This window comes from Dyadobacter luticola (assembly GCF_005860805.1).
Classification (GTDB): Bacteria; Bacteroidota; Bacteroidia; order Cytophagales; family Spirosomataceae; genus Dyadobacter; species Dyadobacter luticola.
In genome coordinates, this window is sequence record NZ_VCEJ01000002.1 from 1571805 (window position 1) to 1687147 (window position 115343).

Below are 115343 nucleotides of genomic sequence, written 5' to 3' on the forward strand. Positions count from 1 at the left end.
CATGGAATAACTGTTGCCGCAGCTTATACAAGTCCGTACTGATGCACCGGATATACCGCCGATACCATCTTGTGCGTACCTGCATCGTGGTTGAAGAAATAATCGAGTCTTCCCAAATTAATCCCTGCAAAACCCACCTGATTGACGGTCGTCACCTTGCCGTCGAGGTTGAGAATATCTTCCGGCGCTTTCATAAATGTGTGCGTATGCCCGCCGATGATGAGGTTAATGTTGCGGGTCGATTTTGCCAGTATCTGGTCGGAAACTTTCTCGTCCTTGTATTTATAGCCCAAATGTGAGAGGCAGATCACGAGGTCGCAATGCTCATCATTTTTCAGGATTGACGCTACTTCATTGGCCTTCGCGATCGGGTCGAGGTAAATCGTATCTCCGTAGTTTTTCTTGTTGACCAAACCATTTAATTCAATTCCCAAACCAAAGACACCGATCTTCAAACCGCCCTTTTTAAAGACTTTATATGATTGCGTTTTGCCTTTCAATTCGGTATTGTCGAAGTTGTAATTACTAACCAAAAATGGAAAATTGGCGTGCGGCAGCTGTTTTACAAAACCGGCGATACCGTTGTCAAAGTCATGGTTGCCCATCGTAGCGGCGTCGTAACCCATGTCGCTCATCAAGGTCATTTCTACCTCGCCTCCATATAAATTGAAGTAAGGCGTACCCTGGAAAATATCACCTGCGTCCAATAAAAGCACATTATCCTGCTCACGGCGGATCTGGTTGATCAATGCCGCGCGCCGGGCTACCCCGCCCAGTCCCTGGTTCCGGGAGCCGTCCATCGGAAACGGTTCCACGCGGCTGTGGACATCATTGGTATGCAGGACGGTGAGCTGCACGGTCCTGTCTTTGGCGAATGCCGTGTTGCCGAGCGCGAGCATTCCGGCTGTCGCTGCACCAGCCCGGATAAAATCGCGGCGGTTAATTTTTTTCAATGATAATGCGTCCATCGAGTTGCGCGTCTATTTTTTTGCCCTGAGCAGTCAGCTCTTTGATATTTTCCAATAATGCATCCCGCACCTTAATACCGATGTCTTTTCTGGCAGTGGCCCTTTTCAGGAAATCCAGCTCATCGCCGCCATCGGCCAGGTAATCGTAAGTCAGTAAGGTATAGGTTTTTGCAGGATCAAAGGGTTGACCAGCGATCGTCACATCGGATGCTACTCCGTTTTTGATTTTCATGCGAAGGCCAGCGACCGGCTCCCCATCTTTTTTCACAACAAAATCAATTAGATCCTTGACAGACTGACCATTCAGCTGCAAAACAACCATTTCATTTTCAAAAGGCATCAGCTCAAAAACCTTCGCGACTGTAATGTTACCCTCGGGAAATGTGGTGCGCAGGCCGCCTTTTGTCGATAGTGTAAACTGAATGTTGGGATCTTTCTTCAAACCTTCTTTTAACAGGGCATCCGAAAAGTAGTTGCCCATCAACGTTTCCGGCCCCGAAGGTTTGGTCAATTCTTTGGCAGATTGCCCGACGACCCGACTCATTTCCGCCTGCATTTTTTCCTTGTAAGGCTGGTAGTATTTTACGATCGACGAATCCTCACGGGTCTGATGGTCAATGTTATACTGCTCGTGATTGCTTTTGGTGACGATTAAATGCTGCTGGCAGGATGTAGGGAGCGCAGCAGAAAGCGCTACGGCGATTGCGACCGGTTTTATTCGGATAACTGTCTTCATGAACGCTGGTTTGAAATACTAAAATAGCATAGAATCCCGCAACCAGCGCTCATTTAACACAAATTTAACCCACGAATAACCGCCTGCCCTACCAGCCCTGGTTTTGCATCAGGTTCGGGTTTGCATCGATCTGGGCCTGTGGTATAGGGTATATTTCCAGTTTTTCGGTGTACGGCACCAGCACATTGTCCACGATCTGGTCGTTCGTCATCGCATTCATTTCCTCCCGCAAGGTTCCCCAGCGGCGGATATCAAAAACGGTATTGAATTCGCCGGAAAGTTCGAGCCGGCGCTCCTTGCGGATGGCAGCGCGGAGGTCTGCTACAGTGGCCGTTTTATAAGCAGTCGCCTTGGCCCTGGCCCGGACGCGGTTTACCAGCGGCAGCGCTTGCGCGGTCTTCCCGGTTTCATTCAAAGCTTCCGCCAAACATAGCAGCACATCCGAAAAGCGCATTTCAATCAGATCTGAACTATATCCCTGCACCGCCGCGCCTGCTGGCCGGGGTTCACGCGCCATTTTTCCATAGGCTATTCCGTATTTAAAATCGTCATGAGCGAAGGAAGCCTTGGTTCTTTTGTTGACATAATTTCCGATCGTCGGGTTGTATATAATGCTATCACCGGGCTCGGTACCAGCCCTGGCTGAGCCCTGGAATGCATACCGGTACACCAAGGTAAAATCCCGGCGTGTGTCCGTTTTTTCAAACAACTGGTAAAATGCGTAGGTCATCCCGTAGTTAGTTTGCTCATCACCATTCACCAGTCCCGAGGGGAAAAGGTTGAAAGGGAGAATGTTACCATTCGGATTGGAAGAATTGATAAAATAGCCGAAGGACAATACGATCTCCCGGTTACGTTCATTGGAAAATGCGAAAACGTCCGAAAAGTTAGTCAACAGTTCCATATCGTATTTTTCTTCATTTACCGGACCCACCAGCTCAGCCAGTTTATCGGCAGCCTTCTGGTAATTTTCGGTTTTATTGAGCGGCTTGCCTGCCATCGTAAGGTATACTTTTCCCAAAATGGCTTTGGCAGATCCGGCTGATACACGCCCCAATTCTGCTCCTCCGCGGGAGTCGGGCAGGTTGGCTTCGGCAAATTGCAGGTCAGCGATGATCGCGTCATAAACCTGCACGTCCGTTGCCCGTGGCGCGAAGATCAGGTCCCGGTCGTCCAGCGATTTAATTTCTTCCAGAATTAAAGGTACCCCGCCAAAATAACGCACAAGGTTGAAATAGGCATAAGCGCGCAGAAAACGCGCCTCGGCAATGTATGGATTGGCTTCCTCTTCCTCGCCCGGCACCGCCAGCGTAGCATTGGCAATCACCGTGTTAGCCCTGAAAATGATTTTGTAAAACCGCGCCCAGACGGCATCAAAAGCGCCGGAAGTAGCATTGTGCCCGAAACGATAGTAAGGATCCGCGCCAGAACCCAAAATGCCTGCAGTAGCATACCGGTGCCCGGATTCAGTGAGTACAAACCGGGCGGTAATGTCCGGGAAATCGGGGGCGGTGTACGCCTGGTATACGCCGATCGTAGCCTGGTTCAAACCTTCCTCATCTTTAAAAACCACTTCCTTGCTTAGTGACGAAAATGGCGTTTCTTCGAGGTTATTCTTGCAGGAGGCAATGCTGAAAATGGCCAGCAACATTGCCGATATTTTTATGGGGAGTTTCATATTAAATGCGGTATGATGCCTGATTAGAAATTACATGAAAAACCGATGGTGTAAGAGCGCTGCGACGGGTAGGCGCCGTAGTCAATGCCTTGTTGTAAAAGGGATTGCGCGTAAGAACTCACTTCGGGATCGAAGCCGGTGTACTTGGTGAGCGTCCACAAATTGGTCCCGGTCACAAAAAGACGCGGGTTCTTGATCGGGCCAAATTTGGGGAATGTGTACGACAGGCTCAGCATTTTCAACCTGACAAAACTGCCGTCTTCGAGCATCGTCGAATTAATGTCGCCGGAAGCGATACCGCGCTGGATTCCCGGATATTTGACATTGTTGTGCGGATGTTCTACGGTGTAACGTTTGTTGAACCAATCTTCCGACTGATTGAAACCAACGCCTGCAAATTCCACCACACCATTATTAATGTAAAAATTGGTCAGGTTCAGCACATCATTTCCGACCGAGCCTGTAAACAATGCATTCACCGCCAGGTTCTTCCAGGTCAGATCGTACGTCCAGCCGAATGTAAAATCCGGGGTGGATTTGCCGAGCACGACGCGGTCTTCGGCGGTGATCATATTGTCGCCATTGGTGTCGTCATAAATCCATGCACCGTAAAGTGGCTTACCTTTTGATCCCGCCGGCGCAGGACCTTCGAAAGTCGCAAATGTTGGATTACCATTTGCATCAAAGTCATTGGTTTGTGTTAGCCTGGAAACCCGGAAGCCGAAGAACCGTCCTACTTCCTGGCCCGGCGTCAGGATACCCGACACGCCGCCGAGCAGGTTACCGTTCAGCGTCACATAGTCCGACTGCGTCCTCTCGCCAAGGTCTACCAGCGTGTTAATGTTCCGCGAAATGTTCAGCCGGGTGGAGAATGTCACATTCTTTTTCTTGACAATGTTCCCCTGAATGCTCAGCTCGACCCCGCGGTTTCGCATCGTACCATAATTATCGATGATAGTACCAACACCCGATTGGGTCGGCACTTTCCGGGGTTGCAGCAGATCGGAGGTAATTTTATTGTAATAATCAAAACTGAAAACCAGGCGATCATTGGCTGCATTGAAATCGGCACCCACATTAAACTGCCTTGTGCGCTCCCAGGAAAGATTAGGGTTTGCTATGGTATTAGGATAAATGCCGGTGTTAATGACCGCGCCGTCACCCTGCGGCCCCATTTCATAAAATCCGCTCGAATACTGTGACAATGAAGAATAAGGCCCGATTGCCTGGCTGCCGGTTTCCCCATACGAAGCACGGAATTTGGTATTGGAAACAAACCGCACATCTTTCATGAATTCTTCCTGATCCAGGTTCCAGGCCAATGCTACCGACGGAAAAACCCCGTATTTCCGGTTAGCCGCAAAAGGCGAAGCGCCATCGACCCTGACCGAAGTATTCAGCACGTACCGGCTTTTAAAAGAATAGTTGGCGCGCAAAAACGCGGATTGCAGCCTGCGCTGTTCTTTATATGACTGGATAGACTGAGACTGTGCGGTGCCAATATTATCTACGCCAAAATAAGGGATATCGTACCCGCTCGACAATGCATTGACCACCTCCGAATTCTGGTCATTGTACTCGACACCCAGCGTTGTGTTCAGATAATGGTTCTTTTTGAATGTTTTTTCATATTGGAAATAAGCATTCACATTATAGCTGTACGTGTTCGCCGTGTTGTTGCTGCCTTTTCCTTTCACACCATTTCCTTCGGCGGTAGATGGTGGCAGGAAAACTTTCCGGCGGGTGAGATTCTGGTTTCCGCCCAAACTTACCACCAGTTGCAGGCCTTCTGCGAGCTTGAAATAGTTTTCAATGTTGAGGATCGAATAGTCGCTTTGGGTAATGTCGGTTTTGGCGGTCAGCTCATTATATGGGTTTGCAAAATAGTACCCCTGATAATTGGGGATACCCATACTGTTGTTGCCAAGATAATCCAGTTCCAGCGTCGGCGCGGCGCGGAGGCCGTCCATCAATCCGCCCGAATTGGGCCAGGCGCGTGAAGAAGTGACGGCACGGTTGGATTTCTGACGAATGAATGACAGCTGACTTTTGACGGTATACCAATCATTGACCTCGTTGTTCAGGTTTGCGCGGAGACTTGCGCGGTTGTTGTCCGAGTTGATGATCGTCCCTTTTTCTTTGAGATAATTTCCTGAAATGTAGTAGGACGATTTTGGACTGCCGCCGGAAACACTCAATGTTACATCCTGCCGGAAACTCGGTTGCGTGATCGCGGCCACCCAATCGGTATTGGTGAGTGCACTGTCCAGGTTTTCAAAAGGCTGGTTGCGGTCGGTGATGGCGTAGCTTTCGTTGATGATCTGCGCATATTGCCGCGAATTCATCATTTTAATCGGGTTTGAAATGCTCCCGAATGAAGTTTTATTCGTCAGCTCCACCCTGCCCTCGCCGCGCTTTCCCGCTTTGGTGGTGATCAGTACCACGCCATTTGCACCCCGTGAACCGTAAATTGCCGTGGCCGACGCATCCTTTAATATCTCCATGCTTTCAATATCATTCGGGTTGATACCGTATAAACCGTTCTGCGTGTAAGCTCCGGTAAAATTGGCCCCCGCTTCCCGGTAAGGCGGCATCGGGAAACCATCGATCACATACAGCGGCTCATTATTTCCGCTCAAAGAATTATTACCCCTGATCCGCACTACAGAAGCCGCGCCCGGCTCGCCCGAAGTTTCGACCACCTGCACGCCGGTGGTCCGTCCCTGCAATGCCTGGTCCACGGTATTGATCACGGCCGATTTATATTCGCTGCCGGAAATCCGCGAAGTAGAGCTGGCCAGGTCGCGTTTGCTTTGCGCACCGTAGCCGACCACCACGACTTCCTTCAACGCCTGGGCTTCCGGGACTAACTGTATGTTGAACTGCGTCTTGCCTGCAACTGGTATTTCCTGGGTTTTGAAACCGACAAAACTGTAAACCAGGATACCTGCCTGCGCTGGTATTTTCATCTCAAAGGTCCCGTCGGGATTGGTCACTGACTGTATCTCCGTGCCTTTGACCAAAACACTTACCCCCGGCATCCCGCCGCCCTTTTCATCTACGACTTTACCTTTTATCGACTTGGCGTCCGGGCCGAGTTGTGGTGAAGATGCCTGAGCCGGAGCCGCGGGAGTCGCTGCGCTGCTATCGGCTTTGGCGGGCGTTTGGGCATTTTGGGTGGGTAATGTATTGGCAGGAGATGTATTATTGTTAGGCTGGGCAATGTTGGCGGGCTGCGTTTGCGGTGCGGCGGCGCCGGTTTTTGGTATGGAATCCTGCGTCGCGGCGGGTTTTGCGGTGGAATCCGGTTTTAATGTTGGTTTTACCAGCGGGTCAAATGTTTGTGCGGGTTTCGCTGGTTTGGAAAGAGAATCGGGAGAAGTTTGTTTCTTGGGGAGGGTGTCGGTAAGTGGCTTGATGGCCGCGGGGTTGGGCTTTGCAGCCGGGGTGATCAGGGTATCGGTCGTCGCCTTTTTGGTCGAATCCTGCTGTGCAAATGTTTGGTGAATTAACGCCAGTTGGAACAGCAGGGCAGTTACGCCAATCCTCAGAAAAAGGAGCGGGCCTGTACAGACCGTACGCTCACTCAGTCGTTGAGTTCTCTTCATATTATTGATGGCTAGATGAGTCGGGACGTGCCCGGTAACGTTTTTATTTCGGAAGGCGGGGCAAAAATCATACCGCTATGTTTCTGGCGGTTATAAAATGAAGCTAACCCTGAGCGGTATAGGTGAGGGAATTTTCAGGGCCGCGGAAGAAAGGCGGGCACGTATTTTTCGAAAATTTTAAATATTACCGAAACACTTGTTATAATTTTTGGAAACAAACTCGTTACAACTACATTTGTCAAAATGCCATCCCGCTGACGGAGGTAATTATTGCGTTGACGAAAGGATAAGAAACTAATAGAGACCATGCGCCAGGAACAACTGCTTACTGCCGATTATATTGATTCTCAGATAGGAAATATAATTGAATACTACATCAGGTGGGAATTTGAAGAAGACCCTTTTTATGGAAAAGCCCGCATTAAAGGATTGGTAGACGGCGACGGCGGCGGCTTGAAAATCATTTGTGATGTGATAGAAGGAAGCGACCTGGAACTAGCCTACGAGCAGGAAGAAGTGTTCATGCTATCGGATAACCACCCGCTTTACGCCGGGGGCTGGCCGGAGATATATTCAGCAAACTGGGTAAGTACCGACGGTAAAAAGAAGAAACAGATCTTCATCGCGCCGCCCAATGAAAACGCCAAGGAATTTGCCATTTCCCAGACCAACAGCAAAGTCATTGTAAAGAGAATCCTATAAGAAAATCCGTTTGGTTTAACTGATCTCAGCTACCCCAAACGGATTTTTTATGCCCTTTCCGCTAATTTTTGACGATCTTTTTCGTCAATACCCGGTCTTCGAATTCGGCTTTCACAATGTAAAGCCCTGACGGATAAAGCGTCAGGTCAAAGTCGTAAACATTGGTACTTACCTCTCCCCTTATCACAGTTTCTGCTACTTTCTGACCTTTCGCATTATAAATTCCTACGGATCTTAATGTAGAAGGATGGGGATAAAATTGTACAGAAACAGGGCCGTTTGTAGGATTAGGCGACACCAGGAAGCCTGCTTCTTTCAAATTCGGGTTGATGGTGACCGTCCGGACGTTAATGTCATCTAGGAAAATGTTGTTTTCATTTCCATTGGTATTCAGGAAAGCGACCAGCACTTCGCCCTGCCCGATGTAGCTGCTGATATTAATTTCTTCCCTGCGCCATTCCGTGGCTGTCGGCGTAAATGCTACCCGCGTGGCAGCGGTGCGAGTGATCAAAGTCGAGCCCCATTTTTTGTAAACGCTCTGGTACGTTTTGCCGCAATCGGTGCTGATAAGCACCTGCAAGGTATCCCAAGCATTGCCCTGCAAATTGGCGCTGCTGTACGTTGCCGCCGCTATCTGGAATGATACAAAGGCAGAATCCGTCCCCTCAATGGTGACCGTCGGCAGCCTCAGGTAATCCCGCTGCCCCACCGATTCATTGTCAAAGTTGCCAATCTTAACGGAGGCGCTGCCGGTTTTGGCCGCTAATGTGGTTTTTTCCCAGGTTGCGCCGCCGTCTTCATTGACTATATCCCAGCCTTGCGGCGGAAACAATCCTTCAAAACTTTCTGTCAGCGGCGCTTCGAACGGTTCATAATAAATGAAATCGAGCGCAAGCGCATCATTGGAAGTATCTTCATCAGCCGCACCGTTCGGATTGGTGGTATAAATGCTCAGCACGTGGTTACCCTGGGCAGCAGTCAATGCGGGTAATGTTACCGTGGTTTCGGCATAAGTTACCAGCGAGCCAGTCCAGGTGTAGTTCTGGACGGTACCATTATCAATTACCGCGTGGATGATCACGGAAGTCAACGTTTCTTTTCCTTTATTAACCAGCCTGACGCTCGGCGTGAATGTCGGTCCGCAGATCCTTTGATCCGGCTGCAAAATGCTTTTCAGTGATGCATCCTTGTTTTTCACATCCACCGGTACGCAACCATTGGAAAAGCTTAGCAGCGAACGATAGGTGGTAAATGCTTCTTCCATCCGCGCCACCTGCTGCTTGGTAAACATCGAAAGACAGCCATCGGGCGTGTAATCCATATAATTCTGATACATGATACCCGGCGCAGACGGCGTGCAGTTGTCAGTGACGATGCCTGTGCGGCAAATGCTGGTACTGTTAGCCTGGTTGGGGGTATCGTCCACCTGGTCGGTACCCGAGCAGGAACCATTGTCGTCGCCCCAGATATGGAAAAGGTTGAAGTAATGTCCCAGTTCGTGCGTCAAAGTTTTGCCCTGGTTGTAGCTGGTTGCGCTTCCGTCGGGCAAGCTGGCGTAATCTATCGCGACGCCCTGCTCATTTTTCACACCATCATCGGGAAAAGTGGCATAACCCAATGTTCCGCCGGATAAATCGCAAATCCAGACATTAAGATACTTATCCGTATCCCAGGCATCTGCCCCGCCGGACTCGGCATGTTTTACAAGATTGGTGGTATAATCAAATGTATTTCTGGTGGTCGTATACCTGACAATTCCGGTAGAAGGTGCATCCTGGGGCGTTCTTTGAGCAAGACAAAACTGAATGCCTGTTTGCCCAAACAAAGATTTAAAATGAGCGGGAATCTGAGACGCATTTGCATTGGTCCCTGCGTAATCCTTATTAATGGTATCCAGCTGGGCCTGGATCTGCGCGTCGGTTACCAGCGACTGTCGGCTCATAACAATGTGGAAAACAACCGGTATCGTAACCAGGCCTGTCGTGCGAAAAGATTTCCCGGACTTCACCCGGTCCGCGATCGCCTGTTTCAGTTTCAGCTCGCGCTGATCGAACATGATTTTTAATATCGGCTGCCGCGAAAATCTTTGATTCAGCAAGTCCATCGTTCCGCATTTGTCCTGCGCAGCCAATCGGGGCGATTGTAAAACGAGTACTGAAAGGAGAAGGAAGGAAAGTATAAATTGAGGTATAGTGTACCGCATTAGATTTGAACAAACAAATTGTAAAAACACTTTGACTAGTTTGTGATGGTGTTGAGGGATTACTGTGTACTACGTAAAAAAAATGCCAAGTGATGCGAATTGTTCGCGATTTAATTTGTTTTTAACGCGCGTACTGCATTCACAAGATCCGTACCCAATCTATGCCACCGAGCCAGCGAAAAATCATACATATCGACATGGACGCATTCTATGCGTCGGTGGAGCAGCGTGATTTTCCGGAATATCGCGGAAAGCCACTGGCAGTAGGCGGCTCTCCCACCGGTCGCGGCGTGGTGGCGACGGCCAGCTACGAGGCGAGAAAATTCGGGGTAAGATCGGCCATGCCGTCGCGTCAGGCTATTAATTTATGCCCCAACATCATTTTCGTCCATCCCCGGTTTGAGGTTTATAAATCCGTTTCGAGAAGTATTCGCGAGATATTTTCCAGATATACAGATTTAATCGAGCCGCTTTCGCTGGACGAGGCTTACCTGGATGTTTCGGAAGATAAATTGCAGATCGGTTCTGCGATGGAAATTGCCCGGCGCATTAAAAAGGAGATTTCAGACGAGCTGCACCTTACCGCCTCGGCGGGTGTTTCGGTCAATAAATTTGTCGCTAAAATCGCTTCCGACCTCGATAAACCAAACGGGCTGACATTCATCGGGCCTTCAAAGATCGAGCGGTTTATGGATAACCTGCCGGTGGAGAAATTTCATGGCGTGGGAAAAGTGACCGCGGATAAGATGAAGGGTATGCAGCTTTTTACCGGGGCTGATTTAAAAAAATTATCCGAAGAAGAACTGGTCAAGCATTTCGGAAAAACCGGACACTTCTACTACCAAATCGTGCGGGGTATCGATGACCGTGAGGTACAAACGCACCGGGAAACCAAGTCGCTGGGCGCAGAGGATACTTTTACGTATGACCTCACGAAGCCCGAAGAAATGTACAAGGAGCTTGATCGGATCGGGGTAGTCGTTTTTAACCGGCTTCAAAAAAACCAGCTCAAAGGCAGGACAGTCACATTGAAAGTGAAGTTCAGCGATTTTACCCAGATCACCCGAAACCATTCGTTTCTCACGCCTACCAACGATCTGGATACGATTACCGACACCGCGAAAATGCTGCTGGATAAGGTTGAAATGCATGAAAAGCCGGTGCGCCTGCTTGGTATTTCGCTTTCCAATTTTCAGGAGCCGGAAAACAAATCGAAGAAACCCCGTAACCCGGAGCAGCTCGAATTGTTTCCCGAATTCTTATAAAAGCAATGTATCTACCCTGAAAGCCAGCACCTTATTTTCGCATCCAGACCAGGAAAAAATCGTAAAACGTCCGTCCTGGGAAGCCACGAGCGCAATCGAATCCCGCTGATCGTAGACAAATTGGGCCGCTGATAAATGTCTTGTCCCGCCGTTTTGCACCGGATGAATGACCTGCGGCGAGTTACCGATCACGGGCTCGCTGACAATCATTTCTTCCACCGGCGAGCCTTCTGCCGCGCGGCCGATTTTCGCCCCGAAAGCCAGTAACTCATAACTATCATTAATAATGGTAGCGCCGTCGACGGCCGTGAGACCGGCCAGGTTGCTGATGGCCGAACTGAACTGATTTTGCCAGGTAATCGGGTTGGGGTCTTCGAGGTAACGTTTATTCAATATAGCCAGCTCCGAAAAAGCGGGCTGCACGTGATAAGTAATCGGATGAATGATGGATTTGCGCCAATTTTCCTTGCCTTTTGGCACCACCAGCAAAATACCGCCACGCTCGTGGCTGCGCATAGAAACCGAAAGCTGGACGAGCAGGTTCGGCGCGTCATTCCAGAGCGTGGTCGAGTTGAACCCGATCATGGAATTAATCACAGAAGGACAATCGCGGACTTTTCCGCTTTGTTCATTCACAATTTTGACCTGGTCACCTTTCAATACGGCCACATTCACAAACTTCCCGAAACCTTCTACGCGGCGGTGTTTGACTACGAGCATACCCGGTTCAATCACTTCCAAAACAAAGCACAACCCCGGAATCACGCGCGTGGTGCCCCATATCCGCAATTCTCCGTCTTCCAGCCAAACCCCCAAATGTATCCCCGACCGTTCGACCGCGGGGGCCAGCTTGGTAAGTACATTGGCGGTAAGCGATAATTTTTCGGCAAATATCAGGGGATGCTCGGCGGCTTCGGGCGGAAGGTAGGCAATGGAAACTTTGGGCGACCTCCCCTCTTCACGGCGCAAGCTGGCCCAGAAGGTGGTATCAATGATCGTTTCGATGGTATGGGCGTCGGGCCGGGGCGCGAGTTCCTGCTCATAATATTTACTCACCGAAACATGGTGGCGGTCGAAATGCGCTGCTACCTGCGCAGCAACAGAACGAGCTGCCTTATAAGTGGTTACCGGAACTTTATCCCCGGTGTTGATTGTAAAATTGGGGGTGTTGGTCATGCGGGATTTCAAATTTAGGAACTGGTAGGATCAGCAAAACCGCGCTCGGAATTTACCGGTTCAAGTCAGGAACAAATGGCAGCGGCAAAAAGTTGGGCTTTGGATAAGCATTTGTCAGACTAATATCCAGCTTTGAAAAGGTTGAGTATTTTTTTTCACACATTCAAAAAATCCTTTACCCAAAATGTATGTTTTTACCGCTGAAAATGAAATGCTTGACCAATTACATGCGGGCCATAATTTCATCGGGAGTAAAATTTATTGAAAGTTTTTGCAACCTTTCCGAAAGAGAGCGGTTCATTCAAAACAAAGCCGGTAAATAACAGTCATCAACGTTTACTAAAAATCTTGAAGGAAATGCCCGATTTACTTAAAAATATACCTGTAATGCAACAAACTCGTTATTGTTCAGGTATACAAATTAAAACAGGTAATAATGAAATTAATCTTTTGGAAAATACAGAAAAACATTGCCCAAATGATTACTAAGAGCGTGAGCTCCTGAATTTTAATCTCAATCCTTCCCTTCTCTTCATCCTTTTAAAATGATTTCCGGCACGCACAAAACCGGCTTCATTTCTTTTGTCAAAAAAATAAATCAAAGTGTCTGAGTCGTTGAACGTATAGCGTTTTTGTTGCAACGAACATTGTGTGATTTAAGTGGTTCAATTATTTATAAATCGGCAGAAGTGACTGCCATGAAAAAATATAGCTATCGAAAACACTATATACTCTACACTAAAACTGTATGATTAATGAAAAGCATCTCCGTAGTTATTCCGAATTTTAACGGAAAGCATTTGTTCGAAAAGTATTTTGAGAGCAACTATAAGATTCTAAAAAGGCTTGGCCACGAGGTTCAGATTATTGTCGTAGATGATGCCTCGACAGATGATTCGGTCAGCTATCTGGAAGAACATTATGGTAACGAAATTACCATCATCCGCAAGGAAAAAAATTCGGGATTTGCGCATACCTGCAACCTGGGGATCAAGAAGGCGTCCAATGATCTGATCTTCCTTTTAAACACAGACGTTACGCTGGAAGAAGGTTATTTTGAAAAGCTTTACAAGTACTTCGAACTGGAAGATACCTTCGGCGTCATGGGACGTATCATCGGGATGGAAGACGACAACATTCTGGATGCAGCCCGCTCTCCGAAAATTCTGGGACGCAAAATCAAACCCAGCAATTTCTTCTACTTACAGGATTCCGACAGCCTCACCCCTACTTTTTATCTTTCGGGAGCAATTGCGCTGATGGATACCCGGAAGCTGAAAGCCATCAATGGGTTCAACGAAATGTTTAATCCCTATTACGGTGAGGATCAGGAAATGTCCATCCGCGCGTGGAGACTGGGCTGGAAATGCTACTACGAGCACAATGCCGTTTGCCGTCACGAGGTTTCGGCCAGCACAAAAGGCCATAAAGACAACTACTCGATCAAAAGAATTTATTTCCGCAACCGCTACTACATGCATCATTTGCACCTTCACGGCGCGGATTTGAACCTGTACCATTTGCAGGTGATTTTGAGTGACGTGTTGCCAAGTATCCTGACATTTCAGTTCTACAAAGCGCAGGCGTATATTGACTTCCTGAAAAATATGAACGAGCTGAAAGTGAAAAAGACCGCTTTCAGACGTCAGATGCGGTTCTACAAATCGAACATCGGCATCAACGACATTATCGAGAATATGCAGCTGATGCTGAAATACAAGCAGGTTGTTAAATTATAGCAGACATTCCAGCTATTAGCATTAATTTGCAGCTTTTTACACCGGAAATCCCTGATTTCCGGTATTTTACTTTTCAGGCATCTCCCCGTTGATGCCATTTCCGATAAATGAAGACTTATTTCAGATTATTATCTTTTGCCCAACCGATTGCCAGATTCGCATTTCCCTACATCGTCTGCACAGTTCTGGGAGTCATATTTAACACGCTGAACCTGGCATTATTAGTACCCCTGCTTAGTACCTTGTTCAGCAGCGCAAAAGAAGGGTCGCCACTTTTGGAACGCCCGGAAAGCTGGTGGGACCCCACCGGCATGCTCAACTACTACGCCCAGCAAGCCAACATTCACTACGGACCGCACGGCGCTTTGCAACTCGTCTGCGGCGTAATCGTACTTTCGGTATTGCTCTCCAATGTTTTCAAATATTTTTCCCAGCGCGTGATGGAAAACCTCCGCATTCACACGCTGCTGAACTTGCGGAAAACGGTTTTCAACAATGTCATGAACCTGCACGTGGGCTATTTTAGCAACCAGCGGAAAGGTGATATTATCTCCAAAATTGCCTCGGACGTACAGGTAGTACAGTTTTCGGTGACGGGCACATTGCAGGTCGTTTTTAAAGAACCGTTGCAGCTGATCGCTTACATTTTTGTGCTTTTCGCCACGTCTATCAAACTCACGCTTTTTGCGGTGCTGGTCATCCCGATTTCTGCATTTTTGATTTCCAAAATTGTAAAAAGACTTAAACAGCAAGCAGCGCAAGCGCAACATTTGTTCGGGCTGATGATCAGTTACCTGGACGAAGCATTATCGGGAATCAAGATCATCAAGTCCTTTAATGCGACAGATGATATAAAAGAGAAGTTTCACCAGGAAAACATCCGGTACTCAGAACTGGGCCGAAAAATGGCGAAACGCCAGCAGCTGGGCGGCCCGGTTTCAGAATTCTTGGGGGTTACTATGGTGGCGCTGATCGTTTTGTATGGCGGTTCTTTGATTTTAGATAACCAATCGGACCTTACACCTGCCAAATTTGTGGGTTACATTGCCATTTTCTCACAGGTTATGCGGCCAGCCAAGGCGCTGACGGATTCTTTCAGCACCATTCACGCAGGTATTGCCGCCGGCGAGCGGGTTTTGGAATTGATTGATGAAAAGCCTGTGATCCAGGACAGTCCCGACGCAGTTGATGCGAAAGATTTCCAACATGCTATTGAATTGAACAATCTGTCGTTCTCCTATCCCGGCAGGCCGGTTTTGAAAGACATTAATCTGACTATTCCAAAAGGTAAAACAATTGCATTAGTCGGTCCGTCGGGTGGCGGGAAATCGACATTGATGGATTTGATCCCGCGGTTTATCGAACCTGAAAAAGGCAGTGTGACGCTCGATGGGACAGACATCCGGAAGCTGAAACAAGAATCGCTCTGGTCGCTGATCGGTGTGGTAAACCAGGAATCCATCCTTTTTAATGATACCATTTTCAAAAACATTGCTTTCGGCGTACCCGATGCAACGCTTGAACAGGTAGAAGCCGCCGCGCGCGTAGCCAACGCCCACGATTTTATCCTGCAAACCGAACATGGCTACGACAGCAACATTGGCGACCGCGGGATGAAACTTTCGGGTGGACAAAAACAGCGGATCTGTATCGCCCGCGCCGTACTCAAAAACCCGCCAATCATGTTGCTGGACGAAGCTACTTCCGCGTTGGATACCGAGTCGGAAAAGCTGGTGCAGGAAGCTTTGAATAACCTGATGCGGAACCGGACTTCGCTGGTCATCGCCCACCGGTTGAGCACCATCCAGAATGCTGATATGATTGTTGTTTTGGAAGACGGCGTGATCGTAGAGAAGGGAAATCACCAGCAACTGCTTGCCCATGAGGGACTTTACCGGAGACTGGTGGACATGCAGCAGTTTACAGAGGCATAAATGAAAAGTACGCCGCGGATATCCATAGCGATGTGTACTTACAACGGTCGCGACTTCTTGCAGCAACAGCTGGACTCGATTTTGGCCCAGACTGTGAGCGACTGGGAAATGGTGATCGTAGACGATTGCTCGGCAGATGATACCCATGCCATTTTGAACGCGTATGCCGAGCGTGACCCGCGGTTTAAAATACATTGTAATGACCAAAACCTGGGTTACAACAAAAACTTTGAGAAAGCACTGCAATTATGTGAATGTGACATAATTGCAATCTGCGACCAGGACGATATCTGGCGGCCCGACAAGCTGGAAACCCAGCTGAATGCCCTCGGTGACCACCAACTGATTTACCATGATTCTGAATTTATTGAAGATTCGGGAAAACCGATGGGGATCAAAATTTCTGATAAATTTAACTTTTACCGAGGCAGCAATCCTGAGGCTTTTCTGTATCTCAACTGCGTCTCTGGTCACAGCATTATGATGAAAAAACCGGTGCTGGAAAAAGCGTTACCCTTCCCCGCGAATTTTCATTACGACCAGTGGCTGGCATTTATCTCCGCTACGGAAGGCTCCATCAATTTTGTGGACCAATGTCTGGTAAAGTACCGGCAGCATCAGAAAAACAACACGGATATGCTGGCGCTGCACGCAGTGGCCAGGAACGTCGATCAGAAGCTGGAAGGTCTCGAACAGGAAAGTGCCTGGCTGCTGCTTTGTTTAGGAAAAGCGAAGGGAAAAAGCAAGCTGCTGATCGATCGGCTTTATACATTGAGCCTGCAAAGAAATAAGTCGTTTGCCAGCATCGCTTACGGAATAACCATTTGGAAAAACAGGCAATCATTGCTTTACCTGCTCAAAAAATCCGAGGTCAGCAAATTCTTTTACACGCTGCGGAAGATCTGGGGAAGCAGGATTAAAAAACGGATATGAATAAGTTGGTCAGCATTATAATACCGTCCTACAACTACGGTTTCATCATTGCAGAAACCTTGCAAAACCTGCTGGAACAGTCTTACCAGCACTGGGAGGCACTGATTGTGGACGACGGATCGAAGGATAATACGCGGGAAGTAGTTGAAAAATTCGCCCTGGCCGACAAGCGCATTACCTATCTTTCACAGCCGAATAGTGGTGTTTCCGTCGCGCGTAATTTTGGTTTTAAAAAATCAAAAGGTGAATACATTCAATTCCTCGATGCCGACGATCTGCTGAGCAAGGAAAAATTGGCGTTGCAGGTAGCCTTTCTGGAACAACATCCGGAAGTCGACATTGCGTATACCGACCATCTTTACTTCGAAACGGACAAGCCGCATATTACTTATCCGGACTACGAAATGAACAACCATAACTGGCTTCCGAAAATCGATGCGAAAGGTTATGAGGCAGTTAACACATTGATATACTCCAATATAGCTGTGGTAAGCAGTCCAATGTTGCGACGGAAAATCGTCGAGAAAGTGAATGGTTTTCCCGAATTCAGTAACTATACCGAGGACTGGGAATTCTGGTTTTTGTGCGCGATCCATGGGGCGCATTATCGCTTTTTCGAAAATGAAAAAGCCAAAACTTTGATCCGGATACACCACCGGAATACGAGTAAGAACATTCAGATTATGCAGGCGGGTGAATTACAGTTTCGCAAGCGCATTGTCACCGCAGTAGAAGGATCTGCTTTTTTATCCGAAACAGAAAAACAGAAACTACTGGAACGCAATGATGCCAGCACGCAGAAACTTTACAAGTACATGATGTACCATGCGAATTTGCTGGACCCGAAACAGTTAAAAATCCTGAGCAGCCTGACGAGTTCAAAAACATTCGTTTCCTATTATTTCAAATCTTTGAATTTTAAAAGGAAAAACCTCTTTAAAAAGACCCGATAACATGCGTGAACAGCCTGATAACAAACCGGTTGACATTGATGTGGTGATCCTGAGCTACGCCCGGAATGCGGAGTTGCAGCAAGTAACCTTGCAGGCGCTCGAAAGCCTGGAAAAATCGGAAGATCCGGAAAAGGTCCGGTTTCATGTGATTGTAATCGAATCCAATAAAGAGCTCAAACCTTACCAATATCCTTTTTCAAAAACAGTTTATCCCTGGCAACGATTTGGTTATCACCGGTATATGAACATTGGGATCGGGATGACGAAGAGTAAGTATGTCTGCATTGCCAACAATGATCTGATTTTTCACAAAGGCTGGGCGACGGAAATCCTGAATGCTTTTGAAAGTGATCCTGACCTGCAAAGTGTATCGCCGGCGTGCAGCATTCACCATCCGGAGCAGGGAATTGCGCTCAATAGCGGCCTGCATTACGGTTATGAAGTACGCAGGGAGTTGATCGGCTGGTGTATACTTTTTAAAAGGGATATGCTAAAAATTACCGGAAAACTGGATCCGGCTTTTAAATTCTGGTTTGCAGACAATGATTACGGCAACACGCTCGAAAAATACAAATTGAAACATGCGCTGGTCACTTCTTCCATCGTCGACCACCTGGAAAGCCGCACATTAAAAACCAAAACGACGAAGGAGCAGATGGAGCTGACGAGCCGCGAGCGGTTTTATTATGAATACAAATGGCAGGGCCGCAGCTATTTTTCGTATCTGAACAACATCCGGAAATTCTACAAAAACCTGCGGAAAATCAGGTGATCGGGTCTCCCTTCTTCATTTTCAATAATTTGGAAATCAGTTTGTAGGGAAATGATAATGTTGCGACCCTGGAATGCCGGGTGCTCCAAATCAGCTTGATAAGTTCCGATTTGGAGTAATATTCATTATTCAGACTTTGCTGCAAAAAAACTTCCAGCGCGTGCCGCTCGATCCTTTTTAAATGTTGCTCAGGAATTCCGTCGACATTGATCGGCAGCAGCTTACCCCATTTTTTATGGACTTTCAAAATCTCGTCCATCCATTCTTTATTGAAGTTACCTTCGGAGAAATGTTTTAAAAGCACTTCAAAAGTTACCGCCGCCTCGTATTCCTGACTGATGGAAATGGCAAAATCCAGATCATAACCGTGAAATTTCCGGAGCAGGTTTTGGTCGAAAGGATATTTCAATGCGACGGATTTTGGAACGCAAAACCAGCAGCCGTCCACACAGGCCACTTTACTCAGCATTTCATTTTTCGGGTTGCGGTAATCCGGCATATCCGGCTTGCCCGAATGTTTGTAACCCTGTACCAGGTTACAATAAAAACCGCCATTTTCCTGCAAATGATAGTTATACCAGCTCGAAGGCGCCAGCGATTTATAGCCGCCGCCCGCAATTCCGAGCAGTCCCAGTTTTGGATTTTTGGAAAAAATCTCCAAAACTTTTTCGCCCCAATGTTCCGTCAACATCGTAATATCCTCGTGCATAAAGCATAACACATCGAAGTTAGCGCGCTGCGTACCTTCATTATAAATCTCGCAAATCCCCTTTTGCCCGGCGCGGTTATCAATCCCGATCACTTCGTGCTGGACGCCGATGGTTTTAGCGATATTTTCTTTCACCGATTCCAGCTCTTCGGGCCGAACGGAACATATAATGACGGATATCATCCGGAGGCGATTTTTGACAAAAATGAAACCTTGAAAACAGTGGGTAAAGTTAGTGTTTTAAGTAGAAACCGCCCCCTTTGCGTGTTTTAGATGGATAATACATTCCATACAAATCCTATGACCCGTTTATTTTTCTGCCTCTTATTAATTGTCCATACCACCGCTTTTGGCCAGATAAAAATGGCGCGCCTGTTTTCAGATCACGTGGTCCTTCAACGACAAAGGCCGATTCCAGTGTGGGGCTGGACCAAGCCGGGAGAAAAAGTGAAAGTAACATTGGCCGGGCAAACCGCTGAGGCCAAAGCCGACCAAAGCGGAAAATGGACGGTCAGTTTGAAAGCCCTCGAAGCTGGCGGCCCGCATACATTGACCGCGACGGGGAAGTCGGGAAGCGTTTCGGCCAATGATGTATTGATCGGGGAAGTATGGCTTTGCTCGGGACAATCGAACATGGAGTGGCCGGTGCAAGCTGCAAAAGACTACGAAAAAGAGCGGCAAAACGCTGAATTTCCGCAAATTAGGCACTTTCGGGTGGATCACGTAGTGACGATGGAGCCGGAAAAAGACCTGACTACCGGTGATTGGAAGGTGGCTTCCAGGGAAACGGTGGGTGGTTTTTCGGCGATCGGCTTCTTTTTTGCGCGAGAATTATATCAAAAACTAAATGTGCCGATCGGCATTTTGCACTCATCCTGGGGCGGTTCGCAGATCGAGGGCTGGATCAGCAAAGAGGCGATGCTGGCAGATAGCGAGCTAAAACCCTACGCCCAGACGATGCCCAAAACGTGGACTGAGGCGGATGTGGTAATGGATAAAAAATTAAAAAAGCAGCTTTTCAAGAGTGAATCCGCCGCTCCGACCGCGGACGACGAAAAGAAATATGTTTCCGGCAATGCTGATTTTTCGACCTGGCAAAAAACTGCGGACCCGATCGGGCAGTGGGATTGGAAAGGTTTGATGGGATTCCGCGGAGACGGATTTATGGCAAAAGAAGTGGAGCTTGCGGACGACATTGCCGCGAAGCCGACGGTATTATCTTTGCCCGAAAATGACAGCCCGACACAAGTGTATATTAATGGTAAACTGGTGAGTGAGACCACTGTAAAAGGTGTGAAGAAGATCAATGTTGCGGCTGGAACCTGGAAGGCTGGTAAAAATCAGCTGGTGATCAAATCTGGCAATATGATTGCGACACCCTGGTTTGGGACCGGCTTTATGGGCACAGCCAATGATCTGTTTTTGGAACAGGAAAATCAGAAAATCAACATTGCAAAAGACTGGTACTTAATGCCTTCGTTCGCCGAAAAGCATGAATATGCACATTTGATGAACAATGTTGGCACCACCATTTATAATGCGATGATCGTTCCCCTGATCCCGTTTGCAATCCGCGGCACATTGTGGTACCAGGGCGAAAGTAATGCGGGCCGGGCTTATCAGTACCGCCAATCTTTCCCGCTGATGATCAATGATTGGCGGAAGCGCTGGAACGATGACTTTTCTTTTTACTGGGTGCAGCTTTCCAGTTTCGGCAGTGACCAGAGTAGTAACCAAGGCAGCGGATGGGCCGAATTGCGTGAAGCCCAGAACATGACATTAAGCCTGCCAAAAACGGGCATGGCCGTCAGTACGGACGTCGGAAACCCGAAAGATATCCACCCGACCAACAAGCAGGATGTGGCCCACAGACTGGCAACCAATGCATTGAAGCTGGATTACGGCCGGGATATCCCCTATTCATCCCCGATTTATGACAAAGTAGATTTCGAAGATGGCAAAGCAACCGTCTCCTTCAAATTTGCTGACAATGGTCTGATGATCAAAGATAAATATGGCTATCTGAAAGGGTTTGAAATTGCGGGTGACGACAAAGTTTTTTACTATGCGCAAGCCCAGATCCAGGGAAACAAGGTAATTGTTTCGCACCCGAAAGTAAGTAAGCCCGCTTCCGTGCGATATGCCTGGACGGATGCACCGGAAGATGCCAACCTTTACAGTACCGACGGTTTTCCAGCGAGTGCATTCAGGACCGATAATTGGCCAGGGACGACCGAAAATGGGAAATTTCAGTGAACTTGGTTTTAATAATTGAGTGAGTGAATGTGCATTTAAAGAATATGTTTTTTTCTTTTTCCTTATGATAAGACCTCTGAATTTGGTTTTTGCTTTTGTCGCAGTTCTCGGTTTGGGGGCTTATCGGTTTTATTTTGAGGATAAAAAAAATGAAAGCCGCGAGTGGCCGGAGTACTTGGGTGGACCCGGGCGGAACCATTATTCTCCGCTGACGCAAATCAATCGCGAGAATGTGAAAAACCTGAAAGTGGCCTGGACTTATGCGATGCCGGATTCGGGACAGACGCAGGTGAACCCGATCATTGTTGACGGGATTTTGTATGGGGTAACGGCTACTGTTCAGGCTTTTGCTTTGGATGCGGCTACCGGGAAGCAGATCTGGATGTTTGGTGATAAATCAAAAAACGGCTCGAATACCAGTCGGGGGCTGACTTACTGGGCGGATGGTGATGATAAAAGAATTCTTCATGCGATGGGTTCATACCTGTACGCACTGGATGCGCGCACGGGTAAAGTGATCGAGAGTTTTGGTGAAAAAGGAAAAATCGATCTACATACCGGCTTGCCCGACATTGCCAAAAATAAATACATGGTTTCCAACACGCCTGGTACCATTTTCGAGGACCTGATCATTATGCCGGTCCGCCTCTCGGAAGATTCCGACGCCGCGCCCGGAGACTTACGCGCATTCAATGTGCGCACCGGCAAACTGGCCTGGACATTTCACACGATTCCCTACCCCGGCGAGTTTGGCTACGAAACATTCCCGCCCGACGCTTATAAAAATACCTTCACAGGCGCGGCCAACAACTGGTCGGGAACCGCCATCGACCGCGAGCGGGGAATTTTGTATGTACCCACGGGTTCAGCGGGTTATGATTTTTATGGAGGCAAAAGAAAAGGTGCAAACCTCTTCGCAAACTGCCTGCTGGCTATCGACGCCAGGACCGGCAAGCGGCTCTGGCATTTTCAGACCATGCACCACGATATGTGGGACCGCGACCTCCCGGCGCCGCCCAACCTGATCACCGTCACCAGAAAAGGTACCGATGGAAAGCTGCAAAAAATCGATGCGGTAGCGCAGGTGAGCAAGCAGGGGTATGTCTTTGTTTTTGACCGCGTTACCGGAAAACCAATCTTCCCTATTAAGGAAGTTACTGCGCCGCAAGCGGCCCTGCCTGGTGAATTTCCTTGGGCAACCCAACCCGTACCGACCAAGCCAGCGGCGTATGCAAGGCAAGCTTACACGCTGACTGAGAAGGACATCAGCATTTACGCTCCGGACCACGACTCGCTGGTAATCAAATTTAAAAACTATAAAAAATCACTTTTTGCTGCGCCAAGTAAGGAAGGTACTGTGATACTTCCCGGTTTTGACGGCGGCGCGGAATGGGGCGGCGCGGCGGCCGATCCGGATGAGGGCATTTTGTATGTGAACAGCAATGAAATGGCCTGGATCCTGACCATGAAAGACACGCCGAAAGAGAGTGAGTTGTCGACATTAAGTCCCGGTGAAAAAGTCTACCAGACTTATTGCGTCACCTGTCACGGCCCGCAGCGGAAGGGCAATGCTAAAAGTGGCTATCCGTCGTTGATCGATATCGGGCAACGACGGGATAAGGCTTATGTAAATCAGCTTCTTACGACCGGAAAAGGCATGATGCCTGGATTTACAATGCTGACTTCGGCTGAAAAACAATCGTTGGTAGCATTTCTTTTTGGGGACGAAAAAGTGGAGGCAGCTTCCACGACGCCCGTTTCGCAGAAAACGTACCTGCCTTACCAAAGCACCGGCTACAACAAATTCCTGGATGCGAATGGGCTGCCGGCCATTTCACCTCCCTGGGGGACATTGAATGCGATCAACCTGAATACCGGTGAGTTTTTATGGAAAATCCCGTTTGGTGAAGTTGAATCTTTGAAAGCGAAAGGTGTCCCGACAACCGGTAGCGAGAACTATGGTGGACCGGTGGTAACTGCGAGCGGCTTACTTTTTATCGCTGCCACGAAAGATGGCAAATTCAGGGTTTTTGACAAGAAAACCGGCAAATTGCTTTGGGAAACGATGTTACCGGCAGCGGGCTTTGCCACGCCTTCGACTTATGAGGTGAATGGCAAACAGTATGTTGTGATCGCTTGCGGCGGGACGAAATTAGGCACAAAAAAAGGCAACCAATATGTTGCCTTTGCATTGGAATAACCCACATTTAAACGCTTTCTAAAAAGCTTGTCATTTTCTTTCGCCCTGCTTCATCTGGCAGTTTCCCGATACCTGCTGAAAGATTGTCTTCCAGATGTTTCACGTCCGAAGTGCCAGGAATTACGCAGGTAACTGCCTCGTGACTGATGATGTATTTCAGAAAATACTGCGCCCAACTTTTAATATCATAATCCGCTGCCCAACCGGGGAGCTCTTTTCCTTTCACTGCGCGGAATAAGGCTCCCTGGTCAAAAGGCTCATTGATGATTACCGCTACACCATTGTCACGAGCTGCATTGAGCAAACTTTTCTCCGCATTTCTCGAACGTATTGAATAGTTAAACTGCACAAAATCAACAGCTTTGGACTTCACAATTTCTTCCAGTTTGGAATGCGCAGAGTCCGTATAATGCGTGATCCCAATGTATTTTACCTTGCCGCTTTCTTTCCAGGATTTCAAAGTTTTCAAATGTATCTGCCAGTCGAGCAGATTATGCACCTGCATCAAATCTATTTTTGTGCGCTTCATTTTTCTGAGCGAAGCATTCATCTGATCGATCCCCTCCTGCCTGCCGCTTGTCCAGACTTTCGTCGCGAAGAAAAACTGGTCATTCAGTTTCAAAGCCTCAGTCAAATCTCCGATTACCTGCTCGGCCCGGCCATACATCGGGGAAGCGTCGATCATTTTTCCGCCCATCTCATGCATTTTGGTTAAAACACCTTTCAATGACGGGATTTCGGCGGCATCGTTTGCTACGTCAAATTGCTGCCAGGAGCCCAGGCCCACCACCGGTATTGCCTCTCCCGTCGCGGGTATCTTTCTGTTGATGAGCATTTTCAAGTTCTTTTGGTCAAAGGTATTTTCGGGATGAAACAGCAGAGTGCCGCCCGCCGCAGCCATCCCTTTTAAAGCTTCCCGTCTTGTGAAAATAGGGTTCATTATTGTAGTAACAAGGTTTGGAAAATCAATTTACACAACAAAACCCTAACACAGAAGCTTAAAAAAAGAAAAGGAGCCAGGATTAACCCTGACTCCTTTTACAAACTTCACACCAAATCTAATCTACTACTTTCTTTCGATGGTGACATTCACCTTGTAATCTTCCAGTTTTGGCTGCTTTGTAGTTTCCGGGAACGGAAGCACTTCGCTCACCCGCAAAACGTAGTTCACGCCGCTTAATGTAAATGTTTGAAAATCACCATTTTTATCGCCTTTGTAAGTGACATTCACCTCCGCCTGGTTCTTGTCGTCAGATACATTGAATTTTACCTGGGCATTTCCGGCAGTAATACAGATCGCGTCGATGGGGCAGCGGCTGTCGCTTACTTCGCGAAGATCCACTTTCAAACTTTCACCGGCCGCGGAAACAGTTGTTGCCTGGCGGTAAGGAACCACTGTGGCTTTTGATTCAATTTGTGGTGTTGCGGTGTTTTCTTTTTTGTCGCAAGCTACGGCTGCGAGGCAGAGCATTGCGAATAAAATTGTCTTTTTCATGCTAAATGGAATAATTGGATTATAGCAAAAAGAAACATTGCCGGAAGATTTGGTTGGAAGCTGATTTGTCTTTTATACAGAAAATTTAATACCCCTTCATGAAATTGCTGACTGCTCAACATTCCAAAAAGCGCCGTTAAAATACATCTGGTTGTCTTTCAACAGCTTAATGCCCGATATAAAATCTTCTGAAACGTGAATTGCGCTTACTTCCAGATTGTACTCACCGTTGACAAACTCTTTGGTCGAAACTTTGCTGGTGTACATACAGGGTTGGATTTTCCGGAGATATTGATGGTCACCGCCAAAGTCCCGCAGACATTCAAATACCGTGATCCGGATATACGCCGCTTTCGAGGACATCAGCCGCTCCTGGTACCGTGACATTTTATGGGAAGACTTCTCAAATGGATCCAGCACGTAATCGAAGGTTTTGAACAAAGAAAAAACCGAACTATCGCGCTCGGCAAACCAGCATTCGAGTTCGGTTTGAATGATCGCCCCCGTATCATTGCTCATGTGGATGGTCAGACCCTGCGTCTTTTGCAAAGTCGGCAGCCAGGCGTATAAATCAATCCAGATCTTTTTAATAGAAGGCACTGCCGCAAAAATCAGGGGAACCAGCAGCAGCACCAGACCGACGACTTTGTACTGCCAGCAAAACAATACGAGGACCAGAAACCCGCCAAGCCCGGCAAGGTAAATGGCGCCCATCGGTTTTTCGACAGCGCGACTCCCCGCTGAGACAGGTGTAAAAAGATAGTGTGTGGCCGATACCAGCCAAAAAATGCTGAAAACCGTCAGCATAATAAAATAAGCACTGTCAATCAGCATGATACGAATGTTTCCTCAGATGTGAACTTCAATTACTGCTCGATTTCGAAGGGAAGTTCGTAATCTTTGGTGGTCGGCTTGGAGCTTCTGGTTTTGACCGTGACGCGGGCTTTGAGCGGGCTGCCCAAGACGAGATAATGTTTAATGTACTGGTCTTCGTGATAGGTCCAGGATTTATCTTCCAGAAAATATTCGCTAGCGCCTTGTTTACCAGCCTTGTAAGCCCATTGTTCTACCACATTCGGTTCGTAAGTGGCAATTTGCCCCATGCAAAGCACCTGGATGCCGGGTTGCGCATTGTTGCCGAGTTCGGTGCAGCTTTCTACGGTTACATTGATGGAAGAATTGTCCTCCAAATCTTTCACTGACCATTGGTCGATCAGCGTCTTTACATTTGCCATTGAGTTATATTAAGTTAATGATGCGCTTAATATAGCTCCGGCAAACGGCGTGAAAAGAATGTAGTTATCCTGTGGCCGGTATGAATGAGCCAGCGGCGATTGTGGTCCGATATTCGGGAATTTTCTCTATGCGATTTTACTCCGTGAAGGCGTTGACAATCTTCCTGATCTTACCATCCGGTTTTGTCATGATGTACATATCCTTGGTTTGCTGATTGTACTCAATGCGGACGTCCACACGTTTTGAGCCCGTAAGATCAACCAGGTTTACCGGTTTTCCGTTTTGCCTGATCGAAAGTTCATGCACCGAACCGTCGCTCAATGTTTGATCCACATTGACGTAAAACAACCTTCCGTTCACAATGTCGCCGAATACATATTTGTGGTTCAGCGCTTTCAGATTTCCCAGATATACCGCCCCGCCGCTGATCGCGCTGCCGTCGAAATGATCGTATAACGCAAACGGCGCGATGAATTTCTTTTCATCGGTTTCAGGCAATTTGTACACGTTTTTCAGGTCCGCCAGGGACAGGCCGTAATTTCCTTCGCGCACATTCCAGCCGTAATCTCCGCCTTTCACTATCACATTGATCTCTTCGAAATTAGCCTCCCCTACCTCAGCGCTGAAAAGTTTTCGCCCGTCGGCCATATCCCACGACAATCTGTGCGGGTTTCTGAAACCATAGGCATAAATTTCCTTGAATGTTGCCGGATCGGCGTCGTTTACAAAAGGATTGTTCGAAGGTATTCCGTAGTTGCCGTTTTTACTGTTCTTTCCAAGTGGGTCAATGCGGATGATTGTCCCGAGAAGCGAGCTTAGTTTGTGACAGAGCTCCGGATGTTTACTGATCGTTGAGCCGCCGTCTCCGGTACCGATGTAAAGCAAGCCGTAATCCGGATCGTTCTTGTCAATGTCCGGCACAAAACCGATATCCTGCGTCCCGTGCACTACATTCGGCACATTGATCCGCAAAAGTTCGCGGCGCTTCCCGGTAAAAGTTTTGCTTTTCACATCATCAATCTTCCACTCCGAAACCACCCATTGCAGCGAAACCTTGATCGAATCGGCGTACGCAAAGTCTGCTTTTTTTCCTTTCGGCGCTTCGGTATGCGTGATATAGATCAGTCCGTTTTTCAAATAATCCGGATGAAAAGCGAAGCTGCCGAGGCCGGTACCCAGGCCGGGTTCATTCACGTAATTTTCTATCAGCGGCCTGATGTCCAGGAATGTTTCCACCTTTCCGTGGTCTATTCTATAAATGATCCCGCGCTGGTCACTCACATACAATGTGCCGTCACCCGATGGATGCGGGCGCATCGTGGCGATGCGGGTGCGCGGCATTTTATCGCTCGACGGCGGAATTGTCACAAAATCTTCCAGCTCGATTTTCAGGGGAGACATTTTAATCGGCGCCGCCAGACGTTCCTGCTGCTCACCGGCAACATTCTCGGTATTTACAAAAAGCGGTGGAATACCCTTCGCCTTACTTTCTTCATCGATATAAGATAAAATCGATTTGATCTCGTCGTCTTTCAGAAAATCAAAAGGCGGCATGATCATCTTGTAGCGGCGGGTAAGACCAATCGCCCGCTTGTTGCCTGCGTCTATGGCTTTGCCGGGATTTTTTACGAATGCAATTAGTTCAGATTCTGATAACAAGCTCGTCACCCCACCCAGCCTCGGCCCGATTTCCTCCGCTTCCACCGCATGACAGGACACGCAATGTGTCGTGAAAAGTTCTTTCCCTTTTGTGGATGAAGTAGTTATCGTGGAAGAGCTTGTTTGCTTTTTACCGCCAGCGCAGTTGATCAGACAAAAAATAAAAACCGCGCAAATTGATAGGGAAAGTAAAGAACGTAGCATTCAAATCGGGAAAAATAAGGTGTTTAGAAAGTCGATTAAAGATAGCAATTACAGCATAAAAAAAGCCGGAACAAGTCCGGCTTTCTTCACACTAATAATAGGATTACGTTAACATTATCCTACATTGTTACCATTTTTATCGAGTTTCACCCTGGCATTTTCTTTACCATTGGCTACTTGTAATTCGTAATATTGATCTTTACCCGGTTCGGTTACCAGATAAGCTTTTTTCACTGTCCAACCGCTAAACTGATCACCTTTAATCGCCTTCTGAATTCCATCTGGCAATTCTTCGGTTTTCACTGCTACTTTTTCTTCCTTCGAAGATTTAGTCTTTACAGGTTCCTGCGTTGTAGGATCTTGTGTACTTGTAGCCTGGGTTGTTGTTTTTGCCTCTTTCTGTGTTGCCTGTGTTGCGTCTTGCTGGGCAGTTTGAGCCTGAACAGAGGCGAAAGAGATAAGTGTCAAGGCTACTGCCGATACTATTAGCTTTTTCATGATCTATGTTTTTTTAACATTTAAATGTTTGACTCTTGTGCGTTTGCACCGTGCGATAAGTTCTAACATGATTATGCCAAAATGCGTAAGTTATTGTAAAACAACAATTTAACATTATCCTACTAGTGTGGTAGTGTTTACCAAACTCCCCGTTTTGTGGGAGTTTGTCTTCAAAAGTCACCGTCTTTGATTTGATATAAAAAAAGAAAGCTGCCCCCGGAGACGGAGGCAGCTTTACTTCGCATTCTTAACTAAAACTATTTATCGTATCCAGGATTTTGCATCAATTTCGCATTCCTGTTGATCTCATCGCGGCTGAAAGGACGGAAGTACATTTTATCTACCCACGTACGGTTCTCGTGCGATTTGTCTTCCACTGGGGTGTAAGTGTAATCGTAAACCGTTGGGTCGTAATGATAAGGTTCTTTCATCGATTTTCCAGCTTTGAATTTACCGATCACCGAAACAAATTGAAGCGGACGGCCTAATGTGGTCGGCGCGATCATCCAGCGACGTGCATCGTGGTAGCGCTGCTCTTCGTAAGCCATCTCAATTCTTCTTTCGTGACGATATGCATCTCTCAAAGCAGTACCAGCCGCTTTGATGGCCGGCATACCTGCACGGAAACGGATCTTGTTCAACCAGGACAATGCAACTGCATCCTGACCAAGTTCGATGCTTGCCTCGATGTAGTTAAATACAGCTTCGGTGTAGCGGAAAAATGGCCATGGAATGTTCTGACGGTCGGTGTTGTCAACCAGATCCGGGTTTGGATCGATGAATTTACGCATGTAATATCCAGTACGGCTACCGTTCCAGTCTTCGATTGAGCTGCTGCGGGTATCCAATCCTTTGCGGTTGAACAGTGCACCTTTGTCATCAAGCAGGTCATAAGCACCTGTCTGGATCTGGTTCGCAGGGTCAACATTGCCTGAGATTTTGTTACGTGGTTTCCAGTTGGCACCATCATACATTACTGTTGCGTAGAAACGTGGGTCACGGTTTACGTATGGGTTCGCCTTTTCAGTTGGGTTAGTCCAGGAGAAAGGCGTTCCATCCATCATTTCGTAGTCATCCACCAGCAAACCGATCGGCGTATTACCAGCCCAGTTGTGGTATCCGTTCGGACCGTTGTTCAAACCTGTCTGGCGAGCACCGTCAGCAGTTAAGCTCGCGGTAAAGAAGCGACCGAAAATGATTTCATTTCCACCAGTCGGATCCAGCGTTTTATCATTGCTATACCCGGCCATCGCCATAGAAGTATAGTTGATCCTTCCTTGTGCAGCTGTTTCAGGAGCAGTCAGGTTCAGCTTGTAGCCACCGTTTCCACCATCAATTACCGCTTTCGCAGCAGCTTGTGCAGCGGTCCAGCGCGCAGCGCGATCACCGGAAACATATCCCAAGAATTCAGGATTCGCAAAACCAGCGATCAAAGTGGACTTCGTTTTTGCAGTAGGAATGTCGTGCAGGTCACTCGCAGCATAAAGCAGAACCCGCGATTTCAGTGCGAGGGCAGCCACTTTTGAAGCGCGGCCTTTTACAGCAGATTTTCCATCCAGCAACAATGCAGCACTGTCGGCATCACTTACGATCGATTTGATACAATCATCAAATGTGTTACGCTCGATCGAGTAGTCTTCGTTCAGGTCATACACTTTTTTGATCAAAGGAACAGAACCATAGTAGCGAACCAGCTGCTGGTAGTAGTAAGCTCTCAAAAAGTAAGCTTCTCCCAGAATACGGTCTTTCAAAGTCTGATCTGTGAAAGTTGCGACGTTCTTCAGGTTCTGGATCGCGATGTTGGTCGCACGGATGCGGGTGTACATCGGGCTCCATCCGTAGGTGTCATCCACCCAACCCAGGTTGGATGGGCTCAAACTTCCTTCGTTTACCGTGTTAATGTTACGGCCTGTGTGGGTAAATACCGCTTCATCGGAAAGGGATGCCAGCATTTGCTCGCTGAAACCACCTTGCTGCAAGCCCTGGTAAATACCTGTTACAAATGCCTCTGACAACGCTCCGTCGGTCCAAACCTGGTCGCCTGCAATCTCACTAGGAGGCGTTACGTCCAGGAAATCAGTGCTGCAAGACCAGAGTCCGCCAGCAAACAATCCAAGGGCTATTATACTTTTATATTTGAATTTCATTTTGTTTTTATTGATCATTAAAATCCTACACGTAAACCAACATTAAGAATCCTTGATTGTGGATAGTACTGTCCGCTTGTGCTGGTAGATTCCGGATCCCAGATCTTGATTTTAGCCAGCGTAAACAGGTTCAGTCCATTTACATAAATCCTGAATTTTGTCAAACCAATCTTCGATCCGATAGCAGAAGGCAGGTTATAACCCAGCTCGATGTTTTTCATACGCAGATAGTTGTTGCTTTTCAGGAAGTAGTTGTTGATACCACCGCCGCTGCCATTGGTGCTACCTCCGCCGCTGCCGACGTTTGTATAGTATCTGTTGCTACGGTTGGTCAAGCGTGGATATCTTGTATCAGGATTGTCGATTGTCCAGCGGTGATCATAGTCATATTTCAAATAGTTACCAATGTCACCCGATTCCGTCAAACCTACCAATTGAAGACCACCCGCTGCACCTTGCATCAAAACCGAAAGGTCAAACGCTTTGTAACCCAGGTTTAGTGTGATACCACCTGTAAACCAAGGACGCTGCACTTTCTGAGAACGGATACGGTCATCACCATTGATTTTTCCATCATTGTTAATGTCCTTGAACTTCATGTCTCCCGGCAACAAATTACCTGTGATCGGGCTGTAATCAATCTTGTTGGCATCAATTTCAGCCTGATCTTTAAACGATCCGTCGAATTGGTACAATAAGAAAGAGTTGTAAGGCATGCCTGTGGTACGCTGGTACGAAGGAGCACCTGGTGTTTCATCCCAGAACTTGATCTTGTTTTTAGCATAACCACCATTTACACCTACCGAGTAAGTGAAATCATTGATCGAACCGTCGTAGCTTACTTTGAATTCAAAACCTTTGTTTTGCAGCTTTCCGATGTTTTCTGGCGGAAGCTTACCGTCGATACCCGCAGTTGAAGGTGTAGAACCCAGTTTAGGGATCAGGATCCGTGAACGGTTGTTGACGAAGTAATCAAATTCAAAAGCAACTTTATCTTTGAAAAGAGTACCTTCCAAACCAACGTTAATGTTGTTGGCTACTTCCCAGGTAAAGTTTTTGTTCGCTACACGTGCTTCCAGCAATGTTTTGGCAACCTGATCATTGATTACATAGTTATCAAAACTCATCGTAGAAAGATACTGGTACTCGGCCAGGTTTTCTGTTCCATATACATAAGGTTCAGCACCCATCTGTCCCCACGAACCGCGGATCTTGACATTGTTGGCAAAACGAATGTTGTTTTTCCAGAAATCCTCTTCCGACAAGCGCCATCCAGCTGATACCCCAGGGAAGAAACCGAAACGGCCATCTTTAGGGAATACATAAGAACCATCCACACGCCACAGGAACTCAGCCAGGTATTTTTCTTTGTAGTTGTAACCCGCACGACCAAAGTAGCTCAAACGTGCACGTTGGTACAAATCCGTTGCAGCCATCAAGGCAGAGTTACCAATGTTCTGCTCAGGCGTACCACCCGCAAAAAGCTGATCAACTACCGGAGAAATGAAGTATCTTCTGTAAGCGAAGAAACCGTCTGCATCCACTTTTTCACGCTGGATACCTGCCATCACGTTAAAGTTGTGGCCGCCAATCGTTTTTTCGTAAGATGCCTGACCTGTCAGCTGTACAGAAAGTTCCTGCGCAGAAGTCTCGGTCAAACGTGGGTCATTGAATGTTGAACGAACTGAACCTGTCAAAACCGGTGTAGTTCCGTCCGCTTCGTAGGAAGTTTTGTCCCAGTAATACAAAGTCCATGGTTTCTGGAAAGATTTTGTGCGGCGCATCTGCTTATCCAAAGCAGCCATACCCATCAGTTTCAAACCTGGAACTCCCGGAACATCAAATTCAAGGCTACCGTTGGTTTGTACATAATCGCGTTTGTCATTGTTGTAACCTGTCTGGCTGGTCGTAATGATCACAGGGTTCTGACCATTTTCGATATCAGGACCCGGGCGACCGTCTGGCCAAACTGCGATTTCAGTTGGTTTACCACGCATCAACATACGGAAGATGTCACCAGCGCCACCACCATTCGGGAAATGACGAAACTCTTCACGCAGCGCGATACCTAATTTCGCTTTCAGGTATTTGTTGATTTTTGTATCAAGATTGACACGCATATCATACTGTTTGTAACCCGTTGCAGAATTAACATAGTTACCATCCTGGTTCAGGTAACCCAAAGAAGCCAGGTAGTTGATGTTCTCGCTACCACCGGTCAGCTGCACATTGTGGCGCTGCTGAGGAGACCATTTACGGATAACTTTGCTGTACCAATCTGTGTTAGGGTGCAGCAAAGGATCAGAACCATCTTTAAATTTCTGAACATCTGTTGGGCTGTAAACCGCTGTAAGTACATCCCCATTGTCTGTTCTTTTGTAAGAACCGTTGGTGTTGAAACCTTGCAAAGCGCCGTTCCACTGTCCTGCCGGCAGGTTGTCATAAATCTGCAATTCGTTACGGATTGTAGCATATTCCGCAGCATTCGACATTTCAGGAACTTTGGTAGGCTGGCCCATACCCACATTCATATCATAAGAAATCTGTGGTTTGCCTGATTTTCCGCGTTTTGTCGTGATCAAAATAACACCGTTACCTGCGCGTGAACCGTAAATCGCCGCAGCTGCATCTTTCAGTACCGAGATACTTTCGATATCAGCAGGGTTCAGACGGTCCAAACCACCACTACGGTTGGGAACACCATCCACAACGATCAGTGCGTTGCTGTTACCCAGAGAGTTAGTACCACGGATACGGATCGCCGAACCATCATATCCAGGCTCACCACTCGACTGTACCGTAGATACACCCGGCAGACGTCCGCCCAGGGTGTTGGAAAGGTTGGCAGAAGGCGCTTTTTCAAGCTCAGTACCTTTCACTGCTGTAACCGCACCAGTTAACGTCGCTTTCTTCGCAGTACCATAACCCACAACCACGACTTCATTCAATGCCTTGATGTCAGAAAGTAATTTTACTTCAAGGTTTGTTTTGTTTCCTACCGGAATTTCCTGGGTGATATACCCAATGAAAGAAAACACCAAGGTTCCGCTTCCTGGTGCATTAACTGTATAATTCCCCTCGAGGTCCGTCACAGTTCCAACAGACGTTCCCTTCAACACAACACTTACACCGGGCAACCCTCCGCCCTGTTCATCAGTCACTTTCCCTTTGACCGCTGCGTCCTGAGCGTACGCTCCCGTCATGACCGCCAGGGCCAGTAACAACGAGCAGAAACACCCGGAAAGGCTCCGGCCGATCCTTCGTTTAGAAATTCTCATAGATTAGTAGAAAATTGTAGATAGTTAAAAAATAGGTTAAACATTGGTAAAATTTATTGTACTGGCACTGGGTATTCTACATAAGGGCCTCCTTTTTTGATGTGTCGATCCTACACAATTTATTCTAATTAAACATGGCAAATATCCTACTGCCAAAAGACTGTAGTGATCCCAGGGGCAATGATCGTGAAGTTTAGGTGAGTTGGAGCCGGTTAATAAAAGGGACGGATTTACAAAGCCGTACGCTCATTTGGTGTAACCGTAGGTACAAAAAGATATGAAATTATTTACATAAGCAAGTGTTCCCGCTTTTTGTATATGTTTTCTTAGAAAATAACCATGAGTGACTTGACGTATATTGATTGGGTACAATTCCAAATCAGGATATTTCAATCAAAATTGAGGGAACGGTATTATTAATTGATAGAAATAGAATTTACCCATATAACACCTTTTCCCGGTTTTTGCACTAATTCTTTGCAAAAATGGAAAATTGATCGATGACGATCTTAAAGTCGATTTATCGGCACGGGTCACTTCCTGATTGCCGTTAGTTCAACCAGTCAAGGCCGGAAAATAATTTCGGAGGTATCAGTGGCGATTATCGAGCTACTTTCCGCTCAATAATCAACTGTCTTGTTCTATGAAAGTTTTTCTTGTCTCCTCAATTTTACAGCTCTTCACATTACTAGCATTCGCGCAGGTACCTCAGCAGTTCAGCTTCCAGGGCGTCGCTCGCGACGCTTCGGGAAAAATCGTGGTTAACAAAACTGTCTCCGTGCGCGCCTCAATTATAAAAAACACCATACTTGGGCCGACCGTCTACCGCGAAACACACAAACCGACCACCACTTCCACAGGAATTTTCAATCTCGTCATCGGCGGCGGCTCACAAGAACTCGGCACATTGAATGACGTCGACTGGAAAACCGGCCCTTTTTTCCTGAAAATAGAAGTCGATCTCAACGGCGGTGATAATTATATCGACATGGGTAGTTCCCAATTTCTAAGCGTCCCCTACGCAATTTCCTCTAATGAATCGGTGAATGCTGAAAAGGCCGAGGAAGCAGTGCATGCGGAAGTGGCAGATAAATTGAGGGACGACTATCCTATTGTTCAATCGTCCATACTCGCAGAGGAAGATGCTCCTCCTCTTCCTAATCTCGGACTTGGCTCCCACTTTGTCTGGTACCCCGGAAAGGCGTCTATAAGGGCGGGTGGAATTAATGGTGGTGAATGGAATAGCGATAAAATTGGCTGGGCCTCCGCCGCATTCGGCGCAGCAACTATTGCATCTGGAAAATATTCGACTGCGCTGGGTGAAATGACGGAAGCCTCTGGAGATGCATCGTTGGCAGTTGGCTATAAATCCAAGTCCCAGGCAATAGCTTCAATCGCACTCGGCACCAACGTTAAAACTACTGCCAACTCGGCTATTGCCATTGGCATTTCATCGGCAGCATCTGGGGAGGGTTCGATTGCCTTAGGCTACCAGTCATTTCCCAAGGGAATTAAGTCAATAGCGATTGGAAACTCTGTCAGTGTCAAAACTCCAAATGCTATTGTGATGGGAATCTTTAATGACGATAATGACAATCCGAATGATCCGGAACAATTACAGCGGCTTTTTCAAATTGGAAATGGAAAGAATTCAAGTGAACAGTCGAATGCCTTGACGGTGTTAAAGAATGGGAATATCGGCATTGGCAAGAACGCCCTATTTCCGCAGTACATCCTGGATATCGATGGCCGGCCTCGCCTTCGTCACAATGGTGCCACAGCCGGTCTTTTCTTCAATACCTCGCAACAAAATGCCGATGCATTTTTTGGAATGAAGACAGACCAACAAGTTGGCATTTATCTTGCCGATGCCTGGCGCTTCTGGATTGACGATGCTGGTAACGCCAACATTTCTGGCAATGCCTACAATAAATCCGACCGCCGCCTCAAACGCGACTTTACATCTCTGTCAAACAGTTTGTCAACATTAACCAGCCTCAACGGTTACCACTACTATTGGAAAAGCGCCAGTTCAGATCAGGGTCTGCAAACCGGCCTGATTGCCCAGGAAGTGGAGGAATTGTTCCCCGAGCTGGTCACGACGGATAAGGAAGGTTTCAAGGCAGTGAATTACATTGGCCTGATCCCGCATTTAATTGAAGCAGTCAAGGAATTGAAATCGGAAAACGATTATTTGAAAAAATCCGCCAGCAGGCTTTCCGAGCTGGAAGCAAGTGTGGCGGATTTGTTGAAGATTGCGAAAGCGGCTCAAAGTATTGAGCAACAGACGAAATAACTGAATGTTAAGCAGCCGTCCAGCCGCCATCGACGGTCAGGATGCTTCCTACCATATAGGTGCAGGCATCGCTGGACAGGAAAATGGCCGCTCCCTGGATTTCGCGCAGCTGCGCCCACCGTTTCAAAGCCGTCAAGTTTAAAACCTTGGCGGCTTCGTCGGTTTCGGCAATCGGGATATTCATTTCCGTCAGAAACGGGCCTGGGCAAATGGCATTTACATTGATATTAAATGGTGCGAGCTCCAATGCCAGCGCGCGGGTCATTTGTACTACCGCGCCCTTACTCGCTGCGTAAGGTGTGCGGTTCGCCAATCCCACCAGCCCCAGCGTACTGCCCAGGTTGATGATCTTGCCGCTTTTTTGCTGTTTCATAAAAGGTACCACCGCCCGGGAAGCCAGCCAGGTACCATTTACATTGAGATTATTCACGCGGGTGAATTCTTCGAAACTCAGCTCATCGATCGCCCCGCGAATATTGATACCCGCACTGTTGATCAGAATATCGATTTTACCCAAACGTTCGACGGCAAATGCGGCCATCGCCTGAACTTGCTCCTCGCTCGTAATATCGGCAGCGTACGAAATGACCTGCGTACCAAAAGCCTCAGCAATTTCCGCTGCTGCCCGCTCCCCTTCCGCCTTATTTCGATTTACCAAAACAACATTGGCGCCCGCCGAAGCAAGCCCCGCCGCCATCGCAAAACCAAGTCCTTTGGAACCACCCGTCACAATCGCCACTTTTCCGGTCAGATCAAACTGTTTGATCCCCGGCAACATTTCCTGTAACATGCGGACTTAGTACTGGTGAAACGCTTGTGAGACAAACTTCAAAACATCCGGCAGCGATTCGCGCCAGTAAGTCCAGTTGTGGGCACCATCGCGGACACGGAATTCGTGCGGAATTTCCTTTTTGCGCATGGCAATGTGCGCCAGGCTATTGCCTTCAAATAAGAAGTCATCGTCGCCGCAATCAATGTACCAGCGAACTGCTTTTTTATTGGCGTCGGAAATATTATTGATCATTTCCAGCGCATTATGCCGGTTATAATAGTTGGTCACCGTCGAATCCTGAATGTTTGGAACCGTCCGGATCAGGCTTTTCTTGGCATCTTCGATCGTAAGCGGCCCGGTGTAGGCACTCAGCGGACATGCGGAAGAAAATAACTCGGGATGATGCAGCGCGTACATAAAGCTTCCGCCGCCACCCATGGAAAGTCCGGCCACGGCACGGTACCGTTTTTCAGTTTTGATGCGGTATTTCTTTTCAACAAACGGCATCAGCTCCTGAAAAAAGAAATCCTCATAAGGCCAGTCGCCCTTCACATCATTGAAATAACCCCTCCGGCCTGTATCGGCATCGGGCATGACGATGATCATCGGCGTAGCGATGCCGTCGCGGATCGCTTTGTCGGTAATGTTAAGCACTTCGCCAAATTGTACCCAGCCGGTGTGGTTATCGCCCGCGCCGTGCAGCAGGTACAAAACCGGGTAACTTCTTTCGGAAGTCGCATAATCCGGCGGCAGGTATATCGCGAATTTTCTTTCGGATTTTAATAATTTGGAAGGCAGTGAAAGATTATCCAGCACTTTACCCGTTTGGGCAAATGCAGAAGTGACACCGAGGAGAAAAAGGATAATAAAATGGAAGATTTTCATAAAAACGCCGGAAAGTATTTTGGACTAAAAATTAAAAAACATTACTTCTTCTTCTTCATATTGACAGGGTCCCAGTTCACAATCTTTTTCCCGAAATAACTTTCATTACAAGCCAGCACCGGAGCCGCCGCCCTGAATCCGAAAACCGGATCCTCCACATTACCCAAACTTCCTTTTTTTACATTCTCGAAAAAATCAGCGAAATGATTGGCATGCGCATCATCTCCTTTTGGCGCTTCAAATTTCACCTCCTTGATCGGCTCAGCCTTGCGGGTGTCTTCGGGATATTGCGCATCGTACTGGGTTTTAAATTCCTTTTGCTGCGCTTCCGAAAATGTATTAAAACTATCATATCCGCCCATACCCGGCGCTTTTGGCAGTTTCTTTTTATTCAAAACCAAACTATTGGCAGTAAACTGAATCTGACCTTCCGTCCCTACAATCCGCGTAGTATTCGAAATCGCACCGGCATTGGCGAAGTTGACGCGCAGCACCATCTGAAAATTCGTATGAATGTCGGTCTTGGGATAATCCAGAATTGAGACAAGCACATCGGGTACGTCGCGGCCGTCTTTCCAGTAGCTCAGCTCGCCGGATGACATAATCCGCTCCGGCCCCAGCGAGCTTGTCACAAAGTGCACCCCGGTAATGAGGTGGACAAACAAATCGCCCGCCACGCCCGTACCGTAATCCCGGTAATTCCGCCATCTGAAAAAGCGTTTTGCATCAAAAGGCACCTTCGGGGCGTCGCCCAAAAATGTATCCCAGTCGAGCGTTTGCGGCGAAGCGTCGGTCGGAATCGAGTAATTCCAGGCGCCGATCGAATCAAAACGGTCGTAGCTCGATTCCACAAAATTGATCTCACCAATATCGCCTGCCTGCATCATTTTCTTTGCTTCCCGATAAGGCGCCGAGCTGATCGACTGGCTGCCAACCTGCATCGTCTTACCCGATTTTTTCCAGGCATCGATCACCGACAAACCCTCGTCAATGTGGTGTACCATCGGTTTTTCGCAGTACACATTCTTCCCGGCTTTCAGCGCAGCCTTCGTAATGTGGTCGTGCCAATGATCCGGCGTGACGATCAGAACCACGTCAATATCCTTTCTTTCCAATATCTGCCGGAAGTCGCGCGTCGTAAAAATATCTTTACCATACTGCTCCTTCACGCGGGTAAGGCGACCGTCATAAAGGTCAGCCGCCGCCACAAATTCTGCCTCGGGTGTGCTCCTGATCGCAGCGCGCGTGTCGCTGTGGCCCTGGATTCCCATACCAATAGTCGCAAACCTGATCTTGTCATTGGGACTGATTTTTTTGAGGTCCCTGATAATATTAAAAGGTTTTGCTATACTTTCAGTCGCCAGCAAAGCCGATGCGGCGGTCACATTCTGCAAAAATTTACGGCGGGTGGGCTGCATATCCGGATTTTGAAATGAATGATGAGAAATATTTTTAAATAAACATTGATTACCAACTAATTATGGAAAATTCGCAAAGCGGGTCAGTCGTAAATGAGCTGATCGCACTCATGCAAAATGGCAATGCACACATTACTTTCGAAGAAGCGGTCGCCGATCTGCCTGCTCACTTGCGGGGCGTAACCCCTGAAAACCTTCCGTACAGCATCTGGCAGCTCGTCGAACACATCCGCATCGCCCAGAAAGACATTGTCGATTTCTCCGAATCCGCAGAACATGAGTCACTTGCGTGGCCCGATGATTACTGGACGGAAGCATTGACGGAGGTCAGCGACGAACAGTGGGAAACTGCGCTGAGCCAGATCAAGGAAGATCAGAAGCGTTTCGTCACGCTGCTGCATGACCACGCCAATGACCTTGTTAAACCGTTTCCATGGGGCCAAGGCCAGAATTTAATGCGCGAAGCCCTGCTGATCGGTGACCATAATGCCTATCACACAGCCGAAATCCTTGTGATCCGCCGGCTGCTGAATGCCTGGCACTGATCCTTTGAGCATCGGCTAATGTGCTGATGCTCAAATTTCTTCAATCCAGATATCGTTATAATACACCTTCGCCTTTCCGCCGCCGTGGATCTGAAATCCGATGATCCCTTTCTGCGGCACCGACTTGTCCGTTTCCGTATAATCAACCGTTTGCGTGCCATTCAAAAAAATCTGAATGTGCCCTTTGTTGCTGCGAACTTCGTAATCATTCCAGTCGCCGCGTTTTAAAATTTTGTTGATCACAGCCGAATCCGGGCTTACTAAGGTTTTGTTTCTTCTGGATTCGTCATACAAACTTGCCCAGTATCCATCGCCCAAATCAGCCTGATAACCAACCATTTCATAAGCCGGATCTTTGGCGCGGACGCTGTGAAACTGCACGCCGGTGTTGATAAAACCGTCGCTGCCGGTAAGCTTGAATTTTACTTTGAGATTAAAATTGGAGTAAACTTTTTTGGTACACAAAAAATCATTGTGCGGTACCTTCTCAGTCAGTGAGCCACCGGTCAGGGCGCCGTCCTCGATCTTCCACATTCTAACGGTATCACCCTCCCAGCCATTAAAAGTTTTCCCATCAAACAGTGCGACGGGTTTGGCTTTTTGCCTGTATGCAAAACCGGCCAGGACGAGCATCGCCTCCGCCACCAGATATATTGTCATTTTCCGCATAACTTCCAGGTATTTGATTAAGGCAAACAAATTTTTCTGTTCACATAAAAGCCCGCAAGCCACGCTCTTTACTATTTCAATGTCGATTTCAAATGTCCATCAATCTTTAAGGCGATACCTTTCAAGTTTTTGATCAAAAACCGACCTACCGAAATAGAAGGAATTGGAGACCATTACCGCAGGATAAACGCTTTGCGCGGATAGCGAAAATCATCTTAGTTTTAGGATCGAACTAAAAGGCCACACACTTGGATCAAGCATTTTACGCATTTGTGATACTCGAAGATGCACACCGCTTTAATTTTGTCAGCGTCGGCAAACAACTCATCAATAAGACAGTGATTTTCCAGCGTATTGGTCAAACGCAATTTTATAATCTGGCTCTCGCAGACATCAAAGATGACGGCACGCTGGATGTCTTAACTGTTTCTAATAATGGCGATACCAAAAAAATTTTCGCGACAGTATTTCAATGTATTACAAACTTTCTCCAATTCCGCCCCGAAAGCACTATCGTTTTTATGGGGAGTACCAAAGAGCGAACCAATATCTATCATTGGCTGATTTGCAGAAATCTGGAAAAGGCTCGCTTGAACTTTTTATTGTATGGCTATACAGATGGCTACTTCGAAACATTTAACCCGGAAGCCTGTTATGAGTCGTTTGCTATTTCTTTAAAAAACTATTAAACTTGTCTAACTAACCATATGCACTATGCCAGCTATAAGTAAAAAATCCGTCAATAAGGGTGAAACGAAACATCCGCTTGATCGGAAGTTCAAAACCGTTGAGGAGGCTTCACAAGCTAAAACAGATTATCTGGTAAATGTAGTTATGAAAGATTACGACTTCAATAAGCCTATCAGGTAACTACCACCGATTCTCCTCAATATCCTTCTTCAGAATCTCATTAATCGAAACTTTCGCGTTGAGCAGGACGTAGATGCTCGTACCGCGTTCTCTTGCATACGGTGTTTCAATTTTGCCTGTCAGGTGGATTTCTTGGAAGAGGGGCTGCTCCTTTTTTCGGTCTTTATCGTCGTCGTCGGCGTTTTGTATCAGAATAACGTTTTTGATTTCTTCGTCCAGCGGTACCCAGTTGATGTAGTCCGCATTCATGGTGACGGCGCCGATGTTTTTGAATCGGGAATAATAGTTGATCGCACCCGCCTGGCCGTAACTATCACAGAGCACCACAGTGTGCCTTTTATCGGCGATTTTCTCATATTCCATGTCGACTTTTTGGGCTAACTCTTTCCAGCCCAGCATGTCTGCAAAATCCTGTGGTAGCTCGTGGTCTTTCCCATCCTCCCAGCGCAGCAGGCCGAACTTCTTCAACCGTCCTCCATTTGCAGCAATTTCAGCCGGACTTTTTATGGGAAATGCCAGTCCGACAATTGGAATAAACAATCCGACAATCACCAGCATAGCCGCCACGCGCAGCCATACCAACCGCCTCACAAACAAAACTTCCAGGTAAACGGAACCGAACGCAAGAAAAATCGGGTAAAGCCCGATCGCATAATAGCCTTTTGCGCGGAGGTAAGTAAACAGGGACAATGTGAAAACAAGCGCCCAGAAAAAAACCTGATATTTTTTAAAAGGCGGATAAATAAAAAAGGAAATCAACGCCGCCAGCACGACGAAGATCGATCCGATAAAATAAAGGATCTGCTCTTTCAAAAAATCCACCCGATTGACATTCACCAGCTGCGTTTTGGCCAGTAGCTGCATGTGATGCAGGACAGGAAAATTGTTCTGATACTGCCAGATGAGATTGGGCAGAATGATCAGGATTACGATCAATGCCGCGACGTACAACTGCTTGTTAGCAAATACCTTGCGTTGGCTGGTCAGCAAAAGTGCCGGTACCAGCCCGGCCACCAGAAAGACAATGTTGTATTTATTTAAAAAACTAAAACCAAAGGCAACAGCCGCCCAGTACAGCCACTTTTTGTGCTCGGTTTTAATATAACAAAGGACACAGAAATAAACCAGCGTCCAGCCAAACACATCCGTTGAATTGGGCTGAAAAAGCATATTGATGCGCAGCAAAACGGAAAATGTCACCGCCGTAGCACCCAAAGCCAGCGCGTATAAACCACCGCCCAGTTCCTCAATCGCTTTCCAAACCACCACCATCGTCAGCACGCCAAAAAGCACCGGGAAAAATTTCACCCAAAACTCCGAATTACCAAGCAACAGCACAATGTAAGAAGTCCACGAGGTGAAAGGCGGCACCGACAAATATCCCCATGCCAGGTGTTTTCCCTGATCCAGATGCAGGTACTCATCGCGGTGCAAGTCATATTCCGGCGCGATCATGACCGCGTGCAGCGCAAATTTGGTGATGATAAAAAACCAGAGAAGCAGCGTTTTCTTTTGCATGATGGGGCATAACAAGCGGAAAAGCTAAAATACACAAATATTGCTGCACAGGATTGTGCGCACCATCATTCCAAATAATTTAGGCTGAATCGGCTAAAACTCGACAACCGGTACTGCTGCGCAAGACGCCGCAGAGATTTTCCAGCAGGTATCCTTTCGCTTCCAGACCCGCATATACAAATACCGGCCTTCAAAGCGGCGACCCTGACATTTGCCTTTAATCCGGTCGATTACCAGTACCATCGCCGTGTTGCCTATCAGGCTGATCTGCTTGTCGCAAACATCGATGTTGTTGATAAGCAGGCGCCCAGCCCGGTATTTATCGAGGTCATGGGAATGTGGGATCACCTTCCCCTCTTCGTCTATGAACTGCACTTCTTCGTCCAGCAACGCCTCCACCACATTCACATCGCCAGCTTTAACGGCCGTCATTAGACGCTCCTCCGCTTCTGCGATCTGCTCCTGATCTGTCATGCTCTTTCGTGTTGAGAATTCGGCCACAAAAGTCCGGCAAATCAGCTCCAAAGGGTTATCAATTGCGTGTCAAATGCTGTAAATTATGTATCACTCCCTAAGCGAACTCATTGGGTGTCACCTGGTAGAAGTCCTTAAAACATTTAGAGAAATAGGACGCGCTGTCGAACCCTGTTTTGAATGCAGTTTCGGAACTATTGTACCCCTGACGGAGAAACTGGGCGGCCCGTTTCAGCCGGTAATTCCGCATCAAATCGCCCGGTGAAGTGCCTGTAAGTGATTTCACTTTGCGGTGCAGACTGGCCCGGCTCATACCGATTTCGGCAGCCAGATCTTCCACCCCAAAAAGTGAATCGTCAAGACGCTCCTCAATGATACTGTATAGTTTTCGGATAAACATGTCATGCAATGTTGGCTCCTGCACCAGTTTTTCCTCTGCCGGACTGTTCACTTCCGAGCGAAGCTTGTTTCTTAGCTGCTGTTGTCTTTCGAGCAAATTTCCAACCCGCAGCTGCAATTCCTGGATATGAAAAGGCTTGGTGAGATAATCGTCCGCGCCGATGGTAAGTCCCTCGATTTTGTCATCGAAAGAGGATAATGCTGTTAGCAAAATGACGGGAATGTGGTTCGTCCGCTCGTCATTTTTCAGTTTGTTACAAAATTCAAAACCGTCCATTTCAGGCATCAGTACATCGCTCAGCACCAGGTCGGGCATTGTTTCGATGGCTAAATCAAGACCTTCTACACCATTTGAGGCGCGCAGGATTGTATAGTTTTCCGAAAGACTGTCCGCAATAAAATCCGCCAGCTCTGCATTATCCTCTACCAGCAGGACCGTCGGAGACTCCGCTGATTGTTCCGGATTAGTTGTATCTATTTTTGAATAAAATGCGGGAGCAATATTACCTGGTTCCGGTCTGACTTCCCAAGCCATGTTATCCTCCGACCTGCGATAAGGTAATGTTACCAGAAATCGGGTACGCCAAAATCCCTGGCCGGCAGGCGGACTTTCCACCAATATGGCACCACCCTGCAACTCCACCAATTCCTTCACAATCGACAGCCCGATGCCTGAGCCGGTGGTGTATTGACCGGGTACCGCTGGCGTCTCCACCCGAAAAAATCGGTTAAAAATATGTGGAATCTTTTCTTCTGAAATACCTACACCCGAGTCACATACCTCAATTTCCACCTGCCCGTTTTGCGCATTCAAAGCGATCTGCACTTCACCTCCTTTCGGCGTAAACTTGATCGCATTCGCCACCAGATTCGAGACAATTTGTTCGAGCTTATCGGGATCAAACCAATAATTTCCCGCGTCGCCGGATTGTTTGAAAACCAGGAAAATGTTTTTGGCCTCGGCTTCGTGAATAAAAGAAGATACCAGCTCTTCCAGGAACCGCCCAGGGTTTCCCAGCGCCTCATTCACTTTCAAATTACCCGATTCGAGTTTTGAAAGATCGAGCAGCTGATTGATCAGCCGCAGTAACTGGTTCGCATTTCGCTCGATCGCGGAGAGCCAGCGCTGTTGCTCGGTTCCGTTTAATGTGGGTTTGAGCCGCTGCACGGGCGTCAGGATCAATGTCAGCGGTGTACGGAATTCGTGGGTAATGTTGGAAAAGAAGCGGGTTTTCAAAGAATCGAGCGTTTTCAGCTGCTCAGCTTCCCGGTTTTTAATGATGATTTCCTGCCTCAGCCGCTCGCGATTTGCCAGGTAACGTGCATAGGCCCAGATCATTACCGCCACCACAATTGCATAAAAACAATGCGCCCACCAGGTGAGCCAGAAAGGCGGCCTGATTCGTAATGTCAATTCGCGAATGTGCGAGCTCCACTGCCCCGTCGTATTGGAAGCATTGATTCTCAGCTGATATTCTCCCGCGGGCAGCCGGGTATAACTCGCCACCGGCGAGTCGTCGGCCAGGATCCAGTCGTTGTCGTAGCCTACTAGCTGGTAGCGGTATTTGAGCCGCTTCGGCCGGTTGAATTCCAGTCCCGCAAATTCAAATGAAAGAGAATTCTGATCATACGGCAGTGACAATGTTTTGGACGTATTCAGCTCGCCCGGCAACATCATCAGATTATCGTACTGGCTTGCGTCAATGTTGTTGATTTTCAAGTTGGTAAATGCAACCTGCGGACGATAAGTATCGGCCTGCATCGCATTCGGGTCAAAAATGGTCCAGCCAGCCGTACCACCGAAAGCCAGCCGGCCGTCGGGTAACTTCAAGGCATGAAACCGGTTAAACTCGTCATCCGGCAAACCATCGTCACTTAAAAACGTCTGAATTTTGTGGGTAACCGGGTGAAAGCGACACAAACCTTTGTTGGTACTCAGCCAGAAATAGCCGGATTTGTCCGTCAGCATGCCGTAAATTGTATTATCCGGCAGGCCGTCGCGCATGGAAAATACACGCGTCTGCAATGTTTTTTTATTGACCAAAATCAATCCGCTGTACGATCCGATCCAAAGCAGATCTTTGCGGGTAGGGTCTCCGGCGCTGCCGAGCAGCAGATCTTCCATCAGGACATTGCGTCCCGCCTGCCTCAGCCGCCTGATCTTTTTGGTAACCTTGTCCACAATCAGGAGCCCGCCACCGTTCGAAGTTGTCAGAAAAATCTGGTGATCATCCACATGACAATCCACAACCACCGCCGCTGGCCCCGCTACTTTTCGCAATTCCTGCGAGTCCATAAAAGGCAGCCATTTATTTCCAGGAAAATCAAAATAAAGCGTCTTCCCATTATCACCGACCACCCATAAGGTGCCATCCGGCGCGAAGGACATTCCGCGGATACCGAGCACCAGATCTCCCGGATCACTCACACCCGGCACTTCCGGAAGCAGTACCAGTTTTTTGGAAGCCGGATCGTAGTAGCCCACCTTATTACGCAAACCAAGCCATAGCCTCCCCTGCCGGTCGTATGTTGAGCGGGTAACATAGCTCGAACCCGCGAAATTTTGATTTTCTATCGGCCAATTTGCCATCCACGCCAGATCAATGTGCAGTTCCTGCCGCAGCACATCCTGGTGAAAAGAATTCAATGTTGGTTGCGATTCGAAAAGTGGTGTCGCCAAGTCGATCTGATGTATTCCCGCCGCATTGGTCCCCAGCCAGATTAACCCCGAATCGTCGACCAGGAAAGAAGGTGTTTCCCAATGTTTCGGATTTTCGATTTCGGCCAGCCTCACAATGCCCGCGCGGTCGTCATACCGATAAACATTTCCTTCCGTCTCAAAATATTCCTTTTCATCCGGCCCGCGCTGAATGGTCCTGATGCCGGCTGGTGCCTTTTTCAATAAGGTTTTATAGCGGAATGTGCCAGACTTGGGTTGATAAAAAAACAGTCTATCACGGTCGCTGAACATGATTTCACCACTTTTTCTTTCAAATAAACTGACTACCTCCCCATCGGAATCGGTATGATGGCCGAAATCCAGCTCATACGGAATTCTGATCGTTTTAAATTTCTGCGTCGCCGTGTCCAGGTAGCTGATCGCATGCTGGTCTAAAATCCAGATTCGTTTTTGCCGGTCTTCCAGGATTCCGCGCAAAGTATCACTGGCAAAATGTCCTCCCGATTTTGCGAAATGGGCGACTTTATTTTTATCAAAATCAAACCTGTAAACACCGTCTCCACGCTTGAAAACCCACAAATGATTTTTAACATCGCCGAGCCAGCCGCGCCTGATCAGGCGTATGGGATTTTTTCTGAACAACGCATGCGAAGTAACCCGCGAAACCTGCTCCGACACCGGATCGAGTAAGTCAATCTGCCCTGAAGCGTGCTCGATCCAGATGTTTCGGCGCGTATCGGAAGTCATGGAAAGGATTACATTGGAGCTGATAGTACAGGTATCTCCGATCGCATTCCGGAAAATTTTAAAATTAATGCCATCGTACCGCGCTACGCCATTTAATGTGCCGATCCAGACAAAACCGTTGGCATCCTGCACAAGCCCGGAAACAAAAGATTGTGGTAAACCGTCGCGGGTACCGATAACGCGGATTGGTTTCTTCACAGATTGCCCCCATGCAGCATTTATTACCGCAAACGCAAGTAAACCGATTGAGCAGAGGATTCTGTTGCGTAACATACTTGCAAAGATAGCTTTGCAAATCAAGATTGAAAAGCATCAACCTCGTGCCGGGTCGGCAAAGAACCTTGTGCGCCCATGCGAGCGACACTTAATGCAGCAGCCTTGCAGGCGAAACTAACCGCTTCCACCAAATCCTTACCCTCCGAAATGGCAACTGCCAGCGCACCATTAAAACAGTCTCCAGCAGCAGTGGTATCGATCGCCGTCACTTTTGGTGAAGCAATCAGCCGTTTTTCAATTTTATTCCGTAAAAAAGCACCCTTGCTTCCAAGGGTAATGATCACATTTTCACAGCCTTTTGTCAACAGCCAGTCGGCCGCTTCTGAGGCAGAAATTTCGTCAGTTACTTTTACTCCGGTCAGTAACTCCGCTTCCGTCTCATTGGGTGTGATAAGGAAAAGATTCCGATAAATATGATCCGGTAATGTCGTTGCCGGTGCGGGATTCAGGATAATCCTGGCATTGTTTCTGGCTGCCTCGGTAACCGAAAATACAACAGTTTCTAGCGGGATTTCAAGCTGTATCAGCAAAATATCCTCATCCCCGATTTGCTCCAAAGCAGGTGAAACATCGTCTTTGGATAAATAATTATTGGCTCCCGGCGCTACTGAAATGCAATTTTCACCGTTCGCATCCACATTGATCAGTGCAACCCCTGATGACCATACGTCATCGATGGTTATATAGCCTGTGTGGATCTTTTCAATCCCGAATTGTTGTATCGCCTGCTTGCCGAAAAGATCATTTCCAACCTTACAAACGAAATTTACTGTTCCGCCTACCCGCGCCGCGCTCACTGCCTGGTTGGCTCCCTTACCGCCTGGATTCATTAGAAATTTGTCTCCGATTACTGTTTCACCCTTCCCAGGTAAACGCTCGGACTTGACCACCATGTCGGTATTTGAGCTGCCAACTACATATATCATGCAGGGAATTTACGACAATCTCGCCGAATACAAAGGCTTCATAATACGCGGCCTTTTTCCCGGACGGTTTACTTTGGTAATGTCGTTGCGGGAAGCAAAAGGATTGGTGTTTTCGAAACTAACCTGCATGTCCATTGCTTCGTTGTAATTACTCTTGTGTGAAGTTTCCATGATGTTGATGATGATTTTGATTTGTATGAAATCTTTTAGTGGTGACAATTTAAAAATCGTACCAGAACCTTGGAAAAAGACGACGGGAACAGTTACGCTTTTGAGGTACAAAACATTTGTAGCTCGCTGGCAAACTGTTCCCGGTCGCGGATAAATAAATTAAATAAACGTTGAGTAAAAAATATCTTTAAATAAGGTCGCTGTTAAAACTATTTAGACAAATGTAAAACAAACGTTCTGAGCTGTCAATAGCTAAATCATGCCATCAGGCCGTTTTTCGAATCTTTGGAAGCAAAAACAGTAAGAAACGGGATATAAATAATTTTACGGTTAGACCTGTTTTCAAATTTTAATATTCTTTTAACATGCGTGCAGTCGTCAGAAGGAATTTTTCACGTGCATTTTTTGCCGCAGCGCTCTCTTTCTGCCTGCATTTACCCAGCCAAACATTTGGGCAAAAAGACCTCACCCAATCCGGCCGCACCAAAATTTACACACCTGAGGAGGAACTTGCAGGCTTTAAGTTACCACCCGGATTTGTGATCGAACTCGTAGCCAGCGAGCGCGACAGCATTGTTAATCCGGTCGATCTGACTTTTGACGACACGGGCCGCCTTTGGACGCAAACCGCGAGAATGTACCCGCTCGATCCGGTTGCCGACATTGCGTGGGACGATCTGCTGCGATTGATGGACGATCCGGAAGCCCAGAAAATCCACCCGAACTTCAAACGCATCCGAGACCTCTACGAAGGCAAAACGAAGGGCACCGACAAGATCATTGTCATTTATGATATGTACGGTAAAGCGCCCGTGAAAACAAAGATCTGGGCAGACGGCCTGACCCTCCCGATGAGCATTTTACCCTATAAAAACGGGGCGTATGTAGCCCAGGGCTCAGAATTATTCTTCCTCAACGACCGTGACAAAGACGGAATAGCCGACGAGCGAATCCGATATCTGACAGGTTTTGGGTTTACGGATACGCATACCATGGCGCACACATTACTCAGAGGGCCAGGCGACTGGATACATTTCAGCCACGGCGCACTGAATAAAGGCGAGGTAACTTCCCTGAAAAGTGGCGTAAAGGCGAAAATGGATTTCAGTAAAATCGCGCGGTTTTCTTTGGATGGAAAAAAACTGGAAATTGTCAGCGCTGGTTTGAACAACATTTGGGGATTTCAGCTGCGGGGAAATGGGGAGTGGTATGGCTCGGAGGCGAATGATCTCGGCTATGTAGTGGTGCCGCTCGATCCGGGCAGCGCTTTTCCCGGCATCGGAAACGAACATTTGCGACCATACCAGCCATTTATGCCGGAATTGAACACATTCCGCGTAGGAGGTACCGGCATTTCCGGTACTGCTTTTGCCGACGATGCTTCCGGTACTTTTCCGGCAGAATTCAGGAATGTCGCATTTTTGGCCAACCCGATTACGAGTACCATCAATGCTGTAAGAATCGAGCACCACGAAGACGGCACGGTCACAACCACCCACTTACCTGATTTACTGACTTCTCAGGACGACTGGTTCAGGCCGGTGAACATGGAATTCGGTCCGGACGGCTGCCTCTATATTGCTGATTGGTACAATAAAATCGTCTCCCACAATGAACTTCCCACTACCCACCCCGACCGTGACAAAAGCCACGGACGCATCTGGCGCATCCGGCACATAAGCCAGCAGCCGAGGGTGATTCCAAATCTATACGAAGTGCCCACCGCCGAGCTGCCGCAACATTTAACCTCCCCGTCAATCTGGGAAAAACGCGCGGCCTGGCACCAGATCGCCGATCGGCCGACGGAAGAAACGAAATCTTTGATCCCCAAACTGGTAACATTGGCCTTAGACGCATCACAAGATGCCGTCACCAGAATCCATGCATTATGGTCGCTGGAAAGTTTGAAATCTGACGATACTGCATTGATTTCCAGTTTGTTAAAATCTCCCGATGCGGATATCCGGCGCGAGGCAGTGCGTTCGCTCGCCAGCTTTTCGCCTAAACCGGAGCGTGTGGCGGCTGATTTGAAGGATTTGATGGAAGATAAAAATCCGGCTGTGCGTGCGCAGGTTTTACGCACCTTAACAGAAATAAATGTCGCAGATCAGCAGGTAATTGATTTGCTGGTGAAAGCTTGTAAACCTGAACTCGGAGGCAAAATTCAGATGGGCGGCAGCTATGAGCGCTTGCAGGAGCGTTTCCTGGCGCGGCGTGCTTTGGAACAATATCAACAGGAATTGCAGACTTATGTGAATTCCCCGGCAGCTTCGGAAGTTCCCGCGGTCAATTTGCTTTGGGCCGTGCAGACGCTTGCTGCCGGGCAGCGGGATGTTGCCTTTTTGAAGGTTTGGCCAAAAGCAAATATCTCCGTTTTGGACCAATCGACCTTTGTAGACATTGCCGGCATGTTGAAAAATAAAGAAGTGGAACAGGCTGTAAAACCCGTGATCGAAAACCCGGCAAATGCAAAAAGATATGTGCAGTTTGCGGTGGATAATGAATCGCGCGTGCATTCGCCGGAGCTGGCCGGGCTGCTCGCTATGCCTGCGAAAAGTTTGTTAAAATCTCATGTACAGGCAGATAAAGACCTGGCGCTGGACGCGATCGGGAAGTTCAGGATTTCCGGCATGCAGCAGGAAGTCGCGGCGCAGATTACGGACGACGCTTCCGACCATACCATGCGACTAATCCTCCGCGCGCTCGAAAATGATCTTAAAAAAAATCAGGCGGTTTTCGCACAGCTTGTAAAGGATGAAAAGCAAACATTTGACATTCGTGCGGCTTCTTTAAATAGTTTGTCCAAAGCCGATCCCGCGGCGGGGAAAGCTGCATTTCAAAAATGGGCACCCAAGCTGGATGTGGCACAGAAAAAAGAGCTGACCTCTGCCCTGTCCTCTTCGCCTCAGGGTGCCGCACTGGCGATGGAAATGCATGATAAAAAACTGCTGCCACTTGCTGCATTCGACATTTCCGCCGCCGAGCGAATGATCGAAGCCAACACCACAGATGCCCGCCGCCGGGCGCTTTTAAAGGAAATTAAAAACCGGGATGAGCTTAATAAAAACGCATTTACAGGAAAACTAAACAAGTACATGGCAATCGCTGCAAAAAACAGCGGCAGCCCGGAAGCCGGGAAAGTTTTGTTCCAAACCTGTCTGGCATGTCACCAGGCAGGTGGCCAGGGACCGGGCATCGCACCTGCGCTCGACGGATCAGCTAATCGCGAGAATGAAGCATTGCTGACAGCGATCCTCGATCCGGACGCCGCTGTGGAATCTGGCTATGCAGTGTATCGGGTGACGCGCAAGGATGGCACGAGCGCGGAGGGTTATCTGGTCAACAAAGACGACCAGGGCACAACACTGGCTTTCATGGGCGGTGCAAAATTATTTATTGATGCCAAAACCATAAAAAACCAGGGTTTCCTCGGCCGCAGGTCTTTTATGGTCAAAGGACTGATAGACAGCTATTCCGACAAGCAGGTGGCCGATCTTTTGTCCTACATTAAAACATTAAAATAAGTATCACTCCAAATGTCTTCAAAAGAAAAAAGTATCCTGGTCATCGGCTGTTTCGATACAAAAGGCGACGTTTTTTCCTACTTAATAGAAGGAATCTTGTCGCGGGGTGAGCAGGTAATTTGCCTCAATACCGGCATTTTTGGCACGACCGACGCATTTCCGGTGGATTTCGAATCAGACATCGTAGCCCTCGGCGGCGGCGATAACATTGCCGGTCTCCGCGAAGCCCGCGACCGTGGCAGGGCGATCGACGTGATGGGGAAAGGTGCTGGAAGGATTGTGGCCGGACTAGTTGCCAGCGGCGAAATCAAGGCGGCGATCGGGATGGGCGGTGGCGGTGGGACTTACATTGCGCTCGCGGCCATGCAGGAAATTCCTTTTGGTATCCCGAAACTTTGCCTTACTACCCTCGCAGCAAAAGATCTTTCCCGGCAGATTGGAAATAAGGACATTACATTAATGTCATCCGTGGTAGATGTGGCAGGTACCAATTACATTTTGAGACAATTAACCGAGCAGGTCGCAGCGGCAATTTGCGCCATGTCGAATGTCGAAAGCCAAGCAAATCGCAAAAACTTCGGCACCATCGCGATCAGTATGTTCGGAAATACCACCGCCTGCGTCGACCGATGTACGGCGCTGCTCGGCGAGCAAGGCTATGAGGTGCTGGCATTTCACGCAACCGGCGTCGGCGGAAAAACGATGGAAGCATTGATCCGCGAAGGCATGTTCGACGCCGTGCTCGACGTGACTACCACCGAGCTGGCCGACAATCTTTGCGGCGGCATTTGCAGCGCCGGGCCTGAAAGACTTACAGCTGCTTCCGAAAAAGGTATTCCGCAAGTCGTCGTGCCGGGCTGTCTCGATATGGTCAATTTTGCACATCTGGACACTGTGCCCACGCAATACCGCGATCGTGAATTGTACAGCTGGGCGCCAGATGTTACGCTGATGCGGACCAACGTGGAAGAAAATATGATTTTGGGAAAAGAACTTGCCCGGAAAGTAAACGGTTCGGCTGGCCCGGTTGCCATATTAATTCCACAAAAAGGTATCTCGCAAATTGACTCCGAAGGCGGGATCTTCTACCGTCCTGATGCCGACAAAGCATTGTTCGAAGCAATCAAAGAAAACGCGGTGGAAAAAGTGAATGTGCAAGAAATTGATGCGCATATTAATGACCCGGCGTTTGCCGATACGCTCGTAAAAACACTGTTAGATTTGCTTGCGAAGGAAGATATCCGATAAATTTGATTTTAAGTAAAGATCTTTTAAACAGAATATTAACACAACTGCAATAGAACATTATGCCAAATCCATGGACAGGTAAGGGAAATCCATATACAAAACAGGAAGTGCGGGACCGGCTGAAAGCTACGCTGGATCAGGGAAAAGCGATCATTGCGGCCGGTGCGGGTACGGGTATCAGTGCCAAATTCATTGAAAAAGGCGGCGCCGACCTGATCATTATTTACAATTCCGGCCGGTTCAGAATGTCGGGCCACGGCTCTACTGCCGGGTTGATGGCTTATGGTGATGCGAATGCGGTAGCGATGGAAATCGGGGAGTTTGAAGTGTTGCCGGTGGTGGAAGAAGTGCCGGTAATCTGCGGCGTCCACGGCTCCGATCCCCGCCGGAGAATGTGGCATCACTTGTTGAGGGTGAAGGAAATGGGTTTCTCGGGTGTGAACAATTTTCCGACACATTCTATTGTCGACGGACATTTCCGTCGCGTGCTGGAAGAAACCGGTATGGGCTTTGAAAAAGAGGTGGAGATGATCCGGCTGGCCACAATGATGGACTTATTCTCCATCGTTTATGTTGCTACGCCAGACGAAGCCCGTCAGATGGCGGAAGTGGGTGCGGATGCCATCATTGCCCACGTCGGTACCACCGTCGGCGGTTCGATCGGCGTTGTGGATGCCACTGTGAGCATGGACCAGGCGATTGAGGCGACGCAGAAAATTGCCGATGCCGGCCGGGAAGTAAACCCCGATATCTTCTTCCTCGCGCACGGCGGCCCGATCAACACGCCAGACGATGTGCGCGTGATCCTGGAAAAAACCAATGTGCACGGTTTTGTAGGCGCTTCTTCCCTCGAACGTATGGGCGTAGAGCAATCGCTGACAAACCTGACTCGGGATTTTAAATCCATTACGCTAAAAAATTGACCGCGGAGTGAAAGCCGCTATCTACCCAGCGGCAGATTTCAGCTAACCATCGGTAGCTCTCCTATTTTCATACCGACTTACATTCGTCTCATCGAATTAAGTCGGTTTTTTTTTGCCATGTACATTCAAATCTCTCTCAAATCATGCATTTTATGACGTTTCTTAGCGTGCTGGCCGCTTTGTTAGGCTGTGGTTCTTCGAGTAAAAAAATTTCAGAGGGCAAATCAGCTTCCGGTCCGTTCGAAATCCGCTGGGAAGTGTACAGTTCACGGTCGGGAGCGTGGTTCAACAATGGTGGCGACTTTGACGCACGTCAGTTAACCTCTTATTTTAGTGTGTATTACAAAGGCAAAATCATTGAAATACCACAGAAAGACAAAACCACTAGCTTCTTCTGGCAGGCACTTTTCCTGAAGGATGCTCCGCAACCAGCGGTACTGGTTGCCATGCACAGTACCTATCTCATCATGGAGGAAAATGGCGCACCGAAAATCACGCCAGTACATTTACAAGATGGCGATTTTGCTTCTTTTCAATGGATCGACAGCGACAAAGGTCAGCCGGGCGAAATCAAAACGGTATATCTGGGCGACCACTCAAAAGAAACCCGTTCCCTGCGCGGTGGGCGCTACCTAATGGTTAATAAAAGGATGATTGTAGATGCCCGAACATTGGAAATTTACCCGCTCGCTGTCAACACCTCCGACCGTGTGCACGAACTCGACGGGTATAATGCTGGCAGCTCAGGCATTCTGCAAGTTTCGCCCGGAGGAAATCAGCTTGTTCTGATCGGCAGCAGGCAAAAGACTGAAAACCGTCTAGTGATGGAATATGGCCTGGTTGTTATCGAATTTAAACAAAATAAATCTTATGTCGAACCCTTTGATAGAACCGATTTTCGTCTCGCTTCTGTCTGGGATGCGACCCCTGAATGGATCAACACCTACTTCAAATGGGGCGTGACGCCGCATGAAGAAATTCTTTTTAAACGTACTTTCGACAAGCTGCCTCCCTGGCATGGCTGGTTTGTGAGGGACGTTTTTTCAAATGAAATCAACGGTTATGAGCTCAAACCGGTTAAAAAATCCATGATGGCAGCATTTCTAGGTTTTCTTGTCCAGAACTATCCGATTACAGAAATCAAAAGAGAAGAGAACACTGACTTTGGCACCATCCATATTTCCCTCAAAGTGGACGGCCAGCGCATTTCTTTCTCGCACAGAATGGAATCAAAGGCGATTAACGTTGGCGTTGGAACTGGAAAGATCAATGTGGCTGAGTTGGGCCGAAAATTCAATATTGAATTAGCCAAAGGGAAATATTTCGAACATTACGATAGGTTCGATTAATTTTAGCGGTTATTATTTCGCTGGCACGGTTTTGAGTGAGAATGCGCACTTATCTAAGACCTTATACCTTCACAAATGGAAGAAAAAAATTATACAGGAACGATCCCGGCCCAGAAAGAAGGCGACGTGATCAATGCGCAAACCGTGCGCGAAATGCCTGACGAGCAGGCTGCGATTGTACTTTATCAGGAAGCAAAAAAACGTTTGCTCGACGTCAATAACTGGAATTCGGATGGTGCCAGGCTGCTCGGGAATTTTCAGCTGACCGATCAGCAGGGAAACGACATTGCGTCTCCGGCCAAAAAGGGATTTTATTTCAAGATTGATCTGACGGGACCCGGAACCGAAGCAGGCGACGGCTTTGACTGGGTGCAGGTGGAAGCGATTGAAAATTTCGCCAACCAGCACATTGAAAGTATCGGGATGCGCGTGCGGCCGACTGCCAACCCGACCAGCGCCGACCCGGATACCGCGCATTTTTACAATGATACTTCTACCAGTACATTCACGGTCACACGTGAGCATAACATTTTGACCGCCGCTATTTACGACCGCAACATTGAAGTCAATTCATCTTCCGATAACTTCATCGAGCGCACCAGAAATGCGGTGATTGGCTTTGCCGGAAAGACCATCTTTTCAAAAATCCAGTGGGAATCACTCACGGATGCCTGGTTGAAAAGCTGATATTTCCGGCATTTTTTCAGCCAACAAATCAATATTCGTTATTCCTGGCTGCTGCGGCATCGGTGATGGAGCCTACCAGACCATGCGTAGCGTCGGATTCGCTTTCGTACCCTTTCTTTGCTAGCTTGTTTTCGCTTCTTGGAAAAAAGCGATCAGCAAACTGGGTGAGCGTCGTGATCGAGCCCGGCATAATGCCTTTGAGCGCAGTCACCACTTTGCCGGTAGCCGTCAGGACTATTTCGTTTTCGCCATTTTCAATCGCCGTCACAATTTCTTTTGCAGCGACTTTGGCATCCTGCGATAAAAAAGGCAGCGAATCAGCCAGCTTGAACCATTCATATTCGCTTTCATGCTTGCCTTTCACGGTAACATTCATCGGGCTTCCGGTGCGCATCAGGTTGGGAATCACCGTCGTAACGTGAATATTGTCTTTTTTCAATTCAACACCCATGCCTTCCGACAAGCCTACCATTGCGAATTTGCTGACGCTGTAAGGCAGCATGTGCGGCACGGCAATCTTTCCGCCAATAGAACAAATGTTGGCAATGTGGCCCTCGCCCTGTGCCCGAAAATGCGGCAAGGCAGCTTTCATCATGTAGAGCGCCGACCACAGATTGGCGTCCATCACCTGCTGGTAATCATCTATTTCCATCAGATTTTCCGGACCCACAATCATGGTCCCTGCATTGTTGATAAGCAGGTCGATGCGTCCGAAATGATTGATAACCTCGTCAACCACTTTCCGCGCCTCCAACTCATTCGTCAGATCTGCACGGATCGCGAAAATGCCGGCTTTTTCCAATTCTTCATCGTATTCAGCCTTTTCAAGCTGGTTTTCATTTCTCGCGCATATCGCAATTTTAGCCCCTTTCGCAGCCAGCACCCGCGCCAGTTCCAGCCCCAGCCCCCGTGATCCGCCGGTAATGAGTACCACTTTATCGCGCAGCTCGAAACGGTTGATCCGCACGTAAACCGCTCTGGCCAAAGCAATCAGACCAATACCAGCGGCGGTCATCAGCGCCGTCTGCGTGGTTACTTTCGGAAATAGGAGTTCTCTGTTTTTCATAAATGATGGGTTTGATGCTTGATTCTCCAAGCCTTAAAAGGGATAAGGTTAAAAAAGCATTCCGGCAAAGCGCGGTTGATGGGGGTATTTCCTTTAAATAAATGTCTTTATATAATCTGAAACTCATCTTTTTCCCGCATGAAATCCCGTTTTTCCTACCTTTTTACCTTCTTTCTCACTTACATTTTTCAAACTTCCGGCAGTGTAGCCCAGGAAAAAGCACCCGACAGCAACCGCTTTACGAAAGTTGTGCTGGCCCAGCGGCTCGAAGAACCGATCCAGTTCCAGATCCTGAAAGATGGTCGCGTACTTTTTGCCGAGCGGAAAGGAAGATTAAGAGTTTACGATCCGAAAACAAACGAACTGAGCCTGGTCGCTGAGTTTGCCGTAAGTACCAAATACACCAGTAAAACCGGCGAAGTAACTGAGGGTGAGGATGGATTGCAAGGTGTGATCCTCGATCCCGATTATGATAAAAACCACTGGATTTACTTTTACTATTCCATTGCCGGCGACGATGCCAAGAACATTCTGGTACGCTATGAATGGCACGGACAAAAATTGCTAGAAAACACCCGCAAACTGGTCCTCGAAGTGCCTGTGCAGCGCGAAGAATGCTGCCACGTAGGCGGCGGGATGGTTTTTGATAAAGATAAAAACCTATATCTGACCACCGGTGACAATACGTTCTCCCGCTCTTCCGACGGCTTTTCCCCGCTGGACGAGCGTCCCGGAGAGTCGGCGAGGGATTCGCAGAAATCATCCCCGAACACGAATGACCTGAGGGGGAAAATCCTGCGCATTCACCCGGAGGCGGACGGCAGCTATACCATTCCCAAAGGCAATCTTTTTCCCGTTGGGACAGCCAATACCAAGCCAGAAATTTATACCATGGGCAACCGTAACCCCTGGCGCCCAACCATCGATTCGAAAACGGGCTGGCTGTACTGGGGCGAAGTAGGACCGGATGGTTCTGACGACGATATGGAAAAACGCGGGCCCCAGTCTTACGACGAATTCAACCGCGCCAAAGGCCCGGGCTTTTTTGGCTGGCCCTACTTTGTCGGTGACAATAAGGCTTACGTCGACTATGATTTTGCAACAAAAGTTTCGGGCAAAGCCTTTGATCCTGAGCACCCTGTGAACGATTCGCCCAATAGTACCGGGCTCAAAGACCTACCGAAAGCCACGCCGGCATTTATCTGGTATCCCAAAGGCCAGAGCAAGGAATTCCCACTTTTGGAAAGCGGCGGTAACAGCGCCGTGGGCGGGCCGGTTTATCATCAGGATGATTTTAAAGGCGCAAAAAGGGCATTTCCTTCCTTTTATGAAGGAAAATGGTTTATCACGGATTGGGTGAGAGGCTGGATGAATGTGGTGGAAATGGATGAAAAAGGCGATTATAAATCAATGGAACGCTTCCTGCCCGACATGAAACTGAATGGTCCGATCGACATGAAATTTGGGCCGGAGGGCGATTTGTATGTGCTGGAATATGGAAACGGTTATTTCAAAGACAACCCGGAAGCCGAGCTGATCCGCATTGAATACAATGGCGGGAACCGGAAGCCGCAGGTGGAAGCTATGGCTACGAAAACGGCGGGCGCAGTTCCCCTGGAAGTTGCACTCTCTTCTGAGGGTACCAAGGATTTTGACGAGGGGGATGCGCTTCAATATGAGTGGGTTATCACAAAAAATGGCGCAACTTTTAAAAGCCTCAAAGAAGCTAATCCAACCTTTACATTCACCACGCCGGGAACTTACAAAGCCACATTGACGGTCACAGATAAGGCCGGTGAAAAGAACAGTAAATCGCTGGAAATAAAGGCTGGAAATGAGCCGCCGGTTGTGAAATTCAACATTACCAAAGGGAATTCTACGTTCTTTTTTCCTGGTAAAAGCATTAATTATGAGGTAGCTGTCTCAGATAAAGAAGATGGCAGCCTGGCGAACAAAAAAATTCTTCCTTCGCAGGTTTCTGTGAGTACCAATTATTTGTCGGAAGGCTTTAACATGACCAAAATTGCTCAGAAACAATTGAGCGTAGATGCCTCTGCGCAGTATGCGACGGCAATTTCTGTGATCGGGAAAAGTGATTGTAAAGCTTGTCACGCGGTGAAGGAAAAAGTGCTGGGACCTTCATTTACAGATGTTTCCAAAAAGTACAAAGGCGATGCTTCGGCTGTGGCAAAACTTTCGAAAAAAATCCTGAATGGCGGCTCGGGTGTTTGGGGCGATGCATTTATGCCCGCCCACCCGACTATGGCCGAAAGTGACGTGAAATCCATTGTGAAATACGTGCTGAGCTTGTCGGATGCACCTAAACCTGCCAAAACTTTGGCGGCAAAAGGCACCTACGCCACCGTCGTCCCGCAGGGCGAAAATCCTGAGGGCAGTTTCATTTTCCGCGCCGCCTACACCGACCGCGGAACAAAAATGGCCGCTGCACAATCCGCCGAAACGACCATCGTACTGAGAAGCCCTGTCGTCCCCGTCGCTTATACCGATCTCGCAAAAGAAATCCGATTCAACGACGATAGCACCGTCGCGATGGTACAGAACCCGGGCGCATTCCTCAAATTAAAAGACATTGACCTCACCAGCATCAAAGAAATCGAAATCATCCGCGCCACCGGTCGCAATGCCGCGCCCCTACCCAACGGCACAGTCGAGATCCACGCCGGGAGCGCCGACGGCAAATTACTAGGCAAATATTCCGGCGACTTCGCGGGTAAAATTGCTGTGAATGTGGGAGCTGCTGGAGAACGTGGGGTTAAGGATGTTTTCTTTGTTTTCAGCGGCGTGCCGCTGAGGTTTAAGGAGGTAAGGTTTGATGAGTAAAAGTGTGAGTTAAAGGTCAAATCGTATCACTTACCACTCAAAACACTCCCCAGATCAATCGTCAGGATCATACCATTTACATCCTTGTCCGATGCTAAAACTTTGAGGGATAAAGGGGTTCCGGGGAGTGGGATGTCGCGGTTGCTGATTGCGCCGAGGATCATTTTTCGGGCGTCGGGGTCTGTGATGTAGGCCGTGGTGCCTCCGGCCAGGGCCATGGCACCCGCGTAGCTACCGAGTAAGATTTGTCCTCCGCGGCCTAGGCGGTTCCAGTCACCGGTGAGTCGCCGCACAGCTTGCTCCCGCAGCTGAACTACTGGCGGGATTCCGGCGATGGCGCCCAGCAGATCGCCAACGCTGCCAGATTTTGCCGTATCCGGCCCGGCTACCGGAGTTGTGGAGCGGACTGGCGGCGGGCCTGGCGGTAGTGCCGAGCCAGTGGCGCTTGTACCTGGACTGGATGCCGGGGCAGGCAGCACCGGGAATAAATTCGATCCCATCGTAGGGAGCGGGTAAGACGACAAAAGGCCGTAGAATGTCACAGGTTCCAGCCAGAGCGGGATCATCATCTTCAAAACTTCCGGATTGAGATGCAGCTGCGTATCGAAACCCAGCTTCACACGGTCAGACAGTGAAGTCCCTCCGCCAAATAGCGGGCGACTGTTCAGCTGAAAACCGCCGCCGCTGATGCCGCCTTCACCCTGGAAATATGGGGTGGCTAAATTGTTTCTAAATTGATTTCCCATACCCTCAAAACTGGTTTGATGAATAGCTAAGTTATCCCCGGAAAACCCGAAAACGACAAAACCGGACCCGCACTTATTAAACGGCGGCCCGAATGCCATCCGCTTTTACTTATACCCTCAAACTTAAAAAGCCTTCAAACGTGGTAAAACAGCCAGTAGGAAGACTTTTATGCGTAAGTTCTTTTATTATTTTCAAAAACATTTTCCATGACCGAGCCGAATTACCTGTCGATTGAGATAGGCGGAACCAAATTGCAACTCATCATTTATTCCCGATCAGGGGAGATCGTCAAACATTGGCGCATCGCGATCAACCAGGAGGAAGGCTCTGAGGGGATCCTCAAACACATTCAACAAGTTCATAGTGAGATACCTGGCGACGTCGCATTGTCGGGGGTCGGGGTGGGATTTGGCGGGCCGGTGGACATTGTTACCGGGCAGATCGGCGTTTCGCACCAGATATCGGGCTGGAAAGGGTTTGGGCTCGGCGATTGGCTGCGGAATCTCTTTGGCGTGCCTGTAAAAATTGATAATGATGCCAATGTGGCTGCTCTCGGCGAGGCACATCATGGTGCCGGAAAGGGGCAGGAAACGGTGTTTTACGTAACCCTCGGCAGCGGTGCAGGCGGCGGACTCGTGCAAAATGGTAAGCTGTACCACGGCCGGCAACCCGGCGAGGCGGAGATCGGACATTTGCGCTTGTCGCCCACCGCAACATTCGAATCGCTGTGCTCCGGCTGGGCAGTCGACCGGCAAATACGGGCAGCGGTGATGCAAAATCCGGGGAGCCACCTGGCAACTTTATCACATGCCGCGCATGGGTTCGGTGGCGAGGCGCGGCATTTGCTACCGGCACACGCGGCGGGCTGCGAAATTGCGACGGAAATTATCGACCAGCTTGCGATGAATGTGGCTTGGGGATTGTCGCACGTGACACACCTTTTTCACCCCGACGTGCTTATCATCGGCGGCGGACTTTCGCACCTGGGTGCAACATTGCAGGAAAAAGTCAGTGAGCGGCTAGAAGGTTTTGTGATGAAAGCCTTTTTACCGGCCCCGAAAGTGGAGTTGGCATTTCTCGGCGAGATGGTCGTACCGGTCGGTGCTTTGGCTTTGATATCTAATTAGTTGATTATTTCTTCTGATACTTTTTGAAAATATCCAGGATCTTTGAATAGATGGCCGTGTTCTCATACACCCCGCGGAAATCGAGCGAATGCGGGCCGTATGCGAACACTGGCACCATCACCGCAGTGTGGTCGGTGGTGCTGAAATGTCCGTCCACATATCCTTTTTTGAAATCGCCATCAAGCAGGGTAAGTCCGCCGGTTTCATGGTCGGCGGTGACGATCACCAGCGTTTTTCCATCCGCATCGGCAAGCCGCATTGCTTCTCCGACGAGCTTGTCAAAATCCAGCATTTCGGTAACTACATAAGACACGACATTCGCATGTCCGCCGTAATCAATCTGCGCGCCCTCGGCCATGATGAAGCTCCCAGACTTATTCGCAGCAAGCGACTGATGTGCTTTTTTAAATGCTGAAACCAGAAAATCGCCACGGCCCTTTTGCATGGAAACCGTTTTGGCATCGTCCAGCAGAACAAATGGTGCCTTTATTTTTTCCAGATCAGCCCAGTTGTTAGAAAATGCAACACCTTTCATTTTCAACGAATCCGCTATTCTTCCTTTTTCAAAATGCGCAGTACCGCCGCCGATCATTATGTTGACGGGCGATTGCAGAAAGTCGCGGGCAATGTTGTCTTCCAGGTCCCGGTAAGGTTGGTGGGCGTAGAAGGCCGCGGGTGTCGCGTCGGTCATGCTGCCGGCTGAAATCAGGCCGGATTTGATGCCCATCAGATGCAATTTACCTGGTAAATTGGGCACTGCTACCAGGTTACTATCCACGCCGATCGCCCGGTTCCGCGTTTTGTTACCGGTCGCCATCGCCGTCGCGCCAGCTGCCGAGTCGGTTATGTAACTATCTGACGCATTGGTTTTTGAAAAACCAATGTTCAACATTTTGGTCAGATTTAACTGCCCGTGATTGGCCGTCACGCCGGAATAAATCTGCGCCAGACCCATCCCGTCGCCGATCAGCAAAATCACATTTTTCACTTCCGAGCGGGCATCGTTGTTCCGGTAGGTCGGCTCGTATGGTTTGTGGGTTTCGGTTGCCGTGAATTCGGCTTTCGACCGGGCGCGAAGGTATGTACCCAGCTGCTCTACATGGTCGGTATTAATGTAGTCGATACCCAGGTTCATCAGCATTTTCCAGGCATTAATCTCGTCTGGCGTGGCCCAGAACCGGATTTTTTTACCCTGACCATGCACCTGCGCAATCACATCCTGGATTGACTTTTTATCTTTTTCAATCAAAATCCCCTTACCATTCCATTTGGTATACATCGGAAACGACTGGCTGATCAGCCCTACCCTTTTCAGCTGCGCAGCAGAATATTTGACATCGGGCCGGCCGTCGTAGAAAATAAAATCGGGATACTTTCCAAAATCCGCAGGCGCGGGCGTGTTACCGCTCAGCACCACTTTCACAGGGCCTTTTGGCGCAAGCATGGCTTCGAATTTTTTCAGCTCACTCACCAGCGCTGGCATCGTCTGGGCAGCCGAAGTTTTGAGGTCGATCAGGAGCTGGATACCTTGGTCGGAGCCGGGGAAAACTTTGTCTTTATTTGTTGAAATAACAGAAGATAAAGGATTGAGATACAAACTGCTCAATGTGTGGTCGGGCTGCATATCGGATTGCTGGTGCGCGACAAAAAGCGTATCATTCCGCAAGATCACATCGGCCTCTATCGAACCGAAATTTTGATAATAGGCAGAATAAAATGGGATTTTCTGCTCGTAATCATTGTGGGAATGTGCCTGGGCAGTAGTATAGGAAGGTGCGGTTTGCGCATTGACCAAAAATGCACGGCCAGTCAACAATACGATAATGTAGCAGGCTTTTATTTTGAAAAACGACATGTCGGAAATCGGTGGAATGTGCGGCAAATGTAGGCCAGTAGTTCTGGCTGGCGCTTTTTTGAATGTTAAGAATTTATGATCAAAACTTAATAGGCGGATAATATTCTTGTGAATAGCTTTGCAGCGAAAATGGTACATGAAAAATGAAACACGAAAAAGAAGTTACGCTTGAAACCGGAAGGACGATTAAAATAATCTTAAGTGAGGCGGTTCGTCCAAATAATCATGAAGTAATGCTGGATCTCGATGTGCTGATCCGCGACCCGAAAGATGAAGATTTTCACCCGCCCATCGAGCAGACGCATCCGAAATACTGGAAATTGAAAAGTATGGATTCGGAAAAATCGCGGCAAATGCAGATCAAATACAGCGGAATTACTGACAAGCTGATCCGTAAGGCGATCAAAGAATTCAGACAAAACTGAGCGTAATTTTCGGATTATTTCAAAAGTTAAATCAAAGGCTTATAACGACTTAAACAGCTCGTAATAAGCCTTTGTCATTTTCTCCCAGTTGTAATTTTCAATCGTATAAGCACGAAAGGCAGCAACATTTAACTTTTCAGATTTCGGATTAGCTAAAAGTACATTGAGCCGCTGCGCCCACGCTTCCGGATCTCCCGATGGAAGTAGATAACCGTTTTTTCCGTCACGAATGGCGTCGGGAATGCCATCGATATCCGCAGCAAAAACCGGCACGCCAGCTATCACCGCTTCCAGGCAAACCAGTCCGAAACCTTCCATATCGCCGTCTACCTGAATGTTGGGCATGACAAACCCGCTGGCTGCGGCGAAGATTGTTTTCACCTCGGCATCGTGAAGACGTCCCAAATGTTTAACTGACTTTGAAAATTCAGGGTCAACAAGCAATGTTCGTAGGGCCGGAGTATCTGACGGAAAACCAAGGAAGAGCGTGAGCTTCTCTTTTAGATTTTTTGGTAAAAAAAACAAAAAACGCTCGGCAGCAGTCGGTTTAGAATGATAAGGTCCGATTAATAAAAATAAAAATTCTCCTTTCAAAAGAGGCACTACACTTTTGATGAACCAGGAAAAACCCTTCCGCCTGACCGGCCTGCCCATCGCTACGAGGATGGGCTGGTTTTGATAGTCGATGCCAAATTTGGCCAAGGTATTTTGAATGTTAACGGAATTCTGATCGCGAAAATCCTTCACATCTACACCGTTATGAATGACAGTCAGCTTGTTAGGATGAATCCCCAATGAAATAGCGCTTTCTGCGGTGGCCTGGCTTACGGCGATCAGTTTGTCGAAGTTATTGAAGCGCGGCAAGATGTGGCAGTGGTAAATGTTACTTGGAAAAACGACGTCGAGACCGTGTAATGTGGCCGTGCGTTTCAAATGTTCGTAACCTTTGTGCCTCGCGCAAAATGCCGTGATGAGTCCATCATTAAAATGTATGACCGAGATGCGCGGATTTTCTTTGCAAATGCGGATGATGTTTTTTTTCAAACAATAAAAAAAGCGGATAATGCTGCCAGAACCGTCGTAAACCAGCCGGTGGACTTTGGCGTACCGCTCCATGCCGGTAATCAGCTCGTAGCTTTGTTTTTCCATACCGCCGATCGCCGGAGGAAATTTATGGCTGACAAAAAGGATTTCCAGCAGCGGCTCAGGCATATACTTTGTTGCTCCGGGTGAAAAAGAGATAGAAAACGCCCCCGGCCAAAATCCAGAAAATCTGCCTCGAACGTCTCAAAACCGACACCGACAGCCAGAGTGAGGCGCTGCTGATCCCGATCAAACCAAGCATCATCCGGTTTCCAATTTCTTCTACGCCAAGCTGGCCGGGAATAAACGCACCTGCGGATTTTACCAGAATCACCCCCATATCCACCAATAGCGCGTCCATCAGAAAAATGTCGTAGCCCAGCAATTTCAGTAAAATGTAAAATTCAAAAGACCCAACAATCCAGTGCAAACAAGCTAATGAAAATGCGAAAATCATGCTTTTTATATGCTGACGCGAAAAAACATACAATTCCGCGCGTACTTTATTGAGGCTGCCCCACAACCGTCCCCATAATGTTGGTTTATGACTAACGTCCGGATCGGGCGCATTGATCAGTTTTTTAAAGAAAATGGCTGCAAGTAAAAGAATGGTAAATGTGAACACGATCGTTCCAACTTTTGCCTGCCAGCCGAGGCCAAGATCTTTATTAAGAATAAGCCAGGTTGCCGTGATCGCCACGAGAAATAACTGACTGGCAATCATGAGAATGCGATTGATAATGACGGATGTTTGCACAGTTTCCCTGCGAATGTCATACGATTTCAGCATGACCACTTTCAGCATATCTGCTCCGGCAAAACTGGCCGGATTGAATAGCCCTACCGTCTCGCAAATGTGGCGAATTGTGAAAAGCCGCGATTTTGAAATGTTGATTTTTTCGGTGCCCAAACAATGCCACCAGCTTAATGTACCCAGCCAGTACGCCGTAAATGTGCTGGCCAGAATGTACCCAAACCCCGCTCCTACTTTTCGTATCGCTGGCAAAACTTCGCTGAAACGCGTGGCCCGAAAGTATTGCCATAAAATCGCGATGATGCTCAGGATCAGCACAACACGAAAAATTCTGATGTATATCGGACGAATTTTCAAGCCTGGATAGTTGCTTCAACCGGCGATGCAAGTTCGGCCAGGTCATTAAAATAAATATTCGCCAGCTCATCCCAATCATAGGCCCGGCTGTGCTCAATCGCATTTTTGGAAAGTGAATGTCGCAGCAACCGACTTTCGATCAATTTTTTAATCCTGCCAACATACTCCGCGGCATCATTGGGTTCGCATTTGTACCCGTTTTCACCATTGGTGATGAAATCGCGGCTGCCTCCCCCATCAGCCACCACCGGCACCAGTCCGGACGCCATCGCTTCCAGCACCACATTACCAAAAGTCTCTGAAACAGAGGTAAATACAAATACTGTCGCCGAAGCATACAGTACCGATAATGTTTCATGATCGACCTCGCCCAGAAAAATTGCATCGGACATCCGCTGGCGACATTCTTTTGAAGCGACGCCATCGCCTGCGATCAGGAAATTGCAGGAGACATTTTCTTCTTGTAATAAATGGTGGATTTCAATCAGCGTTTCCAGGTTTTTTTCCCAAACCAGCCTACTCGCAAAAAAGACAGTCGGCAAGTCATTTCCGGTCAACTGCCGCAAATAATCCGGATTTTTTTTCGTCGGAGAAAACAACGCACCGTCGATTCCGCGCTTCCAAATCTTCATTTTTCCAGCATCCATACCCATTTTTCCCAGCTCCGAAACCATGCTTGATGACGGCACATAAACCTTTTGACAACCATCATAAAAGCGGTTCTGGATGTTTTGAGCCAGTTTTTCAACCGGTGAAATTAAGAATGGCAGGTATTTGAGGTAATAGTGAATGTAGCTGATAAAATGCGTGTGGTAGATCGTCACGACCGGGATTTCCTTGCGCGAGGCATAGTCCAGCGCAAAATGTCCCATCGGCGAAGGCGTGGCAATGTGTATCACGTCGGGTGCAAACGCGTCGAGCCGTGCTTGAATGGTTTTGGTACCCAAAGCCGGCAGCGCAATTTTATATTTTGAGTTTAACGGAATCTGAATTGTGGGCAGATGCAAACATTCAAAACCCGCAACCTGCTCAGGGCCAGTACCGCAGATAAACAGAAATTCAAAGCGGTCATGATCAATCCTTTCGAACAACTGAAACATTGTCCTTGAAGCCCCGTCAAAATCAGCAATCAGTATCTCCGCAAAAAAAGCAACCCTAATTTTCTCCATACAAAGTCGTAAACGCGAATGTCGGGCTAGAATGTTGTGCGGATGTTATGGGAAGGTTAATTTTTTGGTCAAAATACCTTAACAATCCCTTAATGCCCTGTTCCCATCCAGTTCACATACCACCCGTACTTTCGTGAACCAGTTTAATCGACAGGGATGACCATTTCTTCTGCTAAAAACCGTTCCCGAAACCGGGGTGCCTGGCTTTTCCTGATGTTGCCCCTGTTCTGGGCAGGCACAGATTCATCAGACAACAACCTGCAAAATGCCGTATCCGGCGCAACGTTCGTCACCCTCGACTCGGCCAGCTCGGGCGAATTTTCGGTGATCACGTATAATGTGGCAGGTTTACCGGAAATCATTTCCAGCGCCAAAACGCAGCGTGCACCGAGTATCACCGAGATCGGCCACAGGATCAGCCGGTTCGACATTGCGCATATCCAGGAGGATTTCAACTACAACCGCAATCTCTACAATCGCAACACCCACTCCTTCCGGACAAGAAATAAAGGCAAAGTACCCTTCGGCGACGGCCTAAATACCTTGTCGAAATACCCGATCCGCGAAATGCGGCGTGTAAAATGGAACGACTGCACCGGTGCCGACTGCTTTACGCCGAAGGGCTTCACTTACAGCCGGTTGGAAGTAGCAAAGGATGTTTTTATCGATTTTTACAATGTTCACGCCAATGCCTACAACCACGCCTCGGCCGCAAAAGCAAGGCGCAACAACATTCTCCAATTATCCAACTACATTAAAATGCACTCTGCCGGTCAGGCAGTCATCGTCATGGGAGACCTCAACGCACACTACTGCTTCGGCCTCGACAACCTGAAAACCCTCCTCGCCGACCATCATTTCGAAGACGCCTGGATCTTCCACAAACGAAAAGGCCTGCTCCCCCAATCTTCCCAAACCATCCCCCCTGCCGACATCCTCACCATCACCGACTCCACCGAAACAATCGACAAAATCCTCTACCGCAGCAGCAACGATCTGATTTTGAAGACGTCGGAATATCGGCTGGAAAATGATCTGTTTAGCGATGCGGCGGGGTTGCCGCTGTCGGATCACCATCCCGTGAGTGCGCGGGTGCAGTGGGCGCTACGCAAAGTAGAATATCTTACTAAGCGGTTACGGTAAATAAGTTTTGGGTTACTTTCCAGCATGCCGGTACAATATGTATCCGGCATTTTATTTACATTTAGTATTTCAGATTATTACTCAGCACTCAACGTTTTGTTTATGAAGATTTCTACTTGGCGTTTGGCTTGGCTCAGACTGGTTTTGGTTTGTGTTTGCTTCCTTTCGATTTCAGTCTCCCTTGGGGCAGAGATTATTTTCCAGCATAACTTCGAAAATCTGGATAATCCGCCGACCGATACGCAGCTAAGTGCCCCCAACATTATCAATCCCGCGCTGAGCAACATTTTTCTGAATTCAGGACTGCTGTACCGAACCAGGACCGATGCCGGCACAAAGGCACTTTCAATTACTGCCAGCGGGAACACTGCGGTTTACGTTCTTCGGGTGCAAATGCCTATCTGCAAGAAATTAACAATCAGCAGCATATCATTTAAAGGCTTTGCGAGCGATAATGCTAACTTTTCAATCAGCCTCAATGGTGAGGCGTATGGAGTGGCCGTTGGTGGTACGGGCAACACTTACACCGATGTGAAGCAGATAAAAAAAGTTAACATTTCAGCTATTCAGGATATAGCTCAAGCCTTTCGAGTAGAAATTACGGTTAATTCGGGACAACCTGGCACCCTATCCAGCATTGATGATCTCACAATAGAAGGTCAGATAACCGACGCAGCTTCCAACCTGTCAGCTATCAAGTTCCCCTATTCTAGCAGTATACCACTGCAACGTTGTCCCGGTGCCGGTTCAATGACTTATACAGCGAACCTGAACACTCCTCATAAATCGATTAGCTACGAGCTGGATGCTGCCAGCAAGGCTGCCGGCATAACCATGGTAAGTGGCGCCTATCTGACTTATCCCCCCACATTTGCCGGAACAGTCTCGCTAACAGCAATCGCTCTGGGCTGTGCAAACGAGACTTTCACAAAAACCATCGATATCACGACCATACCTTCAGGGCCATCTTCGACAGATATGGATTTTCAAACAAAAACCATGTCCAGCTATTGCAATGACTGCGGTGATTTAAAAAATTCTAAATATCCTTGTCTGACCGCCGGGGTAATTTATAAGAGCGGTTTCGAAAGTAGATATGCGGCGGCGAAGGTTCGTTTCGAAGGCGGAGTGCTGAATTTTGAAATCACAGGAAGTCCCAGCACAGCAGCTGACGCCAGACCTGGTTTTGATTTGTATTTTCGACAAAGTGATTTCGATAACTATCATGGAACACTTTCATTACCGACGGGTCCTTCTGACGAACAGGGAAAGGAAAACCTGAGACTAATCATTCAAACGATAAGTCCATCCGGCGGCAATCCGGTCCAGAAACTTAAGCCTGTCGTTTTCTGGAATGAAGCCGGAAAATGGTGGGTTATCAGTTATAAATTCAGCAACCAGGGTTTAGCAGAGCCATGGCCTGCGAATAACTTCAAGGTGTTCCTTTCTGATACACAGACCCCTTTCGTCAAGCTGGAGTCCATCGCCGGCATCCACACTTCATCAGGCGACCAACTCACCTGGAGAACTGCCGAACAAACCAATTTTAGCCATTTTGAAATAGAAAACAGTGAGGATACGCTTCAAGGATTCCAGAACATCGCAACGATCCCATCCAACAACGACCCCTCTGGAGGTGAATACCATTACACGCATATTCCATCCGCAGCGTTGAAGCAATACTATCGGCTGAAAGTGGTCTACACGGATAATACTTTTTCTTATAGTAAAATTCTAACTGTAAGATCCGATATCATATATCAGCATACTTTTGAAAATCTTAGCAATCCCCCCAGCGAGGCCCAGCTAGCTACTCCTGACATGATAGCCCCGAGTTTAACTTCTCTGTGGTCGGGTAATTCCGAAAATCTGTCCACCTTTAATCGTGCAGATGTGAGTACAGTCCTTAAACTGGAATCCTATAACAAGGTTCCCGTTCTTATCTTGAATTTGAAAATACCGAATTGTAAAAAATTGGACATCACAGATTTCTCGTTATTTGTGTTCTCCGGTGATTACACTATGAAAGTCAACGGTTCCAGCATCGATTTTAAAACCACCGCTTTCTGGTCACGGTCCCCAATAGCGATGATGATCTCAGGCCTCACCGGTGAGGTTACGATCGAAATATCACACCCTATCAGCAGCGGCAACCCCCAGATGTACTTGGACGACTTTACAATCTATGGTAAGCTTTATGATAATCTGGTTGATCTGCGAACCCTAAACCTGAGCGGCACTGGGCAGCGCTGTCAGCAAGGACAAATTTTGAGTTATCAGGCCACCAGATACGGGGAATATAAGTCGATACAATATTCGCTTGATAATCTGAGCCTTGCGGCGGGGAACCAAATCGATGTCAACACCGGATTATTAACCTTTTCGCCAACATTTGCGGGCGAAACAACTGTTAGCGCCAGCGCAGTTAATTGTATAAATATACCAATTTCCGCATCAAAGAGGGTGTTCACAATTTCAGGAGGTTTACCGACCTCAGATATGGATCTGCTCGTTAAACTTCCTCACCGGGAAAATAGTAGCGGTTACAATTCTGCTGGTAATTTGGAAAGCGGATGCTATACGACCGGGTCAGTTGGCCTTGACGGTTTTTTTGGACAAACCGTCACTACAAAAGTCCGCTTCAGAAACAATGTACGTTCCTTTGTAATTAGCGCGGCGCTCTCCGAAACCGATGATTATACTTCGCCAAAAATGGAACTGTATTTTAGTCAAAGTGATTTCGACAACTACAGTGGCGCTCTCAAGTTGCCAAAAAATCCGTCAGATGAACAGGGGAAAGCAAATTTGAGACTACGAATTTTTAGTGCAAATTTTTTACCATATTACTCTACTGGTGAAATAGACGTGAAACCAGACTTGCGCTGGGACAATGTTAAAAAATATTGGGTCGCTACATTAAGGTTTTTTGTTGCCGAAGACTCTGGCCCGTCAAATGCACCGAATCCATTCCCAAATTTCAAAGTCTCTTTGACAGATGCAAAAATGCCCCTCCCGGTCAAACTCGAATCCTTCTCCGCCAAACCATCCCCGGAAGGCAACCGCCTCAACTGGAAAACCACTGAGGAAATCGATTTCAAGCATTTTGAAGTTGAAAGAAGCGAGGATCCGCGGCAAGGCTTTCAATATTTGGCGACGGTTTCTTCTGGCAACAATGCTACCGGTGGTTCCTATCAATATACCGACATTCAAAATGCTACGTCGCAGCAATATTACCGCCTCAAAATGGTTGACATTGACGGCAGCTTCGAGTATAGCAGGATTGTTAATGTAAATGCGCAGAATAATGCAGAAAATTTATTTGTCTATCCGAATCCGGCTCAAAACCTAATCTATCTGGATTCACCTGATGTGATCTATTCGGTCAATTTAACCGATCAAAATGGAAATGTAGTATATGGAAAATCGCTTTCGGGTGCTGAAAAGTCATTGAGCATTTCGCTGCCGAAGCTGAATTCCGGAGCCTATTTGCTGAAAGTGAATCCGGGAACTGAAAGTCAAAAAGTGAGAAAAGTATTGATCAAATAATCTTCAATTATTGAACGATCGACTGTTTCCGTATTACTAATCGATAACGAACTGAAAATAAGTGGGTCAGTAAGATGCTTTATAATATGATTTCAAATTTCCAGAAAAGATGCTATGTCTAAAACTTTACTAAAATGGATCGCTCTTCAGTGTATCTGCCTTTTTACATTTAGTCCTTCTGTCGCGCTTCAGAAATCTGCCAGTTCTGAGAAAGTTGCTTCCGAAACATTGGTTAGATCAGCTGCTAGTTGTACACCAACCTACACCAATAGTTGCTCTGATTTTTATGGAATCGATTCCTTTCACATTAATGGGCTTTATCTAACCTCTCATTCGCATTGTTCACCTAATGGGTACGGCTCATTTGGAAATACTACCAGTGTTATACCAGGCGAAACCGTCAACTTCGGTTGTGAGTTATTGGGTACGACAAATGCCGCAAATATTGCTGTATGGATAGACGCCAACCGTAATGGAATTTTTGAACAGGATGAAAAGGCCTTTTCAAATACGTCCTTTACCAAAGTCAGAATCTCAGAGACAATGAAAATTCCTATGGTTAGTGCAGGCCCGCTTCCAATACGGGTTATAGCAGCTTACGGTGTGATTGCGGACAACCAGTGTGGCAATTACAATTATGGGGAAACGGAAGATTACGTCCTTACAGTTCAAAATGACGCTATCAATTGCATCCCTACATATATCAATGGATGCTCAAAAGGCGACGGGCTGAATAACGTTAGTTTCGATAGAAGTGGAACAAGCTCCTCCGACGGCTGCTCTCCCAACGGTTATGGCGAATTCACTTTTCCATATTCTGTTAAAGTCGATACGCCAATCATTATCAGTGGAGACCGTGAGAGTAAATCCAGAAAAACTGGCGTCTCTATATGGTTGGATATTAACCGGAATGGCACTTTTGAAGGTTCTGAGCGTGTTTATAGCACCCCGGAACTAACCACCGGACCTTTTGCGGGAACAATTCGGATACCACCATTTCTCGGAATGGGGCGGATTAGGGCGCGTGTAATATCTGCTTCGGGAGTTGTTCCCATGGACCCATGTGGCGTTTATGATTATGGAGAAACAGAAGATTACTCCCTGAGACCGTACAGGGATCCTTCCTGTGAGGTCTCAGTCTCAGTTTCAGGGCCGACTATATTAACTTGCGGCAGTCCAACTACGGTTTTAACTGCCACTACAAGTTCACCAAACCCAACTTTCAAATGGAGCAATGGCGCTACTGGTCCATCCATCACGGTTACCCGCCCCTATGCATATAGTGTTTATATGAGCAGCGGCTCATGCACGAGCGTGGGAAGCGCATCCATTTCCGGCGACATCAACCCACCAACTGTAAAAATCAAAAGTTCTGCCCCAGGATTAAAGTGCGATCTCAGGTCGCTAACTTTGACAGCCACCGCAAGTCAGACAGGCGCTACTTATTTGTGGAACACCGGCTCCACTCAGCGAGCGATTACAGTCACCACCCCCGGTACATATTCTGTCACAGTAGCTAAAAATGGTTGCTCTGGCTCTGTTTCATATGTTGTCTCAGGTAGCGCAGATCCCGCAACTGTCCAAATAGAGGGTTCGGACTTATTAACCTGTTCACAGCCCATCGCCACGCTTATTGCCAGAACATCAGCCCCAAATCCACAATACCGGTGGAGCAGTAATGCATTCACTGCCTATATCAATGTGGTTAATGCAGGATCCTATACAGTCACTATGACTAGCGGAAACTGCGTCGCTACCGCTACAAAGGTGGTAAATTCCAACATATCAGCTCTCAACTTAAACGTTAGTGGAGACGCTCAATTGAGCTGTTCAAAACCAGCAACAACGCTTACCGCCGCTACCACATCGCCCAATCCAACCTACCTCTGGAGCAACGGCGCCACAACACCAAGTATTAGTGTCACAAAATCAGGTATTTACAAGGTAATCATGACCAGCGGCGGTTGTACCATTGAAAAATCAGTACAAGTAACAGGCAGCGGCACTCCGCCGGAAGTAACGGTGACAGGTACCTATGTATTAAGCTGTGCCAAGCCAAGTATTACTATAACTGCCCAGACAGATGCATCGAATCCAACTTACCAATGGAATACGGGTGAAACAACAAAATCCATCACCGTTACATTAGCAGGAACGTATACTGCAACCGTAGTCAGTTCGGGTTGTTCGGGAAGCGCTTCAAAAACGATTACGGGAAATGGCTCGCCTATGACCGTAAATATCTCAGGATCATCTGAATTGACTTGCCAGCAGCCGGTTGTAACATTAACCGCTACCGCGAACACAGGATCGAATACAACATACAAGTGGAGTAATGGGACAAGTGGGGCGTCTATTGACTTAGTGAATCGTGGCACCTACACTGTAACGGCTACAAATGGAACTTGTACCGCAACTGCAAAAACGATTGTAACTTCGAGCAGACCCGCCTTGAATTTAAGTATTGGAGGCGACACATTGTTAAGCTGCTCTAAAACGAGCGTCCGGCTAAATGCCATAACCACTTCACCTAACCCAACCTATCTTTGGAGCAATGGAGCAACCACGGCTTCAATCGATGCAATGTCCCCAGGATTGTTCAAGGTGACGATGACAAGTGGTGGTTGCACAAAAACGGCTTCAAAAAATGTTACAGGAAACTCCATGCCCCCTGATGTGTATGTAGCAGGTAGTTCCGTCTTAAGCTGTGCCAAAACCAATATCACAATGACTGCACTGACACATGCGCCAAACGCAACATATTTATGGAATACGGGTGAAAAGACCAAATCAATAGATGTAAATATAGCCGGTAATTACTCGGTAGCTGTTACAAGCGTGGGTTGCACCAATACTGGGTCGAAAACAATTACTGGAAACGGTGCTCCATTAGCAATAAGCATCTCAGGCCCGTCAGAATTGACCTGCTTATTGCCTGAGATCAGGTTGTCGGCAACCGCTTTCCCAAATGCGACTTACAAATGGAGCAATGGAGCAACAACTCCTGCTATTGACGTCTCCAGCCCAGGCAGTTATTCAGTGACGGTTACCAAGGGAACTTGCACGGCAACCGCCTCTAAAAATGTGACACTTAATAAACCGGCTCCGAATTTGATTGTAACAGGCGACACCGTTTTAAGTTGTTCCCATACATCACTCTCTCTTTCTGCCGCAACCACGTCGCCCAATCCAACATATCTCTGGAGCAACGGAGCGACGACGGAAAGTATTGAGGTGACAAATGCGGGAACATACAAGGTTACTGTCAACAGTGGAGTATGTAAAACAATGATGTCGAGAAAGATAGTTGGCACTCCGACTCCTCCCGACATTAACATTACGGGTTCGAGTGTTCTTAGCTGTGCCAAAACAAATATTACCATAACGGCACAATCAAAAGCAGCCAATCCAACTTATTTGTGGAATACAGGAGAAACTACCAAATCCATAATTGTAACCAAAGCAGGGAATTACGCTGTCGTCGTGGCAAGTGCTGATTGTTATAATGTTGCTAGTAAGGTTATTACGGGCAGTGTTAAACCCGTTGAACTCAACATTACTGGAAACCACGTTCTTACCTGCGAGTCTCCAATAGTTACGCTGAAAGTAAGTGAGACGGCGGGGGCCGCTTATAAATGGAGTAATGGCGCAACGACAGCCTCTATTGATGTTGATGCTCCGGGAACTTACACCGTAGTCAAAACACAAGGTGCATGTACAGCAACAGCTGCTATGACAGTCACTTCAACTAAACCAGATCTCTTTCTCGTGATCAATGGTGAAACTTCCCTAACTTGTTCCCGACCAACTATCGCCTTAACGGCAATCACTCTTGAAACCGATTATAGCTATAAGTGGAATACCGGTGCCACTACTTCCTTGATTAATATAACTACCCCAGGCAACTATCAGGTTACGCTGACAACGCCTCAGGGCTGCACAAAAACAATCTCAAAAACAATTACTGGTGGATGCAACGGCAACGCGCGTCTAGCAGCTGATTATGACTCAGCTGAACTCGAAAAAGTAACCTTAACAGCTATGGTCTTCCCAAATCCTATACAAGACAAGCTTGTAGCTGAGATTAGTGGAAGCCATTTTAATGCGATCAATGTGCGTCTGCTGAATTCAAATGGCATTCTGATGAAAGAGCTACAATTACAATCATCTTCTAGGAAACAAAAGGTCAGCATGGACGTCAACGGCTTTATGCCAGGCATCTATTTAATGGAAGTCATTTCCGAAGAAAATAAAGTGTATCAAAGAGTACTGATTAAATAGACTCTGAGATGTCAGTTAACCTATGCTTGCCGACCCTTGTCCTTAACATTTTCATAACCCACCCTACCCAAACTTAACATCTCCTTAACATCCCCTCACGTAGTTTTACCGAAAATAAAACTCGTGGAAATGAAGACTTTTTTACTTGCTGGCCTTACCCTGACAGCTGCTTCTGCTTTGCTTTTGAGCGGCTGCACCGATCATGAAGTGCCTTCTGATAGCTACCCGGCGCGGGCTGAGGCTTCCAATCCTGCGGTGATGGCGCAGGTTGGGAATGTTACTGTTTATAATGGGGGTTTTGGCTCCGCGCTCGTGCAGGACCCGCACGACAAAAACGCGTTTTATCTGCTCACCGACAGGGGTTCCAACATTGATGGCGCCGAGGCCAATGTCAAGGTGTTTTCTTCGCCTGAGTTCGTTCCGCAAATCGGGAAGTTCCGGTTGATCGGCGACCAGCTTGTTCTGGAAAAAACCATTTACCTCAAAAATGCGAGTGGCCAAAATCTGAACGGTTTGCCTAACCCCACCGGCTTCGGTTTCAGTGGCGAAATTGCAAAGGATGTGACGGGCAATGTGCTGCCTAATAGCGTGGATGGGATCGATTCGGAAGGTTTGACGATGGCTGCCGACGGCACATTCTGGGTAAGCGACGAGTATGGCCCGCACATTGTGCATTTTGATGCAAATGGTAACACCATCGAGCGCATCAATCCATTTGGAAATGGTACGGGCGGGCGCAAAATTCCGATGGTTTTTGCCAAAAGAAGACCTAATCGCGGCATGGAAGGGCTGGCGATCACACCAGATGGAAAAACGCTGGTGGGGATGATGCAGTTTCCACTTTACAACCCTTCATCGGCTGCTATCGCGGGTTCGATGGTTACGCGGATCCTGGCTTTTGACATTGCGTCCGGCACGAGCAAAGAATATGTTTACCTGATCGATAAAGCCAACTTACAAGCTAATAGTGAGATTGTTGCGATCAATAACACGCAGTTTCTTGTGATTGAAAGAGATGGTGAGTACGCCACTGACGCGACAAGAGGATCGGTTTTCAAAAAGGTATTTAAAATCGATATTTCCGGCGCGACGGATATTTCGGATCCTGCCAACGGTGAAAATGGAAAACTTTACGGCGGCAAAACCGTGGAAGAGCTGAAAGACATGGCCGGACTGGCTGCAAACGGCATTATGCCTGTCACCAAAACATTGGCCGCTGACCTGATGACCGACATTTCAACCCTTTACCCACACGACAAAGCCGAAGGTATCTGCATCATCGACGCGAACACCATCGCAATTTCCAATGACGACGATTTCGGAGTGGTAACCAAAGCTGGCCAGCTGGGAACTTACGACACCAAAATTCTGCCTGCAACCGGCAAGGTGGACCGTAACACGATCTACTTTGTGAAATTGAAGCAGCCGCTCTGGTAGTTTCATTTAGATAAAATTTTTGCTGACAAGCCTGGCTGTTTCGGTCGGGCTTGTTTGTTTAAAAGACTTCTCCGGGATTCAACAATCAACGTTTACAAGGAGAAAATGGGCCTGGCAAGCTTTTCTTCTAAACAAATCTTGACAGCATGCTTCTCAAAAGCCTTTGGAAATCCAAGCGTTTAAATATCATACTTCTTCTGTTGGTAAACATTGTCCCATGTTTCGCCCAAAATTTCGAAGCCGACGTTATCGTTTACGGCGGCACCTGCGGGGCTATAACTGCCGCGGTGCAGGTTGTAAAATCCGGCAAAACCGTGCTCGTGGTATCTCCTGACAAACATTTAGGCGGGCTTTCTTCCGGAGGGTTGGGTTTTACGGATACGGGCAATAAAGCCGTAATAGGCGGACTTGCGCGGGAATTTTACCACCGTGTTTTCCTGCATTACGACAAGCCGGAAGCCTGGCAGTGGCAGAAAAAAGACGAATATGGTAACAAGGGCCAGGGTACCCCGGCCATGGACGGCGCGGATCGCACAATGTGGATCTTCGAGCCGCATGTGGCCGAGCAGGTTTTTGAGGATTTTGCGAAAGAAAATAACCTGAAAATTTACCGCGATGAGTGGCTCGATCGGAAGAAAGGGGTTGAGAAAAAAAATGGCAAAATCGTGTCCATCAAGACGTTAAGCGGCAAGACATTCAAAGGCAAAATGTTTATCGACGCCACTTATGAAGGTGACCTGATGGCGACTGCAGGCGTGAAATATCATGTTGGGCGCGAGGCAAATAGCGTTTATGGCGAAGAGTGGAACGGTATCCAGTCGGAGGTTTTTCAGCATGGACATTACTTCAAGAAAAACATCAGTCCGTATAAAATCGAGGGTGACCCGAAAAGTGGCCTGCTACCTTACGTAAGTGCTGAAAAAATCGGCAAGAAGGGCGACGGCGACCATAAAATCCAGGCCTACTGCTTCCGTATGTGCCTTTCTGCCAATCCTGACAACCGTATTCCTTTCGCAAAACCGGCGGGTTACGATCCAGGTAAATATGAGCTGCTGGCCAGGGTTTACAAAGCCGGCTGGACTGAAACTTTCGACAAATACGACCCAATTCCGAACAAAAAAACGGATACCAACAACCACGGTCCATTCAGCACGGATTTCATCGGCCAAAATTACGACTACCCTGACGCTACTTACGAGCGCAGAAAGCAGATCATCAAAGAGCACGAGCAGTACCAAAAAGGGTTAATGTATTATTTGTCAAATGATTCACACGTTCCTGACGAGGTGCGTAAAGAAATGTCCAAATGGGGTTTGCCCAAAGATGAATTCAAGGACAACGGCGGCTGGCCGCATCAGATCTACGTCCGCGAAGCGCGCAGAATGATTGGCCAGAGTGTGATGACGGAGAACGAAACATTAGGCAAAAAACCTGTGACACAGTCGGTTGGCATGGGCTCCTACTCCCTTGATGCTCACAATGCGCAGCGCTATGTGAAAGCGGACGGTTTCGTTCAAAACGAAGGCGATATTGGCGTGCATCCCAAAACGCCGTACAGCATTTCTTATACGGCTATTATTCCGAAAAAGGCTGAATGTCAGAACCTTCTGGTGCCGGTATGCCTCTCCGCCACCCACATTGCCTACGGCTCCATTCGCATGGAACCCGTCTTCATGATCCTCGGGCAAAGTGCCGCCGCAGCTGCCGTGCAGGCGATCGATGGCAATCTGGCGGTGCAGGACGTAGATTATGGGAAATTGCGCGAGCAGCTTTTGAAGGATAAACAAAAACTCGAATTTTAATTCCGCATCCGCACCAGCTTTTCATACTCAAAAACCGTAATCAAGCTTCCTTTCATATCGATCAGCTTTTCGTCTTTGAAGTCTGACAATGTGCGGATTACGGTTTCGGTGGCGGTGCCTACCATGGAGGCAATGTCTTCGCGGGTGATCGACATGGAGAAGGGTTTGGACCGGTCTTCCTGGTAACGTTGCACCAATGTTACCAGGGCCTGGGCCACCCTTTTCCGTACCGAATTATATGCCAGATGCAGCAGACGCTCCTCCCGGTCTTTGATTTCGTTGGACAACATCCGGATAAATTTCGCCGCTACCTCGCGGTTTCCCTGCAGCAAATTGAAAAAATCATCCTTCGGGATCATAGAGACTTCCGCTTCTTCCAGCGCGATGGCGGTTTCCTGGTAAGGCTCGCCCTGAAGCAGATCCAGGTAGCCAAAAAAGTCGCCCTCCTTAAACAAGTCGGTAATGTACTCTTTCCCGCTACCGTTTGATTTATAGGCTTTTACTTTTCCTTTTTGCAAGAAAAAAACATTGGAAGGATAGCTGCCCTCGGTGTATATCGTTTCTTTCTTCTTTAATATTTTCACTTTCTTATCCTCCGCCAGCTTAGCGATCAGATCAAAAGATTTCGCTTCCTCAATAAATTGATCCAGACCTTTCGCCGAGCGTTCAAACTGTCTTTTCAGCCGCTCGCTCTTTTTTAGGCGCATTTCGACAATGTTCAGCAGCTCCACATCATCGTATGGTTTTGTCAAATAATCGTCGGCGCCCATCGTCATACCTTTGCGATAATCCTCCTTTTCAGCTTTCGCGGTCAAAAACACAAATGGAATGTTAGCCGTACTTTCATCTTTCCCCAACAAATGAAGCACGCCGTAACCATCCAGCTCCGGCATCATAATGTCGCAAATGATCAGGTCAGGCTGAAAAGTGCTGGTGAGCTGCACGCCTTCTTTTCCGTTTTTGGCAGTCTCCACTTTGTAATTAGCCAGTTCCAGAATTTCAGCCGTATTCTCCCGCATTTCGGGATTATCCTCAATTAGTAGTATCTTTTTCAATGTTCGCCGGAAATTTTAGATGGAGATGTGTTGGGTAAATTGACGAAAAAGGTTGTCCCTTCGCCTACCTGGCTGGAAAATGTCACGCTTCCTCCCATCAGGTCTACGTAGTTACTTACAATGTTGAGTCCGAGGCCGGTGCCTTGCGTGGTACCTGCATTATGTGCGCGGAAAAAGCGGTCGAACACATTGGGCTGGTCTTTTTCGGGGATACCGATGCCTTCGTCGCGCACTTCTATGTTGACTTCCTTTTCGTCGGCGGTAACATTTAGGAAAATGCGTTTTCCAGGTTCGGAGTATTTGATACAATTTGAAAGCAGGTTAAAGAGAATGTTCCGCAAAAGCTGTTTATCCAGCCAAACTTCCTCAATACCAGTATATTCAAATAAAATCCTTTGGTTTTCTTTACACAGCCCGTGAATTTCTTCAATCAATGTTTTACAAAAACTTTCCAGCTCTACGAGTACCGGAATGCTGTGCACCCGGCCTTCTTCGAGCTTGCCGATGGAAAGAAAATCATTGAGGATTTCGGTCAGGTTGGTTACCGCAGACTTGATTCGCTGAACATGTTTCTGGCGTTTTTCTTCCTCCTCGGTGGTATTATATCTGCCAATCAGCGAGGCCGAGGACAAAATCGTTGCCAGCGGCGTGCGGAATTCGTGGGACGCGATGGTCACGAACTGACTTTTCATGTTGTTCAGTTCCTTTTCTTTTTTCAAAGCCCGGATCACTTCCTCCTGCGATTCTTCCACTTTTTTAACCGCTTTCGCCAATTCTTTGGTACGCTGTGCCACTCGTTCTTCCAGTTCAGCATTCAACTTTTGTATTTCCAAATTCGCCTCACGGATGCGGTTCTCCTGCTTTTTGCGCTCCGTAATGTCGATCACAAAGCTCACTACAAACTCGCCGTCGCTGGTTTGAAAAGGGCTCAGACTTACTTCAACCGGAAACTCGCTGCCGTCGAAACGCCTGGCAAAAAGATCCATCGCGTGGCCCATCCCGCGCGCCCGCGGAGCTTCCAGGTACTGGTCGCGGTAGCGGACATGGTTACCGGCGAATCGCTGGGGAATCAATGATTCAATTTTCTTGCCGGTCAGCTCCAAATCCGTGTATCCGAAAAGCTCTTTGGCCTTGGGGTTGAGCATCACAATCGTGCCCAATTTGTCCACCACCACAATCCCCTCCGTCGCATGTTTAAAAAGCGCGTCGAGCATTTCAATATGCCGTGTTATCACCTTGGTATGTGTTAAAATATCCCTGTCAAACATGGGAAAGGTACGTTACATCGGTGAAATGGACAAGGCAAATCGGGGTTAAACAGTCTGGCTGAACAGCGCGGTTTCGGGCTGCTGCTCCCACAGACGGGCATCGAAAGCCATGCAAATGTTGCGGATAAATGGCTTCCCTTTTTCGGTTACTTTAATGCTAAAAGGTTTAAATTCAATCAGTTCATCAAATTCCATTTCCGAGAGCCGCTCGATGGACTTGAAGAGGTCAATGCAAACTTCGCCCGGATTCAGCCAGGAAGTTTCGAAGCGTGTCATGAGTTTCAAAATGTGTTTGCGAAGGATCAGGTCGTCTCTTGTGAGGATATGTCCGCGGAAAATCGGCAGCTCACCGGCTTCGGTCCTGGCGTAATAATCTTCCACTTTCTTCTCATTTTGCACATAACCCCACCAGCTGTCACTGATGGCCGATGCGCCCAGGCCGATCAGTAATTGGGTTTGCGTATCGGTATAGCCCATAAAATTCCGGTGAAGGCGGTTTTTCTGTTGTGCTTTGTAGAGCTCGTCGGATTCCAAAGCAAAATGATCCATGCCAATATCCTTATAACCAGCGAGTTCCAGCACATTGCGTCCGGTTTCGTAAATCGCCATCTTTTTGTCAGGATCGGGCAGGTCTTGTTCGGTAAAATTCCTTTGGCCGGGTTTGATCCAGGGCACGTGGGCGTAGCTGTAAAATGCAATGCGGTCGGGTTTGAGCTGGATCACGCGGTGCATGGTTTCCATCATGTAGCAGGCTTTCTGATGTGGCAATCCGTAGACCATGTCGAAGTTGATACTTGTGTAACCGATCTCCCGTGCCCTTAATGTCAGTGTTTTAACCTGCTCATAAGTTTGTTGACGGTTAATAATCGCCAGCACCGTCGGGTTAAAATCCTGCACACCAATGCTGATCCTCCTGAATCCCAGATCGAATAATGTTTGCAAATGTGCCTCTGTGGTATTGCCGGGATGCGCCTCAAAGCCAAACTGCGCTTTGGGATGAACAACCGAGCCGTGCAGCAGGCCGAGGATCAATATTTGAAGATTTTCAGGACTAAAAAACGTTGGGGTACCGCCGCCCAAATGAATTTCCCTGATGACTGGCTTCGCATCCCCTAAAACCGACAAATACATCGCCCATTCACTCAGAACCGCGGCTATGTACTTTTTTTCAACTGCATGATTGATCGTAATACGCGTGTTGCAACCGCAGTAGCTGCACAAACTTTCACAAAAAGGGAGGTGTATGTATAAACTGATGCCCTGCCCGGAAGACTGTGAAACCGCGAAGGTATCCTGCACCAGATCGAGCCAGCGGGCCTGGCTGGGCGGCGTTTTTTGCCAGTAGGGAACGGTTGGGTAGCTGGTATAGCGCGGTCCCGGCGTGTTGTATTTAAAAAGCAGGTCCTTGTCCATGGTTATCGTGTTTTGATTTTTACTGTGGATCAAAACTAGAAATGTGCAGATTCGGAAAACATGACTTTTATCAGGATTTGGACTAACCTTTGCCGGTTACTTACCGTGGCAAACCGTGATCTGCGCAGCCGTAGCATGTTGGCCTGCATTAGGATATTGAATTAAAATACCCCTGACAACCAGCACCAAACCCGCCAGAGCAATCACCACCGGCGCCAGCTTATGAAACCGCGACCGCAACCCAGGCGTCAGCCAGTTTTTAAAAAAACCGACCGCCATCATCATAGGTAATGTTCCTGTTCCAAAAATGAACATGTAAACCGCGCCGCTCGCAGCATTGCCGGTAGCCGCCGAACTTACGAGCGCCAGATAAACCAGCCCGCACGGCAGTAAACCATTTAAAATACCCAATAAAAAGCGCCCGGTCATACTGCGGCTTCTTAGCATCGTCGACATATTTTTCTTTAAACTGCTGATCAGTTTGGCCCAAATCTTCGGCGGATGCAGCCATATTCCCAGGCTTTTAGGCCAAAGGACATAAGCCAGCATCCCGATTCCCACGAGTATCGACAAATATTTGAGATAGCCCATCCACGCCACCGCGTTTCCAAAAAATCCGATCAGTGCGCCGAGCGCTGCGTAAGAAGTTGTGCGACCAACATTGTACAACATTAACCCTGTAAACTGCCGCCACCGGTTTCCTTGCTGCACCGGTAAAGCCAGCGCAATCGGCCCGCACATACAGATACAATGAAAACTGCTCAAAAGCCCCATCGACAATGCGAGATAGGGAAGCACGCCAGCCATTATTTCGAATGTTTAATGGTTACAACACCTTCATTCCAAAAGGTTTGAGCACCGCTTTTCCAATCAATCTGCAAATGATAAGTGCCTTCTGGAATGCTGGCAGCAGGAATGAATTGTGCATGCTCGCCAGGCTGAACATCAAATTTGCGGTCGTTTTTATCATCCGCCGGGCAGTAAAAACCGATCTCTCCTGACAGTGTCTTGGGATCAATGTTAGCCGGAAATGTAATGTAAATCCCACCTTCCTCCACCTTCCAAGCCAGCGGCTCAGCCAGCGCCCGCGTACGTTCGATCTTGTCGATTTTGTCCTGAAACCTCAGTTCTTCGTCGTAGTAATGTTCCGTCACGAGATCGATTTTCTGCCCGACGCTCATTGTGACCAGCATCAAAATCATGGCCACGAAGCCCAGGTATAATGCTGTAATTCCGGTACCCCAGTTGAATTTCATATTATTCTCTTGCTAAAAATGTTGTTTCAAATCCCTCCAAACGCTCATTTCCCTGCCAGACGGATAATTTCAAAACCGTTTTCCGTTTCCGCAATTTCGCTTTCGGGATGGTAATAAACATTGTCCCTTCGACCATCCCGGCTGCGTCCAGCCTCAAATCCGGTTTGCCCGCGAAAACCAGTTTCCCCTCCACATTTTCCAGCCGGATCACAGGATTTACAATGTGATTGGTTTTATTAAAAATCTTGAATGTATACAGGTTGCTGACGGTTTGATCAGGGTTTTCAATGAACTGGCTGCCCGGCGCGCGGAGCAAAGAGGTTTGCGTATCGGACCGGTTAACAATCACAAAACCCAATGTTGACCAAAGCAAAACCAGCACCGCCGCATAGCCGATCACCCGCGGTGTCACGAGCTTTTTGGTTTTATTCACAATAGCATTTTCCGAAGTGTAGCGGATCAGCCCCGTTTCAAAACCCACTTTTTCCATAATCGAATCGCAGGTATCAATGCAGGCCGTGCAGTTCACACATTCCATCTGCAGGCCATCCCGGATGTCGATACCCGTCGGGCACACCGCTACACATTGAAAACAATTCACACAATCACCTTCGGGCCTCTCTTTACCTTTATGGATTTTTCCGCGCGGCTCTCCTCTTTCATGATCGTAAGCGACGGCAATAGTATTCCGGTCCATAAAAACACTTTGCAAACGACCGTAGGGACATACCACCGTGCAAGCCTGATCGCGCAGCCACGCAAAATTGAAATAAAACAATGCCGTGAAACCGGCGATTCCCGAGAAAAGTGCCAGGTGATCTTGCAGCGGCTCTCGGATGATTTTAGCTAATTCATCTACGCCTAAAACATAGGCAAGCAAGAGATTGGCAATCGCAAATGAAACCAGCAGGAATAAGCTATACTTACTTCCTTTTTTCAAAATCTTATCCGAAGTCCAGGGCGCTTTGTTTAACAGTTTCTGTTTAGTAGCATCGCCTTCGATCCAATATTCGATCTTGCGAAAAACCATTTCCATAAAAACCGTCTGCGGACAAGCCCATCCACACCATAACCTCCCCAAAATCGTCGTAAACAGCACCACAAATACCATAAACGACAACATCGTCAGCCCAAAAAGCCAGTAATCCTGCGGCCCAATGAACATCCCGAAAATGATAAATTTCCGCTCAATCACATTAAAAAGCAGCATGGGCTGGCCATTCAATTTCACAAAAGGCCCGGCGAAAAGTAATGTCAGGATAATCGCCGTAAATGCAACCCGGCGGTTATGCCATTTGCCTTTTGGCTTTTGCGGGTAAAACCAGTTGCGTTTTCCCGCTTCGCTGACGGCGTTGAAGTTGTCGCGGAAGGATTCAGGTGCGGTAATGTGTGGAGTTATCATTGTTTTAGTGAGAAGCACTTTGTTGTTTGTTGACTTTCGTTTGAATATGATGCTTTTTTGTCATGCTGAGCGGAGTCGAAGCACGTCACATGCTTGGCACAATGCAAAAAGGGCGTCGTTCCGAGCCAGTAGCTTGCTTCGACCGCCCGGCGGCCCGGTCCGCTCAGCATGACATGTAGGGCATCTCGCTTCGATAGATGAATCTGGCTAGCCAAGGCATGAAAGTTACTTCGCTGCCACCTTCTCCCCCTCAACCAACTCCCCTTGCGGCGCCTTCGGAGCAGCAGGCTTACTTCCCTTCAAAGACAAAACATAACTCGCAACCTTCTGTATATCCGTCGGCGAGAGCTGCTTTTCCCAGGAAATCATGCCTTTTTCAGGCACGCCGTATTTGATGGTTTTGAAAAGATCTTTCACACCGCCGCCGTGCAGCCAGTAATTATCTGTCAGGTTGGGACCTACGCTACCACCGCCGTCTGCGCCGTGGCAGGCGGCACATTTTTCCTGGAAAATCGTTTTGCCCTGACCAATTACTGCTGCGTCCGTAGCTAATGTGACATTCGTCTCATCCATGCTCGCACCTACCTTTTCAATATAAGCCTTCTTATCCAGCTCAGCTTGAGCAATTTCCTTGTCCAATTCTGCCAACTGCAAATCTCCGATCCCGCTGAAATAATACGCAGCATAAGCAATCGCAATCACGATCGTACCCACAAAAAGCGATTGCAGCCAGGGCGGCATGCGGTTGTCCAGCTCCTGAATGCCGTCGTAGTCGTGACCTTCAATGATCAGCTGTTTTTCATCAGCGGGCAGTACTGACATGCCGGCAAATCTTTTGAACCAGGAAACCGTTTCCACTTTTTCGCCACGCGCAATCTTCTGGTTATAAGTTACTTTTTTCAAAATAGTAACTGCATTCACCAGCATAATCACGACCAACGTGGCAATGAAAAACAGCACGCCGAGCATGATGTAAAGCAAGATTTCGGTGCCGGTAATCGCGCGGATCTTGTCCTCCGGCCCCTGCGCGAAGGCAGAGGCGTAGACCAGGCAGATAAAGAGGAGGGTTAAAAAGCTTTTTTTGATCACGCCGTCATTCAGCGGCATGCTTTCGAGTTTGCCCAATGTTTTTTTATCAATCCTGAAAACAAAAACAAGCAGCGAAACAAAGAATACAAAAAATATCAGAAGCGAGATCAGCGGGTAAATGCCTATGCCGGCAATGGTTTCGAGGTAGTTGCGGAATTTCATACTATTTCTCAGTTTTAATATCAGTTCCAAGGCGTTGCAGATAGGCGATCAATGCGATAATCTCCTTATTTTCAGAAGTTTTGATGCCGCTTTGTTTCAGTCTTGCCTGGATTTCCTTTGATTGTTTTTGGAGATCCTGGTTGGCTTTTTGATCGTAGCCTTTTCCGTAGGGGACGCCCAGGGTTTGCATGGCGCGGATTTTGGCAGCGGTGGTAGTGGTGTCCAGGTTATCTTCTAAAAGCCAACCATATCTGGGCATAATTGAGCCTGGGGACATGCTGGTGGGGTCTTCCATGTGGTTGTAGTGCCAGGAATCGGGGTACTTACCGCCTACCCGGTGCAAGTCCGGACCGGTGCGTTTGGAGCCCCACTGATGCGGGTGATCGTAAACGAATTCTCCGGATTTTGAATACTCTCCATAACGTTCGATTTCCGAGCGGAAGGGGCGGATCATCTGGGTATGACATACATAGCAGCCTTCGCGGATGTAAATGTCGCGGCCCTGCAATTCCAGCGGTGTGTAAGGTTTGATGGCGGCGATGGTCGGAACATTGGAGTCGATCATGAAGGTTGGGATCATTTCGATCATCCCTCCGATGGCGACTGCTACCAGTGCGAAGATGGTCAGTGCCAGTGGCTTGCGCTCGAACAACCTGCGGTGCCAGTATTCGCTTTTTTCTGCGTGCCAGATAGCTTTCAGCGGCATGGCCCGGGCGGTTTCGGAGGCAATGAGTTTGCCTTTTAAAGCCGTCATCCACAAGTTCCAGATCATCACGATGAACCCGACAATGTACAGTGAGCCACCAACCCCGCGCAGGAAATACAGCGGTTTGAGTTGGGTGACGGTTTCGAGGAAGTTCGGGTATTTTAGAAGTCCTTCCTGCGTAAATTCTTTCCACATTGAACTTTGCACCCAACCCGCCCAATACATCGGAATGGTATAAAAGAGGATTCCCAAGGTGCCGATCCAGAAGTGAAAATTGGCAGCCTTTTGAGAAAATAACGGTCGGCCATATAGGCGTGGGAAAAGCCAGTACAAAATCCCGAATGTCAGGAACCCGTTCCAACCGAGCGCACCGACGTGCACGTGCGCCACGATCCAGTCGGTATAGTGGGCGATGGCGTTGACGTTCTTGAATGATAGCATCGGTCCTTCGAAGGTGGCCATACCGTAGGCGGTGATCGCTACTACCATGAATTTCAGCACGATATCTTCCCGCACCCGGTCCCAGGCTCCGCGCAATGTCATCAATCCATTGATCATACCGCCCCACGACGGCGCAATTAGCATCACCGAAAATACACTTCCTAATGTTTGCGCCCAGTCGGGCAGCGACGTGTAAAGCAGGTGGTGCGGACCCGCCCAGATGTACAAAAAGATCAGCGCCCAGAAGTGTACGATGGACAGCCGGTAGGAATAAATCGGCCGGTTGGCGGCTTTGGGCAGGAAATAATACATTAAACCGAGGTACGGCGTGGTCAGAAAAAATGCGACCGCATTGTGCCCATACCACCATTGCACCAGCGCATCCTGCACACCGGCGTAGACCGAGTAACTTTTGAAGAGCGAAATCGGCAGTGCAATACTGTTCACGACATGCAGCATCGCAACGGTTACAAAAGAGGCGATGTAAAACCAGACAGCCGCGTAAATGTGCTCGGTGCGGCGGTTGATCGTGGTCATAATCAGGTTAATGAGCGCGGCTACCCACACAATAGCAATCGCCACGTCGATCGGCCATTCCAGCTCGGCGTATTCTTTGGAAGTGGTGAGGCCCATCGGCAAAGTGATGGCGGCTGCGAGAATGATAAACTGCCACGCCCAGAAATGGGCTTTTGCCAGCACAGGGCTCCAAATCGGCGTCCGTAAAACCCTTGGTACTGAATAATACAGGCCTGTAAAAAAGCCGTTTCCGACAAATGCGAAAATCACTGCGTTGGTATGCAGCGGGCGGATCCGGCTAAATGTCAGAAAAGGCAAATCCATGTTCAGGTTGGGGAAGACAAGCTGGAATGCAGCAAGTAGCCCGACCAGCATGCCGATCAGACCGAACAAAATGGTCGCGATTGCGAAATCCCGCACGATGCGGTTATCGTACTGAAACTCATCCAGTTCAACAGAGGCGAGGCCGGGATGGGGAACGTTTGACATAATTTTGGTAAAATTTGGTGAATGGCTTACTGGTCTTTTTGGGCAGGTTTTGTGGCTGGCTCGTCGAGCAAAATTCGGACAGAGGGTGTATAATCATCGTCATAATGTCCTTTCCGGACCGACCAGACGAAGGCGCTTAGAAACGCGACGGCGATCAGCAGACTGGCGATGATCATGACATATAATGCGCTCATGGTGAGAATAAATGTTGTTTTCGATACCCAAAACTACCCGATGGCGGCGGCGGGAATGATGACGGCGACCACCATCGAATATGACTTTGGTCAGTTTTTGAAAATCCGCCTCGCCGCAAGGTTGCTGGCAAGCGTCGTGAAGCCGACAATGGTGATCAGGCTGACGGGCATCAGGATCGCGGCGAGTACCGGAGATAACTTGCCGCCAATCGCGAAAGTAAGTCCCAGTATATTGTAGATCAGCGAGATAGCGAAGCTGGCTTTGATGATTTTCTGTCCGGCACGGGCGAGTTTGATAAATCCGGGCAGCTGCGAAAGTTGTTTTCCCTCAATGATGACATCGCAGGAAGGCGAAAAGTTATTGGTATCATCTGAAACCGCCACGCCCACATTACTTTGCCGCAGCGCGCCCGCATCGTTCAATCCGTCACCGATCATTAAAACATTGCGTTGTAGTCGGGTTTGCAGGTTTTCGATAAAATGCAGCTTTTCATCCGGTTTTTGGTTAAAATATAAATTCGTTTCATTGCCGAAAATATTGCTCAAAAGTTCTGTATCAGTCGGCTTGTCGCCGGAGAGTAAGTAGGTTTGAAAACTGCTTTTCTGTAACTCCGAGATGGCTTTTGGTAAATTTTCACGGTATTGAATGTGGATCGATAAGCATCCTAAAATGTGTTGGTCAATCGAGACATAAACCCTGGAAGAAGATTTTTCCTTCTGAATTTCACTGGAAATACCCACCCACGCAGCCGAGCCCAGCCTGACTTCTTTTGAACCCCACCAGGCCTGTATACCCGCGCCGCTGACCTCGGCATAGTCGACCAAAATCCGTTTGCTCGCTTTCACATTTGCCAATTCCGCCACGATCATCCGGCTCAGCGGGTGCGAGGACTGGCTTGCGATGGTTTTGATAATGACCAGTTCTTCCTCCGAAAATGTCTCTCCAATAAATTCAATGTCAGCTTCTTCAGATTGCGTGATCGTGCCGGTTTTGTCAAAAACGACTGTGTCAATGTGAGATAACCTTTCTACGGCATCGGCATTTTTGGGATAGCAGCGGTTTTTTCCAAACAGACTGAGAATATTTCCATTGGTAAATGTCGAGGAAAATAAAAGTCCGCAGGGGCAGGCTACCAGCAGGCAGGTTGTAAATGCGCGGAAGGCAGTTTGGGGATCATTTTTAGCAAAAAACCAGACTGAAAAAGTAACGGACGCAATGATCAACACGATCGTCGAAAAGTAGCGGTTGATGCGCGTGGCCAGCGTTTTTTTCTGGTCTTCTTTTTCCTTTGAAAATGCGTCATTATTCCAAAGCTGCGTGAGATAACTCTGCGAAACTTGCCGCAAGACTTCCAGCTCGATCGCCGGGCCGGTTTGTTTGCCACCGGCATAAATCGTCTCGCCACGCTTCCTCGCCACAGCCTCCGCCTCACCCGAAACAAAACTGTAATCGATCCAGGCGTCGGGACTAAGTAGCACAGCGTCAGCGGGTATCAGCTCGGCATTGCGTACAAAAATAATGTCACCGGGTTGCAGTTCCGTAACCGGCGTGCGATGTTCGACACCATCTTTGATAACTGAAACTGCCACGGGGAAGTATGATTTATAATCCCGGTCAAAGGAAATTCCGTCATAAGTTTTATCCTGAAAAAACCGCCCGACCAGCATGAAAAACACGGCGCCAGTAAGCGAATCGAAATAACCGGGGCCAGTTTCAGAAAGGATTTGATACAAACTCAAACCAAAAATGCTCAGCAAAGCCAGCACGATCGGCGCGTCAATGTTGAGATATCTACCTTTCAAAGCCGCCCAGGCCGATTTGAAAAAATCGCTGGCGCAATAGAGGAGGACTGGTAGACTTAGTGCCAGATTGAGAAAGCCAAAAGTAACCCGCAGGTCCTGATCCGAGCCGGAATTCCCAAGGTGAAAATACTCCGGGAAGCTGAGCATCATAATGTTACCAAAACAAAACCCGGCAATCCCAATTTTATAAAGCCGAGTCCGGTTCCATTTATTAATCTGCCGGCCTTCCAGATCATTCAAACTAATGTAGGGCTCATACCCGATGCGCGAAATCAGTGCTGCCAACTCACTCAGCTTTATTTCGTCCGCCTCAAAGGTTATCCTGACCTTCTTTTCCGGAAAATTCACGACCGAGCTCCTGACCGCGGGATTGAATTTGTAAAGCTGCTCCAAAAGCCAGATACAAGAGCTGCAATGCATCTTCGGCACCAGCCAATTCACCCGCGCCAGCTGCCCATCCGTAAATTCCAGCAACTTTTCCCGCACTTCGGGCAGGTCGAGGTAATCGAACTTTCCATTAAAATATCCTTTGTCTGGCGAAATGCCACCGGCTTGCTCAATGCTGTAATAACCACATAAGTCGCTTCCTTTCAGTAAGTCGTAAACATTATAGCAGCCATCGCAGCAGAATTCGTGATCGTCTTTGCTGATGATTTCGTCTTTGCATTCTTCTCCGCAGTGGTAGCAGGTGTGTTTGGTTGAGGTTTCTCTTTCGAGCGTTTCGCGATGGAGCGTGTACATGGGCTTTGCGTTGTTTGGGCAGGATTACTGCGTCGCAAAGGTGGTGGAGGCGGATTTTTGGAAGGATGATGGTGGGAATGAAAAAAGCTGACATTTGTCAGCTTTTGAGTGTATGATCTTTTTCTAATTTAAATGTAGTTTTTTTGAAGTTGTCATGCTGAGCGGAGTCGAAGCACGCTACTGGCTCGGCACAATGCCTTTTTGCACCCTGCCCAACCAGAAACGTGCTTCGACTCCGCTCAGCATGACGGCACTAAAACTTGCTTCTGAACGATTCCCGGTCACGTATTTACATTATTACATCATTTACATCCCCAACACCCCAATTCCTCCAATGACTCCCATTCCGGCACTCCGCAAGCGGCTTCAAGTCATCCCACTTGTCAGCAATAAGTGCTTCCTTTTTCTTCCGACCCCAACCCTTTACTTGCTTCTCAAAAGCAATTGCCTGGTTTGGATCATTGAATTCACAAGAGAAAACCGGCTCAACGGGCCGGCGTTTGAATGTGTAGCAAAATGGGTCGAGGCCGGAGTTGTGCTCAGCAACCCGGCGCTCCATATTGTTTGTGATGCCGGTGTAGTAGCTGCCATCGGAGCATTTGACGATGTAAACGAAGTAGGAGTGTATTTGCATAGTGTGGTTTTCAGTGTTAAAAAGTGTATGCTTTCGTCATGTTGAGCGGTATAACTTATCCTTATTATTTCCCCTCAATCAACCGCTCCAATCGTCCCATCATTTCCTCCTTCTCCCTCAACATCCGCTCATAAAGCGCAATCTTTTCTTCGTGCAATTGCATCAATTTATCGATCGGATGAAAAGTAGGGTTGTTATTAATAGCATTTAGCATGGAGCCATTATCGAACGTATTCGAAATAATATTCACCGCCTTTTCCTCGTCGAAATTCCGGATTGCTTCCGAAGGGATTTTTAGAATAGCGGAGACCTGATCCAGGATATCCGAATCAATTTTTTCCTTTTGTTCCAGCAGCGAAACTTTTTGCTGGTTCCAATCCTGGCCCAGTTCGAAGGCGAGGAAGTCTTGTTTGATGCCCAACATTTCACGGAAGCGTTTCAGGTTGCGGCCTTCGTGGATGCCGGGTTTGGAGGTAGTATGTGTCATATCATGCGCTATTTTGTTGAAAGGGCAATTTATATAAATCCGGCGGGAAGTTGTCTGGTAATTTACAGCGTTTGCGATGTAAGTTACCTACCCGATACTCACAGGTACCGGCGCCTCATAGCTATGCAAAGCCCCTTCGGATGTCAATGCAAGCTCGATTGTTTTCAATTGAATTGTCATTTGCGGAAAAAGCTCATTGTAATAGGCAATGCCGCTGAGCAGTTGCTCCCGAAACTTCGCCAGATATTTCTGCTTTTTCTCGCTGAATTGCAGCATTAACGCTTCCAGGTCCTTTTGATAATATTGGACGTACAAATTCAGCTCATTCAAAAACATATTCGGCCGGTCGACGCCAGTAAGCAGGTCCGTCTTTCCGTAGATATGCTTCACCATTTCGCTCAGCGAGTAAACATTTGAAAACCAGGCCAGATTAGGTCCCGGGCAGATCGCCACCGCATGATTTTCCCGCGGTTTAATCTCGCGATTCCGGATCAATGTCGCGGTGCTTAATCCTTCGCAAAGGCATAGTTTCTCCGTCACCGCGTGGACTTGTCGCTCGTATTCGTCGACCGGTAAGTCTAAGGTTTGCAGTTGTTTGATCTTTAAATTCTGGTATTGCCGCGAGGCGGTACAGATCGGCTCCCGGGTAAATTCGGTATTGGAAACCAGGTATTTTTTCTTGCATGGACTCCCTGGCCGGCCCTTCGCGATGCGATCCAGGCGCTGTTTTTCTGCTGTACTTTTTTTAAAATTATTGAACAAAACACCCAGCGGCGAGGAGTTACTGATATAGTAATCAGACTGTTGGGCTTCCACCAGATTTCGCAGCGTCTCATCATCTACATTCGTCACTTCCGGCACGAGTAAAAAAGGACTCCCCCAGCCTGCTGCATCCACTTCATAATGATCCAGCAAAAACTGATGCTCTTCTGCCGTACCAATGCCGCCCTGCACCGTAATACGCTGACCAGGAGCAGCATGCAAGAAAATATCTTTCTCCGAAAGTGCTTTTTGGTACATTGAAAAAAGATCCGCCTGCATTTCCTTTCTCCTGGATTTGAACTCGTCCAGGATCGGCCCTAGCAAATAACCGTCAGTCGCAAAAGCATGCCCGCCGCAATTCAGCCCGGATTCAATGCGAAACTCGGAGACCCAGATCGCTTTTTTTGCCAAATATTTTGCCTGGATAAAAGCAGAGCGGAAGTCGCTCACTTTGAGGATGATCTTCTTTTTAAAATGTCCTTTTTCGTTTGGAAAAAAATCTGAAAAACGATCGAGATAATTATATAACCGGGGATTCATACCCGCCGAAAGCACCAGCGAAGATTGCAAAGAACTGTTGGCAAAACCGCGCAAGGCAGCGCAGGCATCCGAAAATTCATCCGGCAATGTTTCTCCGTGCACATTCTTGTTCAGCTTGTCCACTTTCGACATAATATTCACGTCGATAGCACCTTTCACGAGCCGGTTCCGCAGCTCCTCCTCCATACAGATCCGCTCTTCCACACGCTCTGCCTGCAACATTTGGAGGTACCTTTTTTTCAGGGAAGAAGTTTCGGGAAGCAGCTCAAAGTAGCGGGTGATTTCGGAGCTTTTTGTAAAAGGCTGCCGGCGCAAATGCTGGAAATTTTTCTCCACAATCCGCTCCATAAGGTTCAGATAAGCCGTGATCCGGCGACTACGAAAATCCGCTTCATTCGTCAGAATCGGAATGTAATCTTCCTCATTTTCAATGCTATGGTGCTTTCGCATGCGCTCGATCATTTCATCGTCCACAATGGAAGCAACGGAAGATATGCCCAGATGGGCAACTTTGATGGGGGTATCGACGGAGTATCCCAGCCCAAGCACAGGGATATGAAAAGTATGCATTTCAGCCTCAGATTAAAGTTTGGACCTCTTGATTTCAAGGTCAAAACTAGCGGCTAATCGCTACCGGGAAGCTGATGCAGGTGGGCTGCATTCCTGATAAACATCATAAAAATTGTAGCGGGAGAATTATTTGAGATACCGCGCTGCCGGGGCGACGACTTTGCGATCCGGAAAAGCCACACCTTTAAAACTTTCCGGCGAATTCACATCGCCACCCTGATAAACAGGCAGTTCTGGATAAGGAAAAAGCGGACGTTTGAAACGCACGGCATTTTTTGGATTGGCATCCACAAAAGCGGTACCCATGAGTTGCTGCGGCGCGGTACCTTCCTCTTCCCATTTAATGAGGGCCGAAAGCATATCGCCGCAATCATTCAAACCCGGCCCGCCGCCGCAATGTGCCATGCCGGGCACAAGGAAAAAACGGAAAAAATCCTGCGTTTTTTCCAGACTTCCCTGGGCTGCGACAACTCTATCGTAGTAGCTGACGGCATCCTGGTAAGGCACCAGCGGATCGGCCATGCCGGCGTACATCAGGATTTTCCCGCCTCGTCTTTTGAGCGGTGATAGGTCGGTATTATTTGCATTTAAAATCTGTCCCAGTTGCGCATCCAGCTTGTCCTGGTCTTTGTCAAAATCAAATGTTTTGTAGTCAAATTCATTTCCAAAAGCCCATTTATACTGATAAAAGAGTGATTTTGGAGAGGCATCGGGGTTCTGCTGCATTTCCACGCCGGCCGATGAATTTTCACTTCCGAGTGGAATGGGTGTGTAAATGCGCTCGCCGGTACGTGGGTTGACCGGGCCCTGATAAAGCTTTTTAAGCGCTGCCAGTTGCGGTGCAGTCAGGCAGGTGCCATCATCCGTCCCGGCCGGACATTTCGGCAATGTTTTAGGATCAAAATGACAGGCGCTGGGGTCGGTCAGAAAGTGATCTCCCGGCGCGCCGCCGTCCTTTCCGGCGCAAGCTTTCACGACGGCATTGGTGATCAACGCTATTTTTTCTTTGGGCAAAAACGCACTTCCGGCCGCATCATTGGTCACCCACAAATTCCAGACAAACATGGTATGCAAATGCGTGCGGTTATTGGCCGGTGCACCTGCCAGAATGCCATCATAATCATCGGGATACCGCTGCGATTCCATCGAAGCCTGCTGCCCGCCGGTGGAGCAGCCCGTGAAATACGCATGTTTGATCCGCTGCTTGTAATGCGCCTCGGTGATCAGCTTTCCGGTCACCGTCATCTCATGCGTAGCCCGATACCCAAAATCCGCCCACTTTTCTGGATGCCCGACAATTTCATTAGCTCCCGGAGAAGTCCCCATATCGGTATTGGCCACCGCAAAGCCTTTTTTCAAACCATTGACTAACGCGCCATATGCAATTCCTCCAGCGCCACCGCCATTTCCTGTTCCCAGAAACCGTCCATTCCACCCACTTTGCGGCAGCCACACTTCAATCCGAATGTTGGAATCAGAAGTAGGCTTCAATGTTGAAGCCACACGACAGAAGGCAGGTAAGTCCGAAAAACTCTGCGTACTGCCTGGCAATGTGAATGTTCCGGCGGGGATGCATTCAGCAGTGGTGATGGTAGTGTTCGGGAATGTTGCTTTCGCAAGTTCGGCGCAGTTGCAGTCGGGGTTGGCCTGGCCGAAAGCCACGTGAAAAGCTGACAATAAAAAATTGAGGCATATGGTCAGCGAAAGCGCCAGCCAGAAGGTAGGTTTAGACAAGAACATTTCCGCGCTATTTTAACTGATATTCACTAATCAGCGCCTCCGCAGGAATACGTAAAAGCCGGCTGAACTTGCGGATCATTGTAAGGGAAAGGCTTTGTTTATAGTTTAATACCTTACTGATCGTGCCTTTGTCACCGTACTCATTTGCCAGGTCCGAAGCTTTATAGCCAAAATCTTCCATCCGGATCTTGATGAGCTCAATCGGATCTACGTCCGGTAATTCGGTTGTCTTATTTTCAAAATCCGAAATCAGGTGCGCGAGCAGGAGCTTTTCTTTATGCTCCTCCGATCCGGAAATGGCATTTTTTACTTCCTGGTACCTGGCAAGGGCAAGCTCGTATTCTTCTTCGGCTTCAATCAAAAACCAGGTTGGTTTTATTGTTTCCATAACCTTTTGAGACAAGATAATTAAACAGTTAATGCATCAACTACATCATACTCAGCGTGTGTGCCAACCCATCTGATCTCTACAATCTGATCAGTATAATCCACTTCCACGATTAACCGGTATTTATTTCCGACAATTTTGAACCTGGCGCGACTGCCATTAATAATCGAAGCAGTCGGAAAATCTTTCAAAACATCCGCGCCCATTTTCCAGGTTGCATTTCCTACAACAGTCCTCCAAACGCTCAAACTTTTACTGGAATCGGAATGCTTTCTCGCAAATTGATCTAACCGGCGCAATTGAATAATTGTCATGCTTTACATTCTCTCTTTGAATTGAAAAAGAAGTTTAAATTATTTTCATGATCAACAGAACGTAGCATTTCAAAGGTATGGATTAGTTGGCAGATAACCAACTTATGTGGTTTTTGTATCAATAAAAATCGACGATTCAATCTCCAATTTGCTATATTTGAACACTTTCAATGCCTCCGGCAAACATCTTACTTCAAATTCACACTGTAACTATGAAAAGTAATCTTCGCTTTATCAGCTCCGCTTCCGAGATTGATTCTGAAATTTTGGAGCTGCATCATGACGGTTTGAGCGGCCAGCTCGCCATGTTTACCGGAACGCAGGGCGATTTTATTGTGAGTATCGTCCCATCCCTTAATGTATCTGGCTACGGCAGAACCGAGACCGAGGCGCTCGAATCGCTAAGCGAAAACCTCGATACATTCTTCTCAGATTTCTTCGCTCTTGAAAAGGCCGAGCGTCATCAGGAATTGCACAATCTCGGATGGAGCGGCGATTTTCATTTTGAACATCCATTATCACCTTCCTATATCGACAACGGCGGCGTCCTCAAAAACTTCGATTTTCCAGAAAAAGTTAAAAAAACCACGTTACAGGCTGCTTAACATTGGGAAATAACCGACCTGTAAAAACGAAGGATTGGATTCGTTTTTTAGAAGCGCACGGTTGTATGAAAAGCAGGCATCAGGACGGTTCCCATGAAAAATGGAAATGTCCGGGCTGCTTTCGAACAATTACTTTCCGTCATTCTGAAAAAGAAATTCCGGCACTTCACATTCGGACCAATTTGGATAGTATGAAGCTATCCATAGAATATTTGTATAAGTGGATTGAAGAAAATTGATCCACGCCTACTGCAAAGGATTGTTCATTTGAAACAGTTCATGCCGATCATTGTTATTGACAACCAACACTTTACCGCCAGATTTTGCTTTCAGGAATATCAGATTACGGACGTCTTTCATCGCGTGAAAGCCCGTCAAACGATTCGCTACAAACTTGAATTTGCCGCCTGCTGATCCTTTCAAAAAAGCTCCGTTTCCGGCGTCAGAGCGGGTGGTTTCGATTTCGGGCATGTAGTTGTTGCCTGCCAGCAGCAGATCGCGCACGCCGTCCTGGTCGAAATCTTCGTAAAGAATACTATTTATTGGTGATTGCTGGACGTGGTTTTCGAACGCATTGAAAGTGAACTTGCCGCCATCGTTGATAAAAATTCCTGAGCGGAATTCTGTCGCGGCGTAGCGTAAGGCGTTTTTCAGTTCCGGGCCTAGCAGGTCTTCCATGCTTTTGCTGGCGAAATCTTTGAATGTCGTCAGTTTCGAACCAATTCCCGGCATTTGCAACGCAATGTAAGGCCTGCCCCGCACGGGCACTTCCTTGTTCCCGTAATGTGTCGCAAGGATCACATCGACGGTACCGTTTGCATCGAAATCATTGGCATAAACGAGGAAAGGCACCTTTTCACTTGCTTTGAATTTGTAATTCAGGCCCAGATTTCCGGCGATGATATCCAGATCGCCATCACCGTCTACGTCGGCAATTTTGAGTTTATTCCACCAGCCTTTTGCCTGGGTTAATGCGTTGTATTTGTCACTGCGGGTGAATTTCCCTTTGTTATTTTCAAAAACTTCAATCCCTATCCACTCGCCGGTCACTATCAGGTCCAGGTCTTTATCGGCATCTATATCAACCCACTCCGCATCTGTCACCATCCCGACATTCCGTAAGTCAGGCGCATCCTGCGAAGTGACCACTGTAAATTTGCCGCCCTCATTTTTGAGCAAAAAAGAAACCGGCGGGTAAGGATATTTACCCTCCGTTACGCGGCCACCGACGAACAAATCTATATCACCATCGCCATCATAATCAGCTGCTTTGGCCACCGAACAAGCTGCCGGAATTTCAGGAACTATGCCTTCGGAGCGCTTGAAATTTCCTTTTCCATCATTGATATACAGCCGATTGATCAGCAATGTTGAAAAGCCATCAAACTCATAACTGCCACTGACGACAAACAGATCCAGGTCACCGTCTTTGTCAAAATCCAGAAAACAGGCACCGGTATCCTCATAATCCCGGTCTGTCTCAAATGCCGGGACGGGGACTTTTTTAAAACTCCCGACCGCATCCGCGATCAGTAACTGTCCCGGCTGCGTATGTCCGCCGCCTAGGTAAACATCTTCCAAACCGTCACCATTTACATCGCCTGCCGCGACGCCGGGGCCGGTTTGTGAAAGTTTTTGAGGAAGCAGCAATTGTTTCTGAAAATCATCAAATGCCGGATCGGAATGCTGGAAAGGAAAATCCTGCTCGGTAAAAAGTAGGTTAGCGTCCTGTTGTTTTTCTACGACCGGACCAGCATCTGAATAATTGAGCGGCAATATTTTACCTGGTTCAATGTTACCTGTAATCACCTGCTGTTTTCCATCCGGCCAGACTATTTCCAGCTTTGTGACACCGCTATTTTTTCCTAAACCAAAATGCAGATTCCCCGACATACTGGATAGAAACCCGCGTGACGGGATCATTTGCCGGACTTGCACCGTGCTGTCTTTCAAAAACAGACTTACCGTCGCCCCCAGCCCAAATTTGTTCTTCTCCGGACCATTTAATTTTACTTTCAAAAAACTGCCCGTCTTTTGCTCGGCAGCGACGTTTTTCAGGATTGTGGCCGGATCATTCATATTATTTACAACAATGTCCAGGTCACCATCATTGTCGAGGTCGGCGTAGATAGCGCCATTCGAAAAAGTACCCACCGAGTCGGTCCAGGTTTTGGACATATCTTCAAAAGTCAGGTCGCCGCGGTTTCGAAAAATGTAGTTGCCGATTTTCACCTGGGGCAGCATTTTGGCATAATCCAGCAGCTCGGCTTCGCTGGGCTGTTTACCTTTTTGACGTACAATCGCCAGGATTTCGTTATTCCGGTCACGGTCGATCACGTCGCGGAAAACACCATTTGTGACATAAATATCATTGAAACCGTCGAGATCAAAATCGGCCATCAGACCCGCCCAGCTCCAATCCGTATTGGCCACCCCGGCCATGTTTGCAATTTCACTGAATGTACCGTTTCCGTTGCTGACTTGCAGCATGTTGTGCATGTACTGATGGTGGTAATTTTTCGCCACCATCTGGTCAAAAAGCGCCGGATCCGTCAATCCCATCGTGGTTTTCGAGCGGACGTAATCTTCGGGATTCATATCGAGTGTGTACAGATCAAAAAGGCCGTCGTTGTTCACATCCGCAATGTCACTGCCCATGCTACTAAACGACATGTGGCGCAGCATTTCATTCCGGCCTTCTCTGAATGTGCCGTTTTTATTATTGATATACACAAAATCGGGGATCCGGAAATCGTTGCAGACATATACATCCAGCCAGCCGTCATTATTCAGGTCGCCGACCTGCGGATTTAACCCAAAACCAATATCGGGTTTGATACCAGCCTGCTCCGAAACATTCGTGAAATTTCCATTGCCCTCGTTGCGGTACAACCGGTCGCTGCCTTTGTGGGCGGCCGTTTCTGCCGCGGTCTGCACATTGGCGAGATCGGCCAGGCGGGTTTCTCTTTCCTTAAAATCAGGCGCATTGGAAATATACAAATCCAGATCGCCATCGCGGTCATAGTCAAAAAAGGTGGACTGAATACCCCGGTTATCGTCTGCCAGATTAAACTCAGCCGCGCGCTCGGTGAATGTTACGATCGACGAACCATCGGGCAATGCTTTTTTACCATTGTTGATATAGAGCATGTTAGCGAACTTGTTGTCGCGATCGTCCCAGCCGCCGCGGGTAATATAAATGTCCAGCCAGCCATCATTATTCACATCGGCCACAGCCACGCCGGCATCGAAACCCGGTCGTTTTACAATCCCGGACTCTTTGGTAATGTCCTTAAATTTCAGATTACCTGTGTTGAGATACAGCTTGTTGTCTTTCAGATTTGAAACAAAAAATAAATCTTCCAGCCCATCATTATTAAAATCCCCCGCCGCCACGCCACCGCCAATGTAGGTGTACATGTGCTTGTAATAGTTGTTGTCGATGGTTTCGGTAAGCTGGTTCACAAAACTCACACCCGACTCCGCCGCAGAAACAGACTGAAAAAGCTTTTCCTGCTGCTTGTCCTCCCCGGATTTTTTACAGGAGAAAAACAATGCTGCGAGGCAGAAAATCGGAACACAGCTTGACAAAAAGTGGCGGGTCATCGGTCAAAAATCAATGGTTTCTCAAATGTACTAAAGCCACAATGTGATGAGGTAGTGTTACCCCATCACATTGCAGCATTTCAGGCCGTTTTATTGGCCCAGTTTAGGGTTTAGCATAACTTCGTTTTGCGGGATCGGAGCAAAATAATTGCTGGTTTCCAGCGAGCCGATGATCGGGTTTGCTTCTTTGAGCAACTCGCCCGCTTTGTTTTTGGAAACTCTTGGGTTACGGTTGCTTAATGCTTCTTTCACACGTTCCATCCGCACCAGATCCGCCCAGCGCAGGTATTCTCCTGCAAATTCCCACTTGCGTTCGGTGTAAGCGAGCTCGGCAATGTCACCGGAGGTTAAGTCAACTGTTTTATCCGGTGTGCCAAAAGGCTTTCCGGCGGCACGGCGACGGATCGCATTTAATGCTTCCCAGGCGGCCGGGGTCACTGTTCCTGCGCGGCCCGATGCTTCTGCGTAGATCAGGTATACCTCGGCCAGACGCATGTAATAGTCATTGCGGTTGGTGCTGAAAAGGTCAAGCGGGATGTCGCCGGGAGGACCAACGATTTTTTTGAAAACCGGGTTGGCCTGATCGGAAAAGTTCTCCCAATCATATTCCGTGCGGTAAGTAGCTTCTTTACGAGGTCCTTCCGGGAAATCCTCGAAAAACCGGATCTCCGCAAAAGTTTCCTGCCATCCCAATAAATCGGCAGGGTGTCCCAGTTTCCCAAACTTCTGGTTTGGTACGTTCAACGATACATTGTATGCAATTGTAAAAACACTTTCAGAATTGAAGCGATTCGCAATGGTCCAGAGGCTTTCCAGGTTTGGCAGCAAAGCAAAGTGGTAAGTTGCCTTATTGTCAAGCACTTCCTTTGCTTTCGCAGCGGCAAGCGCATATTTAGACTGGTCTTTTGCAGGAAATCCACCCCAGTCCAGATATAGTCGCGCAAGAATTGCTTTCGCCGAACCTTTGTTGGGTCTCGGCGCACCTTCCAGTACGCCGGGATATACATCCGGAAGCAATGTTTCAGCTTGTTTCAAATCGGACTCTATTTGCTGATATACCTCGGCCTGGCTTGCAAGCGGCAGATCTACAATCGGATCCGGTTGTAATTGAAGCGGCAACCTTCCGTGGATACGGGTAAGGTGAAAATAAATGAGTCCGCGAAGGAAATAGGCCTCTCCGATCAGGCGGTTCTGCACATTCATGTCTGGCAGCACCAGATCTTTGGCATTGGCCAAAACGCTGTTTGCAGCGCGGACGGTGGAATAAATGTTCTGCCAGTTACTGGCCGACCGCGCATTCAGCGGTGATACGACACGCTGGTCATATTCCCGGAAATCGGCCTTGTTACTTACTTTATGGGTTGTAATATCATCTCCTCCCCAGCCGGATACCACGAAGGTGGTCATTCTCGCCATTCCGTTGAGTTGAGTATACAATCCGGTTACGCCCAATTCCAACTCGGCCTGATTGGTGTACGATCCTGGCGCAAGCCTCGATTTCGTAGGATCTTCGTCCAGGTCTGCGCAGGAAACAGCCAGGGTAAGCAGGGCCCCGGCCATTAAAAGCTTCTCCCAACCGATCCATTTTTTATATGTGCTATCTCTCATTTTTCTGAATATTTAAATTTTTGGGTCAAATTAAAAACCAAGTTTCAGGCCTAACGTTACCGTGCGCGGGTTGGGGTATGTACCTACCTGTACACCCGACGCCTGGTCATTGCTGCTGCCGTCGTCACTGCTTTCAGGATCATATCCCGAGAAGCCCGTAATCAAAAGCAGGTTCTGGCCGCTCGCATAAATCTTCAATGACTGGATCCCCTTGATTTTCTTAAAAGTATAGCCGATCGCTACATTGCTTAACCGACCAAATGCACCATTTTCCACATATCGCGAAGACGCGGTACGGTTCTGGCCACCGGCAGGGATATCTGTTTCATGCTCAGGCGTCCATTGGTTCAGCTGCGACGGCGACATATAGCTGCGTTGCTCGCCCGTAGCGCCCACAATGATCCCGTTGGTCACATTCATGATCTGATAATGTCCCAACCCGTTGATCAGGATATTGACGTCAAAGTTTTTGTAGGTAATGGTGTTGTTGAAACCCCAGATAAAACCTGGCGTACCATTTCCAATTGCTTTCAGGATGGTGTTACCGGCAGAGTCGGTCAGGTATTTGGAATCACCGGGAACCGCACCCAATTTAAGCGCTGCATCCGCTTCGGCCGTTTTCCAGGTACCCAGGAAAGTTTCTCCGTAGAACTGTCCCAGAGGCTGACCTTTCTGGATAATGTTCAGAGGCCGGCCGCTACCATCCGCATTGTAAAAGTTACCCTGGATTTCGGACCGTCCGTCTAGTGAAACCACTTTGTTCCTGAATTTCGAAATAGAAATATTCGCATCCCAGCGCAGGTCTTTAGTATTGATCACCGATCCGGCAATTCCGAGGTCGATACCATGATTGGCCACTTCACCAACGTTACGGTACACCGAACCACCTCCGGCAAAGTTGGGAACAGGCACATTGAGCAACAGATCCGTCGTATTTTTCTTGTAAACATCCAAAGTCACGCTGACACGGTTGCTGAACAAGCCCAGATCCACACCTCCATTATATTGGGTCGTTGTTTCCCAGCTCAGATCAGGATTACCATATCCATCCGGGCGTGATCCCGGTGTGAGCGTACTTCCATCGAAAGGATAACCTCCGCTGATATTTACACTCGGATAGGTAGAGTAAGGCGCTACATCCTGGTTACCCACCTGGCCCCAGCCTGCACGCAGTTTAAGATTGCTGATTACAGGCGTATTAGAAAGAAAAGGCAAAGTAGAAAGGTTGTAAGCCAATGCCACAGAAGGAAAAATACCCACATTGTTGCCGTCACGGAAACGGGAAGATTTATCTCTCCGTACAGTACCGGTTACGAAGAACTGGTTGTTATAGATATATTCTGCCCGGCCCATGAATGATTCGATGGCCGACTTGCTGTAATCATTCCCGATTTGTTTACCGGCAGCAAGTTCCGCCAGATAAAAGCCGCCTGGTACCAGGAAGTTGCTGGCCGAGTAAGAGTTACCCCTGTAATCACCCTGCTGGATTTCATAAAGTCCGGTAACTTTCACATTGTGTTTACCAAAATCTTTTTCATAAGTAAGGATATTACTCAGCTGTATGCCAGAGCTTTTATCGCTGTTGAAATAAGCGTACGGAAGCGGCGGCGTGGTGAAATACCTTTCATTGGTCGAATTTGTCGTTCCGAAACCAGCCACAGCCGTGAAGTTAAGGCTAGGCAAAATCTTGTAAGACAAGTTGATGTTGGTATTCAGCTTGTCATCAATCCGGTTGAGGTCACGCGTTTCCATGTCTGCAATCGGATTGTAGGCAAGGTGGGCAAGCGCCATCAGCGAATAATTGTTATAACCTCCCTGTGCATTTCTGATCGGCGTAGTCGGGTCCCAGGTAAGTGTTTGCAAAATGGGTGAGCCAGCACCGGCGCCTCCAACCTCATTATGCCTGTTTTCGCGGGTTGCAAACATATTGAGACCCACTTTCAGCTTACTATTGATATCCATCGAGATGTTTGACCTGCCTGAAATACGGGTATATCCGGTGGTGATCACAATTCCATCTTGCTTCATATAGTTACCAGATACATAATAGGTAACCTTGCCGGATTTTCCGCTGGTCGAAACCTGTATGTTGTTGGTTTTGCCGGTGCGGAACAAAGCGCGCTGGTAATCCGTACCGCCGCTCGCCTGCAATGCCGCAATGTCACTATCCGTAAACACCGGTGAACCGCCTGTCCTGGCCCTTCTTGAATTCTCGATACGCGCAAAATCGGCTGCGCCTAAAATCGGTATGTATTTAGGTACCGTCGAAATTCCGGTAAATACATCCAGATCAACGCGTGGCTTGTCTGTACCTTTTTTAGTAGTGATCAGGATCACGCCATTGGAGCCGCGGGAACCGTAAATGGCGGTTGCCGACGCATCTTTCAGTACTTCCATGGATTCGATGTCATTGGGGTTGACAGAACTCATCGTGAACCCGATGATTCCATCGACGACCACCAGTGGCTGGTTATTACCGGTAATGGAGTTCACACCACGAATCCTTACTTTGATATCACCACCTGGTGTTCCCGAGCTTTTGGATACCAATACCCCGGAAGCCCGTCCCTGAAGTGCTTCTTCGAGCCTGGTTACCGGCTGGTCTTTAAAGTCTTTGGTACCAACCTGCGACACGGAGCCGGTCAAATCACTTTTTTTACGGGTACCATAACCTACCACCACCACCTCGCTGAGCAGCTTGGACGACGGTTCGAGATTAATGTCGATGACCGACTTTCCGCTGACAGTCACTTCCTGGGAAGTGTAGCCGGTGAAGGAAAAGACGATCACGGCATTGTTGTCCGGCACATTCAAAGAATAATTACCGTCGGTGTCGGTGACCGTGCCCGTCGAGGTGCCTTTGATGATAATGTTCACACCGGGGATCCCGGAATTATCCTTCGCGTCGACCACCTTCCCGGTTATTTTCGACTGGCCGCGCGCCAGACCGAAACAGAGCAAAAGGGCAAGCACGAATAAGTACCTGCCGACAGAGTAATGTTGTTCCTTCATAGGTTATCGTTTATCGGGTTTAGAAAATCGGGTATTTTTTACTCCTAATAATTCTAAAAATCATCTAAATATATGATAAACAACATTCAACACAACTGTACTGTACTGTCTTTTTTGATTTAAAGAAAAAGTAGGATAATTGGATGGAAAAGAAAACCCGCTTCTGAGCAATTTGAGCCACTTTAAGGCCTTTAAACTACTTTTAATCGTTAAAGCAAAATTTTTAAAAAATTTTTCGGGACGAAGAAAAAGAAGAGAAATCAGAACACGATCACCCTGTTTTCCCGGGCAGAGCGGTAGGCTGCGTGTACGAGTCGAATTGTTTCGAGATTGTCTGTGCCAATGGTTTCGGCGGGGCTTTTTCCTTCCATATTTTGCAGGATATTCCGGTTGCAATCGACGATGGAGGAATGCACGACTGCATAAGCCGGATCGACCCAAGGGTACATGACAGGCCCGGCGTGTACGGCCGTCGTGCCCGAGCGGGTAGTAACCCTGATTTCAAAATTGTGCAGCAATTGAATCGATCCGTTTTCCCCTTCCACCCTTACCAGCGTCTGCGGAAAAGTCTCGGTTTCGGCGATCGTCGCGTACGACATTTCGACATAGCAGGAAATGCCGTTCTGCATCTGCATCAGCACATTAGCCACATCTTCGCCTTTGATTTCCTGATTGACTCGCGCGGTGTGGCAGAATAAAGTCTTCGCCTCCCCGAACAAATACCGCGCAATGTCCAGCACGTGCGAGCCGATGTCCGTGAGGATAAACTGATCGAGCTCTTTCAAAAAAGGCTGGTTATCAAAAACCGGAAAACCGGAGCAAAACGCCACATTCGCCTTAAATACTTTCCCGATTACACCCGAATCCAGGATTTCTTTCAGCTTGCGGATCGGCGCCTGGAAACGGAAATTTTCGTGGATGTAAAAAGCAACATTCGCTTTCTGGCACACTGAGACCATTTTTTCAGCAGTTTCAAACGTCGGCGCCATCGGTTTCTGGCAGATCACATTCAAACCGTACTGCGTTGCTTTCAATGTGAAAAGCTCGTGGGTATCGACGTCGGTGATAATGTCCACGAAATCCAGCTCGCCGGCATGGTTTTCCAACAGCTCGTCTACATTGTCGTAAATGTGCTCCACATTATATTGCTCCGCAAGTGCGCGGGCTTTTTCCAAAGTGCGGTTGTAGAAAGCGATTGGTTTGACAATTTCCAGTTCACCCCAGCCAGCCAGCTGGTAAGTGGACCAGAAGCCAGTCCCGAGGACTGCAAACTTGTAAATTTTCATATAAGGGGTAAGGTATCTTTGGTTTTTGAATGCAAGATTAGCATCCGCCGGTTACATCTCTACTGTACTCTACCGGTCCACCCAAAGATATTAAATTTTCACAGAATAGTGCATTCCGTAAAATAGCTACAAAGATTTGCGCCGTATCAGCGCCGAAGGGTTTGCGATTTTCTGACGCTGTTTCTGGCTGATCATTTTGCTGAGTGTCTGGCCCATACCCTCAAAATCAGTGGAAATTACCGTGATACCGCCTTCCAGGATTTCCTTCATCGGCGTATCGTCATAGGAGATCAGCCCAATGTCTTTGCCCAGTTTCCAGCCCAGCGTATGCACTTCTTTCACAAAACTGATCATATCCCGATCAGAAAAAAGCAGGTAGGCCTCCCCTTTTTTGAAACTGCCGGAAACAAGGTTATCTACGATGGCGCACTTGATCTCCTGTTGTTTTGCAAACTTTTTGAAACCCTTGATGATCCCGTCGGGGACAAACTGGAATTGTCCTCTCGCAAGTACCAAAGTCACTTTTTTGTATTTTTTCAAAAGATCCAGCCCGGATGTGAGTGCATTGTAAATGTCATTTTCAAAATCCTGATAAACAGCTGCATAAGTCCCGGTGACGCCGTCGACAGACTTGTCAATGATCACCAGTTTATCTTTCGGAATGCGGTTGATCACTGCCGACACATCTTCATTGAAGTGCGGCATGATCACAAAATAATTGTAGTTACTGAGGTTATTGCTGATCTGCGTCTCAAAAAGATGCCGGTCGTAATGATGAAAAAAGAGGTTCAGACGGGTATTCTCGGGTAGGCCGGCTTTCAGGGCAAAATATAATGTTTCCTTGTAGGGGTTGAGCGTATCAAACAGCAGGAAAATATTCAGCACGCCGCGTACTTCGGTATTGGCCACATAAAAACCCTTTCCATGTTTCGCCAGGATAACCCCCCGCTGCCGGAGCTCCTCATAAGCTTTGGCAACGGTAACTTTGGCCACATTCTGCCAGTTGGACAATTCACTGATGGAGGGAAGCTGCTGCCCGTGGTTGAGCGTCCCCTTTTCGATGGAGGAAATCACTTCGTTCAGGATCTGCTGGTACTTCGGCTCCCTGGAACGCGCGTCGATTTGGATAAGGTCTTTCATGCTGGTTTGTACAAAACTGCTTAAAGATATTTAAAAGATTAAGCAGTCTGCAAAGCATGAAAGACCCCGATTTTTAGAGATGCGTATATACGTAAATCGTATCGATTAAGCAGCCGGAAATTTATATCCGTTATGGTATTCTTTCGCGATTAATTTGTTCGCTTCCTCGTCATTGAATTTACCTTTTTGTTTGTCCCAATAAATTTTCTTGCCGGTGCGGAAAGCAATGTTTCCCATCTGCGCAAACACCGCAATGTCCGCCCCAACCTGCACCGGTGCGTGCAGATCTTCCATTTTCCGCGAGCGCACTACTTCAATAAAGTTGGTCGCATGCAGGTCCAGACCATTATCCGAAGATTTTTGCACGGGTACCGCCTCCATTCGCTTGCCTTCCGGTATCACTTCCCAGCCTTCGCGGTCGAGCACCAGGGTACCATTGTTCCCGATAAATGCAATGCCGTGCTGGCGGCTATAGGGCCCGCCGTCAATCCCGATGGCGTGCTCCCACTGAATGTTGAAGTCATTGAATTCATATACAGTTGTCAGTGTATCAGGTGTTTCCGCGCCTGAATTCGGGCTTTCGAATTTCCCGCCTGCTGCCATAATACTGTTTGGAATGTCGGCTTTCATCCCCAGCAGCGCATAATCCAGTAAATGCACACCCCAGTCGGTCATCAGGCCGCCGGCGTAATCCCAGAACCAGCGAAAATTGAAGTGGAAACGGTTGGGATTAAACGGTCGCTTCGGCGCGGGGCCGAGCCACATATCATAGTCGACGCCTGCCGGGACTTTTTCATCAGGCAGTTTCGTGATCGGCGTCACCCAGCTGAAATACGACCATACTTTCACGAGGCGGATCTTGCCGAGCTTGCCGGAATGCACAAATTCCATCGCATCGCGGAAATGTTTCTGGCTCCGCTGCCACTGCCCTACCTGCACCACACGCTTGTATTTCTGCTGCGCCGCCACCATCGCGCGACATTCGGCTATCGAATTTCCGATCGGTTTTTCAACATACACATCCTTTCCAGCTTTGCAGGCTTCCACCATCATCAGGCAATGCCAGTGATCCGGGGTACCGATCACTACGGCATCTACATTCTTGTCTTCCAGCAATTTACGGTAATCGGCATACGCTTTCACGGTCGCACCTTTCGCTGAAAGTTCGGCTACACGCTTGTCCAGCACATTCTTATCGACATCGCACAAAGCAACACATTCAACACCCGGATTTTTCAGGATGGCCGTCAAATCCGACCAGCCCATGCCGTGCACGCCGATGGCTCCGACACGAATGTTGTCGGCGGCAGTGCGGATCTTAGGAAATGCGGATAAAGATTTGGGAAGGATAGCGGCACCGGCGGCGATGGCTGATGCGGACGCAAGGAATTTTCGTCTGGAATTGGTCATGATCAATAAGTAAAAACCGGTTTGCTTATTGATTGAAAGACGGTTGGAAGGACTTATTACCCGTGCTAAATCTTGTCGGCCAGCACCACCTGCTCGTGGTTGATCGGGTTGTACATCACAGTGACGGTGGAGCCGGGGTGCAGGTTTTTGGAATATTCGTCGGTGAAGATTTCGACGATGAAGTTGCGGCCGCGCTCGGGTTCGACTTGTAAAAGGAGCTTGATTTTGTTGTCGCCCTGAGTAGATGCGGAAGGCTCGGCGCTGAGTACCTTGGCTTTTGCTTTGGAGCCGTGTTTCAGGATGCGCTGGGTCATGGACTGTGCCGGCGAACTGATGGCCCGGATGGTTTTGTAGCCGATCAGCAGGAGCAGAAAAACTGCCCCTGCTTGTACCAGATAAGATATTTGGATGATGATTAATTCCATTTCGCCGTTGATGTATACAAAGAAAGCCACACGCAAATGGCGAACTAGTATTAACAATTCAACGGTCGGTATGAATTAGGGAAAGGTAATTTACCTGATTCTCAAAAGCTCGATCACATCCTCCTTTTTCCGCCTCGAAATGTCAATCTGTGAACCATCGGTCAGGATCAGGCAGTCGCGGTCGGGCGCCAGCTTTACAATGTGCAAAGGGTTCACCAGGTGCGACTTATGCGTCCGGATAAAGCCAAATTCGTCCAGCATTTCTTCGTAATGTTTCAAAGTTTTGCTCGTCACGATCGGCTTTTTATCTTTAAAGTGAATAAAGGTATAGTTACCGTCGCCCTGCATGCGGATGATCTGGTCGATCGTCAGGAAAAACACGCCGTCTTTGGAAGGGATCGCCAGCCGGAATTCTTTCGGGTGGCCTTTGGTCATATTGTCCGCCAGGTTGTTGAACAAAACCTTGTTTTGCTGGCCGGGCGTGACCTTATTTTTAAACCGCTCTACCGATGCTTTCAATTCATCCGGATCCACCGGTTTCAGCAGATAATCCAGCGCGCTGAAACGGATCGCCTGCACGGCATACTGGTTATAGGCCGTCGTAAAAATGACCTCGAATGTCGGATCTTTGATCGATCTCAGGAAATCAAAACCATTCTTTTTCGGCATTTCCACGTCCAGAAAAACGATGGACGGCTGGTAGGTTTTCAAAATTTCCAGTGCGGCATCGACCGAGTCGGCCTCACGGGTTTCCGTAATTTCCGTTACAAAATTTTCAATGTAATAATTGAGAATGTTGCGGGCTTTCGGTTCATCGTCTATAATAAGCGCTTTGATCATTGATTAGGTAGCTATGGAGTTTTCAGATAGGTGGAAAGTTCTACTTCGACAAGTGTCCCGGCTGACTTGCCGCCAGGGTCGTATTTGTCGATGATCCGGACGCTGGCGTGATTGCCCTGCATGCTCAGAATGTTAATACGGTCATTGGATATGGATAGGCCAAGCGACTTGTGACTTTTCGGTTTGCTGTTCTGCGCTTTAATCTCAAATGACTTTTCGCGGCCGATACCATTGTCGTCGATCCGGCACAGAAAAGCGTCGTCACTGATCATTTTAAATTCTACTACCATCATCCTGGGGCCGTCTTTGGCCATCAGCCCGTGCCATAATGCGTTTTCCACATAGGGCTGCAGCAGCATTGATGGCAGAAGTATCTGGTTTTCGTCGAGCCTTGGATCAACAATAATTTCGTAGCTGAAACTTTGGCCGAAACGCATCAGTTCAAGTTCAAGATAGAGTTCCAGCACCTGCCGCTCTTCTTCCAGGCTCACGAGTTTTTTGCCCGAATTGTTGAGCACCATCCTGAACAACTTGGAAAATTTATTCAGGTACTTGCTCGCCTCCCCGTACTTCTTTGTGACGATACATTCCTGGATGCTATTAAGGCAGTTAAAAACAAAGTGCGGGTTCATTTGTGCCCGGAGCGCCATCAACTGACTCTCGGCCAGCATTTTCTGGATTTCCAAAACCACCAGCTCCTGCCGTTGCGCATTCGATTTCGCCAGTGCTTCCGCAATTTTATTGGCACTGATCGCCGCGACCGTTGTGAGTGTTTTTAAATGTTTCTCACTAAAAAAATGGCGGTAAGTATGCTCGGAATCGATTACGCCGATCACTTTTCCTTCATGCAAGATCGGCACGGCGATTTCTGAGAGACGTGTCTGATCGTCCACTACATATCGCGAATCTTTGCTGGTGTCCCCGATGACGAGCGGCTTGCCCGTCGCGGCTACGGTGCCCACGATGCCTTTTCCGAGCGGGATTTCGATGGGGTTTACAATTTCAAAACCTTTTGGGTTTTTGGGTCCGTAAGCTGCCTGCTGCACCAGCATGTTCCTCGATTCGTCCATCAGGTATACCACGCAATCTTCAAACAGCATTTGCGAAATGCAGTTCCGGGCAATGTCCCAGCAAATTTCGGTCACCGAGTTTTCACCGTAAACCGAATTGGCAAAATAGTCGATGGTGTTGTCGAAACGCTTCTTTTGTTTCCTTTTTATATAAGAACGGTAAGAAAAAAACAGGAGGAAAATGACTACCAGCGAGCAGAATGTCAGGAACCACCAGGTTTGCCACCAGTGCGGCTTCACCACCACCTCCAACTTCCTGGCCGACTGCATCCAGGCGCCGTACTGGTCGGTGCTGCGGACTTTAAATGTGTAGGTACCCGGCAGCAAATTGGTATAAGATGCCGTGATTGAACGCGCTGCATTCACCCAGCCTTTGTCGATGCCTTCGAGCTGGTAGCTGTATTGCAGCGACGGAATATCGCGGTGGTTGAGCGATGCGTATTGAAATGTGATAAAATCCTCGTCCGGTTCCAGTTCGAGCACATTTCCTTTCTGCTGATTGATTTTTTCTACCCCCAAAACCTGCACGGAAGTAATGTGCGGCGGCTTTTTCACAGGGATACCGGCAAATCGCAGCGGATCAATGACGACAATGTGGTCCAGCATGATCGCGTACACTTTGCCCCCGGCCACGGTGACGAAGTTGAAATAATCCTGCATCGTTTTCCCCAGATCGATATCCACTTTTGTCACTGCCCGCGTCACCGGGTTAAAAAACATTAAACCCTCGCGGCTCGAACCCCACACCGCGCCTTTCTGGTCGACCGCGATGCCTGTTATGTAGTCGTAAAAAAGTCCGTTGCCCGAGTTGACACTGTCCATCACCTCGCCTTCCGGGGTGATCCTGAGGATGCCCCGGCCAAGTACCGCAGCCCAGATAATGCCGTTTTTTCCGCCGACCATCCGGCTGATTTCCATTTCCTTGACCGCTCGGGACGTAATCGTCGTGAATTTTTTCGTGTCATAATGGTACCGGAGCAGCCCCTTTTTTTCCAGTGCAAAAACAATGTCATGGTTACTTTGCGGCACGAAACTCTGGCAATAACCGAGGTCGAAAAGTCCGTGCTCCGGATCCTTTCCGTCAAAGCGCTCGGTTTTTTGGGTGGCCGGGTCGTAGCAATAAATGGCGTCGTTGACGATCTGGAACCAAACTTTCCCCAAATGATCGGTAAAAATAAAACTGGCAAAACGCTCGGGCAGCCCCTTTTTGATATCCTCAAACCTAACCAGCTTGTCGGTACGGTTATCGAGATAATGCACCCCGTCATTTCCCGAAAACCAAAGCTTGTTATCCGCCTTCGCGGCCATCAGAAACCGGTTCCTGATCAGTTCTTTGTCGGAAACCGAATAATGTTTGTAAGACCCGTTTAATGTATTGTAAATCACGACACCATCTTCCTTGCAGGCGACTATCCGGTTGCTGTCGACCCGGATAAAATTCGCGTGTGCGAAGCCGGTTTCCAGGAAAAACTTAAAGCTGGGCAGTTCGTAAATCGCGATCAGCGGATAGTTTGCCTGACTTTTACTCACCCCATTAATCGTTCCCAGCCACACATTGCCTTCCTTATCTTCGATCGCGTCCCTGAAATGTCCGTAACCAATGGTGTAAGCCCGGTTTTGACTATACTTAATAATTTTGATCGGCTTGCCAGGCTCCTTCACAAAGGCCGCAAAAAGCCAGGTGGAGATCCAGAGCCGGTTCTTGGAATCCACAAAAAGATGGTTACAACCCTCGTTGATCTTCTTGCCGTCCAGCGACTGGTATTTCTGGACGCTCTTGGTTTTCAGGTCCCAAAAATTTAGGGAAAGATCATCGTCGCAGCCAAACCATACATTATCCTGCTGATCCACCGCCAATGCATGCACATTGTTCACTTCCAGCACCGGCGATTTCAGTACATTATTTTCTTTTGAAAAAACCTGTTTGGTTTGATAATCAATAAAATAAGGCTTCGTTCCCGCGATCCAGACACCATGGCGCGCTATATCAGGCACAATCCTCGACAGATAGT

At 48.0% G+C, this 115343-nt stretch carries 85 protein-coding genes (2 of these 85 cut by a window edge); 30 read left to right on the forward strand and 55 right to left on the reverse strand.

Annotation, left to right across the window (positions count from 1 at the left end; translation table 11 throughout):
• Window positions 1-10: the final stretch of a Na+/H+ antiporter gene (locus FEN17_RS06675; RefSeq protein ID WP_138364496.1), read on the forward strand. 1604 nt of this gene lie to the left of the window's left edge; 10 of the gene's 1614 nt are visible here — the last part of the coding sequence; its start codon lies off the left edge, out of view; it ends in the stop codon at window positions 8-10.
• Between the two features lie 13 nt (window positions 11-23).
• Here the strand turns inward: FEN17_RS06675 and FEN17_RS06680 are convergent, their stop codons facing one another.
• The 4 genes from FEN17_RS06680 to FEN17_RS06695 all read right to left on the reverse strand — a co-directional run bounded on the left by FEN17_RS06680 (window position 24) and on the right by FEN17_RS06695 (window position 6990).
• Window positions 24-968 carry a metallophosphoesterase gene (locus tag FEN17_RS06680; protein WP_138364497.1) on the reverse strand — a complete coding sequence of 315 codons (945 nt, stop codon included), beginning with the start codon at window positions 966-968 and terminating at the stop codon, window positions 24-26.
• Window positions 940-1704: a 5'-nucleotidase C-terminal domain-containing protein gene (locus FEN17_RS06685; protein ID WP_138364498.1), complete on the reverse strand. Its 765-nt coding sequence runs from the start codon at window positions 1702-1704 to the stop codon at window positions 940-942. The genes FEN17_RS06680 and FEN17_RS06685 overlap by 29 nt, the downstream gene beginning before the upstream one ends.
• 88 nt (window positions 1705-1792) lie before the next feature.
• The gene (locus tag FEN17_RS06690; protein WP_138364499.1) at window positions 1793-3382 is read right to left on the reverse strand and encodes a RagB/SusD family nutrient uptake outer membrane protein; all 1590 of its coding nucleotides are present in this window, start codon (window positions 3380-3382) and stop codon (window positions 1793-1795) included.
• A 23-nt stretch (window positions 3383-3405) separates the two neighbouring features.
• Window positions 3406-6990, reverse strand: coding sequence for a SusC/RagA family TonB-linked outer membrane protein (locus FEN17_RS06695; RefSeq protein ID WP_138364500.1), 3585 nt, complete (start codon window positions 6988-6990; stop codon window positions 3406-3408).
• Between the two features lie 306 nt (window positions 6991-7296).
• On the opposite strand from FEN17_RS06695, the gene FEN17_RS06700 reads away from it, so the two are divergent.
• The gene (locus FEN17_RS06700) at window positions 7297-7692 is read left to right on the forward strand and encodes a hypothetical protein (RefSeq protein WP_138364501.1); all 396 of its coding nucleotides are present in this window, start codon (window positions 7297-7299) and stop codon (window positions 7690-7692) included.
• A 61-nt stretch (window positions 7693-7753) separates the two neighbouring features.
• Here the strand turns inward: FEN17_RS06700 and FEN17_RS06705 are convergent, their stop codons facing one another.
• Entirely contained in the window at window positions 7754-9796 is a 2043-nt protein-coding gene (locus tag FEN17_RS06705; protein WP_229208712.1) for a M43 family zinc metalloprotease, read from the reverse strand.
• 260 nt (window positions 9797-10056) lie between these two features.
• Here FEN17_RS06705 and dinB point away from each other — a divergent pair, with 260 nt between their 5' ends.
• Entirely contained in the window at window positions 10057-11160 is a 1104-nt protein-coding gene (gene dinB, locus FEN17_RS06710) for a DNA polymerase IV (protein WP_138364503.1), read from the forward strand.
• Here the strand turns inward: dinB and FEN17_RS06715 are convergent.
• Complete coding sequence (locus FEN17_RS06715; protein WP_138364504.1) at window positions 11155-12336, reverse strand: putative sensor domain DACNV-containing protein; 1182 nt, start codon at window positions 12334-12336, stop codon at window positions 11155-11157. The genes dinB and FEN17_RS06715 overlap by 6 nt on opposite strands.
• Before the next feature lie 261 nt (window positions 12337-12597).
• Here FEN17_RS06715 and FEN17_RS06720 point away from each other — a divergent pair, with 261 nt between their 5' ends.
• The 6 genes from FEN17_RS06720 to FEN17_RS06745 all read left to right on the forward strand — a co-directional run bounded on the left by FEN17_RS06720 (window position 12598) and on the right by FEN17_RS06745 (window position 18667).
• Window positions 12598-12825 (forward strand): hypothetical protein, encoded by a 228-nt coding sequence (locus FEN17_RS06720; protein ID WP_138364505.1) that lies wholly within the window; start codon window positions 12598-12600, stop codon window positions 12823-12825.
• A gap of 266 nt (window positions 12826-13091) precedes the next feature.
• The gene (locus tag FEN17_RS06725) at window positions 13092-14075 is read left to right on the forward strand and encodes a glycosyltransferase family 2 protein (protein WP_138364506.1); all 984 of its coding nucleotides are present in this window, start codon (window positions 13092-13094) and stop codon (window positions 14073-14075) included.
• A 107-nt stretch (window positions 14076-14182) separates the two neighbouring features.
• Entirely contained in the window at window positions 14183-16009 is a 1827-nt protein-coding gene (locus tag FEN17_RS06730; RefSeq protein WP_138364507.1) for an ABC transporter ATP-binding protein, read from the forward strand.
• Window positions 16010-16942, forward strand: a complete 933-nt coding sequence (locus tag FEN17_RS06735) for a glycosyltransferase family 2 protein (protein WP_138364508.1) — start codon at window positions 16010-16012, stop codon at window positions 16940-16942.
• Window positions 16939-17895 (forward strand): glycosyltransferase family 2 protein, encoded by a 957-nt coding sequence (locus FEN17_RS06740; protein ID WP_138364509.1) that lies wholly within the window; start codon window positions 16939-16941, stop codon window positions 17893-17895. Before FEN17_RS06735 ends, FEN17_RS06740 begins: the two co-directional genes overlap by 4 nt.
• Window position 17896: 1 nt before the next feature.
• Window positions 17897-18667 (forward strand): glycosyltransferase family 2 protein, encoded by a 771-nt coding sequence (locus FEN17_RS06745; protein WP_138364510.1) that lies wholly within the window; start codon window positions 17897-17899, stop codon window positions 18665-18667.
• Here the strand turns inward: FEN17_RS06745 and FEN17_RS06750 are convergent.
• Window positions 18660-19559 carry a glycosyltransferase gene (locus FEN17_RS06750; protein WP_138364511.1) on the reverse strand — a complete coding sequence of 300 codons (900 nt, stop codon included), beginning with the start codon at window positions 19557-19559 and terminating at the stop codon, window positions 18660-18662. The two genes, FEN17_RS06745 and FEN17_RS06750, sit on opposite strands and share 8 nt — an antisense overlap.
• A 117-nt stretch (window positions 19560-19676) precedes the next feature.
• Between FEN17_RS06750 and FEN17_RS06755 the strand changes: the two genes are divergently transcribed.
• Window positions 19677-21632: a sialate O-acetylesterase gene (locus FEN17_RS06755; RefSeq protein ID WP_138364512.1), complete on the forward strand. Its 1956-nt coding sequence runs from the start codon at window positions 19677-19679 to the stop codon at window positions 21630-21632.
• Between the two features lie 64 nt (window positions 21633-21696).
• Window positions 21697-23832 carry an outer membrane protein assembly factor BamB family protein gene (locus FEN17_RS06760; RefSeq protein WP_138364513.1) on the forward strand — a complete coding sequence of 712 codons (2136 nt, stop codon included), beginning with the start codon at window positions 21697-21699 and terminating at the stop codon, window positions 23830-23832.
• A gap of 7 nt (window positions 23833-23839) precedes the next feature.
• Here FEN17_RS06760 and FEN17_RS06765 read toward each other — a convergent pair whose 3' ends face one another.
• The 8 genes from FEN17_RS06765 to FEN17_RS06800 form a co-directional block, all read right to left on the reverse strand.
• Entirely contained in the window at window positions 23840-24772 is a 933-nt protein-coding gene (locus FEN17_RS06765) for an aldo/keto reductase (protein WP_138364514.1), read from the reverse strand.
• A 126-nt stretch (window positions 24773-24898) separates the two neighbouring features.
• Entirely contained in the window at window positions 24899-25327 is a 429-nt protein-coding gene (locus FEN17_RS06770; RefSeq protein ID WP_138364515.1) for a hypothetical protein, read from the reverse strand.
• Window positions 25328-25423: 96 nt separating this feature from the next.
• Window positions 25424-26161: a hypothetical protein gene (locus tag FEN17_RS06775; RefSeq protein ID WP_138364516.1), complete on the reverse strand. Its 738-nt coding sequence runs from the start codon at window positions 26159-26161 to the stop codon at window positions 25424-25426.
• A 32-nt stretch (window positions 26162-26193) separates the two neighbouring features.
• Entirely contained in the window at window positions 26194-26562 is a 369-nt protein-coding gene (locus FEN17_RS06780) for a hypothetical protein (RefSeq protein ID WP_138364517.1), read from the reverse strand.
• 136 nt (window positions 26563-26698) lie between these two features.
• Window positions 26699-28426: a PQQ-dependent sugar dehydrogenase gene (locus FEN17_RS06785; RefSeq protein WP_138364518.1), complete on the reverse strand. Its 1728-nt coding sequence runs from the start codon at window positions 28424-28426 to the stop codon at window positions 26699-26701.
• A 114-nt stretch (window positions 28427-28540) separates the two neighbouring features.
• A complete protein-coding gene (locus tag FEN17_RS06790; protein WP_138364519.1) occupies window positions 28541-28924 on the reverse strand; it encodes a hypothetical protein in 384 nt (127 codons plus the stop codon).
• Between the two features lie 257 nt (window positions 28925-29181).
• Entirely contained in the window at window positions 29182-31071 is a 1890-nt protein-coding gene (locus FEN17_RS06795) for a RagB/SusD family nutrient uptake outer membrane protein (RefSeq protein ID WP_138364520.1), read from the reverse strand.
• A 17-nt stretch (window positions 31072-31088) separates the two neighbouring features.
• On the reverse strand, window positions 31089-34349 hold the full coding sequence (locus FEN17_RS06800; RefSeq protein WP_138364521.1) for a SusC/RagA family TonB-linked outer membrane protein: 3261 nt from the start codon (window positions 34347-34349) through the stop codon (window positions 31089-31091).
• A 643-nt stretch (window positions 34350-34992) separates the two neighbouring features.
• Here FEN17_RS06800 and FEN17_RS06805 point away from each other — a divergent pair.
• Window positions 34993-36645 (forward strand): tail fiber domain-containing protein, encoded by a 1653-nt coding sequence (locus FEN17_RS06805; RefSeq protein WP_138364522.1) that lies wholly within the window; start codon window positions 34993-34995, stop codon window positions 36643-36645.
• A 7-nt stretch (window positions 36646-36652) separates the two neighbouring features.
• Here FEN17_RS06805 and FEN17_RS06810 read toward each other — a convergent pair whose 3' ends face one another.
• Genes FEN17_RS06810 through FEN17_RS06820 form a run of 3 tightly spaced genes read right to left on the reverse strand, consistent with a single transcriptional unit; the run spans window position 36653 to window position 39720 of the window.
• Window positions 36653-37435 carry an SDR family NAD(P)-dependent oxidoreductase gene (locus FEN17_RS06810; protein WP_138364523.1) on the reverse strand — a complete coding sequence of 261 codons (783 nt, stop codon included), beginning with the start codon at window positions 37433-37435 and terminating at the stop codon, window positions 36653-36655.
• 6 nt (window positions 37436-37441) lie between these two features.
• Window positions 37442-38302: an alpha/beta hydrolase gene (locus tag FEN17_RS06815; protein WP_138364524.1), complete on the reverse strand. Its 861-nt coding sequence runs from the start codon at window positions 38300-38302 to the stop codon at window positions 37442-37444.
• A gap of 41 nt (window positions 38303-38343) precedes the next feature.
• Window positions 38344-39720, reverse strand: coding sequence for a Gfo/Idh/MocA family protein (locus FEN17_RS06820; RefSeq protein ID WP_138364525.1), 1377 nt, complete (start codon window positions 39718-39720; stop codon window positions 38344-38346).
• Window positions 39721-39782: 62 nt separating this feature from the next.
• Between FEN17_RS06820 and FEN17_RS06825 the strand changes: the two genes are divergently transcribed.
• A complete protein-coding gene (locus FEN17_RS06825) occupies window positions 39783-40265 on the forward strand; it encodes a DinB family protein (RefSeq protein WP_138364526.1) in 483 nt (160 codons plus the stop codon).
• Between the two features lie 30 nt (window positions 40266-40295).
• Here FEN17_RS06825 and FEN17_RS06830 read toward each other — a convergent pair whose 3' ends face one another.
• A complete protein-coding gene (locus FEN17_RS06830; protein WP_205748102.1) occupies window positions 40296-40934 on the reverse strand; it encodes a 3-keto-disaccharide hydrolase in 639 nt (212 codons plus the stop codon).
• A gap of 248 nt (window positions 40935-41182) precedes the next feature.
• Here FEN17_RS06830 and FEN17_RS06835 point away from each other — a divergent pair, with 248 nt between their 5' ends.
• Together FEN17_RS06835 and FEN17_RS27235 are read left to right on the forward strand one after the other, a co-directional pair.
• Window positions 41183-41623 (forward strand): DUF6934 family protein, encoded by a 441-nt coding sequence (locus tag FEN17_RS06835; RefSeq protein ID WP_138364528.1) that lies wholly within the window; start codon window positions 41183-41185, stop codon window positions 41621-41623.
• A 25-nt stretch (window positions 41624-41648) separates the two neighbouring features.
• Complete coding sequence (locus FEN17_RS27235) at window positions 41649-41804, forward strand: hypothetical protein (protein ID WP_171037852.1); 156 nt, start codon at window positions 41649-41651, stop codon at window positions 41802-41804.
• On the opposite strand, the gene FEN17_RS06840 is transcribed toward FEN17_RS27235, so the two are convergent.
• The 5 genes from FEN17_RS06840 to FEN17_RS27240 all read right to left on the reverse strand — a co-directional run bounded on the left by FEN17_RS06840 (window position 41805) and on the right by FEN17_RS27240 (window position 48995).
• Entirely contained in the window at window positions 41805-43322 is a 1518-nt protein-coding gene (locus FEN17_RS06840) for an ArnT family glycosyltransferase (protein ID WP_138364529.1), read from the reverse strand.
• A 93-nt stretch (window positions 43323-43415) separates the two neighbouring features.
• A complete protein-coding gene (locus tag FEN17_RS06845; protein WP_138364530.1) occupies window positions 43416-43796 on the reverse strand; it encodes a nuclear transport factor 2 family protein in 381 nt (126 codons plus the stop codon).
• A 97-nt stretch (window positions 43797-43893) separates the two neighbouring features.
• The gene (locus FEN17_RS06850; protein WP_138364531.1) at window positions 43894-47895 is read right to left on the reverse strand and encodes a hybrid sensor histidine kinase/response regulator transcription factor; all 4002 of its coding nucleotides are present in this window, start codon (window positions 47893-47895) and stop codon (window positions 43894-43896) included.
• Between the two features lie 23 nt (window positions 47896-47918).
• Window positions 47919-48824 (reverse strand): ribokinase, encoded by a 906-nt coding sequence (rbsK, locus tag FEN17_RS06855; protein ID WP_138364532.1) that lies wholly within the window; start codon window positions 48822-48824, stop codon window positions 47919-47921.
• A 9-nt stretch (window positions 48825-48833) separates the two neighbouring features.
• Window positions 48834-48995: a hypothetical protein gene (locus FEN17_RS27240; protein ID WP_171037854.1), complete on the reverse strand. Its 162-nt coding sequence runs from the start codon at window positions 48993-48995 to the stop codon at window positions 48834-48836.
• Window positions 48996-49360: 365 nt separating this feature from the next.
• Here FEN17_RS27240 and FEN17_RS06860 point away from each other — a divergent pair, with 365 nt between their 5' ends.
• From FEN17_RS06860 to FEN17_RS06880, 5 genes are all read left to right on the forward strand, one after another.
• Window positions 49361-52519 (forward strand): DUF7133 domain-containing protein, encoded by a 3159-nt coding sequence (locus FEN17_RS06860; protein ID WP_138364533.1) that lies wholly within the window; start codon window positions 49361-49363, stop codon window positions 52517-52519.
• Window positions 52520-52531: 12 nt separating this feature from the next.
• Window positions 52532-53767, forward strand: a complete 1236-nt coding sequence (locus FEN17_RS06865) for a Tm-1-like ATP-binding domain-containing protein (protein WP_138364534.1) — start codon at window positions 52532-52534, stop codon at window positions 53765-53767.
• A 59-nt stretch (window positions 53768-53826) separates the two neighbouring features.
• Window positions 53827-54690 carry a phosphoenolpyruvate hydrolase family protein gene (locus FEN17_RS06870; protein ID WP_138364535.1) on the forward strand — a complete coding sequence of 288 codons (864 nt, stop codon included), beginning with the start codon at window positions 53827-53829 and terminating at the stop codon, window positions 54688-54690.
• Window positions 54691-54842: 152 nt separating this feature from the next.
• Entirely contained in the window at window positions 54843-56039 is a 1197-nt protein-coding gene (locus tag FEN17_RS06875) for a hypothetical protein (RefSeq protein ID WP_138364536.1), read from the forward strand.
• Between the two features lie 75 nt (window positions 56040-56114).
• Window positions 56115-56726, forward strand: coding sequence for a hypothetical protein (locus FEN17_RS06880; RefSeq protein WP_138364537.1), 612 nt, complete (start codon window positions 56115-56117; stop codon window positions 56724-56726).
• 28 nt (window positions 56727-56754) lie between these two features.
• Here the strand turns inward: FEN17_RS06880 and FEN17_RS06885 are convergent, their stop codons facing one another.
• Window positions 56755-57792 (reverse strand): SDR family NAD(P)-dependent oxidoreductase, encoded by a 1038-nt coding sequence (locus tag FEN17_RS06885; RefSeq protein WP_138364538.1) that lies wholly within the window; start codon window positions 57790-57792, stop codon window positions 56755-56757.
• 138 nt (window positions 57793-57930) lie between these two features.
• Here FEN17_RS06885 and FEN17_RS06890 point away from each other — a divergent pair, with 138 nt between their 5' ends.
• Window positions 57931-60633, forward strand: coding sequence for a PQQ-dependent sugar dehydrogenase (locus FEN17_RS06890; RefSeq protein ID WP_138364539.1), 2703 nt, complete (start codon window positions 57931-57933; stop codon window positions 60631-60633).
• 26 nt (window positions 60634-60659) lie between these two features.
• Here FEN17_RS06890 and FEN17_RS06895 read toward each other — a convergent pair whose 3' ends face one another.
• Window positions 60660-61379 (reverse strand): hypothetical protein, encoded by a 720-nt coding sequence (locus tag FEN17_RS06895; RefSeq protein WP_138364540.1) that lies wholly within the window; start codon window positions 61377-61379, stop codon window positions 60660-60662.
• Between the two features lie 207 nt (window positions 61380-61586).
• On the opposite strand from FEN17_RS06895, the gene FEN17_RS06900 reads away from it, so the two are divergent.
• Window positions 61587-62507, forward strand: a complete 921-nt coding sequence (locus FEN17_RS06900; protein WP_138364541.1) for an ROK family protein — start codon at window positions 61587-61589, stop codon at window positions 62505-62507.
• 4 nt (window positions 62508-62511) lie between these two features.
• Here the strand turns inward: FEN17_RS06900 and FEN17_RS06905 are convergent, their stop codons facing one another.
• Window positions 62512-64362, reverse strand: a complete 1851-nt coding sequence (locus tag FEN17_RS06905; protein WP_138364542.1) for an alkaline phosphatase — start codon at window positions 64360-64362, stop codon at window positions 62512-62514.
• Window positions 64363-64505: 143 nt separating this feature from the next.
• Here FEN17_RS06905 and FEN17_RS06910 point away from each other — a divergent pair, with 143 nt between their 5' ends.
• Window positions 64506-64787, forward strand: coding sequence for a hypothetical protein (locus tag FEN17_RS06910; protein WP_138364543.1), 282 nt, complete (start codon window positions 64506-64508; stop codon window positions 64785-64787).
• Between the two features lie 39 nt (window positions 64788-64826).
• Here the strand turns inward: FEN17_RS06910 and FEN17_RS06915 are convergent, their stop codons facing one another.
• Genes FEN17_RS06915 through FEN17_RS06925 form a run of 3 tightly spaced genes read right to left on the reverse strand, consistent with a single transcriptional unit; the run spans window position 64827 to window position 68150 of the window.
• The gene (locus FEN17_RS06915) at window positions 64827-65999 is read right to left on the reverse strand and encodes a glycosyltransferase family 4 protein (protein ID WP_205748103.1); all 1173 of its coding nucleotides are present in this window, start codon (window positions 65997-65999) and stop codon (window positions 64827-64829) included.
• Window positions 65992-66942, reverse strand: coding sequence for a lysylphosphatidylglycerol synthase transmembrane domain-containing protein (locus FEN17_RS06920; RefSeq protein WP_171037855.1), 951 nt, complete (start codon window positions 66940-66942; stop codon window positions 65992-65994). The genes FEN17_RS06915 and FEN17_RS06920 overlap by 8 nt, the downstream gene beginning before the upstream one ends.
• A gap of 35 nt (window positions 66943-66977) precedes the next feature.
• Window positions 66978-68150 carry a glycosyltransferase family 4 protein gene (locus tag FEN17_RS06925; RefSeq protein WP_138364545.1) on the reverse strand — a complete coding sequence of 391 codons (1173 nt, stop codon included), beginning with the start codon at window positions 68148-68150 and terminating at the stop codon, window positions 66978-66980.
• Window positions 68151-68306: 156 nt separating this feature from the next.
• On the opposite strand from FEN17_RS06925, the gene FEN17_RS06930 reads away from it, so the two are divergent.
• The 5 genes from FEN17_RS06930 to FEN17_RS06950 all read left to right on the forward strand — a co-directional run bounded on the left by FEN17_RS06930 (window position 68307) and on the right by FEN17_RS06950 (window position 80359).
• Complete coding sequence (locus tag FEN17_RS06930; protein ID WP_138364546.1) at window positions 68307-69293, forward strand: endonuclease/exonuclease/phosphatase family protein; 987 nt, start codon at window positions 68307-68309, stop codon at window positions 69291-69293.
• 102 nt (window positions 69294-69395) lie between these two features.
• Window positions 69396-72839 (forward strand): T9SS type A sorting domain-containing protein, encoded by a 3444-nt coding sequence (locus FEN17_RS06935; protein WP_171037856.1) that lies wholly within the window; start codon window positions 69396-69398, stop codon window positions 72837-72839.
• Between the two features lie 114 nt (window positions 72840-72953).
• Window positions 72954-77120, forward strand: a complete 4167-nt coding sequence (locus FEN17_RS06940) for a GEVED domain-containing protein (RefSeq protein WP_138364548.1) — start codon at window positions 72954-72956, stop codon at window positions 77118-77120.
• Between the two features lie 129 nt (window positions 77121-77249).
• The gene (locus FEN17_RS06945) at window positions 77250-78557 is read left to right on the forward strand and encodes an esterase-like activity of phytase family protein (protein ID WP_138364549.1); all 1308 of its coding nucleotides are present in this window, start codon (window positions 77250-77252) and stop codon (window positions 78555-78557) included.
• A gap of 146 nt (window positions 78558-78703) precedes the next feature.
• Window positions 78704-80359 (forward strand): FAD-dependent oxidoreductase, encoded by a 1656-nt coding sequence (locus FEN17_RS06950; RefSeq protein WP_138364550.1) that lies wholly within the window; start codon window positions 78704-78706, stop codon window positions 80357-80359.
• On the opposite strand, the gene FEN17_RS06955 is transcribed toward FEN17_RS06950, so the two are convergent.
• The 16 genes from FEN17_RS06955 to FEN17_RS07030 form a co-directional block, all read right to left on the reverse strand.
• Window positions 80356-81414, reverse strand: coding sequence for a response regulator (locus tag FEN17_RS06955; protein ID WP_138364551.1), 1059 nt, complete (start codon window positions 81412-81414; stop codon window positions 80356-80358). The two genes, FEN17_RS06950 and FEN17_RS06955, sit on opposite strands and share 4 nt — an antisense overlap.
• The gene (locus tag FEN17_RS06960; protein ID WP_229208714.1) at window positions 81411-82649 is read right to left on the reverse strand and encodes a PAS domain-containing sensor histidine kinase; all 1239 of its coding nucleotides are present in this window, start codon (window positions 82647-82649) and stop codon (window positions 81411-81413) included. Before FEN17_RS06960 ends, FEN17_RS06955 begins: the two co-directional genes overlap by 4 nt.
• A gap of 78 nt (window positions 82650-82727) precedes the next feature.
• Complete coding sequence (hemN, locus tag FEN17_RS06965; RefSeq protein WP_138364553.1) at window positions 82728-84095, reverse strand: oxygen-independent coproporphyrinogen III oxidase; 1368 nt, start codon at window positions 84093-84095, stop codon at window positions 82728-82730.
• Window positions 84096-84191: 96 nt separating this feature from the next.
• Complete coding sequence (locus FEN17_RS06970) at window positions 84192-84902, reverse strand: sulfite exporter TauE/SafE family protein (protein ID WP_229208715.1); 711 nt, start codon at window positions 84900-84902, stop codon at window positions 84192-84194.
• Window positions 84902-85351, reverse strand: a complete 450-nt coding sequence (locus FEN17_RS06975; protein ID WP_138364554.1) for a FixH family protein — start codon at window positions 85349-85351, stop codon at window positions 84902-84904. The genes FEN17_RS06970 and FEN17_RS06975 overlap by 1 nt, the downstream gene beginning before the upstream one ends.
• Window position 85352: 1 nt before the next feature.
• The gene (gene ccoG, locus FEN17_RS06980) at window positions 85353-86753 is read right to left on the reverse strand and encodes a cytochrome c oxidase accessory protein CcoG (RefSeq protein WP_138364555.1); all 1401 of its coding nucleotides are present in this window, start codon (window positions 86751-86753) and stop codon (window positions 85353-85355) included.
• Between the two features lie 225 nt (window positions 86754-86978).
• Window positions 86979-88004 (reverse strand): cbb3-type cytochrome c oxidase N-terminal domain-containing protein, encoded by a 1026-nt coding sequence (locus tag FEN17_RS06985; protein WP_138364556.1) that lies wholly within the window; start codon window positions 88002-88004, stop codon window positions 86979-86981.
• 1 nt (window position 88005) lies between these two features.
• Window positions 88006-90156, reverse strand: coding sequence for a cytochrome-c oxidase, cbb3-type subunit I (gene ccoN / locus FEN17_RS06990; RefSeq protein WP_138364557.1), 2151 nt, complete (start codon window positions 90154-90156; stop codon window positions 88006-88008).
• 26 nt (window positions 90157-90182) lie between these two features.
• Window positions 90183-90350, reverse strand: coding sequence for a cbb3-type cytochrome oxidase assembly protein CcoS (ccoS, locus tag FEN17_RS06995; RefSeq protein ID WP_138364558.1), 168 nt, complete (start codon window positions 90348-90350; stop codon window positions 90183-90185).
• A 90-nt stretch (window positions 90351-90440) separates the two neighbouring features.
• Window positions 90441-92894, reverse strand: coding sequence for a heavy metal translocating P-type ATPase (locus tag FEN17_RS07000; RefSeq protein WP_138364559.1), 2454 nt, complete (start codon window positions 92892-92894; stop codon window positions 90441-90443).
• Window positions 92895-93183: 289 nt separating this feature from the next.
• Window positions 93184-93528, reverse strand: a complete 345-nt coding sequence (locus FEN17_RS07005; protein ID WP_205748104.1) for a GIY-YIG nuclease family protein — start codon at window positions 93526-93528, stop codon at window positions 93184-93186.
• A gap of 64 nt (window positions 93529-93592) precedes the next feature.
• Entirely contained in the window at window positions 93593-94015 is a 423-nt protein-coding gene (locus FEN17_RS07010) for a helix-turn-helix domain-containing protein (RefSeq protein WP_138364560.1), read from the reverse strand.
• A gap of 87 nt (window positions 94016-94102) precedes the next feature.
• Window positions 94103-95887 carry a hypothetical protein gene (locus FEN17_RS07015; RefSeq protein ID WP_205748105.1) on the reverse strand — a complete coding sequence of 595 codons (1785 nt, stop codon included), beginning with the start codon at window positions 95885-95887 and terminating at the stop codon, window positions 94103-94105.
• 126 nt (window positions 95888-96013) lie between these two features.
• On the reverse strand, window positions 96014-97627 hold the full coding sequence (locus tag FEN17_RS07020) for a tannase/feruloyl esterase family alpha/beta hydrolase (protein ID WP_138364561.1): 1614 nt from the start codon (window positions 97625-97627) through the stop codon (window positions 96014-96016).
• Between the two features lie 7 nt (window positions 97628-97634).
• Entirely contained in the window at window positions 97635-98015 is a 381-nt protein-coding gene (locus FEN17_RS07025; protein ID WP_138364562.1) for a helix-turn-helix domain-containing protein, read from the reverse strand.
• 20 nt (window positions 98016-98035) lie between these two features.
• Window positions 98036-98329, reverse strand: coding sequence for a type II toxin-antitoxin system HigB family toxin (locus FEN17_RS07030; RefSeq protein WP_138364563.1), 294 nt, complete (start codon window positions 98327-98329; stop codon window positions 98036-98038).
• Window positions 98330-98541: 212 nt separating this feature from the next.
• Here FEN17_RS07030 and FEN17_RS07035 point away from each other — a divergent pair, with 212 nt between their 5' ends.
• On the forward strand, window positions 98542-98934 hold the full coding sequence (locus FEN17_RS07035) for a hypothetical protein (RefSeq protein WP_138364564.1): 393 nt from the start codon (window positions 98542-98544) through the stop codon (window positions 98932-98934).
• Window positions 98935-98936: 2 nt separating this feature from the next.
• Complete coding sequence (locus FEN17_RS27970) at window positions 98937-99173, forward strand: type II toxin-antitoxin system HicA family toxin (protein WP_138364565.1); 237 nt, start codon at window positions 98937-98939, stop codon at window positions 99171-99173.
• Window positions 99174-99180: 7 nt separating this feature from the next.
• On the opposite strand, the gene FEN17_RS07045 is transcribed toward FEN17_RS27970, so the two are convergent.
• The 9 genes from FEN17_RS07045 to FEN17_RS07085 form a co-directional block, all read right to left on the reverse strand.
• On the reverse strand, window positions 99181-102540 hold the full coding sequence (locus FEN17_RS07045) for a VCBS repeat-containing protein (RefSeq protein WP_138364566.1): 3360 nt from the start codon (window positions 102538-102540) through the stop codon (window positions 99181-99183).
• A 90-nt stretch (window positions 102541-102630) separates the two neighbouring features.
• Window positions 102631-104148, reverse strand: a complete 1518-nt coding sequence (locus tag FEN17_RS07050; RefSeq protein WP_138364567.1) for a RagB/SusD family nutrient uptake outer membrane protein — start codon at window positions 104146-104148, stop codon at window positions 102631-102633.
• A 30-nt stretch (window positions 104149-104178) separates the two neighbouring features.
• A complete protein-coding gene (locus FEN17_RS07055; protein ID WP_138364568.1) occupies window positions 104179-107160 on the reverse strand; it encodes a SusC/RagA family TonB-linked outer membrane protein in 2982 nt (993 codons plus the stop codon).
• 260 nt (window positions 107161-107420) lie between these two features.
• Complete coding sequence (locus FEN17_RS07060) at window positions 107421-108446, reverse strand: Gfo/Idh/MocA family protein (protein ID WP_138364569.1); 1026 nt, start codon at window positions 108444-108446, stop codon at window positions 107421-107423.
• A gap of 126 nt (window positions 108447-108572) precedes the next feature.
• Window positions 108573-109586 (reverse strand): GntR family transcriptional regulator, encoded by a 1014-nt coding sequence (locus FEN17_RS07065; protein WP_138364570.1) that lies wholly within the window; start codon window positions 109584-109586, stop codon window positions 108573-108575.
• Window positions 109587-109691: 105 nt separating this feature from the next.
• Window positions 109692-110996 (reverse strand): Gfo/Idh/MocA family protein, encoded by a 1305-nt coding sequence (locus FEN17_RS07070; RefSeq protein WP_138364571.1) that lies wholly within the window; start codon window positions 110994-110996, stop codon window positions 109692-109694.
• Between the two features lie 65 nt (window positions 110997-111061).
• On the reverse strand, window positions 111062-111421 hold the full coding sequence (locus FEN17_RS07075; protein ID WP_138364572.1) for a hypothetical protein: 360 nt from the start codon (window positions 111419-111421) through the stop codon (window positions 111062-111064).
• 90 nt (window positions 111422-111511) lie between these two features.
• Window positions 111512-112261 carry a LytR/AlgR family response regulator transcription factor gene (locus FEN17_RS07080; protein ID WP_138364573.1) on the reverse strand — a complete coding sequence of 250 codons (750 nt, stop codon included), beginning with the start codon at window positions 112259-112261 and terminating at the stop codon, window positions 111512-111514.
• Window positions 112262-112272: 11 nt separating this feature from the next.
• Window positions 112273-115343, reverse strand: partial view of a histidine kinase gene (locus FEN17_RS07085; RefSeq protein ID WP_229208716.1) — the 3' portion only. Its footprint extends 556 nt past the window's final position; only the last 3071 of its 3627 coding nucleotides appear in the window; its start codon lies beyond the right edge, outside the window — the gene reads right to left on this strand; it ends in the stop codon at window positions 112273-112275.

Coding starts and splice junctions, on each gene's coding strand:
- FEN17_RS06805 (WP_138364522.1), top strand. CDS start 34,993: ATGAAAGTTTTTCTTGTCTCCTCAATTTTACAGCTCTTCACATTACTA.
- FEN17_RS06840 (WP_138364529.1), bottom strand. CDS start 43,322: ATGCAAAAGAAAACGCTGCTTCTCTGGTTTTTTATCATCACCAAATTT.
- FEN17_RS06935 (WP_171037856.1), top strand. CDS start 69,396: ATGAAGATTTCTACTTGGCGTTTGGCTTGGCTCAGACTGGTTTTGGTT.
- FEN17_RS06785 (WP_138364518.1), bottom strand. CDS start 28,426: ATGCTACGTTCTTTACTTTCCCTATCAATTTGCGCGGTTTTTATTTTT.
- FEN17_RS07005 (WP_205748104.1), bottom strand. CDS start 93,528: ATGCAAATACACTCCTACTTCGTTTACATCGTCAAATGCTCCGATGGC.
- FEN17_RS06830 (WP_205748102.1), bottom strand. CDS start 40,934: ATGCGGAAAATGACAATATATCTGGTGGCGGAGGCGATGCTCGTCCTG.
- ccoG (WP_138364555.1), bottom strand. CDS start 86,753: ATGATAACTCCACACATTACCGCACCTGAATCCTTCCGCGACAACTTC.
- FEN17_RS06845 (WP_138364530.1), bottom strand. CDS start 43,796: ATGACAGATCAGGAGCAGATCGCAGAAGCGGAGGAGCGTCTAATGACG.
- FEN17_RS06690 (WP_138364499.1), bottom strand. CDS start 3,382: ATGAAACTCCCCATAAAAATATCGGCAATGTTGCTGGCCATTTTCAGC.
- FEN17_RS06715 (WP_138364504.1), bottom strand. CDS start 12,336: ATGACCAACACCCCCAATTTTACAATCAACACCGGGGATAAAGTTCCG.
- FEN17_RS06685 (WP_138364498.1), bottom strand. CDS start 1,704: ATGAAGACAGTTATCCGAATAAAACCGGTCGCAATCGCCGTAGCGCTT.
- FEN17_RS06850 (WP_138364531.1), bottom strand. CDS start 47,895: ATGTTACGCAACAGAATCCTCTGCTCAATCGGTTTACTTGCGTTTGCG.
- FEN17_RS06915 (WP_205748103.1), bottom strand. CDS start 65,999: ATGCCTGAGCCGCTGCTGGAAATCCTTTTTGTCAGCCATAAATTTCCT.
- FEN17_RS07075 (WP_138364572.1), bottom strand. CDS start 111,421: ATGGAATTAATCATCATCCAAATATCTTATCTGGTACAAGCAGGGGCA.
- FEN17_RS06755 (WP_138364512.1), top strand. CDS start 19,677: ATGACCCGTTTATTTTTCTGCCTCTTATTAATTGTCCATACCACCGCT.
- FEN17_RS06860 (WP_138364533.1), top strand. CDS start 49,361: ATGCGTGCAGTCGTCAGAAGGAATTTTTCACGTGCATTTTTTGCCGCA.
- FEN17_RS06800 (WP_138364521.1), bottom strand. CDS start 34,349: ATGAGAATTTCTAAACGAAGGATCGGCCGGAGCCTTTCCGGGTGTTTC.
- FEN17_RS06810 (WP_138364523.1), bottom strand. CDS start 37,435: ATGTTACAGGAAATGTTGCCGGGGATCAAACAGTTTGATCTGACCGGA.
- FEN17_RS06740 (WP_138364509.1), top strand. CDS start 16,939: ATGAATAAGTTGGTCAGCATTATAATACCGTCCTACAACTACGGTTTC.
- FEN17_RS06905 (WP_138364542.1), bottom strand. CDS start 64,362: ATGTCGTTTTTCAAAATAAAAGCCTGCTACATTATCGTATTGTTGACT.
- FEN17_RS06875 (WP_138364536.1), top strand. CDS start 54,843: ATGACGTTTCTTAGCGTGCTGGCCGCTTTGTTAGGCTGTGGTTCTTCG.
- FEN17_RS06975 (WP_138364554.1), bottom strand. CDS start 85,351: ATGAAATTCAACTGGGGTACCGGAATTACAGCATTATACCTGGGCTTC.
- FEN17_RS06745 (WP_138364510.1), top strand. CDS start 17,897: ATGCGTGAACAGCCTGATAACAAACCGGTTGACATTGATGTGGTGATC.
- FEN17_RS07070 (WP_138364571.1), bottom strand. CDS start 110,996: ATGACCAATTCCAGACGAAAATTCCTTGCGTCCGCATCAGCCATCGCC.
- FEN17_RS06870 (WP_138364535.1), top strand. CDS start 53,827: ATGCCAAATCCATGGACAGGTAAGGGAAATCCATATACAAAACAGGAA.
- FEN17_RS06780 (WP_138364517.1), bottom strand. CDS start 26,562: ATGGCAAATGTAAAGACGCTGATCGACCAATGGTCAGTGAAAGATTTG.
- FEN17_RS07035 (WP_138364564.1), top strand. CDS start 98,542: ATGAAAAGTAATCTTCGCTTTATCAGCTCCGCTTCCGAGATTGATTCT.
- FEN17_RS07050 (WP_138364567.1), bottom strand. CDS start 104,148: ATGAGAGATAGCACATATAAAAAATGGATCGGTTGGGAGAAGCTTTTA.
- FEN17_RS07055 (WP_138364568.1), bottom strand. CDS start 107,160: ATGAAGGAACAACATTACTCTGTCGGCAGGTACTTATTCGTGCTTGCC.
- FEN17_RS06790 (WP_138364519.1), bottom strand. CDS start 28,924: ATGAAAAAGCTAATAGTATCGGCAGTAGCCTTGACACTTATCTCTTTC.
- dinB (WP_138364503.1), top strand. CDS start 10,057: ATGCCACCGAGCCAGCGAAAAATCATACATATCGACATGGACGCATTC.
- ccoN (WP_138364557.1), bottom strand. CDS start 90,156: ATGTCAAACGTTCCCCATCCCGGCCTCGCCTCTGTTGAACTGGATGAG.
- FEN17_RS07030 (WP_138364563.1), bottom strand. CDS start 98,329: ATGACAATTATTCAATTGCGCCGGTTAGATCAATTTGCGAGAAAGCAT.
- FEN17_RS06890 (WP_138364539.1), top strand. CDS start 57,931: ATGAAATCCCGTTTTTCCTACCTTTTTACCTTCTTTCTCACTTACATT.
- FEN17_RS06735 (WP_138364508.1), top strand. CDS start 16,010: ATGAAAAGTACGCCGCGGATATCCATAGCGATGTGTACTTACAACGGT.
- hemN (WP_138364553.1), bottom strand. CDS start 84,095: ATGGACAAGGACCTGCTTTTTAAATACAACACGCCGGGACCGCGCTAT.
- FEN17_RS06945 (WP_138364549.1), top strand. CDS start 77,250: ATGAAGACTTTTTTACTTGCTGGCCTTACCCTGACAGCTGCTTCTGCT.
- FEN17_RS06725 (WP_138364506.1), top strand. CDS start 13,092: ATGAAAAGCATCTCCGTAGTTATTCCGAATTTTAACGGAAAGCATTTG.
- FEN17_RS06730 (WP_138364507.1), top strand. CDS start 14,183: ATGAAGACTTATTTCAGATTATTATCTTTTGCCCAACCGATTGCCAGA.
- FEN17_RS06750 (WP_138364511.1), bottom strand. CDS start 19,559: ATGATATCCGTCATTATATGTTCCGTTCGGCCCGAAGAGCTGGAATCG.
- FEN17_RS07025 (WP_138364562.1), bottom strand. CDS start 98,015: ATGGAAACAATAAAACCAACCTGGTTTTTGATTGAAGCCGAAGAAGAA.
- FEN17_RS06695 (WP_138364500.1), bottom strand. CDS start 6,990: ATGAAGAGAACTCAACGACTGAGTGAGCGTACGGTCTGTACAGGCCCG.
- FEN17_RS06930 (WP_138364546.1), top strand. CDS start 68,307: ATGACCATTTCTTCTGCTAAAAACCGTTCCCGAAACCGGGGTGCCTGG.
- FEN17_RS07000 (WP_138364559.1), bottom strand. CDS start 92,894: ATGTACACGCTCCATCGCGAAACGCTCGAAAGAGAAACCTCAACCAAA.
- FEN17_RS06760 (WP_138364513.1), top strand. CDS start 21,697: ATGATAAGACCTCTGAATTTGGTTTTTGCTTTTGTCGCAGTTCTCGGT.
- FEN17_RS06705 (WP_229208712.1), bottom strand. CDS start 9,796: ATGGACTTGCTGAATCAAAGATTTTCGCGGCAGCCGATATTAAAAATC.
- rbsK (WP_138364532.1), bottom strand. CDS start 48,824: ATGATATATGTAGTTGGCAGCTCAAATACCGACATGGTGGTCAAGTCC.
- FEN17_RS06865 (WP_138364534.1), top strand. CDS start 52,532: ATGTCTTCAAAAGAAAAAAGTATCCTGGTCATCGGCTGTTTCGATACA.
- FEN17_RS07045 (WP_138364566.1), bottom strand. CDS start 102,540: ATGACCCGCCACTTTTTGTCAAGCTGTGTTCCGATTTTCTGCCTCGCA.
- FEN17_RS06985 (WP_138364556.1), bottom strand. CDS start 88,004: ATGAAATTCCGCAACTACCTCGAAACCATTGCCGGCATAGGCATTTAC.
- FEN17_RS06900 (WP_138364541.1), top strand. CDS start 61,587: ATGACCGAGCCGAATTACCTGTCGATTGAGATAGGCGGAACCAAATTG.
- FEN17_RS06940 (WP_138364548.1), top strand. CDS start 72,954: ATGTCTAAAACTTTACTAAAATGGATCGCTCTTCAGTGTATCTGCCTT.
- FEN17_RS06895 (WP_138364540.1), bottom strand. CDS start 61,379: ATGGGAAATCAATTTAGAAACAATTTAGCCACCCCATATTTCCAGGGT.
- FEN17_RS06925 (WP_138364545.1), bottom strand. CDS start 68,150: ATGGAGAAAATTAGGGTTGCTTTTTTTGCGGAGATACTGATTGCTGAT.
- FEN17_RS06820 (WP_138364525.1), bottom strand. CDS start 39,720: ATGCAGCCCACCCGCCGTAAATTTTTGCAGAATGTGACCGCCGCATCG.
- FEN17_RS06910 (WP_138364543.1), top strand. CDS start 64,506: ATGAAACACGAAAAAGAAGTTACGCTTGAAACCGGAAGGACGATTAAA.
- FEN17_RS06795 (WP_138364520.1), bottom strand. CDS start 31,071: ATGAAATTCAAATATAAAAGTATAATAGCCCTTGGATTGTTTGCTGGC.
- FEN17_RS06880 (WP_138364537.1), top strand. CDS start 56,115: ATGGAAGAAAAAAATTATACAGGAACGATCCCGGCCCAGAAAGAAGGC.
- FEN17_RS07015 (WP_205748105.1), bottom strand. CDS start 95,887: ATGCATACTTTTCATATCCCTGTGCTTGGGCTGGGATACTCCGTCGAT.
- ccoS (WP_138364558.1), bottom strand. CDS start 90,350: ATGAGCGCATTATATGTCATGATCATCGCCAGTCTGCTGATCGCCGTC.
- FEN17_RS07060 (WP_138364569.1), bottom strand. CDS start 108,446: ATGAAAATTTACAAGTTTGCAGTCCTCGGGACTGGCTTCTGGTCCACT.
- FEN17_RS07080 (WP_138364573.1), bottom strand. CDS start 112,261: ATGATCAAAGCGCTTATTATAGACGATGAACCGAAAGCCCGCAACATT.
- FEN17_RS06680 (WP_138364497.1), bottom strand. CDS start 968: ATGGACGCATTATCATTGAAAAAAATTAACCGCCGCGATTTTATCCGG.
- FEN17_RS27240 (WP_171037854.1), bottom strand. CDS start 48,995: ATGGAAACTTCACACAAGAGTAATTACAACGAAGCAATGGACATGCAG.
- FEN17_RS06765 (WP_138364514.1), bottom strand. CDS start 24,772: ATGAACCCTATTTTCACAAGACGGGAAGCTTTAAAAGGGATGGCTGCG.
- FEN17_RS07020 (WP_138364561.1), bottom strand. CDS start 97,627: ATGTTCTTGTCTAAACCTACCTTCTGGCTGGCGCTTTCGCTGACCATA.
- FEN17_RS27235 (WP_171037852.1), top strand. CDS start 41,649: ATGCCAGCTATAAGTAAAAAATCCGTCAATAAGGGTGAAACGAAACAT.
- FEN17_RS06825 (WP_138364526.1), top strand. CDS start 39,783: ATGGAAAATTCGCAAAGCGGGTCAGTCGTAAATGAGCTGATCGCACTC.
- FEN17_RS06700 (WP_138364501.1), top strand. CDS start 7,297: ATGCGCCAGGAACAACTGCTTACTGCCGATTATATTGATTCTCAGATA.
- FEN17_RS07065 (WP_138364570.1), bottom strand. CDS start 109,586: ATGAAAGACCTTATCCAAATCGACGCGCGTTCCAGGGAGCCGAAGTAC.
- FEN17_RS06770 (WP_138364515.1), bottom strand. CDS start 25,327: ATGAAAAAGACAATTTTATTCGCAATGCTCTGCCTCGCAGCCGTAGCT.
- FEN17_RS07010 (WP_138364560.1), bottom strand. CDS start 94,015: ATGACACATACTACCTCCAAACCCGGCATCCACGAAGGCCGCAACCTG.
- FEN17_RS06815 (WP_138364524.1), bottom strand. CDS start 38,302: ATGAAAATCTTCCATTTTATTATCCTTTTTCTCCTCGGTGTCACTTCT.
- FEN17_RS06885 (WP_138364538.1), bottom strand. CDS start 57,792: ATGAAAAACAGAGAACTCCTATTTCCGAAAGTAACCACGCAGACGGCG.
- FEN17_RS06950 (WP_138364550.1), top strand. CDS start 78,704: ATGCTTCTCAAAAGCCTTTGGAAATCCAAGCGTTTAAATATCATACTT.
- FEN17_RS06775 (WP_138364516.1), bottom strand. CDS start 26,161: ATGCTGATTGACAGTGCTTATTTTATTATGCTGACGGTTTTCAGCATT.
- FEN17_RS06970 (WP_229208715.1), bottom strand. CDS start 84,902: ATGGCTGGCGTGCTTCCCTATCTCGCATTGTCGATGGGGCTTTTGAGC.